We start from the raw sequence: 115,343 nt of genomic DNA on the forward strand, positions 1-115,343 counted from the left end.
TCTGTCCATGTTAAGTTTTTTAATACGTGTCCTCTACCGATCCGCACGAATGTATTCCCGGCCACCGCTCTCGGCCCCCCCCGGACGGGGGGCGGCCCTTCAGTCAACGGCTAAGCCTCAGCGGCAGCGATCAGCTCTGGCCGCCGGCCAGCTTCTCGCGGAGCGCGGCAAGCGCCTCGTCCGAGGCCAGCGCGCCGGAGTTGTCCGGGCCCTCGGAGGAGTACGAACCGCCACCGGACGCGGCCGGAGCCGCAGCCTCGCCGCCCTCCGCCGCGGCAGCGGCGTCGGCCTCGCGGGACTTGATGACCTGCTGCTGGTGCTGCTCGAAGCGGGTCTGCGCCTCGGCGTACTGGCGCTCCCACTCCTCGCGCTGCTTCTCGTACCCCTCGAGCCAGTCGTTGGTCTCGGGGTCGAAGCCCTCGGGGTAGATGTAGTTGCCCTGGTCGTCGTACGACGCGGCCATGCCGTACAGCGTCGGGTCGAACTCGACCGAGGCCGGGTCCGAACCGAAGGACTCGTTGGCCTGCTTCAGCGAGAGGCTGATGCGACGACGCTCGAGGTCGATGTCGATGACCTTGACGAAGATCTCGTCGTTGACCTGGACGACCTGCTCCGGGATCTCCACGTGGCGCTCGGCCAGCTCGGAGATGTGCACCAGACCCTCGATGCCCTCGTCCACGCGGACGAACGCACCGAACGGAACCAGCTTGGTGACCTTGCCCGGGACGACCTGACCGATCTGGTGGGTCCGGGCGAACTGCTGCCACGGGTCTTCCTGGGTCGCCTTCAGCGACAGGGAGACACGCTCGCGGTCCATGTCGACGTCGAGGACCTCGACGGTGACTTCCTGACCGACCTCGACGACCTCGGACGGGTGGTCGATGTGCTTCCAGGACAGCTCGGAGACGTGGACCAGACCGTCGACGCCACCCAGGTCCACGAAGGCACCGAAGTTGACGATCGAGGAGACCACACCGGAGCGGACCTGACCCTTCTGGAGGGTCGTGAGGAACGTCTGGCGGACCTCGGACTGGGTCTGCTCCAGCCAGGCACGGCGGGACAGGACCACGTTGTTGCGGTTCTTGTCCAGCTCGATGATCTTCGCCTCGAGCTCCTTGCCCACGTAGGGCTGGAGGTCGCGGACACGGCGCATCTCGACAAGGGAGGCCGGAAGGAAGCCACGGAGGCCGATGTCGAGGATGAGACCACCCTTGACGACCTCGATGACGGTACCGGTGACGATCCCGTCCTCTTCCTTGATCTTCTCGATGGTGCCCCAGGCACGCTCGTACTGGGCGCGCTTCTTCGAGAGGATCAGGCGGCCTTCCTTGTCCTCCTTCTGGAGAACAAGGGCTTCGATCTCGTCACCGACGGCGACGACCTCGTTCGGGTCGACGTCGTGCTTGATCGAGAGCTCGCGGCTCGGGATAACGCCTTCGGTCTTGTAACCGATGTCGAGCAGGACCTCGTCCCGGTCGACCTTCACGATGACGCCGTCGACGATGTCGCCGTCGTTGAAGTACTTGATCGTCTCGTCGATCGCGGCGAGGAAGGCTTCCTCGTTACCGATGTCGTTGACCGCTACCTGCGGGGTGGTGGCGGTGGTCTCGGTGCTGCTCGTCATGTGGGAAAGGGCTCCGGTACGGACATTGAAGTCGTAGGTACTGCTTTACGCCGGGAGCCCGTTTCGCTCTGCAGAAGCCGGACAGCCAAGGAAGCGCCACACAAAGCCAGTGGTGGCGCCTCGACAACCGAGGGGACATACAACAGATGCGAGCGCAGCCTGCTACGTCTGAGGTGCGCAGGCCCGCAGCGCAACTTGTAGCATACGGGGGCAGCCGGACAGGGTCAATGCGCGAAGCCGCCCACGCGGGGCGGATCGCCGCATAACCGGCACAAGTCCTGTCTCCCGAGGCCATACAGAGGCCCACGGTGCCTCTTTCGTGGCACCACCGGAACAGGCTGGACGGAAGATTACGACGAGGGAGCCGATCATCCAAGAGCCCGAAGCGTCCGAACCCGAGGCCACCCGGCGCGGCGCCGGTGTCGCGGAGAGCTCCCGGGCGAACCGGGGCTGGTGGGACCGCAACGCGGACGAGTACCAGGTCGAGCACGGCACGTTCCTCGGCGACGACCGTTTCGTGTGGGGCCCCGAGGGCCTGGACGAGGTCGAGGCCGAGCTGCTCGGCCCGCCGGAGGACCTCAAGGGCAAGGACGTCCTGGAGATCGGCGCCGGCGCGGCCCAGTGCTCGCGCTGGCTGGCCGCGCAGGGGGCCCGCCCGGTCGCCCTGGACATCTCCCACCGCCAGCTCCAGCACGCCCTGCGCATCGGCGGCACGTTCCCGCTCGTCTGCGCCGACGCGGGCGCCCTGCCCTTCGCCGACGCCTCCTTCGACCTGGCGTGCTCGGCGTACGGGGCGCTGCCGTTCGTCGCCGATCCGGTGCTGGTGCTGCGCGAGGTGCGGCGGGTGCTGCGCCCCGGGGGCCGTTTCGTCTTCTCGGTGACCCATCCGATCCGCTGGGCGTTCCCGGACGAGCCCGGCCCGGAGGGCCTGTCCGTCTCGGCCTCGTACTTCGACCGCACGCCGTACGTCGAGCAGTACATCGAGAACGGGGTGGGCCGCGCGGTCTACGTCGAGCACCACCGCACGCTCGGCGACCGCGTCCGCGACGTCGTGGCGGCGGGCTTCCGGCTGGTGGACCTGGTGGAGCCGGAGTGGCCGGCCTGGAACAGCTCGGAGTGGGGCGGCTGGTCGCCGTTGCGCGGGAACCTGATCCCGGGGACGGCGATCTTCGTGTGCGTACGAGACTGAGAGCGTGATCCGTTACGACGCCCTGGACGCGCTGCCCGTACGCGCCGCCCTGCCCGGTCTGAGCGACGCCCTGGCCGGCCACGGCACCGCCGTGCTCGTGGCGCCGCCCGGCACCGGCAAGACGACGCTGGTGCCTCTGGCGCTGGCCGGGCTGCTCGGGGACGCTCCCGAGCGCAGGGTCGTCGTCGCCGAGCCGCGGCGGATCGCGGCCCGGGCCGCGGCGCGGCGGATGGCGTGGCTGCTGGGCGAGAAGGTCGGCGAGAGCGTCGGGTACACCGTGCGCGGGGAGCGGGTCGTCGGGCGCCACGCGCGCGTGGAGGTCGTCACGACCGGTGTGCTGCTCCAGCGGTTGCAGCGCGATCAGGAGCTGACGGGCGTGGACGTGGTGGTGCTCGACGAGTGCCACGAGCGGCATCTGGACGCGGACACGGTGGCGGCGTTCCTGTGGGACGTACGTCAGACGCTGCGGCCGGAGCTGCGGCTGGTGGCGGCGTCGGCGACGACGGACGCGCAGGGGTGGGCGCGGCTGCTGGGCGATGCGCCGGTGGTCGCGGCGGAGGGGGCCGCGCACCCGGTGGAGGTGGTGTGGGCGCCGCCGGTCCGTCCGGTACGGCCGCCGCACGGCATGCGTGTGGATCCCGCTCTGCTGACGCACGTGGCGTCGGTGGTACGGCGGGCGCTGGCCGAGCGGGCCGGGGACGTGCTGTGTTTCCTGCCCGGCGTGGGCGAGATCGCGCGGGTGGCCGGGCAACTGGGCGACCTCGGTGACGTCGAGGTGCTCCAGGTGCACGGGCGGGCGCCGGCCACCGTGCAGGACGCGGTACTGGCGGGCGGGGAGCGGCGCCGGGTGGTGCTGGCGACCTCCGTGGCGGAGTCGTCCCTGACGGTGCCCGGGGTGCGGGTCGTCGTCGACTCGGGGCTGGCGCGGGAGCCTCGCGTGGACCACGCGCGCGGGCTGAGCGCGCTGACGACGGTGCGGGCCTCGCAGGCGGCCGGACGGCAGCGGGCGGGACGGGCCGGAAGGGAGGCGCCGGGTGCGGTGTACCGGTGTTGGGCGGAGGCGGAGGACGCGCGTCTGCCGCGTTTCCCGGCGCCGGAGATCAAGGTGGCCGACCTGACGGCGTTCGCGTTGCAGACGGCCTGTTGGGGGGATCCGGAGGCCACCGGGCTGGCGTTGCTGGATCCGCCGCCGGCCGGGGCGATGGCGGCGGCGCGGGCCGCTCTGGCGGGAGTGGGCGCGGTGGACTCCGGCGGCAGGGCCACGCAGCGGGGTGCGCGACTGGCCCGGCTGGGGTTGCATCCCCGGTTGGGGCGGGCGCTGCTGGACGCGGGTGCCTCCGACACGGTCGCGGAGGTCGTGGCGCTCCTCAGTGAGGAGGCACCGCGGCAGTACGGGGACGATCTCGGCGGCGCGTTGCGCGCGGCCCGGAGCGGGGGTGACGCCTACGCGGCGCGGTGGCGTGCGGAGGTGCGGCGGTTGCGGGCCATGGCCAGGGAGTTCGGCGAGGCGCCCGCCCCGCCCTCTCCCGCCGCGGACGCCGGGGAGCACCGGCTCGTCGGGCTCGTCGCCGCCCTCGCCTTCCCCGAGCGGGTCGCCAAGGCTGACGGCGGCTCCTACCTCATGGCGTCCGGCACGCGCGCCGAGCTCCCCGACGGTTCCGCCCTGCGCGGTGCCCCCTGGATCGCCGTCGCCGTCGCGGATCGGCCCGTCGGCAAGGGGCACGCGCGCGTGCAGCTCGCCGCCGTGGTGGACGAGGAGCTGGCCCTGTCCGCCGCACCGTCGCTGTACTCCGAGAGCCAGGAGGTCCACTGGGCCGACGGGGACGTGGTCGCACGGCATGTGGAACGGCTGGGGGCGATCGAGCTCGCGGCGCGGCCGTTGCCGGACGCCGACGCCGTCCTCGTACGGAACGCGCTGCTCGAAGGGCTGCGGCAGGAGGGGCTCGGTCTGTTGCGCTGGTCCCCGGACGCCCGCCTGCTGCGGCAGCGGCTCGCCTTCCTGCGTCTGCGTCTCGGTGCGCCCTGGCCCGACGTCTGCGACGACGCTCTCCACGCGCGCGTGGACGAGTGGCTGGAGCCCGAGCTGGGCCGGGCCCGGCGGCGGGCCGACCTCGGGCGGATCGATGCCGGGCAGGCGCTGGCCCGGCTGCTGCCGTGGGCCTCCGGGGAGGCCGGACGGCTCGACGAGCTCGCCCCGGAGCGGATCGCCGTACCGAGTGGGTCCAGGATCCGCATCGACTACAGCGACCCCGAACAGCCGGTGCTCGCCGTGAAGTTGCAGGAGATGTTCGGGCTGCACGAGTCGCCCGCCGTCGCCGGTGTGCCGCTCCTGGTCCATCTGCTCTCCCCCGCCGGGCGCCCCGCCGCCGTCACCGCCGACCTCGCCTCCTTCTGGAGGGACGGGTACAAGGGCGTACGGGCGGAGCTGCGCGGTCGTTATCCCAAGCATCCGTGGCCCGAGGATCCCGCGACCGCCGAGCCGACCCGGCACACCAACGCCCGGCTCAGGCGGTGACCGGTTCGGGTTCGGTGTGCCGGGCGGGGTCCGGGTCGCCGGGGCGGCGGCCGCGTGCCTCCAGGTAGAGGGACAGCGTCAGGAGCAGCACCCCGAGGGTCACCAGGCCCCACGGCAGATACGACGTCATGAGCAGGACCAGCGTGCGGTTGGACTTGACGAGGGCCACCGTGTGGTCGATGTAGTCCTCGCGCATCTTCACGTGGCCCGCGAACGCCGTCACCTTGTCGCGGTCGCCCAGCAGGGTGCCGCCGCGCAGTTCCTCCTTGTGGATCTCCTCGCCGTAGACGGGCGCGCCGGTGAGGGGCTCGACCCAGAACTTGCGGACGGTGGTGTACCAGCGGGTCGTGCCGGTCTCGGCCACCGACTCCGGTGTGATGCCCTCGACCGGCATCGTCTTGGGGAACCTCACCTTGGTCCACGGGATGGTCTGCTCGAAGTAGTGGACCTCGACGCCGCGGAAGTCCTGGGTGCCCTTGTAGTGGATGGGGGCGCTGGTGCGGGTCTGGGCGTCGAAGTACTCGTAGTCCCGTTTCTCCGTCAGGAAGGGCCACTTGAACTCGATGCCCTCGCGCCTGACGGGGTCGCCGTCGACCATCTCGCCGGTGGCGTGGACGGGTTCCTGGGTGTGGGCGTCGAAGATGTAGCGCTCGGGGATCTTGGAGACCATCTTGCCGTCGGGCCCGACGACGTACGACAGGCCGTCCCAGACCACCACGTCCTTCCCCGCCGACCTCTCGATCCGTTCCGAGGCTTCGACGTCGCCCTTCAGCGTCTGCACGATGGTGACCTTGGAGACCTTGCGGGCCTTCATCGTGCCGTAGTCGAGGAGGGTCGCGTCCTTCGCCTCCAGGACCATCTCCTGGTACTGGTGGGCCGGGATCTTGGCCAGGCGCGGGAAGGCGTACCAGCGCAGCAGCGGGGACAGGGCCGCGCAGAACACGGCGAGGGCGAGCAGGATCAGACTGGCCTTGCGGCGCATCTCGGCCTCCCTCCCGGACGGGACGGTTACGGGTGTGCGGGCACCGTCGTCAGCAGCGGCTTCGGGGAGGTCTCGCCCGCCGGCGTGCCGACGGCGGTGAGTACGAGGACCAGGGCGAGCGCGGCGGCGAGACCGGTCGCGGCGGCGATCAGGGCGCGCATACGGCCTCCCGGAGTCCCGGAGCTACCTCATCTGATACGTCGTCAGGTCGGCACCGTAGCAACGGGGGCGTGAGATGAGAACACGTTGCACGGACAGTCGCACAGACAGAGGAGGGGCGCCTTGCCCGCCGTGGCGGAAGGCGCCCCTCGTCGGACCGCGCGTGTCTACGTGGACGGGCTCGGCGATGCCGACGTCGATCCGGACGCCGAATCCGACGGGGTCGGGGTGGGCGAGGTCTCGGCGGCCGCCACCTTCAGCTCGACGGTCAGCGTCGCGCCGCCCGCGGTGGTGATGCGGAGCAGGAACGTGCCGGTGGTGTCGTCGGCGTACAGCTTCGGCAGCTTGAGCAGGCCCTTGTCGTCCGTGGTGAGGCCGGTGAGGGTGCGTACGGTCTTGCCGTCGGCGTCCTTGAAGTAGGGGCCCTTGTCGTTCTCGGTCGGGTCGTCGGCGGACTTGATGAGCGTGGCGGTGGCCGCGACCTTGTCCGCGACGGCGCCCTTGTACGTCGCCTTCACCTCGACCTGGTCGGCGAACTCGCCGCCCGGGATGCAGGTCAGCGCGGTCTCGCTGGTGCGGGTCAGGGTGTCGGCGGCGCGCTCGGTGACCGTGGCCCGGTAGTCGAGGCCGGCGATCGCACGTCCGACGACGGTGGCCCGTACCGTGAACTCGCCCGTGTCCTCGCCCGCCTCGAGTGCCGGTGCCACGGCCTCGCCCGCACTGTCGGTGAGGGCGGTGGCGTACCTCTCGCCGGTGCTGAAGGCGGCGTCGGTGGCGCCGGCGATCGTGAAGCGGACCCGGACCTTGGCGACGCCCTTTCCGGCCTCGGTCTCGGCGCGGATGCCGATCTTCTCCGCGAAGGTGTCGCCCGCCATGGCGGTGAGCTTCGCGGTGCCCGTGTCCTCCAGGTGGTCCACCGTGTCGGTGGGGGTGGGAGGCGTGGTGTCCGGCGGGGTCGTCGGCGGCGGCTTCGGGCCGGGGTTGGAGGAACCGCCGCCGTTGTCGCCGGGGTTGGGGCTGCTCGGCGTCGACGGTGTCGACGGCTTGTCGGGCCTGGTCGGTTCGGTGGGCCTGGTGGGCGTCGTCGGCGTCGGGTTCGCGCCGGCCGTGTCGTCGCTGCGGTCGGAGGGCAGGGTGCCCGTGCCGTCGGGGATCTCGTGGGTGCCCTTGCGGTAGTACTCCAGCCACGTCAGGACGAGGTTGAGGTAGTCCCGCGAGTTGTTGTAGCTGAGGATCGCCCGGTCGAGGTCGCCCTGGGTGGACAGGTCCCAGCCGAACCGGCACAGGTAGTGGCCGGCGGCGAGCGCGGCGTCGTAGATGTTGTTGGGGTTCTTCTCGCCGTCGCCGTTGCCGTCGCGGCCGGCCCACGCCCAGGTGGACGGGATGAACTGCATGGGACCGACGGCACGGTCGTACCTGCTGTCCCCGTCGTAGGCGCCGTCGTCGGTGTCGCTGATGTTCGCGAAGCCGTTGCCGTTGAGCTGCGGGCCGAGGATCGGGGAGATGGTGGTGCCGTCGGCGTTGACGCGGCCGCCGCGGGCCTGGCCGGACTCGACCTTGCCGATGGCGGCGAGGAGCTGCCATTCCAGGTTGCAGCCGGGCTTGGCCGCCCGGAGCGCGGTCGCGGCCTTCTTGTAGGCGTCGAGGACGGTCGCGGGGATGCCCGCCTCGGTGGCGCCCGGGTCGACGGGAGTGCCGGCCGAGGGCGAGGGGTTGGGGCTGTTGAGCGGCGGCAGGTCCGTGTAGTACGGCGAGTTGCCGGTCGCGCTGTCCTCGGCGGCCGCGTCCGGTGCGGGCTGGGTCCCGGTGGAGATCCTTCTGCCGGCGTCGTCGGTCGTCACTCCCGGAGCCTGGGAGGCGGCCAGTGCCGCGACCACGACCGCGGCCACCGTGGTGTTCACCGCCCCTTTGCGCAGCCTGCCGAATTGCGCCGCCATAGAGTGAACCCCTCCCGTGGACGCCCGAGCGCCCGTCTCTGTCTGTCGGGCCCGCCGTGTGGCGCCCGCGCCTGTTGTGACGATCGGCTCGCCGCGACAGTTGCCCTCGCGGCGCGTTTTCATGCGTGCTCACGTGTTCGACCGCGCGTCCCGGCACGGTGACCCAGGCGACCCTACGACAACTTCCTTTGCCGAGGCACCCGTTGGTGCCCGATTTTTACCGATTGGGCACACGCGGATCATCAGCCGGACGTCCCGCATACTGGCTGCGCCGACATCCGGGGCCGACCCGCCCCGGCAACATCGCACGCGAGGAGCCCCGTTGCCGTTCACGCTGAGCCACGCGGCGGCCGTACTGCCCGCCGTACGCACCGACGGAACCGGCCGGGGCACGCTCGTACCGGCCATGCTGGTGGCGGGCTCCTTTGCTCCCGACATGACCTATTACGTGGCGAGTGTCCTGCCCGGGGCGATGGAGTTCGGTGATGTCACGCACTCGTTCGCGGGCGTGTTCACCGTCGACGTACTGGTCGCCTGGGCGTTGGTCGGCCTGTGGCTCCTGGTGCGCGAACCCTTGGTGGCGCTGCTGCCGGTGCGGCGACAGGCGCGGGTGGCCACGCTGTCGCGCTGCGGAACGCCACGCGCGCGTGTCCGGCCGTCGCTCGTGGCGCGGTGGTACGTCTCCGCCGTGCTCGGCGCGCTGACGCATGTCGTGTGGGACGCGTTCACGCATCTCGACCGCTGGGGGATGCGGCTGTTCCCCGTCCTGGGCGAGGAGATCGCGGGGTCGCCGCTGTACTGGTACCTGCAGTACGGCGGTTCGGCGGTCGCCGCGGCCGTCATCGTGGCGTTCGTGGTCGTGGCGCTGCGGCGGACGCCCGCCATCGCACCGGTCGGGGTTCCGGTCCTTTCGGCACGGGACCGCTGGTGGGCCGGTGCGGTGATCGGCGGGCTCGCCGTGGTGGCGGCGGTGCAGCGGGCGACGCGCTGGTGGGACTACTGGGGGTCGACCGCGAAGTACTGGGAGCTGATCCCGTCGCTGTGCTTCGGGGCGGGCTCCGGGCTCGCCCTGGGGCTGCTGCTGTACGCCGTGGGGGTCAGGGTGTGGCGTCCGGTCCGGGGCCCTGGCAGTGCGGGTACTGGTGAGGCCGGTAGGGAGCCGAGCCGTCCGGCGGCTCGCTGACGGGATTGGCGGTCGCGACGAACACGGTGACCGTACGGACCGGGCGGGACCGTGGGAGCAGGGTGCGGGCGAGGGCCAGATAGCCGCGGGTGAGCTCTGCCCACCCCTGGGTCCGGTTCCCGAGGCGGCGGCGCAGGGTGGTCGCCGTGCGCCGCAGGGTGCTCATCAGATCGGCGGGGATGCGGGCGGTGCTTGCGCCGGTGGCGAAGGGTGGGGCCGAGGGCCGCGCTGTGGAGGGGACGCCTTCGGTGTTCACGTTCGCCGGTGCCGGGGCCGTCCGGCGGTGGAGCGTGCGTATACCCATGCCCGCATCCTTACGGGCGGCGGGGGGTGGGGGCGTCTTTGCGGGGGCCACGCGAGTGACGGGGCCCTCCGGGGGTGGGGCCGGGGTCGTGGGGGGGTGCCGGGTCGCGGTGGTTTTGCGGGGTGCGGGTTGTGGGCGCTGGGCGCGCAGTTCCCCGCGCCCCCTTGGGGGCGTTGCAGTGCGGGGACTCCGAGGTGTGATGGGATGCCGGGCCGGTCGGCGACCTGGCCCGGCGTCGAGAGGTGGCTCTGCCGCCGGAGGTCAGTGCGCCGCGGACTCCCAGTCGGGGCCCGCGCCCACCGAGACGCCCAGGGGGACCTTGAGGTCGACCGCGTCGGACATCTCGCGGCGGACCAGTTCCTCCACCGCCTCACGCTCCCCGGGGGCGATCTCCAGGACGATTTCGTCGTGGACCTGCAGGAGCATGCGGGAGGTGAGGTTCGCCTCGCGCAGGGCCTTGTCCACCTTGAGCATGGCGATCTTGACGATGTCCGCCGCCGTGCCCTGGATGGGGGCGTTGAGAGCCATACGCTCGGCCGCCTCGCGGCGCTGGCGGTTGTCGCTGTTGAGGTCGGGGAGGTAGCGGCGGCGGCCGAAGAGGGTCGCCGTGTAGCCCGTCGCCCTTGCCTCGTCGACCGCGCGACGCAGATAGTCACGGACCCCGCCGAAGCGCTCGAAGTAGGCGTCCCTCAGGGCGCCGGCCTCACCCGCGTCGATGTTCAGCTGCTGGGAGAGGCCGAACGCCGACAGGCCGTAGGCGAGGCCGTACGACATCGCCTTGATCTTGCGGCGCATCTCCGCGTCCACCGCGGCGGGCTCCACGGCGAACACCTGGGAGGCGGCCGTGGTGTGCAGGTCCTCGCCCGAGGTGAACGCCTCGATCAGGCCCTCGTCCTCGGACAGGTGGGCCATGACGCGCAGCTCGATCTGGCTGTAGTCCGCCGTCATCAGGGACTCGAAGCCCTCACCGACCACGAAGCCCCGGCGGATCGCCCTGCCCTCGTCCGTGCGGACGGGGATGTTCTGGAGGTTCGGGTCGGTCGAGGAGAGGCGGCCGGTCGCCGCGACCGTCTGGTTGAACGTCGTGTGGATACGGCCGTCCGCCGCGATGGTCTTGATCAGGCCCTCGACGGTGACGCGCAGCTTCGCCTGCTCGCGGTGGCGGAGCATGATGACCGGCAGTTCGTTGTCGGTCTGGGTGGCGAGCCATTCCAGGGCGTCGGCGTCTGTCGTGTAACCCGTCTTCGTCTTCTTCGTCTTCGGCAGGGCAAGTTCGCCGAAGAGGATCTCCTGGAGCTGCTTGGGCGAGCCCAGGTTGAACTCGTGCCCGGCCGCCGCGTGCGCCTCCTTCACGGCCTGCTGCACGGCGCCCGCGAACATCTGCTCCATGTCCTCCAGGTGGGTCCGGTCGGCCGCGATGCCGTGCCGCTCCATGCGGGCCAGCAGGGCGGAGGTCGGCAGCTCCATGTCACGGAGGAGGTCCGCGGCGCCGACCTCCTGAAGGCGGCTCTCGAAGGCCTCCCCCAGGTCGAGGACCGCACGGGCCTGGATCATCAGCGCCTCGGCCTCGGCACCCTCGTCCGTGCCGAAGGCCAGCTGGCCGTCGGCCGCGGCGGCCGGGGCCAGCTCTCGGTGGAGGTACTCCAGGGACAGCGCGTCTAGGTCGAAGGAGCGGCGGCCCGGCTTGACCAGGTAGGCGGCGAGCGCGGTGTCCATGCGCACGCCCTCGATGCTCCAGCCGTGCTCGGCGAAGACCCGCATCGCGCCCTTGGCGTTGTGGAAGACCTTCGGCTTGTCGGCGTCGGCCAACCAGGCCGCGAACGCCTTCTCGTCGGCCTCGTCGAGCTGCGACGGGTCGAACCAGCCGGCCGCGCCGTCGGCCGCGGCGAGCGCGACCTCGGCGACCGAGCCGGCGCCCAGCGCCCAGGCGTCGACGGTGGCCACGCCGAGGGTCTCGCCACCGTGCTCCGCCAGCCAGGGGGCCAGCTCGCCCGTGCCGAGCACCGAGCCGTCCAGCTCCACGCCGTCGGTCGAGATCGGGGTGGTCTCGGCCTCCTCGGCTCCGGGGTCGACGCCGAAAAGCCGCTCGCGCAGGGAGGGGTTACGGATCTCCAGGGTGTCCAGGATCATCGCGACGGCCTTGCGGTCGTACGGCACGCGCGCGAGGTCGGCGACGGTCCTGGGCAGCTCGACGCCCCGCTCCAGCTCGGTCAGCCGGCGGTTGAGCTTGACCGACTCCAGGTGGTCGCGGAGGTTCTGCCCGGCCTTGCCCTTGACCTCTTCCACGCGCTCGACGAGCTGTGCGAACGACCCGAACTGGTTGATCCACTTCGCGGCCGTCTTCTCGCCGACGCCCGGGATGCCCGGCAGATTGTCGGACGGGTCGCCGCGCAGGGCCGCGAAGTCGGCGTACTGGGCGGGCGTCAACCCGTACTTCTCGAAGACCTTCTCCGGGGTGAACCGGGTCAGCTCGGAGACGCCCTTCGTCGGATACAGGACCGTCGTGTGCTCGCTGACCAGCTGGAAGGAGTCCCGGTCGCCGGTGACGATCAGCACCTCGAAGCCGTCGGCCTCGGCCTGGGTGGCGAGCGTGGCGATGACGTCGTCCGCCTCGAAGCCGTCGACCGCGAAACGCTGCGCGTTCATCGCGTCGAGCAGCTCGCCGATCAGCTCGACCTGGCCCTTGAACTCGTCCGGGGTCTTGGAGCGGTTCGCCTTGTACTCCGTGAACTCCGCGGAGCGCCAGGTCTTGCGGGACACGTCGAAGGCCACGGCGAAGTGTGTGGGCGCCTCGTCACGCAATGTGTTGGCCAGCATCGACGCGAAGCCGTAGATCGCGTTCGTCGGCTGGCCCGTCGCGGTCGTGAAGTTCTCCGCGGGCAGCGCGAAGAACGCACGGTAGGCCAGCGAATGCCCGTCCATGAGCATCAGGCGGGGCCGGCTGCCGCCGGGGCTGGTATCGGTCTGCTTCGATGCTGTCTCTGCCACGCCCCCGATCCTGCCACGCCCCACTGACAGCCGGTCCCCCTCGGGGTCACGGCCGGTGAGACCGGGCGGGGCTCAGCAAACCCGGGCGGGGCTCAGCAAGAGGAGTGGGGCGGGCGAGCGTCGCAGGGCGGCGGTGTGTTCGCCGCCCGCGGGTGCACACCGTCCGAGCGGCAGGATTCCGTGCGTGCCGCCCAGGTCCGCTCCCCCGGCATGCTCTCCGCCGGCCCTCTCTCCCCGCGCTCCCTCTTCCCCCTCCCGCGTGCCCTCCCCGGCCCCGCCCCCCGGCCTCCCCGCGGCCGCCCCCCGGCCCGCCCGCCTCGTTGTCCGTCCCACGTGCGAGGATCGGAGACGTACCTCACACGTGTACACGAAGGGGAGTGCGCGATGGCCAGCAAACCGCCCAAGGGTGATCCGGTTCAGGACGCGCCGCAGGTCGCCGAGCCGAAGCACGCGGCCGCGGGGTTGCCGGCCATCGGGCACTCCCTGCGGATGGCGCATCAGCAGATGGGGGTGAAGCGCACCGCGCTGACGCTGCTGCGGGTCAATCAGAAGGACGGCTTCGACTGCCCCGGCTGCGCCTGGCCGGAGCCGGAGCACCGGCACAAGGCGGAGTTCTGTGAGAACGGCGCGAAGGCGGTGGCCGAGGAGGCGACCCTGCGCCGGGTCACCCCGGAGTTCTTCGCCGCGCACTCCGTCGCCGATCTCGCCACCAGGAGCGGTTACTGGCTGGGGCAGCAGGGGCGGCTCACCCACCCCATGTATCTGCCGGAAGGCGGCACGCACTACGAGCCCGTGACCTGGGAGCGCGCCTTCGACATCGTCGCCGGGGAGATCACCGCCCTCGGCTCCCCCGACGAGGCCGTCTTCTACACCTCGGGCCGCACCAGCAACGAGGCCGCGTTCCTCTACCAGCTCCTCGCGCGCGAGCTGGGCACCAACAACCTGCCGGACTGCTCGAACATGTGCCACGAGTCGTCCGGGTCGGCCCTGTCCGAGACCATCGGCATCGGCAAGGGCAGCGTCCTGCTGGAGGACCTCTACAAGGCGGACCTGATCATCGTCGCCGGGCAGAACCCGGGGACGAACCATCCGCGCATGCTCTCCGCCCTGGAGAAGGCCAAGGCGGGCGGGGCGAAGATCATCACCGTCAACCCGCTGCCCGAGGCGGGCATGGAGCGGTTCAAGAACCCGCAGACCCCGAAGGGCCTCACCACCGGCTCCGCGCTCACCGACCTGTTCCTGCAGATCCGCATCGGCGGCGACCAGGCCCTCTTCCGCCTCCTCAACAAGCTGATCCTCGAGACGGAGGGCGCCGTCGACGAGGAGTTCGTCCGCGAACACACCCACGGCTACGAGGAGTTCGCCGCGACCGCCCGGGCCGCCGACTGGGACGAGACGCTGACCGCGACCGGTCTCACGCGCGCGGACATCGAGAAGGCCATGGCCATGATTCTCGCCTCGCGGCGCACCATCGTGTGCTGGGCGATGGGCCTCACCCAGCACAAGCACTCCGTGCCGACCATCCGCGAGGTCGTCAACTTCCTGCTGCTGCGCGGCGACATCGGCCGCCCGGGCGCGGGCGTGTGCCCGGTGCGCGGCCACTCGAACGTGCAGGGCGACCGCACGATGGGCATCTTCGAGCGGCCCGCCCCGGCCTTCCTGGACGCCTTGGAGAAGGAGTTCGGGTTCGCCCCGCCGCGCGAGCACGGATACGACGTCGTACGGGCCATCCGCGCGCTGCGCGACGGCGAGGCGAAGGTGTTCTTCGCGATGGGCGGCAACTTCGTGGCGGCGACTCCGGACACGGACGTCACCGAGGCGGCCATGCGGCGCGCGCGGCTCACCGTGCACGTGTCGACGAAGCTCAACCGCAGCCATGCCGTCACGGGCGCCCGCGCGCTGATCCTGCCGACGCTGGGCCGCACCGAGCGCGATCTCCAGGGCAGCGGCGAGCAGTTCGTGACCGTCGAGGACTCCATGGGCATGGTGCACGCCTCCCGGGGCCGCCTGGAGCCCGCGAGCCCGCACCTGCTGTCGGAGCCGGCCATCGTCTGCCGTCTGGCACGCCGCGTCCTGGGCGAGGGCAGCCGCACGCCCTGGGAGGAGTTCGAGAAGGACTACGCGACGATCCGGGACCGTATCGCGCGCGTGATCCCCGGCTTCGAGGACTTCAACGCGCGCGTGGCCCGCCCGGGTGGCTTCACGCTCCCGCACGCCCCGCGCGACGAGCGCCGCTTCCCGACGGCCACGGGCAAGGCCAACTTCACGGCGGCTCCGGTCGAGTACCCGAAGCTGCCGGAGGGACGGCTGCTGTTGCAGACGCTGCGGTCGCACGACCAGTACAACACCACGATCTACGGCCTGGACGACCGTTACCGGGGCATCACGAACGGCCGCCGCGTGGTCATGGTCAACCCCGAGGACGCACAGCGGCTGAACATCGCCGACGGCTCCTACGTGGACCTGGTCGGCGAGTGGAAGGACGGCATCGAGCGGCGGGCGCCCGGGTTCCGGGTGGTGCTCTACCCGACCGCCCGGGGCTGCGCGGCCGCCTACTACCCGGAGACCAACGTCCTCGTGCCGCTGGACGCCACCGCGGACACCAGCAACACCCCGGCCAGCAAGTCCGTCGTCATCCGTCTGGAACAATCGGCGGCCGACTGAGCGTTTGCTCAGCCGACGTCACCACCGATGGCGTCCCCGACTGATCACGACGAACGGAGCCGGGCCCCATGGGCGAGCAGCAGCACGTGAAGTTCCCGCAAGAGGTCATCGACGAGTACGCCGCGCTCGGCGTCGACCTGCCGGCCCTGTTCTCCGCCGGGCACCTCGGCACCCGCATGGGCGTCCAGATCGTGGAGGCGTCCGCCGAGCGGGTCGTCGGGACCATGCCGGTGGAGGGGAACACCCAGCCGTACGGGCTGCTGCACGGCGGCGCGTCCGCGGTGCTCGCCGAGACGCTCGGGTCGGTGGGGTCCATGCTGCACGCCGGCAGCTCCAAGATCGCGGTCGGCGTGGACCTCAACTGCACCCACCACCGCGGCGCCCGCTCCGGCCTCGTCACCGGCGTGGCCACGCCCCTGCACCGGGGGCGCTCCACGGCGACGTACGAGATCGTCATCAGCGACGACCAGGGCCGGCGGGTGTGCAGCGCCCGGCTGACCTGCATGCTGCGCGACGTGAACCCGAGCGACGAGGAGCGCATCCGCGCGGCGAACTGACGCCGACACCCTGACGACATCTCCCCAGGACCAACGCCCTGCCGCTCCCCGGCGTTGGACCCGAGCGCCGGGGCGGCACAACGTCGGGGCATGATGACGGGAGGAGACCGTCGGACGGGGCGGCGCCCGGGCCGGGCGCGACGGGGATCCGGGCGAGCGCCGAAGCCCCGTGGGGCGCTGAGTGCCGTAATCCGCAATTCCTCTTTCGTGCCCCCTACACGAAAAGCGGAAGGGGATCCCGAACTCCTTTCCCGGCTGTAACTCTGCGTAATACAGACGCAATACAACCCCACAGTTCTTCTTCGGCGAGCACCCTTCCCGCAAGGCGGCCAGAGCCCTCGGGTAGCCTTCAGCAACGACCTGCCGTCATCACCAAAACCCGTGAACACTCGTGAAGAAGCTACGCGCGAACGCTGCGAGTTCTCACTATGCGGACAGGGCGAATCGGCTGGAAATCCACTCTTCCCCCCACGCAGTACCGCTCTGTGTTACCCCGTGTCATAACAAGAGCGTCACAGCCTTGGTCAGAGCCTCCTCCATGTTCCCTTCACGCGCTTAGAGTCACCGCCAGTCACCGAGCCACCGGATTCGAAGCCACTTCGGCCAAGCGCTCGACTCGGCGCGTTCCACGGGGAGCCGCCGTGCCAGGGAAAGGACCTGATTCGTGCGTCAACGTTCGATCATCGCCATAACCGCCGCGCTCGCGGCGGGATCGCTGACACTCACGGCTTGTGGGTCGCGTGACGAGGGCGGCAACAGCAGCAACGGCGACAAGACCACTGTGGTGATCGGCGTCGACGCCCCGCTGACCGGCGACCTGTCGGCCCTCGGCCTCGGTATCCGCAACTCCGCCGACCTGGCAGTCAAGACGGCCAACAAGGACGAGTACGTCAAGGGCGTCGAGTTCAAGCTCGAACCGCTCGACGACCAGGCCCAGCCCTCCGTCGGCCAGCAGAACGCCCAGAAGTTCATCAGCAACAAGGACGTCCTCGGCGTCGTCGGCCCGCTGAACTCCAGCGTCTCGCAGCAGATGCAGAAGCCGTTCAACGACGCCGGCCTGACCCAGGTCTCCCCCGCCAACACCGGCACCGAGCTCACCCAGGGCGACGGCTGGAAGACCGGCAAGTCGGTCCGCCAGTTCAAGACCTTCTTCCGCACGGCCACCACCGACGAGGTCCAGGGCGCCTTCGCCGCCGACTACCTCTACAACAAGGCCAAGATCAAGAAGGTCTACCTGATCGACGACCAGAAGACCTACGGCGCCGGCCTCGCCGCCTCCTTCAAGACGAACTTCACCAAGTTCGGTGGCCAGATCGTCGGCACCGACCACATCAACCCCGACGACCGTGACTTCAACGCCGTGGTCGCCAAGATCAAGAAGACCGGCGCCGAGGCCCTCTACTACGGCGGCGAATACCCGGCGGCCGCCCCGCTGAGCCAGCAGCTCAAGGACAGCGGCCAGAACATCCCCCTCATGGGCGGCGACGGCATCTACTCCGCCGAGTACCCGAAGCTGAACAAGAAGGCCGAGGGCGACCTCGCCACCTCCGTCGGCAAGCCGGTCGAGCAGCTCGAATCCGCCAAGACGTTCATCAAGAACTACGAGGCCGGGAACTACGAGGACGACTACGAGGCCTACGGCGGCCTCACCTACGACGCCACCTGGGCCATCATCGAGGCCGTCAAGCTGGCGGTCGAGGGCAACGACGGCAAGCTCCCCTCCGACGGCCGCAAGGCGGTCCTCGACGCCATGGCCAAGGTCAAGTTCGACGGCGTCACCGGCACCATCTCCTTCGACGAGTTCGGTGACACCACGAACACGATGATGACCGCCTACAAGATCAAGAACAAGGCGTGGGCGCCCGAGTACAGCGCCTCCCCGAAGCTGGACTGAGCAGAGGACGAGTAGAGAGCACTCCCCCATCACACATTGATCCAGGCCGCGCGGGAGCGCCCACCAGCGCTCCCGCGCGGCGCCATATCCGAACCACTCCACGGAGGCCCTGCGGTGAACGAACTGCCGCAACAGCTGGCCAATGGACTCATCCTCGGCGCGATGTACGGACTCATCGCGATCGGCTACACGATGGTCTACGGCATCGTCCAGCTCATCAACTTCGCCCACGGCGAGATATTCATGGTCGGGGGCTTCGGCGCCCTCACCGTCTGGTTGGTACTCCCCGAAGGCTTCGCCCTCGGCGCCGCGATCCCCCTCATGATCCTCGCCGGCGTCATCGTCTCGGTCGCCGTCGCCACCGCGGCGGAACGCTTCGCCTACCGGCCACTGCGCACAGCGCCACGCCTGGCACCCCTCATCACCGCCATCGGCCTGTCCATCGTCCTCCAGCAGGCCGTGTGGATGTGGTACCCGGACGCGAAGAAGGACCAGACCTTCCCGCAGTTCGAAGGCGGCCCCATCGACATCCTGGGCGCCAACGTCCAGCGCGGCGACCTCTTCGTCCTGATCGCCGCCCCGCTGTGCATGCTCGCCCTCGGCCTCTTCGTCACCAAGACGCGCTCCGGCCGCGGCATGCAGGCCACCGCCCAGGACCCCGACACCGCCAAGCTGATGGGCATCAACACCGACCGCATCATCGTCATGGCGTTCGCCATCGGTGCCGCGTTCGCCGCCATCGCCGCGGTCGCCTACGGCCTGAAGAACGGCCAAGTCGGCTTCCAAATGGGCTTCCTGATGGGCCTCAAGGCCTTCACCGCCGCCGTCCTCGGCGGCATCGGCAACATCTACGGCGCCATGCTCGGCGGCATCGTCCTCGGCGTGGCCGAGTCCCTCGCCACCGGCTACATCGGCGACATCCCCGGGATGGACCTCTTCGGCGGCGGCGCCTGGAAGGACGTGTGGGCGTTCGCCCTCCTCATCCTCGTCCTCCTGTTCAGGCCACAGGGCCTGCTCGGCGAACGCGTCGCGGATCGGGCGTGATACCCATGACCACCGAGACCCCCATGGACAAGACCACCGACACCACCAAGGTGTCCACCGCTACGGCCGTCCCGATGATCCCGCTGCCGCACCCCGCGGCACGCGCGCTGACCGTCGCCGGCTCCGCCCTCGCCCTCATAGGCACCTTCCTCGCCTGGACCTGGACCGAGGAGTTCCCGGGCAACCTGACCGTCACCGGCTACCCGGGCGGCCTCCAGGTCCTCACCCTCGTCGGCTCCGTGCTGACCCTGTTGTTCGCCCTCTCCGGCTACGGCATCCGCGGCCTCGGCTGGCTCACCCCCGGCGGCAAGAACAGCCCCGTCCTGCTCGCCGCCCTCGGCGTGCTCGGCATCACGGGCTACGCCATGGGCGCCATCAGCTACGAACTCGGCGGCCTCGTCAACCTGGAACCCGGCGCCTGGGTCTCCGGCGTCGGCGCCCTCATCGCCGTGATCGGCGCCCTCGGCCTCCCGGTCGACCAGCCCTACGGCGCCGAGGACCCCCACCCCAACCTCTGGGGCCGGATCCGCCACTCCCTCACCGCCCCCGAACCCAGCCGCGCCAAGGAACTGCCCTCCTGGGCGGAAATCCTGATCATCGCCGCGGGCTTCGGCGTCGGCCTGTACGTGTTCGCGTACGGCATCGGCACCGAGTACTCCGAGCTGTTCATCGGCTTCCTCATCATCGCGGCCTTCGGCTTCACCGCCGTCACCCGCGCCGGACTCCTCAAGCGCCTGTCGGCCCTCACCGCCAAGCACCGCAACGTCGCCATGGCGGCAGCATTCGTCGCGGCGATCTGCTTCCCCTTCACCCAGACCAACGACCAGTTCGCCCTCATCGGCGCCAACATCCTGATCTTCGCCACGGTCGCCCTGGGCCTCAACGTCGTCGTCGGCCTCGCCGGCCTCCTCGACCTCGGATACGTCGCGTTCCTCGGCGTCGGCGCCTACGCCGCCGCCCTGGTCTCCGGCTCCCCCCAGTCGAGCATCGGCGTCCACTTCCCCTTCTGGGCAGCCGTCCTCACCGGCGCCGCCGCCTCACTGATCTTCGGCGTGGTGATCGGCGCTCCGACCCTGCGACTGCGCGGCGACTACCTCGCCATCGTGACGCTCGGCTTCGGTGAGATCTTCCGCATCACCATGAACAACCTGAACGGCAACAGCGGACCGGACGTCACCAACGGCGCCAACGGCATCCCGAACATCCCCGACCTGGAGATCTTCGGATTCAACCTCGGGCTGCCCCACAACGTCCTCGGCCACGAGCTCACCCGCTCCGGCAACTACTACCTGCTGATGCTGCTGTTCACCGCCATCGTCGTCATGGTCTTCCGCCGCTCGGCGGAATCCCGCATCGGCCGCGCCTGGGTCGCCATCCGCGAAGACGAGACCGCCGCCACCGCGATGGGCATCAACGGCTTCCGCCTCAAGCTCCTCGCCTTCGCCCTCGGCGCCTCCCTCGCCGGCCTCGCGGGCACCGTCCAGGCACACGTCTCGTACAGCGTCACCCCCGAGCAGTACGAGTTCGCCGGCCCCGTACCGCCGAACTCGGCCTTCCTGCTCGCCGCCGTCATCCTCGGCGGCATGGGCACCATCAGCGGCCCCCTCATCGGCGCCGCACTGCTCTACCTCATCCCGGCCAAGCTCCAGTTCATGGCGGAGTACCAGCTGCTCCTCTTCGGCGTCGCACTGATGCTGCTGATGCGCTTCCGCCCCGAGGGCCTGGTCGCCGACCGCAGGAAGCAGCTCGAATTCCACGAGACCGGACAGCTCGACGTACCGGAGGACAAGTCGCTGCCCGAAGGCGCGACCGGCGTCGCCAAGGCAGGGGCGTGACCGCCATGACCACCACCACGACCACACCCACCAGCACCACGGTGCTCGACGCAAGCGGCGTCACCATGCGCTTCGGCGGCCTCACCGCCGTACGCGACGTCGACCTCACCGTGAACACCGGCGAGATCGTCGGCCTCATCGGCCCCAACGGCGCCGGAAAGACGACCTTCTTCAACTGCCTCACCGGCCTCTATGTGCCGACCGAAGGCAAGGTCGCCTACAAAGGCACCATCCTGCCGCCCAAGCCACACCTGGTCACCCAGGCCGGCATCGCCCGCACCTTCCAGAACATCCGGCTGTTCGCCAACATGACCGTTCTGGAAAACGTGCTGGTCGGACGGCACACCCGCACCAAGGAAGGCCTGTGGTCCGCGCTGCTTCGGCTGCCGGGCTTCAAGAGGGCCGAAGAGGAATCCCGCGCCCGCGCCATGGAACTCCTGGAGTTCACCGGCCTCGCCGCCAAAGCCGACCACCTCGCCCGTAACCTCCCCTACGGCGAACAGCGCAAGCTGGAAATCGCCCGGGCCCTCGCGAGCGAGCCAGGTCTGCTCCTGCTCGACGAACCCACCGCCGGTATGAACCCGCAAGAGACCCGGGCCGCCGAAGAACTCATCTTCGCCATCCGGGACAAGGGCATCGCCGTCCTCGTCATCGAACACGACATCCGGTTCATCATGAACCTCTGCGACCGGGTCGCCGTGCTCGTCCAGGGCGAGAAGATCGTCGAAGGCCCCGCCGAAGTCGTCCAAGCCGACGAACGCGTCATCGCCGCCTACCTCGGTGAGCCCTTCGAGGGCGCACCCGGCAAGGAGGAAGCCGCCGAAGTCGAGGCCGCGGAGGCCGAGGCCGAGGCCGAGACGCAGAGCACCACGGAAGGGGACGACAAGTGACCGCACTGCTCGAGGTCGAAGACCTCAGGGTCGCTTACGGCAAGATCGAAGCCGTCAAAGGCATCTCGTTCAAGGTGAACGCGGGCGAGGTCGTCACCCTCATCGGCACCAACGGCGCCGGCAAGACCACCACCCTGCGCACCCTCTCCGGACTGCTCACACCGGTCTCCGGCGACATCCGCTTCGACGGCAAGTCACTGAAGAAGATCCCCGCCCACAAGGTCGTCTCCCTGGGACTCGCCCACTCCCCCGAGGGGCGGCACATCTTCCCCCGCATGACGATCGAGGACAACCTCCGCCTCGGCGCCTTCCTCCGCAACGACAAGGAAGGCATCGAGAAGGACATCAAACGCGCCTACGACCTCTTCCCCATCCTCGGAGAGCGCCGCAAGCAAGCCGCAGGCACCCTCTCCGGCGGCGAGCAGCAGATGCTCGCCATGGGACGGGCGCTGATGTCCCGACCGAAACTGCTCATGCTCGACGAGCCCAGCATGGGCCTCTCCCCGATCATGATGCAGAAGATCATGTCCACCATCCAGGAGCTCAAGGCCCAGGGCACCACCATCCTGCTCATCGAGCAGAACGCCCAGGCCGCACTCTCCCTGGCCGACCACGGCCACGTCATGGAAGTCGGCAAGATCGTCCTCTCCGGCAGCGGAGAGGACCTGCTCCACGACGAATCGGTGCGCAAGGCCTACCTCGGCGAGGACTGATCACCCGCTCACACGGATGAGGCCCGCGTCCCCAGCCGGGGCGCGGGCCTCACTCATGCACACGGGGCACCGGGCATCACATCAGCCCTTGGCCGCCTTCTTCTCCTCAGCGTCCTGGATGACGGCCTCGGCGACCTGCTGCATCGACATCCGCCGGTCCATCGACGTCTTCTGGATCCACCGGAACGCCGCCGGCTCCGTCAACCCGTACTGCGTCTGAAGAATCGACTTCGCCCGGTCCACCAGCTTCCGCGTCTCCAAGCGCTGGGTGAGGTCCGCGACCTCCTTCTCCAACTCCTTCAGCTCCGTGAACCGCGACACCGCCATCTCGATCGCCGGCACCACGTCACTCTTGCTGAACGGCTTCACCAGATACGCCATCGCCCCGGCATCCCGGGCCCGCTCGACCAGATCCCGCTGCGAGAACGCCGTCAGCATCAGCACCGGCGCGATGCTCTCCTCGGCGATCTTCTCCGCCGCCGAAATACCGTCCAGCTTCGGCATCTTCACATCGAGGATGACAAGATCCGGCTTGTGCTCACGGGCCAGCTCGACGGCCTGCTCACCGTCACCGGCCTCACCGACGACGGTGTACCCCTCTTCTTCGAGCATCTCTTTGAGGTCGAGCCGGATCAGCGCCTCGTCCTCGGCGATGACGACACGGGTCGTCAGCGGAGGCACGTGCGACTTGTCGTCGTCGGGCGCGTCTACGGGCTGGGGCGACTCGGGGGCGGTCACGGGGGCTCCTCGTTCAGGGGCAGGGGTACTGCTGACATGAGGGTACCTAGCTGCGGTAAGGTGGAGGCACGGCGGGTAACCGCTGACCTTCATTTCGAAGGGGCCCCGGTAGCCCAGCGGCAGAGGCCATGGATTCAAAACCCATTCAGCGTCGGTTCGAATCCGACCCGGGGCACCTTTCCTTGGATTCCAAGGTTGCCATAAAAAGGCGGATGTTCACCTTCTCGTGAACATCCGCTTTTTGCTGCGTGTCGTCGCGATCAGTTACCAGCGACACTGGCCACCCCCCACGTAGGCCCCAAGCGCTGACCACCCCAAAGGGCCCCTCCTCAAGAGGGGCCCTCCGCCCGCTACTTCGGGCTGTCGTCCTCCCCGATGCGGTGCACCCGCACCATGTTCGTCGAGCCCGACACCCCGGGCGGTGAGCCTGCCGTGATGACGACCGTGTCGCCCTTCTTGCAGCGGCCGTACTTCAGCAGCAGTTCGTCCACCTGGTCGACCATCGCGTCCGTCGACTCCACGTGCGGGCCCAGGAACGTCTCCACACCCCACGTCAGATTGAGCTGCGAGCGCGTCGCCGGTTCCGGGGTGAAGGCCAGCAGGGGGATCGGGGAGCGGTAGCGGGACAGGCGGCGGGCCGTGTCGCCGGACTGGGTGAAGGCGACGAGGAAGCGGGCGCCGAGGAAGTCGCCGATCTCGGCGGCCGCGCGGGCCACCGCGCCGGCCTGGGTGCGGGGTTTGTTGCGTTCGGTCAGGGGCGACAGGCCCTTGGCGAGGATGTCCTCCTCGGCCGCCTCGACGATCTTCGCCATGGTCCGGACCGTGTCGATGGGGTACTTGCCGACGCTCGTCTCGCCGGACAGCATCACCGCGTCCGTGCCGTCGATGACGGCGTTGGCGACGTCGCTGGCCTCGGCTCGGGTCGGGCGGGAGTTGTCGATCATGGAGTCGAGCATCTGCGTCGCCACGATCACCGGCTTGGCGTTGCGCTTGGCCAGTTTGATGGCGCGCTTCTGGACGATCGGGACCTGCTCCAGGGGCATTTCGACGCCCAGGTCGCCGCGCGCGACCATGATGCCGTCGAAGGCGGCGACGATGTCGTCGATCGCCTCGACGGCCTGTGGTTTCTCCACCTTGGCGATGACGGGGAGGCGGCGGCCCTCCTCGTCCATGATGCGGTGGACGTCCTCGATGTCGCGGCCGGAGCGGACGAAGGACAGCGCGATGACGTCGAAGCCGGTGCGCAGGGCCCAGCGCAGGTCGGCCTCGTCCTTCTCGGAGAGGGCGGGGACGGAGACGGCGACGCCGGGGAGGTTCAGGCCCTTGTGGTCGGAGACCATGCCGCCTTCGACCACCGTGGTGTGGACGCGTGGTCCGTCGACGGAGGTGACTTCCAGGCATACTTTGCCGTCGTCGACGAGGATGCGTTCGCCGGGGGTGACGTCGTCGGCGAGGCCGGAGTAGGTGGTGCCGCACTGTTGGCGGTCGCCCTCCGCGCCGTCCTCGACGGTGATGGTGAAGGTGTCCCCGCGTTCGAGGAGTACGGGTCCTTCGGTGAAGCGGCCGAGGCGGATCTTCGGGCCCTGAAGGTCGGCGAGGATGCCGACGCTGCGGCCGGTCTCGTCGGAGGCCTTGCGTACGTGCTGGTAGCGCTCCTCGTGGTCGGCGTGGCTGCCGTGGCTGAGGTTGAACCGGGCGACGTCCATGCCGGCGTCGACCAGTGCCTTTATCTGGTCGTACGAGTCGGTGGCGGGGCCCAGGGTGCAGACGATTTTCGCTCGGCGCATGGGTCGACTCTATGACTTACCGGCGGGTAGCGAATTTGTCGCGTGTGACCACCCAACAACCTTTACATGAAGGGTTGTTGGCCGGTGTTGCATTGTGCGGCGGGGTGCTCCGATGAGCAATTCGGAGTACCCCGCGGGAGTTATTCACTCCGGGGTCGGCGTTTTCGTCACAGGCGGGGCGGCGCCATCGTGAACCGGGCGTTGACCTGGGCGTGGACCCGCTGTCGCTGGGGTTCGAGGTCGAGGGGGGCGGCCTCGGAGTCTTCGGCGGCGCCGTAGGCCATGGAGCGCATGCGGCCGCCGGGGGCCTGCGGGTAGGGCGGCGGGGCGTTCTCGGCGCCGATGTCGGCGAGTTCCACGAGTGCGGCGAGGGAGGTTCCCAGTGCTTCGGCGTATTCGCGTGCGCGCTGGACGGCTTCTCGTACGGCCTGCTGGCGTGCTTCGCGGTGGGCGGGTGAGTCGGGGCGCAGGGCCCACCAGGGGCCGTCCACATGGGTGAGTTCCAAGTCGGCGAGGCGTGTGGTGAGTTCGCCGAGGGCGGTGAAGTCGGTCAGTACGGCGGTGATGTGGACGCGGCCGTGGTAGGCGTGGACGCGTTCGCCGCGGCCTTTGTCCTTGAGTTCGGGGCTGGTGGAGAAGGAGCCGGTCTCCAGTCGCTCGACCGCGTCGCCGTAGGTCTTGATGAGGTCGAGGACGCGGGTGTTGCGTCGGGTGAGGTCGTCGAGGGCGGTGCGGCGGTCCTTGCCGCGGGAGGTCACGAGGACGCCGATGCGGGCGATCTCCGGGTCGACTTCGAGGCGGGCCTCGCCGCGTACGGCGATGCGGGGGGCGTCGGGGGTGCCGTAGGGGACGGCGGGCGGGAGTTCCTGTGAGGGTGCGGTCATACGTCCCACTCTGTCATCGGTTGCTCGGCTTCGGACCCGGTAGGTCATCAGATCGAAACCTGCGGGGTCTGTTGCAGCTCGCCATGCCCAGGTCAGAATCTACGCGCGTTGTTGACCGTTCCCGCTGGGAGAAGCACTGATGCCGTTGAACCGCCGGAAGTTCCTGAAGAAGTCAGCCGTGACCGGAGCGGGGGTGGCGGTGACCGGTGCGGTGGGCGCCCCGGCGGCACAGGCCGCGCCGGCGGCGAAGGGCTCCCGGCCGAAGAAGCGGTACGCGCTGACGGTGATGGGCACGACCGATCTGCACGGCAACGTCTTCAACTGGGACTACTTCAAGGACGCGGAGTACTCCGACGCCAAGGGCAACGCGAAGGGCCTGGCGCGTGTCTCGACGCTGGTGGACCAGGTCCGTGCGGAGAAGGGCCGCCGCAACACGCTGCTCATCGACGCGGGCGACACGATTCAGGGCACTCCGCTGACGTACTACTACGCGAAGGTCGACCCGATCACCGCGAAGGGTGGCCCGGTCCACCCGATGGCGGCGGCGATGAACGCGATCGGGTACGACGCGGTGGCGCTCGGCAACCACGAGTTCAACTACGGCATCGAGACGCTGCGCAAGTTCGAGGACCAGTGCGACTTCCCGCTGCTGGGTGCGAACGCGCTGGACGCGAAGACGCTGAAGCCCGCCTTCCCGCCGTACTTCATCAAGAAGTTCCGCGTGCCGGGCGCCCCGCCGGTGAAGGTCGCGGTGCTCGGTCTGACCAACCCGGGTATCGCGATCTGGGACAAGGCGTACGTCGAGGGCAAGATGGTGTTCCCGGGTCTGGAGGAGCAGGCCGCGAAGTGGGTGCCGAAGTTGCGCTCGATGGGTGCGGACGTGGTGGTCGTGTCGGCGCACTCCGGATCGTCGGGGACGTCGTCGTACGGTGACCAGTTGCCGTACATCGAGAACTCGGCGGCGCTGGTGGCGCAGCAGGTGCCGGGGATCGACGCGATCCTCGTGGGGCACGCGCACACGGAGATCGCGGAGCTGCTGGTCACGAACGAGAAGACGGGGCGGACGGTCGTGCTGTCGGAGCCGCTGTGCTTCGCGCAGCGGCTGTCGCTGTTCGACTTCGAGCTGGTCCTGGAGAAGGGCTGTTGGAAGGTGGAGTCGGTGTCGGCGTCGGTGCGCGACTCGAAGACGGTCGCCGACGACCCGAAGATCACCAAGCTGCTGAAGGACGATCACGACATCGTCGTGGAGTACGTCAACCAGGTCGTGGGCACGGCGACGGAGGCGTTGACGACGGTCGAGGCGCGCTACAAGGACGTCCCGATCATCGACCTGATCACGAAGGTCCAGGAGGACGTGGTCAAGGCGGCGCTGGCGGGTACGGAGTACGCCGGGCTGCCGGTGATCTCGCAGGCGTCCCCGTTCTCCCGGACCTCGCAGATCCCGGCGGGTGACGTGACCATCCGGGATCTGTCGAGCCTGTATGTGTACGACAACACGCTGGTCGCCAAGCTGATGACGGGTGCGCAGCTCAAGGCGTACCTGGAGTACTCGGCCGAGTATTTCGTGCGGACGGCGCCGGACGCGGCCGTCGAGGTCGACAAGCTGACGAACGCCGGCGGCCGCCCGGACTACAACTACGACTACGTCTCCGGGCTGTCGTACGAGATCGACATCGCGCAGGCGGCGGGTTCGCGGATCAAGAACCTCGCCTACGGCGGTGCCGCGCTGGAGGACGCCCAGAAGTTCGTGTTCGCGGTGAACAACTACCGGGCCAACGGCGGTGGCGCGTTCCCGCATGTGGCGTCGGCCCAGGAGCTGTGGTCGGAGTCGACGGAGATCCGCACCCGGATCGCGGAGTGGGTGACCGCGAAGGGTGTGCTGGACCCGAAGGACTTCGCGTCGGTGGACTGGAAGCTGACGCGGGACGGCACGCCGGTGTTCTAGCCGGGCCGTAAGCCTTCGCAGGGGAGCCTCAGATCCCGTCCATGAGCGGTGTCAGCACCATCGGCTGACGCGCGGCCGGGATCCGGGGCTCTCGCTGTTGCAGGCCGAAGGTGGTGAAGGCCGTGCGGGTGGGGAGGCGGTAGGTCTCCTTGCCGGTGACGGAGTTGAGGATGCCGGCGCTGCGCCAGGCGGCGAGGCCGAGGTCGGGGGTGCCGACGCCGTGGGTGTGGCGTTCGGCGTTCTGGACGTAGGCGTGGCAGCCGGAGCCGGTGACGGACGGGTCCATGACGAGGCGGTGCTGGTCGTCGATGCGGGGGCGTTCCTGGCTGTCGCGGCGCAGGTAGGGGTCGAGGCCGGCGAGGAGGCGGTCGAGGGAGCGTTCGCGGTAGCCGGTGGCGAGGACGACGGCGTCGGTGGTCAGGCGCGAGCGGGTGTTCTGGTGGATGTGCTCCAGGTGGAGTTCGACCTTGGTCGTGGCGATGCGGCCGCCGGTGCGGACGTGGACTCCGGGGGTGAGGACGGTGTCGGGCCAGCCGCCGTCGAGCGTGCGGCGGTAGAGCTCGTCGTGGATGGCGGCGAGGGTGCCGGCGTCGATGCCCTTGTGGAGCTGCCACTGGGAGGTGACGAGTTTGTCGCGGACCGGTTCGGCGAGGGCGTGGAAGTAGCGGGTGTAGTCGGGGGTGAAGTGTTCCAGGCCGAGCTTGGAGTACTCCATGGGCGCGAACGCCTCGGTGCGGCCCAGCCAGTGGAGCCGCTCGCGTCCGGCGGGGCGGTGGCGCAGCAGGTCCAGGAACACCTCGGCGCCGGACTGGCCCGAGCCGATGACGGTGATGTGCTCGGCGGCGAGGAGGGTCTCGCGGTGGTCGAGGTAGTCGGCGGCGTGGATGACGGGGACGGTGGGTGCCTCGACGAGGGGTTTGAGCGGGTCGGGGACGTAGGGCTCGGTGCCGATGCCGAGGACGATGTTCTTGGTGTAGGTGCGGCCGAGGGCCTCGGCCTGCCCTTCCTGGCCGATCTGGGTGAAGTCGACTTCGAAGACGTCGTGTTCGGGGTTGAAGCGGACGGCGTCGACCTGGTGGCCGAAGCGCAGTGCGGGGAGGTTCTCGCAGACCCAGCGGCAGTAGGCGTCGTACTCGGCGCGCTGGATGTGGAAGCGCTCGGCGAAGTAGAAGGGGAAGATCCGGTCCCGGTTCTTGAGGTAGTTGAGGAAGGACCAGGGGCTGGCGGGGTCGGCGAGCGTGACGAGGTCGGCGAGGAAGGGGACCTGGATGCGTGCGCCGTCGATCATCAGGCCGGGGTGCCAGGCGAAGGAGGGGCGCTGTTCGTAGAAGACGGCGTCGAGTTCGGCGAGGGGGTGGGCGAGGGCGGCGAGGGAGAGGTTGAAGGGGCCGATGCCGATGCCGACGAGGTCGCGGGGGGTGTCGGGGTCGTGGTGTGGCTCGGTGTGGGGGTTGTTCTGGGGGCTCATCGGGGGGTGTTTCCTTCCACCAGTTTCAGGAGGGCGGCCAGGTCGTCCGGGCGCGTGCGGGGGTTGAGGAGCGTGGCTTTGAGCCACAGGCGCCCGTCCATGCGGGCTCGCCCGAGGACGGCGCGGCCGTCGGTGAGCAGCCTTCGGCGTACGGCGGCGATGTCGTCGTCGGTGGCGTGCGCGGGCCGGAACAGGACCGTGCTGAGGGCGGGCGGGTCGTAGAGGTCGAACCCGGGGTGGTCGTGGACGAGGGCGGCGAATGCGCGCGCTGTGTCGCAGACCTGGTCGACGAGTCGGCCGAGGCCGCTGCGGCCCAGGGTTTTGAGGGTGACGGCGATCTTGAGGGCGTCGGGGCGGCGGCTGGTGCGCAGGGAGCGGCCGAGCAGGTCGGGCAGGCCCGCTTCGGCGTCGTCGTCGGCGTTGAGGTAGTCGGCGCGGTGGTGGAGCACGGCGAGGTCGCGCGGGTCCCGGACGGCGAGGAGTCCCGCGGCGACGGGTTGCCAGCCGAACTTGTGCAGGTCGAGGGCGACGGTGTCGGCGGCGGCGAGGCCGGTGAGCAGGTCGCGGTACCGGTCGCTGAGGAGGAGGCCCCCGCCGTAGGCGGCGTCGATGTGCAGCCGGGTGCGGTGGGCGGCGCACAGGGCGGCGATGTCCGGGAGGGGGTCGATGAGCCCGGCGTCGGTGGTGCCGGCGGTGGCGGCGACCAGGAGCGAGCCGGGTGGCCCGGACAGCCGTGTGAGGGCTTCGTCGAGGGCGACGGGGTCGAGTGTGCCGGCGGGGGCGGGTACGACGACGGGTTCGGGCAGGCCGAGCAGCCAGGCGGCTCGGGGCAGCGAGTGGTGGGCGTTCGCCCCGTGGACGAGCCGGACACCGGCGCCGTGGGCCTCCCGGGCGAGGAGGAGGGCGAGTTGGTTGGACTCGGTGCCGCCGGTGGTGACGAGGGCGGAGGGGTGGCGCCGGGGTGGGCCGGCTTGGGGGTCCCGGGTGGTGACGGCGGTTTCGTGGGGGGTGGGAGGGGTTTCGTGGGGGGCGGGAGGGGTTTCGTGAGGGGCGGGGGCGGCGAAGACCTCCCGCGCGAGCGCCTCCGTCACCAGCGCTTCCAGCTCCGCCGCGCCGGGCGCCTGGTCCCAGGAGTCCAGGGAGGGGTTGAGGGCGGAGGCGGCGAGGTCGGCGGCGGTGGCGAGGGCGAGGGGCGGGCAGTGGAGGTGGGCGGTGCACAGGGGGTCCGCGGGGTCGGCGGCGCCCTCGGCGAGGGCTCGGACGAGGTGGTGGAGGGCGTTCGGGTCGCCCTGGTCCGGCAGGACGTCCCCGACCGCGTCGCGCACGCGCGCGGCGACCGCGTCCGGTCCGCCCGAGGGCAGCGGTCCCCCGCGTGCCCGGGCGCCCTCGTCCAGCGCGGCGAGCACGGTGTCGAGCAACGGCCGCAGGGCGTGGGGGCCTTCAGGGCCTGAAGCGAGCGACGGCGGCGTGCTCATCGTGTCCTCCCGGGCGCGGGACAAGAAGGACTTCCAGCTTGTACGCGGATAGGGCGTGGCGCCCGAAAAGCCCAACGATCGGAACCCGAAAGGGGGAACTCGCGTGCGGGGAAAGCGTGTCGGGGCGGCGTGTCGAGGACTGCGGAGTAAGGGGCTTTGTCAGGCCCGGAAGTCGGCCGCGTGGTCCTGTACCCACTGGGCGAAGGTGCGGGCGGGGTCGCCGGTGATCCTTTCCACTGTGCCGGTGATCTCCGGGGTGGCGCCGACGGTGGCCTCGAAGGCTTTGAGCAGGGCTTGGAGCATGTGCGGCGGCACGAACGGGATCAGTTCGGGGCTTACCTGGTCCGGTGGCACTTCGATGAATTCGAGGTCGCGGCCGACGGCCCGGCCGATCGCCTCGACCTGACCGGCGTTGGTGATCGCTTCAGGGCCGGTCAGCCGGTGGACGGCACCCTCGTGGCCGTCGTCGAGGAGGGCGCGTTCGGCTACGGCGGCGATGTCGTCCTCGTGTATCGGCGCGGTCAGCCCGTCGGCGAAGACGCCGCGGACGGTGCGGCCGGCGCGGATCTGCGGGGCCCACTGGAGGGCGTTCACGGCGAAGGCGTTGGGTCGCAGGAAGGTCCATGCCAGGCCGCTGTCGCGGATCTGCTGCTCGACGGTGGCGTGCATGACGTGGATGGGGTGGGTTTCGTCGGCGCCCTCCTGGATGATCCCGGAGGACAGCAGGACGACGTGTCGGACCCCGGCCTCGCGGGCCGCCGCCAGGAAGGCCGGGGTGTGCTCGCCGACGGCCTGGATGTACAGGAACAGCTTGGTCACCCCGGCGAGCTGGGCGTCGGGCCGGCCGGGTTCGAACCTGACGACCTCGGCGCGCGCGGGCAGGCCGGCCCGCCCCGGATCGCGGGTCAGCGCCCGCACGGGTCGGCCCGCGGCGGCGAGCCGTTCGACGAGGGCACGGCCGACGTTGCCGGTGGCACCGGTCACTGCGATCACGGGGTTCCTCCGTGGCTGAGGGCTGATCGTTCTGGGCCTGTCGACCCTAGGAAGGAAGATCGGCCCGTCGCATCGGCCGGAGGAACCAGTCAAGCCCTACGTCGCGAGGACTAGCTTTCCCTCACCCGCAACGCTCGTGCCAGGTCGTCGAGTTGGTCGACCAGCTTGCGTCGCAGCGCCGGGATCGGGGCGCTGTCGCGCAGGCACTCCTCGCCCAGTCGCAGGGTGTCGGCGTCGACGGCGTACGCGGGGAAGGCGTAGCGGCCGGCGGCGTCGGCGATGGCGGGGCCTCGGCGGGCGGCGACGGCGACCGCGTCCGGGTAGTAGCGGGGCACGTACTGGCGTACGAGGTCGGCCTGTTCGGGCTGCCAGAAGCCCTGGGCGGTGGCGGTGAAGAGGTAGTTGGAAAGGTCGGTGCTGTCGTCGGTGGCGAACATGGCGGCCCAGGCCTTCGCCTTGGCCTCCTCGTCGGGCAGGGCGGCCCGGCAGCGGGCGGCGCCCTCCTGGCCGGTGGCGCTCGGGTCGCGCTCCAGCTCGGCGGCGATCGCGGCCTCGTCGACGGCGCCGAGGACGGCGAGGCGGCCGAGGACACGCCAGCGCAGTTCGGGGTCGAGTTCGGGTCCGCCGGGCACGGTGCCGTCGGCGAGCCAGGCGGCGATCGTGTCGGGGTGGGCGGCGACGTCGATGAAGTGCCGTACGGCGATCAGGCGCAGGCCGGGGTTGTCGCCGTCCTCGGTGCGGCGGATGAGGTCGCGGCAGAGGGAGGAGAGGGTGGCCAGGGCGGCGGGGCGCCTGTCGGAGGGGAGGTAGCGGTCGGCGATCTGGGTGGTGGCGAAGGCGAGGACGCCCTGGACGATGGCGAGGTCGGTCTCGTGCGGGAGGTGGGTGCGGGCGGTCTCCAGGTAGGCGGTGGCGGCGAGTTCGCCGTCGCGGACGGCGTCGCGCAGGGCGTTCCAGACGACCGCCCGGGTGAGCGGTTCGGGCAGTCCGGCGAGGTTCGCCTGGACGGTGGCGAGGGAGTCGGTGTCGAAGCGGACCTTGGCGTAGGTGAGGTCGCCGTCGTTGAGGACGACGAGTGCGGGGCGCGGCCCGGCCGAGCTGATGCCGATGTCGCCGGTGCTGGGGATGTCCGCCTCCAGGAGGTTGCGCCGGGTCAGGCTGCGCGGATCGTGGAGGTCGTGGTCGTACAGGCCGATGCCGATGCGGTGCGGGCGGCTGCCGCCGGCCGACTCGAGGGTGGCCAGGTGGGTGAGGCCGGAGCGGTTCTTCGTGGGATCGGGCTGGGACCACACGCCACGGCTGCCCAGGTGCCGCAGGTCGAGGTGCCAGTGTCCGTCGGCGGAGCGGAGTTCGCAGGTGAGGGTGTCGACGCCGGTGGTGCGCAGCCAGGTGTCGGCCCAGGCGTGGACGTCGCGTTCGGTGGCGGAGGCGAGGGAGTCGATGAAGTCGGCGAGGGTGGCGTTGGCGAACTTGTGGCGGGCGAAGTGGGTGTTGATGCCGGCGAGGAAGTCCTTCTCGCCGAGCCAGGCCACGAGCTGGCGCAGCGCGGAGGCGCCCTTGGCGTAGGAGATGCCGTCGAAGTTGAGCAGGGCCGCGGCGGTGTCGTCGACGGCCTCGGGGGCGACGGGGTGGGTGGAGGGGCGCTGGTCGGCGTCGTAGCCCCAGGCCTTGCGGGCGACACCGAAGTCGGTCCAGGTGTCGGTGAAGCGGGTGGCTTCGGCGCAGGTCTGGTAGCCCATGTACTCGGCGAAGGACTCGTTCAGCCAGATGTCGTCCCACCAGCGCAGGGTGACGAGGTCGCCGAACCACATGTGGGCCATCTCGTGGGCGATGACCATGGCGCGGGTCTGGCGTTCGGTGTCGGTGACGGCGGAGCGGTAGACGAACTCGTCGCGGAAGGTGACCAGTCCGGGGTTCTCCATGGCGCCGGCGTTGAACTCGGGGACGAACGCCTGGTCGTAGGAGTCGAAGGGGTAGGGCTCGTCGAACTTCTCGTGGTAGCGGTCGAAGCACGCGCGCGTGACCTCGAAGAGTTCGTCGGTGTCCGTGTCGAGGTAGGGGGCGAGCGAGCGGCGGCAGTGCAGGCCGAAGGGCAGGCCGCGGTGTTCGGTGCGCACGGAGTGCCAGGGTCCGGCGGCGACGGCGACGAGGTAGGTGGAGATCGGCGGGGTGGGCGCGGCCTGCCAGCGGCCGTCGCCGAGGTGTTCGGTGATGCCGTTGGCGAGGACGGTCCAGCCCTCGGGGGCCTTGACGGACAGGTCGAAGACGGCCTTGAGGTCGGGCTGGTCGAAGGCGGCGAAGACGCGCTGGACGTCCTCCATGAACAGCTGGGTGTAGACGTAGGTCTCGCCGTCGCTGGGGTCGGTGAAGCGGTGCATGCCCTCGCCGGTGCGGGAGTAGCGCATGGCCGCGTCGAGGCGCAGTTCGTGCTCACCGGCGGTGAGGTTCTTCAGGGGCAGCCGGTTCTCGTCCAGGCTCTCCGGGTCGAGGGGTTGTCCGTCCAGCGTGACGGAGCGCAGCTCGGCCGGCTTGATCTCGACGAAGGTGTCCGTGTCCGCTTGGTCCGCGCGCGTGGTGAACTGGATGACGGTGCGGGAGTCGAAGGTCTCGTCCCCGGTGGTCAGGTCGAGTTCGACGGTGTAGCGGTGGACGTCGAGGAGCTGGGCACGGATCTGCGCTTCGTCGCGCGTGAGTACGGACATGCAGGACATGCTGCCTGATGGCACTGACGAGGCACAGGGGTGGATCAGTACGTGCGTTATGTCCGGTCCGTGACCGAGGTCTCGGCCGGGCTGTCGCGCTGCGGCGGGACACGGGCGTCGGGGTGGGGAAGGGCGCCGCCCGGGCCTGGTGTGCGGACCCCGGGGTCGTCCTTGACCAGGGCGCGCAACTCGCGGATCTCCTGCTCCAGTGCGCGGTGGCGCTGGTAGGAGTCGTACAGGTAGCGGACCTTGGTGCGCAGCGACCAGGGGTCGACGGGCTTGACGACCAGGTCGGCGACGCCGAGCCGGAAGGCGGTGGAGTTCAGTGCGTGGTCCGCGCCGAAGCCGGTGAGCAGGATGACGGGTATGTGCTGGGTCTGTTCCAGGCGTCGCATGTAGCGCACCACGTCCAGGCCGCTGACGGCGGGCATGCGCACGTCCAGGAGCAGGAGGCCGACCTGTCCCCGGAGTACCTGCTTGAGCGCCTCGTCACCGCTGGTGGCACGGGCGAGCCGGTAGGCCAGCGGCGCCAGGACGCTCTCCAGCGCGTACAGCGTGTCCTCGTGGTCGTCGACGATGAGGATCTTGGCATCCGACGGCATGGCCCGACGTCCCTCCCGCGTGGACATCCAGAGTATGTCCGGGGGCGCTGACGGGGAGTGCGTGTCAGCTGACATGGAGTGCACAGCGCAGCATGCCCGGCACGGGCCGCCGTGTCACTCCCCCGGGAGGGCCTGTCCGGTTCAGTTCGCCGTGGGCGCAGCGCCGTTGATCGTGTTCTCGGCGATGCTCTCGTGGTGCCGGATGACCTCGCCGATGATGAAGTTGAGGAACTTCTCGGCGAACGCCGGGTCGAGCTTGGCGTTCTCGGCGAGGGTGCGCAGGCGCGCGATCTGCCGGGCCTCGCGGGCCGGGTCGGCGGGCGGGAGCTGGTGCTTGGCCTTGAGATGGCCGACCTGCTGGGTGCACTTGAAGCGTTCGGCGAGCATGTGGACGACGGCCGCGTCGATGTTGTCGATGCTGTCGCGCAGCCGGGCGAGCTCCTCGCGGACCGCGGGGTCGACGTCGCCGGCGGACATGTTGCTGGTGGTCATGGCGGTTCAGCCTACGGGAGGTCCCGCCAGCTGATCGGTCGCTCGGTCACGGGTGGATCGTCGGGATCGGGGATCCGGCCGCTCCAGCCGCCGGGGCATGGTGCGGTCCTGCTGGGCGGGGAAGCGGACGGAGGCCATGCCGGCGCGGCGGGTGAGCAGGCGGGAGAAGCAGGCGGGGCGGTGAGCAGCTCGTGAGGGATCGCGGGGACGCGGCGGCGGCCCTGCGGGAGGCCCTGGAGTGCGGGACGTCGGTCAACCTGTACGACGACGCCCCGATCGGCGCGTACGGCCGCCCCACGGCGAAGTTCTCGGCCCTCCGCGAGGTCCTCGCCGAGTACGGCCGACGGCCCCCTGCCCGAAGTCCCGGCCGCGCCCGCGCGGTTGGGCGCCGGCCGAGGTGGTCCGGACCGACTGGGCGCCCCCCCCGGGTGACGTACCGGAGACGCTGGGCGGGCCCGTAGGCGTCCGGCCCGGTTGCGCTCGCCTTTCGAGGAACTGGGTGTCGAGCGGGGCCTGGTACGCACCGAGGACGACGCGTGCCTCAAGGAGCCCGTGGCGGGCGGGTTCGTGAGCGCTCGCTGTACGGCCGGGGCCCGTGCTGCGGGAGGGCGTCGACGAGGCGTTGGGGCTGGAACTGACGAGACGGCCCGGTGCGGGGCCGGCGAAGCCGGTGCCCCCGTCCTCCGGGCCGTCTGACGCACCCCTGGTGCGGCGGTCGCCTACAGGGCGCTCGCCGCGCGGGCTATGTCCTTCGCGAAGTGGCTGACCTCCGTGTAGACGCCGGGCACGCCGGTGCGGGCGCAGCCGTCGCCCCAGCTGACTATGCCGACCTGGATCCACTTGTTCGCGTCGTCCTTGCGGAACATGGGGCCGCCGGAGTCGCCCTGGCAGGTGTCGATGCCGCCGCGCTGCCAGCCGGCGCACAGTTCCTCCTTCGACACCAGCCGGTTCCCGTAGTGGCGCTTGCACGTGCGGTCGGCGACGAAGGGAACGGAGGCCTTGCGGAGCTTGGTCGTGCCCGTGCCGGCTCCCTCCTGGGTGTCGCCCCACCCGGCGATCGTGAACATGCCGCGGTTGTAGCGGTCCGTGGTGGCGATCTTCAGCGTGGGCTTGTCGATGGGCCGGGCGAGCTTGATCAGCGCCCAGTCCTTGCCCTCGCCGGCGTAGCCCGGGGCCAGCTTGACCTTGGTCGACTTGACCTTGATCGCGGCGGAGGAGTTGAGGTCATTGACACCCGCGGTGACGGTGATGCGGGTGTTGTTGCCGGAACCGCCGTCTATGCAGTGGGCGGCGGTCAGGACGACGTCCTTCTTGTAGAGCGCCCCGCCGCAGCCCATGGAGAGATGGACCATGAACGGGAACTCGCTCTGCGCGGCGGGCGTTCCACCGACGACGCGGGTGGACGCGGCGTTCGCGCTGCTGAGGGGCTGGAGGGAGGCGACCGCGAGCGCGACGGCACCGACGGCAGCCGCTCTCTTGGCCAGGGTCGTGCCGCTTCTCTTCGGCAGGCTGTGGGTCAACATACGTCCTTTCATGGCGTGTTGAGCGGCCCGCAGTATGAAGATCAGCCGGCATGTCTGGCAAGGACGGATCTCACGTCCCCGGTGTGGAACCTCGCCGGGGAAATTCCCCTCACCTCCCCGTAGAGTGGAATCGGGTTCAAGGCGTCTTGGGGGTACGGCCGTGGCGAACGGCGGACCGGTCCAGCACGGCTTCCCACACCTTCAGACGGTGCGGGCCTCGATCACCGCGCTCTACCGGCGGCTGTCGTACGACACCATCCGGACGTTCGCGACCAGCGTGGCGCCGGCCGATGTGGCGTTCTGCGACACGGACGACCTGTACCTGGGCGCGCAGCGGGTGGCCCACGAGCTGGTGCGGCACTACCGCCTCCCGGACGCCCGGCTGATCGTCAGCTTCCGGGAGATGACCCATGCGGCGAACGTCGAACTCGCCGCCGGGCCCGAGTACTTCATCGAGCTGAACGACCGTTTCCGCACCCATCGCCGCGACATCGGCGCCGCCCTCGCCCACGAGGTGATGCATGTGTATCTGCACCGCCTCGGCCTGTCCTTCCCCGGCATCCGGGACAACGAGATCCTCACGGACACCGCGACGACGTATCTGGGCGCGGGCTGGCTGCTCCTCGACGCCTACCGGGAGGACGCGGCGTCCTCGCAGAAGCTGGGGTATCTGACGCCGGAGGAGTTCGGGTACGTCCTCGCCAAGCGGGCGCTGGTCTTCGCCGAGGACCCGTCGGTGTGGTTCACCAGTCCGCAGGCGTACACGGCGTATGTGAAGGGCAGGGCCGAGGCCCGCCGCGACGAGGAACAGCCCCCGCTGACGGCGGCCGGCTGGGCCGGGCGACGCCGCTACGCCCGCGACCGCCGGCACGCCCAGGACCACCACGGTGCCGGCGACCGTCCGGGGGTGCCGTATGCCTTCACACCGGACGGGCGGGGTCCGCTGCGGGTGTCGTTCCCCTGCCCGACCTGTCAGCAGCGGATCCGGGTGCCGGTGCGGGGGCGGGTCCGGGCGCGGTGCGGGCTGTGCCGGACGGTGCTGGAGTGCGACACGTAGTCATGCGACACGCAAACATATTCGTGCGACACGCAAACGTATTCGTGCGACACGTAAACGTATGGGTGGTGCGCCACGTCAGTGGTGGTCGCCGCCGGTGAGTTCGCGGTACTCCTCCACCGTCGGCTTGGCGATGTGCGTGGTCGGCCCGAACATGGCCCGCGCCAGTCTGGCCCGCACCCGCTGGGACGGTTTGATCCGGCGCCGGACGCCGCCCGCGTCGACTTGCGGGCCGGTCTCGTACGGCGGCGGCTGCTCGTGCTGGGTGAGGGTGAACAGCTGGGCCTGGGAGAGCTGCTCGTGGACCTCGATGTACTCGCCCTGCGGGAGCCGTTTGATGGTGCCCGTCTCCCTGCCGTGCAGCACCTTGTCCCGGTCGCGGCGCTGCAGCCCGAGACAGATGCGCTTGGTCACCATGAAGGTGACGACCGGCACGACGAAGACCCCGATCCGCACGAACCACGTGATCACGTTGATGGACAGATGCAGATGCGTGGCCACGATGTCGTTGCCGCCGCCGATCAGCAGCACCACGTACAGGCTCAGCCAGGCCGCGCCGAGGCCGGTGCGCACGGGCATGTTGCGCGGCCGGTCGAGGATGTGGTGCTCGCGTCTGTCCCCCGTGATCCAGGCCTCGAAGAAGGGATACACGCCGATCGCGAGCAGGATCAGCGGGAAGAGGGAGAAGGGGATGAAGACGCCCGGTTCCAGGGTGTGGCCCCAGGCGTTGATCTCCCATCCCGGCATCACCCGGATCAGCCCCTCGGAGAAGCCGAGGTACCAGTCGGGCTGGGCGCCCGTGGTCACCAGGTCCGGGCGGTAGGGCCCGAACGCCCACACCGGGTTGACGGTGGCGATGCCCCCCATGATCGCGAGCACTCCGAAGACGAGGAAGAAGAAGCCGCCCGCCTTGGCCATGTACACCGGCAGGAACGGCATGCCGACGACCGTCTTCTCGTCGCGGCCGGGGCCCGGATACTGCGTGTGCTTGTGGTAGAAGACCAGGATCAGATGGGCGGCCACCAGAGCGAGCATGATCCCGGGCAGCAGCAGGATGTGGATCGGGTACAGCCGCGCGATGAAGTCCTCACCGGGGAACTCCCCGCCGAAGAGGAAGAACGCCACGTACGTCCCCACGACCGGGATGGACAGGATCGCGCCGTGCGCGAAGCGCAGGCCGGTGCCGGAGAGCAGGTCGTCGGGGAGGGAGTAGCCGGTCAGGCCGGTGATGATGCCGAGCATCAGCAGGGTCCAGCCGAACACCCAGTTGAGCTCGCGCGGCTTGCGGAAGGCGCCGGTGAAGAAGATCCGCATCATGTGCACGAGCATGCCGGCGACGAAGACCAGGGCGGCCCAGTGGTGGATCTGCCGGATGAGCAGCCCGCCGCGCACCTCGAAGCTGATGTCGAGCGTGGACTCGTACGCCCGGGTCATCAGGACGCCGTTGAGGGGCTCGTAGGAGCCGTTGTAGACGACCTCGCTGGTGCTCGGGTCGAAGAACAGGGTGAGGTAGACGCCGGTCAGGATGAGGACCAGGAAGCTGTAGAGGCAGACCTCTCCCAGCATGAACGACCAGTGGTCGGGAAAGACCTTGCGCATGTTGGCCTTGGCCAGCGCGTACAGGCCGAGCCGCCCGTCCGCCCAGTCGGCGACCCGCTCGCCCTTTCCGGGCGCGGCGGTCCGCCGCGCCGGCGTTGCCGCGTTCTCCGATCGTGCGCCGTGCATACGTCGTCGCCTCCCCGTCGGATCAACCACAGGGTGACACGGCCGTACCGGCTGAGCCAACGGGGCGAGCAGCCGGGTGAGCGACCGCCCCGGGCTCCGCGGGGGGCACTATCCCCGTACGATCCCCTGCGCCCGCGCGGCCACCAGCCACTTCGGGAACTCGCCGAGCAGGCGGTCGTACAACTGGGCGTCGGACATCTTCCGAGGCTCGGGACCGGCGTGGAAGAACCCGGCGTTGTCGACGACCCGCTTGTCCGGCACGGACAGCTCGTCGAGCTTGCGCAGGTACTCGAACTGCCTGCTGTTCGGATCCCCGAAGCCGATGAACTGCCAGAACAGCGGCAGCCGCGCCGCCTTGCACAGATACCGTTCCGCGGCGAGCTTGTTGATGGGCCCGCCGTCGGTCTGGAACACGACCAGGGCGGGCTCAGGGGAGCCGCTGTCGAGGTAGTGGTCGATGACGGCGTCCATGGCCAGGTGGTAGCTGGTCCTGCCCATGTGCCCGAGCCCGGCCACGATCCGCTCGATCCGCCCCTGGTGGCCGGCCAGCGCGATCTCGGTCTCGGCGTCGACGTCGGTCGAGAAGAACACCACGGGCACGGTGCCGTCGTCGTCGAAGTGCGCCGACAGCCCGAGCACCCGGTCGGCGAGCGCCTGCACGCTGCCGTCCTTGTAGTACGGCTTCATCGACCCGGAGTAGTCGACCACCAGGTAGACCGCCGCCCGCACCCCGTCCAGCCCGTTCTTCCGCAGCGACACCCCGGCGCTCTTGTACAGGCTGACGAGCGCGGGCGCGGTCTCCTCGACCTTGCTGAGACTGATCGCGGCCATACGGTCTCCCCCCACACGCCTCTCACTGGCTGCCGAGGTTACGTCACCCGCGGCCCCGCCCCTCCCCGCGTCCACAGGGTTCGCCGTTTTTGATCGACGCCGTCCCCACCGGCTCACCGTTCGTCCAGTCCCCTGGGTGCCGGCTGTGGACGACCGCGCGCCCTCCTTCACGCCGACGGGCGGAGGCGTCGCCCAGTGAGACGCATGGGGGTCCTGCCCTTCACCGTCGCCCCCGTCGCCATCGCCGCGGTCGGGTACGCCCCTCGGCGTCCAGCGCATCCACCGGGCGAGAGGCCGTCCGTCCGGAGGCCGAGAGGCGGAGGCCGAGGCGGCGGCCTCGGCGCACTGGGCCGGCACAAGGCGACGGCGCCCGCCCATTCGTCCGGTCGGGGACAAGGGGCAGGCGCCGTCAGTGTTCCGTACGCCGTTGTACGGGACGTCTCTTGAGGTGTCAGACCATCAGCGCGCGGTCCGTCGGGCGGATCGGCGCCGGCAGGTCGCTCGCGCCGGTCAGGAAGCGGTCGACGCCGCGGGCGGCCGAGCGGCCCTCCGCGATCGCCCACACGATGAGGGACTGGCCGCGGCCCGCGTCACCGGCGACGAAAACACCCGGCACGTTGGTCTGGAAGTCGGCGTCGCGGGCGATGTTGCCGCGCTCGTCGAGGTCCAGGGCGAACTGGTCGACCAGGCCGTTCTCCCGGTCGGTGCCGGTGAAGCCCATCGCCAGCGTGACCAGCTGGGCGGGGATCTTGCGCTCCGTGCCCGGCTTCGGGGTCAGCTTGCCGTCGATGAACTCGACCTCGGTGAGGTGCAGCCACTGGACGTTGCCGTCCTCGTCGCCCTCGAAGTGGGTCGTCGACACCGAGTAGACGCGCTCGCCGCCCTCCTCGTGGGCGGAGGTGACCTTGTACAGCATGGGGAAGGTCGGCCAGGGCTGGTTGACCGGGTTCCGCTCGTCGTTCGGGCGGGGCATGATCTCCAGCTGCGTCACCGAGGCCGCGCCCTGGCGGTGGGCGGTGCCCACGCAGTCGGCGCCGGTGTCGCCGCCGCCGATGACGACGACGTGCTTGCCCTCGGCCGAGATCGGCGCAGTGACGTAGTCGCCCTCCTGGACCTTGTTGGCCAGCGGCAGGTACTCCATGGCCTGGTAGATGCCCTTGAGCTCGCGGCCGGGGACCGGGAGGTCGCGGGCGGTCGTGGCGCCGGCGGCGATGACGATCGCGTCGTACCGCTTCTTCAGGTCGGTCGCCTTGAGGTCGCGGCCGATCTCGATACCGGTACGGAAGCGGGTGCCCTCCGCGCGCATCTGCTCGATACGGCGGTTGATGTGCCGCTTCTCCATCTTGAACTCGGGGATGCCGTAGCGCAGGAGGCCGCCGATGCGGTCCGCGCGCTCGTACACGGCCACGGTGTGGCCGGCCCGGGTCAGCTGCTGGGCGGCGGCCAGGCCCGCCGGGCCCGAGCCGATGACCGCGACCGTCTTGCCGGACAGGCGCTCCGGGATCTGCGGGGCGACGTCCCCGGTCTCCCACGCCTTGTCGATGATCGAGACCTCGACGTTCTTGATGGTGACGGCCGGCTGGTTGATGCCGAGCACACACGCCGACTCGCAGGGAGCGGGGCACAGGCGGCCCGTGAACTCCGGGAAGTTGTTGGTGGCGTGCAGGCGCTCGCTCGCCGCCGCCCAGTCCTCGCGGTAGGCGTAGTCGTTCCACTCGGGGATGAGGTTCCCCAGCGGGCAGCCGTTGTGGCAGAACGGGATGCCGCAGTCCATGCACCGGCTGGCCTGCTTGCTGATGATCGGCAGCAGGGAGCCGGGGACGTAGACCTCGTTCCAGTCCTTGAGGCGCTCACCGACGGGGCGGGACTTGGCGACCTCGCGGCCGTGGTTCAAAAAGCCCTTGGGATCAGCCATTGGTCGCCGCCTCCATCATCTTCTCGGTGATCTCGGTCTCGGAGAGACCGGCTCGCTCGGCGGCGTCCTTGGCGGCGAGCACTGCCTTGTACGTGCTGGGGATGATCTTGCTGAAGCGGGCCACGGCGGTGTCCCACTCGGCGAGGAGCTTCTCGGCGACCGTGGAGCCGGTCTCCTCCTGGTGGCGGCGCACCACGTCGTGCAGCCACTGCTTGTCGGCCTCGTCCAGCGCCTCGATGGCGGTCACGTTGCCGACGTTGACGTTGTCCCGGTCGAGGTCGATGACGTAGGCGACACCGCCGGACATACCGGCCGCGAAGTTACGGCCCGTCTCGCCGAGGACCACCGCGTGACCGCCGGTCATGTACTCGCAGCCGTGGTCGCCCACGCCCTCCGAGACGACCAGCGCACCGGAGTTGCGGACACAGAACCGCTCGCCCGTGCGACCGCGCAGGAACAGTTCGCCGCCGGTCGCGCCGTACGCGATGGTGTTGCCCGCGATCGTCGAGTACTCGGCGAGGTGGTCGGCGCCCCGGTCCGGGCGGACGATGACGCGGCCACCGGAGAGGCCCTTGCCGACGTAGTCGTTGGCGTCGCCCTCCAGGCGCAGCGTGACACCGCGCGGGAGGAAGGCGCCGAAGGACTGGCCGGCGGAGCCCGTGAAGGTGATGTCGATGGTGTCGTCGGGCAGGCCCGCGCCGCCGAACTTCTTCGTCACCTCGTGGCCGAGCATGGTGCCGACCGTGCGGTTGATGTTGCGGACCTTGACCTGGGCGCGCACCGGCTGGGCGTCGGTGGCGGAGTCCGCGGCGAGCGCGTCGGCGGCGAGCTTGATGAGCTCGTTGTCGAGCGCCTTCTCCAGGCCGTGGTCCTGCTCGATCAGCTGGTGGCGCACCGCGCCCTCGGGCAGGTCGGGCACGTGGAACAGCGGCTCCAGGTTCAGACCCTGCGCCTTCCAGTGGTTCACCGCGCGGGTCACGTCGAGGGCCTCGGCGTGGCCGACGGCCTCCTCGATGGAGCGGAAGCCCAGCTCGGCGAGGAGCTCGCGGACCTCTTCGGCGATGAACTGGAAGAAGTTCACGACGTACTCGGCCTTGCCGGAGAACCGGTCCCTGAGGGTCGGGTTCTGGGTGGCGATGCCGACCGGGCAGGTGTCCAGGTGGCAGACGCGCATCATGACGCAGCCGGAGACGACGAGCGGCGCGGTCGCGAAACCGAACTCCTCGGCGCCGAGCAGCGCGGCGATGACCACGTCGCGGCCGGTCTTGAGCTGGCCGTCGGTCTGCACGACGATGCGGTCACGCAGGCCGTTGAGCAGCAGGGTCTGCTGGGTCTCGGCGAGGCCCAACTCCCAAGGCCCACCGGCGTGCTTGAGCGACGTCAGCGGCGAGGCGCCCGTGCCGCCGTCGTGGCCGGAGATGAGCACGACGTCCGCGTGCGCCTTGGACACACCGGCGGCGACCGTGCCGACGCCGACCTCGGAGACCAGCTTGACGTGGATCCGCGCCTGCGGGTTCGCGTTCTTGAGGTCGTGGATCAGCTGGGCCAGGTCCTCGATGGAGTAGATGTCGTGGTGCGGCGGCGGGGAGATGAGGCCCACGCCCGGCGTCGAGTGACGCGTCTTGGCGACCCACGGGTACACCTTGTGGCCGGGCAGCTGGCCGCCCTCGCCGGGCTTGGCGCCCTGGGCCATCTTGATCTGGATGTCGTCGGCGTTGACCAGGTACTCGGAGGTGACACCGAAGCGGCCGGAGGCGACCTGCTTGATGGACGACCGGCGGGCCGGGTCGTACAGGCGCTCGGGGTCCTCGCCGCCCTCACCGGTGTTGGACTTGCCGCCCAGCTGGTTCATGGCGATGGCGAGGGTCTCGTGCGCCTCCTTGGAGATGGAGCCGTACGACATGGCGCCCGTGGAGAAGCGCTTGACGATCTCGCTGGCCGGCTCGACCTCGTCGAGGGGGATCGGCTGCCGGTCCGACTTGAAGCCGAACAGGCCGCGCAGCGTCATCAGGCGCTCGGACTGCTCGTTCACGCGCTCGGTGTACTTCTTGAAGATGTCGTAGCGGCCGGTGCGCGTGGAGTGCTGGAGGCGGAAGACCGTCTCCGGGTCGAACAGGTGCGGCTCGCCCTCGCGGCGCCACTGGTACTCGCCGCCTATCTCCAGGGCACGGTGGGCGGGCGCGATGCCGCTGGCCGGGTACGCCTTGGCGTGGCGGGCGGCGACCTCCTTGGCGATGACGTCGATGCCGACGCCGCCGATCTTGGTGGCGGTGCCGTTGAAGTACTTCTCGACGAAGGCCTCGTCGAGACCGACGGCCTCGAAGACCTGGGCGCCGCGGTAGGAGGCGACGGTCGAGATGCCCATCTTGGACATGACCTTCAGCACGCCCTTGCCGAGGGCGTAGATCAGGTTGCGGATGGCCTGCTCGGGCTCGATGCCCGGCAGGAAGGTGCCGGCGCGGACCAGGTCCTCGACGGACTCCATCGCCAGGTAGGGGTTGACGGCGGCGGCGCCGTAGCCGATGAGCAGGGCGACGTGGTGGACCTCGCGGACGTCGCCGGCCTCGACCAGCAGGCCCACCTGGGTGCGCTGCTTGGTGCGGATGAGGTGGTGGTGGACGGCCGCGGTGAGCAGCAGCGACGGGATCGGCGCGTGCTCGGCGTCGGAGTGGCGGTCCGACAGGACGATCAGGCGGGCGCCGTTGTCGATGGCGGCGTCGGCCTCGGCGCAGATCTCCTCGATGCGCGCGGCGAGGGCGTCACCGCCGCCGGAGACCCGGTACAGGCCGGAGAGGGTCGCGGCCTTCATGCCGGGCATGTCGCCGTCGGCGTTGATGTGGATGAGCTTGGCCAGCTCGTCGTTGTCGATGACCGGGAAGGGCAGGGTCACCGAGCGGCAGGACGCGGCCGTGGGCTCCAGCAGGTTGCCCTCGGGGCCCAGCGACGAGCGCAGGGAGGTGACGAGCTCCTCGCGGATGGCGTCCAGCGGCGGGTTGGTGACCTGCGCGAACAGCTGGGTGAAGTAGTCGAAGAGGAGACGCGGGCGCTCGCTGAGGGCGGCGATCGGCGAGTCGGTGCCCATGGAACCGATCGGCTCGGCGCCGGCCTTGGCCATCGGCGCGAGGATGACGCGCAGCTCCTCCTCGGTGTAGCCGAAGGTCTGCTGGCGGCGGGTGACCGAGGCGTGGGTGTGCACGATGTGCTCGCGCTCGGGCAGGTCGGACAGCTCGATCTCGCCGGCTTCCAGCCACTCGGCGTACGGCTGCTCGGCTGCGAGCGTCCGCTTGATCTCGTCGTCCTCGATGATGCGGTGCTCGGCGGTGTCGACGAGGAACATCCGGCCGGGCTGGAGGCGGCCCTTGCGGACGACCTTGGCGGGGTCGATGTCGAGGACGCCGACCTCGGAGCCGAGGACGACGAGGCCGTCGTCGGTGACCCAGTAGCGGCCGGGGCGCAGGCCGTTGCGGTCGAGCACGGCGCCGACCTGGGTGCCGTCGGTGAAGGTGACGCAGGCGGGGCCGTCCCAGGGCTCCATCATCGTGGAGTGGAACTGGTAGAAGGCGCGCCGGGCCGGGTCCATGGAGTCGTGGTTCTCCCACGCCTCCGGGATCATCATCAGCACGGAGTGCGGCAGGGAACGGCCGCCGAGGTGCAGGAGTTCGAGGACCTCGTCGAAGGAGGCGGAGTCGGAGGCGTCCGGCGTACAGACCGGGAAGATCCGCTCCAGCTTCTCCTGCGGGCCGAACAGGTCGGAGACCAGCTGCGACTCACGGGCGACCATCCAGTTGCGGTTGCCCTTGACGGTGTTGATCTCGCCGTTGTGCGCGACGAAGCGGTACGGGTGGGCGAGCGGCCAGCTCGGGAAGGTGTTCGTCGAGAACCGGGAGTGCACGAGCGCGATCGCGGAGGCGAAGCGGCGGTCGGACAGGTCCGGGAAGAAGGGCTCCAGCTGGCCGGTGGTCAGCATGCCCTTGTAGACGATGGTGCGGGCCGACAGCGACGGGAAGTAGACGCCGACCTCGCGCTCGGCGCGCTTGCGCAGCACGAAGGCCCTGCGGTCGAGGGCGAGGTCCGTGCTGGCACCGTCCGTCACGAAGATCTGGCGGAAGACGGGCATCGTGGACCGGGCGGTGGCGCCGAGCAGTTCCGGCGCGACCGGGACCTCGCGCCAGCCGAGGACCGTCAGGTCCTCCTCACCGGCGATCGTCTCGATCCGGGAGACGGCGTCGGCCGTCCCCTCTTCCGGGAGGAAGGCGATACCGACGGCGTACGCACCGGCCGCGGGAAGCTCGAACTCGGTCACCTCGCGGAAGAAGGCGTCCGGCACCTGGGAGAGGATGCCCGCGCCGTCGCCCGAGTCGGGCTCGGAGCCGGTGGCACCGCGGTGTTCGAGGTTGCGCAGAACGGTGAGCGCCTGCTCGACCAGCGTGTGGCTCGCCTCGCCGGTGAGGGTGGCCACGAAGCCGACGCCGCAGGCGTCGTGCTCGTTGCGGGGGTCGTACATACCCTGCGCAGCAGGGCGAGCATCCATGAACGACCAGTTCTGGCCATTCGCGGAATGCTGGGACGGCTGGCGCGGCGTACGCATCGGCTCTCCCGTCGTCGTCATCTGGCATATGCATGGTGCCGAGGGACGACGTTGGCCCTCTGCGTGATCGCAAAATTTCGTGCAGGTTACATGATGGAACGGTTCTCGGGAACCGGGATACTCCGTTCCACCATGCGGACGCCACGGGCGTGCGGTGGGGGTTCCGCGCACATGGCTTGAAGTATGTGGGGACCGAGCGGGACAGGTCTATGTCCGTCGACCCGAGGGGGCGGAGGAGGCGTCGTCGCCCACCCCGCGAGCGCGCCGCGGGCGTCTTTGCCCACAGCGCTTACGGCTCATGCCCGGTGGTCATCCACTCGAAACCAGCGAGTAACGGCTACTTATGCGGCCCCTCGCATAAGTTCCAGTCGCACTATCCTACGGCCGTTCCGAACAAGCTGCCCAGGGCGTACGTCACACCGGCCGCGGCGGCACCGAGCGCCAACTGCCGTAGCCCGCTGTACCACCAGGTCCGCGCGGTCACCTTCGCCACGACGGCACCGCACAGGAACAGCCCCAGGAGCGCGAGCAGGACGGCCGGCCACAGCGCGGTGGCGCCGAGCAGATACGGCAGCACGGGCAGCAGGGCCCCCAGCGCGAACGAGCCGAACGACGAGACTGCCGCGACCAGCGGCGACGGCAGATCCCCGGGGTCGATGCCGAGCTCCTCGCGGGCGTGTATCTCCAGGGCCACTTCAGGATCACGGGAGAGTTGCTCGGCCACGGCCCGCGCGAGCTTCGGTTCGACGCCCCGGGCCTCGTACAGGGCCGCGAGTTCGGCCTCCTCGTCCTTCGGGTGCTTTCTCAGCTCCCGCCGCTCCACGTCCAGCTCGGCCTCGACGAGCTCGCGCTGCGAGGCGACGGAGGTGTACTCGCCGGCGGCCATGGAGAAGGCGCCGGCGGCGAGTCCCGCGAGCCCGCTCAGCACGACGGTCTGATGGCTGACCGCCCCGCCCGCGACACCGGTCATCAGGGCGAGGTTGGAGACCAGCCCGTCCATCGCTCCGAAGACCGCCGGGCGCAGCCAGCCACCGTTCACATCGCGGTGCGTGTGGTTGTCTCGGTGCGCCTCGTGCAGCGCCGCTTCGGTCTCGATGATGGCCATGAGGGTCTCCCGTTGGAAATCAGGTAAGGCTGTCTTTAGACACGTTCTACTCTTGGACAACACCAAATCTATCCTCGGAGATTCCCCCTCGCCAGCAAGGAAAGGCTGGGCTAACCTGCGGTTTTGCCTTAGAACGCTCATTCGTGCCGAGGTCCGCACAGATGTCGACCGGGTGACTCTGGGGCGTCCGAGGCTCGGGTCAACCGCCGACGGTGGGACATATCCGCAAAGGGCTCCGCGCCCTGGGCGGAGCCCCCGGAGGAAGGTCGCGTATGGCATCGATCGCCCGCACCCCCTCGGTCCCGGCGCCCGGGGACGCCGCCGAGCTGCGCGAACGTGCCCGCGGCGCGCTGCTGGGCCTCGCGGTCGGCGACGCGCTGGGCGCCCCGGCGGAGAACATGAAGCCCTCCGAGATCCGCGCCCGCTGGGGCCGCATCACGGGATTCGTCACCGAGAGCCCGGCCGGCACCGACGACACCGAGTACGCGATCTTCTCGGGCCTCCTCCTCGCCCGCCACGGCTCGGCCCTGACCCCGGCCCATGTGGAGGCCGCCTGGCACGAGTGGATCGCGGACCGCGCGGAGGGTCCCTTCCGGGGCGCGGGCTTCAGTGAACGCGGCACGCTGGAGAACCTCCGCCGTGGCCTCGCGGCCCCCATCTCCGCCCAGCACCGCCACGCCTGGAGCGACGGCCTCGCCATGCGGGCGGCCCCCTTCGGCGTCTTCGCGGCGGGCCGCCCGGCGGAGGCGGCCCGGCTGGTGGCGATCGACGGTTCGGTGAGCCACGACGGCGAGGGGATCTACGGCGGCCAGGCGGTGGCGGCGGGCGTCGCGGCGGCGATGGCGGGCGCCCCGACGATCGCCGTGGTGGCTTCGGCGCTGGCCGTGGTCCCGGACGACTCCTGGACGGCCCGGTCCCTGCGCCGCGCGGTGGCGGTGGCCCACCGCGGCGAACGCGCGGTCCGCTCCGCGGTGGTCATCGGCGGCTATCCCTGGACCGACCTGGCCCCCGAGGCGGTCGCACTGGCCTTCGGCGCGTACGCGGCGGCGGACGGCGACTTCGTACAGGCGGTGCTGACGGCCGTGAACATGGGCCGGGACGCGGACACGACGGCGGCGGTGGCGGGGGCGCTGGCGGGTGCGACGCAGGGCGAGTCGGCGATCCCGGCCGAGTGGGCGGCGGCGATCGGCCCGGCCCGGGGCAGCTGCCTGCCGTCGATGAGCGGACATCACGTGCTGGACGTGGCGGAGTTGTTGGTGCCGGGGGAGGACGGCAAGTGGCGGGTCGGGGGATTCGTACGGGGTGAGGCTCCGGCGCCGGCGGAAGGGGGCCGGCGATGACGCCGCCCACTCCCTTGGACGAGGGAACCCGGACAGCCCTCGCACAGCCGAACGAGCCCGCGGCCGCCGACGGCGACGAGCCCCCACCAGGGCCACCCGCACCCGACGACGAAAGCCGCACGGGTGCGAGTGGGAAACAACCGGCCGAAGGCGAAGCCGAGGCCGGACAACGCGTCCTCGGCCTCCTGCTGGGCCTGGCCGCGGGCGACGCCGCCGGCTGGCCCGCCGCCCGCCACCGGGCCGCCCGCATGCCCGACTGGACCCGCCGCCTCACCCGCGAACTGGACACCTTCGCCGAGCACAACGCGACGACCACCCTCCCCGTCCCCATCGCCCTGAACCAGCCCCCCGAGCCCCTCCGCCTCGGCCCCTCCGACGACGCGGAGTGGGCGGCGTTCACGGCAGAGGCACTGCTGCGCGCCGGAGACGACACCGCCCTCGGCGACCTGAGCCGAGAACGCCGCACCCGAGCCGCGATCGACCTCACCTGGAGCGCCCTCGCCGACGAGGTCGCCGCCGCGGCCGACCGCGCCCCCGAGATCGAGTCGGCGATCCTCCCCCTGCGCGCCCGCATCTCGGTCCGCGCCGGCCTCGGCAACCTCGCCACCGGCCTGCGCCCACCCGCGACCGGCCACGACAACCCGCACTACTTCGACGACGCGGCCTGCGTACGCGCCTGCGTCCTCGCCGTCGCCCACCCCGGCGACCCCCGCGGCGCCGCCGACCTCGCCGAGTTCGACGCCCGCTACACCCAGGACGGCGACGGCGTGCGCGGCGCGCGGGCGATGGCGGCGGCCCTCTCGCTGGCCCTGGTCGGCGCCGACACCGGGGCCTGCGTGAGCGCGGCACTGGCCGAGCTCCCCGAGGAGACGGAGATCGGCCGCAACGCCCGCCACGCGCTGCGGCTCGCGCGGGACGCCGACAGCGCCTTCGCCCTGATCCCGCTCCTCGAACACCACATCGTCGACCACGTCTACAGCTACGGCATCGCCGCGGCGGAAACGGTCCCGGTCGCCCTGGCCCTCGCGGTCGCGGCGGACGGCCGTATCGCCGAGACGGTCCCCGCCGCCGCCTGCCTGTCCCGGGTCGCCGACTCGGCACCCGCCCTGGCCGGCGCGCTGACGGGCACGCTGAGCGGCGGCGCGGCGATCCCGGCGGCCTGGCGCGACACCTGCCGCACCCTCCCGGGCTGCGTGCTCCCCCGGCTCACCGGCACCGACCTGGTGGAACTCGCCGGACTCCTCGAAGCCACACAACCGACCCCACCAGGGGGATGATTCGGGCATGACACCCAAAGGAGATGAAATCAGTGGGCCGCGTCTGGACGAGCGGATCACCGGCGCCCTGGTCGGCGCGGCGGTCGGCGACGCCCTCGGCGGCCCGGTGGAGGGCTACTCCCCCGACCAGATCCTTCAGCGCCACGGCGGCCGCGTCCACGGCGTCGTCGGCCCCTGGAACGGCGACGCCTGGCGCACGGCCCGCCCCATCGCGCCGTACCACAAGGGCGACGGCCACGTCACCGACGACACGTTGATGACGCACGCGCTGGTCCGCGTCTACACGACGGTCCGCGACCACCTCGACGCCTACGCGATCGCCGACCACCTGGTCCCCGACCTGATGACGAACCCGCGCTGGATCCCGGAGCTGGAGTCGCAGGCACTCCCGCTGCACCGCGTCTTCCTGGCGGAGAAATGGCTGGTGGCCCGCCTCCACTACGGCCACGTGGACCCACGGGAAGCCGGCGTCGGCAACATCGTCAACTGCGGTGCGGCGATGTACATGGCCCCGGTCGGCCTGGTCAACGCGGCCGACCCGCGGGCCGCGTACACCGAGGCGCTGGACGTCGCGGGCGCCCACCAGTCGTCGTACGGCCGTGAGGCGGCGGGCGTCTTCGCGGCGGCGGTGGCGGCGGCGTGCGCACCGGGGGCGACACCGGACTCGGTCGTCTCGGCCTGCCTGTCTCTGGCGAAGGACGGCACGCGGACGGCGATCGAGAAGGTCTGCGAAGTGGCCGGCCGCCACCGGGACTTCGAGTCGGCGCTGGCACCGCTGCGGGAGGCGGTCGCCCCGTACGACACGGTGGGTCCCGACTACCGGCAGCCCTCCCTGGGCGCCCGCCGCCCGTCCAGGCTGCACGCGATCGAGGAACTCCCCGTCGCGCTGGGGATGCTGGTGGTGGGTGACGGCGACTACCGCGCATCGGTTCTGGGCGCGGTGAACTACGGCCGCGACTGCGACTCGATCGCGACGATGGCGGGCGCGATCGCCGGCGCCCTGGGCTCACCGGTGCCGGAGGACTGGTCGAAGGCGGTCGCGGAAGCCAGCCGACTGGACCTCTGGGAACCGCCCCGCGCGCTGACCGAGGTGACGAGAGAGATCCACGCCCGGGACGTACGCCGACGCCGTGCCCACGAGGCGGCGTTCACCGCGCTGGAGGGCCGCGCATGCTCCGACTGACCTGGGTCCAGCCGGAGGACCTCCTCGGCCACGAACTCCGCCAGGCGGCCCTGGACGGCCGGGAACCGTCGAGGATCGCGGAGAGATGGAGGGCGGCGGGCGGCAGCGAGGCTCCCCCGCGAGCGGGGGCGTCGGCGGAGCCGGCCTCCAGATACCTGCGCACGCTGGCGGAGGACCTGCTGGACGAACTCGCGGACCTGCCGAGCAGGTGGGAGGACAGCGAACCGACGGACCTGGCCCGGATCAAGGCCCTGTGCCCGGACTGGCCGGACCACCCTGACCACCCGGACTGCTCGGACCACCCGGACCACCCGGCCGCCGGTGCCCCGCGCGGCCGCACCCCGGCCCGCTACGAAGCCGCCTGGCTGGGCCGGGCCGTCGGCTGCCTCCTGGGCAAGCCGGTCGAGAAGCTCCCCCTCGAAGCCATCCGCAAACTGGCCGAGGCAGCCGGCAACTGGCCCCTCACCACGTACTTCACGGCCAAGGGCGTCCCCCCGGAGCTCCTCGCCGCCCACCCCTGGAACCGCCGCTCGGCCACCACCTCCCTCGCCGAGAACATCGACGGCATGCCCGAGGACGACGACCTCAACTACCCCCTCCTCGGCCTCCTGCTGCTCCGCCGCCACGACAAGACCTTCACCACCACCGACGTGGCCCGCCTCTGGCTCGACGAACTCCCCGCCGGCCGTACCTTCACCGCCGAGCGCATCGCCTACCGCAACCTCCTCACCGGCATCGACCCCCCGCACACGGCCCGCCACCGCAACCCGTTCCGCGAATGGATCGGCGCCCTCATCCGCGCGGACGTCCACGGCTGGACCAACCCCGGCGACCCGGCCGCCGCGGCCGAGCAGGCCCACCGCGACGCCACCCTGAGCCACACCGCCAACGGCGTGTACGCGGCGATGTTCGCGGCGGCGGTCATCGCACGGGCCGTGACGGCGACCGGCCCCCACGACATCCACGCCTGCCTGCGCACCGGCCTCACGGTGATCCCCCCGGCCTCCCGGCTGGCCCGGGCGATCCACCACGCCGTCGAACTGGCGCAGGCCCACGAGGACTTCGACACGGTCGTGGACGAACTCCACGCCACCTACTCCCCCACCCACCACTGGGTCCACGCCATCCCCAACACGGCCCTGATCACCGCCGCCCTCACCCACGCGAACGGCGACTTCACGGGCTCCGTCTGCCGTGCCGTGTCCGGCGGCTGGGACACCGACTCCAACGGCGCGACCGCGGGCGGCGTCGCCGCCCTCCTCTCCGGCGCCCCCACCGCGCTCCCCGACCACTGGACGGCCCCCCTCAAGAACCGACTGGCCACCTCCGTCGCCGACTTCGACGGCACCGGCTTCGACACGCTGGCCCAGCTCACGCACCGGCTCACCCAGCAGCTCACCCACGGAAGCACCCACCGACGCACCCACCGACGCACCCACGTGGAGGCCACTCGCCCATGACCGACATCGTCGTGCTCGGCAGCACCGACATGGACCCCGTCACCGGCGACGAGAGCGGCATCGCCTCCGCCGACCCCCGGTACGCGCCATGAGCGCGCCCGACCCCCTGACCGGTCTCCGCGTCCTCGACCTGGCCACCCTCTTCGCCGGCCCCCTCGCCGCCACGATGCTCGGCGACTTCGGAGCGGAGGTCATCAAGGTCGAGCACCCCGCCAAACCCGATCCCTCCCGCGGTCACGGCCCCTCGAAGGACGGCGTGGGCCTGTGGTGGAAGGTCCTGGGCCGCAACAAGCGCACGATCACCCTGAACCTCTCCAAGCCCGGCGGCCGCGCCACCCTGCTCAAGCTGGCCGCGACCGCCGACGTCGTCATCGAGAACTTCCGCCCGGGCACCCTGGAGAAATGGGACCTCGGCTGGCCGGAGCTCTCCGCCGCCAACCCCCGGCTGGTCCTCACCCGCGTCACCGGCTTCGGCCAGTTCGGTCCCTACGCCCACCGCCCCGGCTTCGGCACCCTCGCCGAGGCGATGAGCGGCTTCGCGGCGCTCACCGGCGAACCGGACGCGCCGCCCACGCTCCCACCCTTCGGCCTGGCCGACTCGATCGCGGGCCTCGCGACCGCGTACGCGGTGATGACGGCACTCGCCGCCCGCGAGCGCACCGGCGAGGGACAGGTCGTCGACATGGCGCTGATCGAGCCGATGCTGCTGGCCATCGGCCCCCAGCCGACCTGGTACGACCAGCTTGGCTACGTCCAGGAACGCACCGGCAACCGCTCCGCCAACAACGCCCCGCGCAACACCTACCGCACCGCGGACGGCACGTGGGTCGCCGTCTCCACCTCCGCCCAGTCCATCGCCGAGCGCGTGATGCACCTGGTGGGGCGCCCCGACCTGATCGACGAGCCGTGGTTCGCGACGGGCGCCGACCGGGCCCGCCACGCCGACGTCCTCGACCGTGCGGTCGGCGACTGGATCGCCCGCCACACCCGCGCCGACGTCCTCGCCGCCTTCGAGAAGGCGGAGGCCGCGGTGGCCCCGATCCAGGACGTACGGGACGTGATGACGGACCCCCAGTACGCGGCCCTCGACACGATCACCACCGTCGACGACCCCGAACTCGGCCCCCTGCGCATGCAGAACGTCCTCTTCCGTCTCTCCGCGACCCCCGGCACGATCCGCTGGGCGGGCCGACCGCACGGCGCGGACACGGACGACATCCTCACCGACCTGGGCCTGACCCCCGCCGAACTGGCAGCCCTGCGCGAGGAGGGCGCCCTGTGACGCCGTACCCCCTGACGTGGCTGTACGCCCCCGGCGACCGGCCGAAGGTGGTCGCGAAGGCCCTCACGGCCGGGGCGGACATCGTCGTCGTCGACCTGGAGGACGCGGTGGCCCCCGACCGCAAGGACTACGCCCGGGCGGCCACGGCCGAGCTCCTGTGCACCCCGCACCCCGTCCCGGTCCACGTCCGGGTGAACGCCCTGGACACGCCCCTGGCGGCCGCCGACCTCACCGCCCTCGCCGGCCTGCCGGGCCTGTCCGGCCTGCGCCTGCCGAAGGTGACGGCGCCGGGGCAGATCACGCGCATCGCGCGGACGACACCGTCCGCCGGCCAAGGCGCACCCCCGCTGTACGCCCTGCTGGAGTCGGCCCTCGCCATCGAGCGGGCCTACACGATCGCCTCCGCCCACCCCGCCCTGCGCGGCGTCTCGCTGGGCGAGGCGGACCTGCGCGCCGACCTCGGTGTACGGGCCGACGCGGGCCTCGACTGGTCCCGCTCCCGCGTCGTCGTCGCCGCGCGGGCGGCCGGACTGCCTCCGCCCGCCCAGTCGATCCACCCGGACATCCGCGACCTGGAGGGCCTCGCCGCCTCCTGCGCCCACGGCCGCACCCTGGGCTTCCTCGGCCGAGCGGCCGTCCATCCCCGCCAGCTCCCGGTGATCGAACGGGCCTACCTGCCCACGGAGGCAGAACTGGAGCAGGCGGAGACGATCGTCAAGGCGGCCATGACCGAGCAAGGCGCCCAGGCCCTGCAGGACGGGACCTTCGTCGACGCGGCGGTGGTGGCGGCGGCGCAGCGGACCCTGTCCCTGGCCCACCGGTCGTGATCGCCTCCGCTCGCCCCGCCCGCACACGACGAGGGCGCCCGGACAGTTCCGGGCGCCCTCGTCGTCGTACGGTGGGGCCTCAGGTCTTCTTCGTCGACTCGGCCTCGTCCTTGATGCCGGTCGTGACGTCGTCCTTCACGTCGGCCTCGGCCTCATCCTGGGAGACCTTGTCGTCGGAAGCCTTGTCGTCGCCGGCGGCCTCGTCCTCGCCGGCGGCCTCGCCGTCGGAGGCACCCGGCTCGACCACGGGCTCGCGGCCGGGCCGCTTCCTCGCGGACAGCACGAAGTACGTCACCGCCAGCAGGAACACGATCAGCGCGGTCCAGACGTTCAGCCGCACGCCCAGGATGTGGTGGGCGTCGTCGACGCGCATGTACTCGATCCAGGCCCGGCCCGCGCAGTACGCGGCGACATAGAGCGCGAACGCCCGCCCGTGCCCGAGCTTGAAGCGGCGGTCGGCCCAGATCACCAGCAGCGCGACGCCGATGCACCACAGCGACTCGTACAGGAACGTCGGGTGGTACGTGCCCGGCACCCGCCCGTCCGTCGAGGACGTGATCTCCAGCGCCCACGGAACCTCCGTCGGCCGCCCGTACAGCTCCTGGTTGAACCAGTTGCCCCACCGCCCGATCGCCTGTGCGAGGGCGATGCCGGGGGCGATGGCGTCGGCGTACGCGGGCAGCGGGATGCCCCGGCGGCGGCAGCCGATCCACGCGCCCAGCGCGCCGAGCGCGATCGCGCCCCAGATGCCGAGACCGCCCTCCCAGATCTTGAAGGCGTCCACCCAGTCACGGCCCTCGCTGAAGTACAGCTGGTAGTCCGTGATCACGTGGTAGAGCCGACCGCCGACCAGGCCGAACGGCACGGCCCACACCGCGATGTCGGCCACCGTGCCGACCCGACCGCCCCGGGCGACCCAGCGTTTGTTGCCGAGCCAGACGGCTACGAAGACACCGATGATGATGCAGAAGGCGTAGCCGCGCAGCGGAATGGGACCGAGGTGGATCACCCCGCGCGACGGGCTGGGAATGTAGGCAAGTTCCATGGCAAGGTCGACGCTACCCTGCCGGGCGGGACCGATGGCAGGCGGCCCGGCTACGGGTCCATAACAGGCGGCGCCCCGAGCAGTGGGCCCCGCCCGCCGGGTCTCAGCCCTTGGCGGCCTCCTCCACCATCTGCTTCAGCTTCGCCGGCGTCATCGTCTGGTCCTGGTAGATGTTCTTGCCGTTCAGCAGCACCGTCGGTGTACCGCTGAAACCGCCCTTCTTGAACGCCTCGTTGGACTTGTCGACCCAGCTGTTGTGGGTGCCGTCCTCGACGCACTTGCGGAAGGCGGGCGTGTCCAGGCCGTCGACCTTGGCCGCGAGCTCCAGGAGCTTGCTGTTCTTGGCGAAGGCGTCCTCGATCTCGGGCGGCTGGTTCCGGTACAGCACGTCGTGGTACGGCACGAACTTCCCGACGTCCTGGGCACAGGCAGCGGCGTTGGCGGCGTTGCGGGAGCCGGTGCCGCCCATGTTGCCGTCGATGATCGTCGCCAGGTGGTACTGGACCTTGAGCTTCCCGGAGTCCGTCAGCTCATGGATCGTCGATCGGTAGGCGTCCTCGAAGCTCTTGCAGGCCGGGCAGCGGAAGTCCTCCCAGATCGTGAGCGTCGACTTCGCGCTCTCCTCGCCGACCGGGATCGCGAGGCCGTCCTTGCCCTGCGCCCCCGAGGGTCCGACCACCGGGCCCGCTGCGTCTGTGCCGTCGTCCTTGCCGGCGTTCGCCGCGACGACTCCGACCACCGCCGCGAGCCCCAGGACACAGACGACGCTCGCGCCCACGATCAGCGCACGGCGCCGCTTGTCGGCGGCCTTCTGCTTCTCACGCTCGACCGCCAGCCGCTCCCGGGCGGTCCGCTTTCCCTCACGATTCTTTTCGCTCACACCCGCAGAAACGAACCGGGGAGGCGCAGCGCGCCTCCCCGGCCTCAGGTCCACCCGTTCGAGCGAGTCGTACGGAAGGCCCTTCTTCTGACTACTTCCGACGTCCGGCTTCTGACGGTGTCCACGCCTGCCGGCGCACGCCCTTCGCCAGCTCACCGGCGAGCGCCCGCACGGCCTCGACGCCGGCCGCGTCGTCCGGCGCGTCCAGCATCCGCTTGACGAAGGCGGAGCCGACGATCACGCCGTCGGCGAAGCCGGCGACCTCAGCGGCCTGCGCGGCGTCGGAGACGCCGAGCCCGACGCAGACGGGCAGCTCGGTGCCGGTGGCGCGGGTGCGCTCGACCAGGTCCTGCGCCTGCGCGCCCACGGACTCGCGGGTGCCGGTGACGCCCATCAGCGAGGCGGCGTAGACGAAGCCGCTGCCCGCCGCGGTGATCCGCGCGAGCCGCTCGTCCTTGCTGCTGGGCGCCACGACGAAGACCGTCGCGAGCCCGTGCTTCTCGGCGTGCTCCCTCCACAGGGCCGACTCCTGGACGGGCAGGTCGGGCAGGATGCAGCCCGCGCCGCCCGCCTCCGCCAGCTCGGCGGTGAAGCGCTCGACGCCGTAGCGGTCGATGGGGTTCCAGTACGTCATGACGAGGATCGGCTTGCCGGTGGCCTCGTACGCCTCGCGGACCGTACGCATGACGTCCGCGATCCTGACCCCGCCGCGCAGGGCGATGTCGTCGGCGGTCTGGATGACGGGTCCGTCGAGGACGGGGTCGCTGTGCGGCAGACCCACCTCCATGACGTCCGCGCCACCGTCGAGCACGGCCTTGATGGCCTCGATGCCGCCGTCGACGGTCGGGAACCCGGCCGGGAGGTAGGCGATGAGGGCGGAGCGTCCCTCGGCCTTGGCCGCGTGCAGGGTGTCCGTCAACAGCTGGATGTTTCCGCTCACTTGGCGTCCCCTTCGATCTCGGCGGCGTCGGCGTCCGCGTCGGCGGCGACCTCGGCGTCGGTGTCGTACAGGCCGAAGTAACGCGCGGCGGTGTCCATGTCCTTGTCACCGCGTCCGGACAGGTTGACGACGATCAGCCCGTCCTTGCCCAGCTCCCGGCCGACCTCCAGGGCGCCGGCGAGGGCGTGGGCGCTCTCGATGGCCGGGATGATGCCCTCGGTCCGCGACAGCAGGCGCAGGGCCCGCATGGCGGCGTCGTCGGTGACCGCGCGGTACTCGCCGCGGCCGCTGTCCTTGAGGTAGGAGTGCTCGGGACCGATGCCGGGGTAGTCCAGACCGGCCGAGATCGAGTACGGCTCGGTGATCTGGCCCTCCTCGTCCTGGAGGACGTAAGAGCGGGAGCCGTGCAGGATGCCGGGCTCGCCCGCGGTCAGGGTGGCCGCGTGCTCGCCGGTCTCGACGCCGTGCCCGGCGGGCTCGCAGCCGATGAGGCGTACGTCGGCGTCCGGGATGAAGGCGTGGAAGAGGCCGATGGCGTTGGAGCCGCCGCCGACGCAGGCGATGGCGGCGTCGGGGAGGCGTCCGGCGCGCTCCAGGAGCTGGCGGCGGGCCTCGACGCCGATCACCCGGTGGAAGTCGCGGACCATGGCGGGGAAGGGGTGCGGGCCGGCGACCGTACCGAAGAGGTAGTGGGTGTGGTCGACGTTGGCGACCCAGTCGCGGAACGCCTCGTTGATGGCGTCCTTGAGCGTGCGGCTGCCGGACTTCACGGCGATGACCTCGGCGCCGAGCATGCGCATCCGGGCCACGTTGAGGGCCTGGCGCTGGGTGTCGATCTCGCCCATGTAGATCGTGCAGTCGAGGCCGAACAGCGCGCAGGCCGTGGCGGTCGCGACGCCGTGCTGACCGGCGCCGGTCTCGGCGATGACCCGGGTCTTGCCCATGCGCCTGGTGAGCAGGGCCTGGCCGAGCACGTTGTTGATCTTGTGGGAGCCGGTGTGGTTGAGGTCCTCGCGCTTGAGGAACACGCGCGCGCCGCCGGCGTGTTCGGCGAACCTCGGCACCTCGGTCAGCGCGCTGGGCCGGCCGGTGTAGTTGACGAGCAGGTCGTCGAGTTCGCGCGCGAACTCGGGGTCGGCCTTCGCCTTGTCGTACTCGACGGCCACCTCGTCCACGGCGGCGACGAGGGCCTCCGGGATGAACTTGCCGCCGAACGCGCCGAAGTAGCCTTCCGCGCTGGGTACTTGACCCTCCGGGTCGGGGATGAAGAAGTCGCTGGGCATGCGGATACCTCACGGTGAGTGCGTGAAAAGAGACACTGATCGCCGTGGGGGCAGGGATTGGTCAGTTGACTGCGGGCCCGTGGTGGCTGATCGCGCAGTTCCCCGCGCCCCTAGGGGGCGCGCTGCCATCGACGGCCGTTGACCTGCCCGGGTTCGTCGCCGATCACGTACCGCACCCGTCGACCGTGCACCCTGCGCGCGGGCGCGCGACAGCCGCGGGGCCGGCAGCCGCGCGCGAGGCGGGCGTACGGGTCCCTGGTCGTCAGGGTGATCGGGAGGGTCATCGCCGCTCAGCCTACCGGGTGATCAGCCTCTGCCGTGCCGCAATGCGGGGTGCTCGCCCGCTGCCACCAGGTCGGAGACGGCGGACTTCGGGTCCTTGCCGGTGACCAGGGACTCGCCGACCAGGACCGCGTCGGCGCCGGCGTTGGCGTACGCGATGAGGTCGTGCGGGCCACGGACGCCGGACTCGGCGATCTTGACGATGCCGTCGGGGATCTCCGGTGCCACCCGCTCGAAGGTGCCGCGGTCGACCTCGAGGGTCTTGAGGTTGCGGGCGTTGACGCCGATGACCTTCGCGCCCGCGTCCACGGCGCGCTCGACCTCGTCCTCGTCGTGCACCTCGACCAGCGGCGTGAGGCCGATGGAGACCGCGCGCTCGATCAGCGACTCCAGCGCCGCCTGGTCGAGGGCCGCGACGATCAGCAGCGCGAGGTCGGCGCCGTACGCCCGGGCCTCCCACAGCTGGTACGACGTGACGATGAAGTCCTTGCGCAGCACCGGGATGTCCACGCGCGCGCGGACCGCCTCCAGGTCGGCCAGCGAGCCGCCGAAGCGCCGCTGCTCCGTCAGCACGGAGATGACGGCCGCGCCGCCCGCCTCGTAGTCCGCGGCGAGCCCGGCCGGGTCGGCGATCGCGGCCAGCGCGCCCTTGGAGGGGCTGGAGCGCTTGACCTCGCAGATGACCTTGACGCCGTCGCCCTTCAGCGCGGCGACCCCGTCCTTGGCCGCGGGAGCCTTCGCCGCGCGCTCCTTGAGCTCGTCGAGGCTGACGCGCGCCTGCCGCTCCGCGAGGTCGGCACGGACTCCGTCGATGATCTCGTCGAGCACACTCACGCGAGCGGCCCCCTTCCAGACGGTTGACTATGACTGCGGTGACTATGAAAGCGGTACGAATCCTATGGTCACTGCGATGGTATCCGGAGGTGGGCGTAGGCCTCGCATCCGGTTGACGCCGGTCCCACTACCTGGACATTCCCCCGTTGATCAAGGATGCAGCCAGCCACCGAACGGCAGGTTCCGGACAACGGTGAAGACCAGCGCCAACGCGCCCGCGGCCCACAGTTGCACCGGTCCGAGTTCGAGCCTGAACGGCCGTCCGCGCGCCGCGCGGACCACCCAGACGGTCCACAGCACGGCGAAGACCGCGTAACCGGCCACGGCCAGGGCGTTGTCCTGGAGCGCCGCCAGGACGTCCCCGTGGACGACGGCGTGCGCGCTGCGCAGTCCGCCGCAGCCCGGGCAGTAGACGCCGGTGTACTGCAGGAGCGGACAGGCGGGGTAGTGGCCGGGCTCGTTCGGGTCCACGGTCCCCACGTACGCGAAGGCGCCGGCGACGGCCGCGAGGACCCCCGCCGGAGCGGCCAGGCGTACCCACGCGGCGCCGGCGCCGGGTCGCGCCGCCCTCTGACTGTCGGCGTTCACGTCATGCATTGTGCCCCGCACGCGCGCGAGGGGCGCCCCCAGGCACCCCATCGGCGCCGGGTCGCCCCTCAGCGAAGTCGGTTTCTCAGCGCTCGGCGGACGCCGTCTCGCGCTCGTGCGTCATGAGCAGCGCCTCGTGAGCGCCCTTGGGCTGGCCCATGCCCATCGCGCGCATGACCCAGCCGATGACACCGCCGATGACGACGACGCCCATGCCGGCCCAGAAGCCCGCGGGCTGGTCCATCACCATGAAGGCTCCCGCGACGCAGAAACCGATGAAGGCGATCGAGACACCGGTCCAGGCGGCCGGGGTGTGACCGTGGCTGCTGCCCGCCATTTGCTTGCTCCTCGTTGCTGTGTACGTGTCGTACGTGGGTGAGCCGGTCGCTCGCTGTCATTGTCCCGCACGCGTGCGGGTGCGGTGATCGGGGGTCATGGGGCGCCCCCGGGTCAGGCTCCGGTGGGGTCCTCGCCCCGGTCGAGGGCCTTCCAGAGCTCCTCGGGCCGGTCGGGGTCGGCGGTCCGGGCCCTGCGGCGCGGGCGGGGTGCGCCACCGCGCTCGTAGCGGCCGGACATCCCGGGCCACAGGCGGCCGTAGCGCAGGGCCAGCAGACCGGCGAGCAGGATCAGGACGCCGCCGACGGCCGCGACGTAGGGCCAGACGGTGTGGGTGAGGGCGTGGACCGTGGCCGAGGTGTCGCCGGAGGCCCGCGCGGCCTGCTCGTCGAGCGCGGCGCTGTCGGAGGCGCCGAGCAGGGCCGCGGCGACGGTGCCGGCGCCGGAGAGCGCGAGCAGGCCGGCGACCATGAAGCGGCCGGCCCGGCGGACGGCGAAGACGGCGACGAGCGCGGCGAGCCCCACTATGGCCAGGGCCGCGGGGACGCCCGTGACGTCACTGCCCTTGGCGGCCAGCGGGAACGGGCCGCCGGCCACCGTCACGGTGCCCTCCGACCAGCGCTGCCGGGTGGCGAGCAGCGCGACGGCCGCGCCGAGCGCACCGCACAGCAGGGCGAGGGCGAGACTCATACGGCCGGCCCGGGCGGAACCGGGGGCTTCGGAACGGGGGTGCGGAACAGCAGTCACGTACTCCACTATCACCCGAACCCCGAACGATCAGTCACCCGGGGTTCGGATGGGACGGCCACCCGGGTTCACGCGAGCCGGTTGGCCGTGTGCACCGCCCGCAGGACCGCCGCCGCCTTGTTCCGGCACTCGGTGTCCTCGGCGACCGGGTCCGAGTCGGCGACGATGCCCGCGCCCGCCTGGACGTACGCGGTGCCGTCCCGCAGCAGGGCCGTGCGAATCGCGATGGCGGTGTCGGAGTCGCCCGCGAAGTCGAGGTAGCCGACGCAGCCGCCGTACAACCCGCGCCTGGACGGCTCGAGTTCGTCGATGATCTGCATCGCTCGTGGCTTGGGAGCGCCGGAGAGGGTGCCGGCCGGGAAGCAGGCCGTCAGGACGTCGAAGGCCGTACGGCCCGGTGCGACCCGCCCTGTGACCGTCGAGACGATGTGCATCACGTGCGAGTACCGCTCGATGGACATGAAGTCGACGACCTCGACCGAACCCGGCTCGCACACCCGCCCCAGGTCGTTGCGGCCCAGGTCGACCAGCATGAGGTGCTCGGCGCGCTCCTTGGGGTCGGCGAGCAGTTCGTCGGCGAGGGCCTGGTCCTCCTGCGGAGTGGCGCCCCGCCACCGCGTCCCGGCGATGGGGTGGACCATGGCCTGCCCGTCCTCGACCTTCACCAGCGCCTCCGGCGAGGAGCCGACGACGTCGAAGCCGTCGAAGCGGAACAGGTACATGTACGGCGACGGGTTGGTCGCCCTGAGGACCCGGTAGACGTCCAACGCGCTTGCCGCGCACGGCGTTTCGAAGCGCTGGGAGGGCACCACCTGGAAGGCCTCGCCGGCCCGGATGCGCTCCTTGATGTCCTCGACGGCCTCCTGGAAGTCCTCGCCGCCCCACAGGGCGGTGTACTCCGGGAGTTCGGAGGGCGGCAGCACCGCCGGTGGCTGGGCGACCGGGCGCGTGAGGTCGGCCTGCATGGCGTCGAGGCGGGCGACCGCGTCGGCGTAGGCCTCGTCGACGCCGGTGTCGAGGTCGTTGTGGTTGATCGCGTTGGCGATCAGCAGGACGGAGCCCTCCCAGTGGTCCATGACGGCGAGGTCGCTGGTGAGCAGCATGGTGAGCTCGGGCAGCTTGAGGTCGTCCCGCTCGCCGGGGCCGATCTTCTCCAGGCGGCGCACGATGTCGTAGCCGAGGTAGCCGACCATGCCGCCGGTGAAGGGCGGCAGGTTCAGGTCGTGGGCGAGGTCGCGCGGGGTGTGCAGGGCCTCGATGGTGGCGCGCAGAGCGGCGAGCGGGTCGCCCTCGGCGGGGACGCCCACGGGCGGGGCGCCGAGCCAGTGGGCCTGGCCGTCGCGCTCGGTGAGGGTCGCCGCGGAGCGGACGCCCACGAACGAGTAACGGGACCAGGAGCGGCCGTTCTCCGCGGACTCCAGCAGGAACGTGCCGGGGCGCTCGGCGGCGAGCTTGCGGTAGAGCGCGACCGGGGTGTCACCGTCGGCGAGGAGCTTGCGGGTGACGGGAATGACGCGGCGGTCGGTGGCCAGCTTGCGGAACGTCTCGAGGTCCATGGCGGCTGACCTTACTGATCCCGGCCCGGTACGGCGCCGTCGCCGTCCTTGAGCAGCACGTCGGCGTCGAAGCAGGTGCGCGCTCCGGTGTGGCAGGCGGCGCCGACCTGGTCGACCTTGACGAGCACGGTGTCGGCGTCGCAGTCGAGGGCGACGGACTTCACCCACTGGAAGTGACCGGAGGTGTCGCCCTTGACCCAGTACTCCTGGCGGCTGCGCGACCAGTAGGTGCAGCGGCCGGTGGTGAGCGTGCGATGCAGTGCCTCGTCGTCCATCCAGCCGAGCATCAGCACCTCTCCGGTGTCGTACTGCTGCGCGATGGCGGGGAGGAGTCCGTCCGCGCTGCGCCTGAGGCGCGCGGCGATCTCGGGGTCCAGCCGGCTGGGCTGACGGGGCGTGCTGGTGGTCATGCATGCCATTGTGCCGCGCGCCACTGACAGTGACCGGGAGGTGTCCACTGGGCGGACCTCGTACGTGGTCGTAGGCTGACAGCATGTCGACCTTCGCCAAGCGTGAACGACTTCTCCTGGCCGACCTCTTGGAGGCCGAGGGCCCGGATGCCCCCACCCTCTGCGAGGGCTGGACGACCCGTGACCTGGCCGCGCACGTGGTGGTGCGCGAGCGCCGTCCCGACGCTGCCGCCGGCATGCTGATCAAGCAGCTCGGGGGGCGCCTGGACAAGGCGATGGAGGAGTTCGCGGCGAAGCCGTACGAGGAACTGATCCAGCTCATCCGCACCGGCCCGCCGCGCTTCTCGCCCTTCCAGCTCAAGCAGATCGACGAGGCGTCGAACACGATCGAGTTCTACGTCCACACGGAGGACGTCCGCCGTGCCCGGCCGGACTGGGCGCCGCGCGAGCTCGACCCGGTCTTCCAGGACGCGCTGTGGTCGCGTCTGGAGCGCACGGCCCGGCTGATGGGCCGCGGCGCGCCCACGGGCCTGGTGCTGCGCCGCCCGAACGGCCAGACGGCCGTGGCCCACCGGGGCACGCCGGTCGTCACGGTGACCGGCGAGCCGTCGGAGCTGCTGCTGTTCTCCTACGGCCGCCAGAGCGCCGCCGACGTCGAACTGGACGGCGACAAGGACGCGATCGCCAAGCTGCACGAGACGAAGCAGTTGGGGATCTGAGGCTCACTTCGGCAGTTCCGCGCCCCGCAGGCCGCGCACGCACAGGGCGATCACGCCGCCGAGACCGCACACCGCCGCGCTGACCACGAAGACCGGCCCGGTGCCCCACGCTCCGATGGCGGCGGCGGACACCGGCATGCTCAGCGGCGCGAAGCCCAGGCTGACCAGCGAGGACACGGCGGTGACCCGGCCCAGGTACGCGGGGTCGGCCTGGGTCTGCAGCAGGGCGCCGCACATGGCCCCGCTGAGTCCGGCGAGCAGTCCGATGAGCAGGGCCACGCCGACGGCCGCGAGGACGCTCGGGACGAAGGCCAGGGCGCCGATCGCGACCGACCCGGCGAGGATCGCGCAGGCCGCCACGCGCCCGGCGTGCGGCAGGTGCCCGCGCACGGTCAGCAGCAGGGAGGCGGCGCCCGCGCCGACGCCGAACCCGCCGAGCACCCAGCCCATCCCGGAGGCGCCCCAGCCACGCTCGTCGGCGAGCAGGGTGAGGCCGACGTTGAGCGGGCCGACGAAGCCGAGGTCTCCGAGCGCGATGACCACCATCAGCGGGGCCAGCACACGGTGCCGGCGGATGTGGCCGAGCCCGGCCGTCAGGTCGCGCCAGGCGGTGCCGCCACGAGCGGTGGGCCTGTCTTCGGCGGGCAGCTCCCGCACGCGTACGAAGACCAGCAGCGGCACCGACACGGCGATCAACAGCCCCGAGAGGACGAACGCGGCCGACGCGCCCCCGACCGCCACGGCGAGTCCGCCGAGCGGGCCGCCGACGACGCTCGCGAAGCGGATGCCGAGCCCGCGCATGCCCTGCACGCGCGCGAGCTGCCCGCGACTCGTCACGCGCGCGGGGAGAGCCCCCACGGCCGGCAAGAACACGGCGTCGACGGTGCCGAAGACGAGGGCGAGCAGGGCGAGCGGCCACAGTCCGGGGGTGGTGAGGAACAGGAGCGCCGCCACCGCGAGTACGGCCGCGCAGCGCACCGCGTCACTGCCTATGACGACCCTGCGCGGCCCCAGCCGGTCGGCTATCACTCCCCCGCCCAGCATGAGCAGGGCCCGGGGCAGCGCGCTCACCGCCATGACCACTCCGGCCTGCGAGGGCGAACCCGCCTGGACGGCCGCCCAGGAAAGGGCGATGTAGTAGACGCTGTCGCCCATCATCGAGGCGGTGTAGGCGGCGAGCCAGCGCAGTACGTTGCCGTCGCGGTGGGCGGGTCGTTCGACGATGTCGGCCGGGGCTGTGAGCGTGGCGGTCACGGTGGCGTGTCCTCTCGGGCGTCTCAGGCGCGGAACGGGAAGGCGTACGTGTGCACCGCGACGCTCTCGCGGCCCTCGGTGTCGCCGGCGTCGGCGGCGGCCCGGCCGTGCTCGTCGTATCTGCGCAGGAGGGCGAGCAACTCCTGGTTCAGCTCGGCCAGTTCGTCCGCCGTGAGACGCATGTTGGACTCGGTGGACGAGGCGACCCGGTTCCAGTCGGGCGCCCAGTGGGACCGCTCGTCGAGCCAGCGCCGGTACATGTCCGCGCGCTGGTCGGCGAACAGCCTGCTCGCCGCCGTGTGCGCGGCGGCCTTCTCGGGGGCGTCGCGAAAGTCCTCGTCCCGGATGCTCACGCCGTCCGAAGCGGGCTGCCACCACCGCTCGCGGCCGTCGGCGCTCTGCGCTTCGGCCTCCTCGATGAGGCCGTGCTCGGCGAGCTTGCGCAGGTGGTAGCTGACCAGTGAGACCGCCTCGTCGACCTGCTCGGCGAGCTGGGAGGCGGTGGCCACCCGTCTGATCGTCAGCGCTCTGAGCAGGTTCATGCGAAGCGGGTGGGCGAGCGCCTTGAGCGTGCCCAGGTCCTTGATCCGGCGGTCTCTCTCCTTGCCTGTCATGCCCTCGACCCTAGATGCGAAGCAAATCTTGCGCAATGTATTTTGCGCAATTTCTCTTTCGCATCTGCGGACGAAAAAGCCCCGGCCACCAGAACTGAAGCTCGTGGCCGGGGCTCGGTCCCGTCTCACCTCACCGGGTGCCCAGCGACCCGCAGCGCGTCCTTCACCTGCCCGATCCGCAGATCGCCGAAGTGGAACACCGACGCCGCCAACACCGCGTCCGCCCCCGCCTCGATGGCCGGCGGGAAGTCGGTGAGCTTGCCGGCGCCGCCGGACGCGATCACCGGGACCGTCACGTGCTTGCGTACCGCCTGGATCATCTCCAGGTCGTAACCGTCCTTCGTGCCGTCCGCGTCCATCGAGTTGAGCAGGATCTCGCCCGCGCCCAGCTCGGCGGCCCGGTGCGCCCACTCGACGGCGTCGATTCCGGTGCCGCGACGGCCACCGTGCGTGGTGACCTCGAAGGTGCCCTCAGCTGTGCGCCGCGCGTCGACCGACAGGACCAGGACCTGCCGCCCGAACCGCTCGGCGATCTCGCGGATCAGGTCGGGACGGGCGATCGCGGCGGTGTTCACACCGACCTTGTCCGCGCCCGCGCGCAGCAGCTTGTCCACGTCCTCGGCCGTGCGCACACCGCCGCCCACCGTCAGCGGGATGAACACCTGCTCGGCCGTGCGCCGCACCACGTCGTAGGTCGTCTCCCGGTTGCCGGAGGAGGCGGTGATGTCCAGGAACGTCAGTTCGTCGGCGCCTTCGGCGTCGTACACCTTGGCCATCTCGACGGGGTCGCCCGCGTCGCGCAGGTTCTGGAAGTTGACGCCCTTGACGACCCGGCCGTTGTCCACGTCCAGGCAGGGGATGACTCGGACCGCCAGGGTCATGAAACCGGCTCCTTACTCACGTCCTGTGAATGCTTCTATTTCCACTTCGACCAGGATGCGCGAGTCCACGAAGCCCTCCACGACGAGCAACGTCGAGACCGGGCGCACCGTGTCGAAGAACTCCTTGTGGGCCCGGGCCACGGCGTCCACGTCCCGCGCGTGGGTCAGGTACATCCGGGTCCGGATCACGGACTCGATGCCGAGCCCGAACTCGCCGATCGCCTCGACCGCGCTGGTGAAGGCCACCCTGGCCTGCTCGTACGGGTCGCCCTCGCCGTACAGCACGTCGCCCTTGAACGATGTCGTGCCCGCCACCAGCACACGATCGCCCGCCGCGACGGCACGTGCGAAACCGAAGGACTCTTCCCAGGGACTTCCGCTCTGCACGCGCCGCACGGCATCGGACGTCATGACACTGTGTCCGTTTTCACGATGTAGCCTCCAAGGCCTCTTCCAGGGTGAACGCCTTCGCGTACAGCGCCTTCCCGACGATGGAGCCCTCGACACCGAGCGGGACCAGCTCGGCGATGGCCCGCAGGTCGTCCAGGGACGAGACGCCGCCGGAGGCCACCACCGGGCGGTCCGTCGCCGCGCAGACGTTCCTCAGCAGCTCCAGGTTGGGGCCCTGGAGGGTGCCGTCCTTGGCGATGTCGGTGACGACGTAGCGGGCGCAGCCCTCCTTGTTGAGGCGTTCCAGCGTCTCGTAGAGGTCGCCGCCGTCGCGGGTCCAGCCGCGGCCGCGCAGGGTCGTGCCGCGTACGTCGAGGCCGACGGCGATCTTGTCGCCGTGCTCGGCGATGACCTTGGCGACCCACTCGGGGGTCTCCAGGGCGGCCGTGCCGAGGTTCACGCGCGTGCAGCCCGTGGCGAGCGCGGCGGCCAGCGAGGCGTCGTCGCGGATGCCGCCGGACAGCTCGACCTTGATGTCCATCGCCCCCGCGACCTCGGCGATCAGCTCACGGTTGTCACCGGTGCCGAAGGCGGCGTCCAGGTCGACCAGGTGGAGCCACTCGGCGCCCGCCCGCTGCCAGGCGAGGGCGGCCTCCAGCGGGGAGCCGTAGGAGGTCTCGGTGCCGGACTCGCCGTGCACGAGGCGGACGGCCTGGCCGTCGCGGACGTCGACGGCGGGGAGGAGTTCGAGCTTGGCCATGTCTCTACAGGGTTCCGATCCAGTTGGTGAGCAGCTGCGCTCCGGCGTCGCCGGACTTCTCGGGGTGGAACTGCGTGGCCCACAGGGCGCCGTTCTCCACGGCGGCCACGAAGGGCTTGCCGTGCGTGGACCAGGTGACCTTGGGGGCGGTCATGGTCGGGTTGTGCGTCTCCAGGGCCCAGTCGTGGACCGCGTAGGAGTGCACGAAGTAGAAGCGGGCGTCCGCGTCCAGGCCGGCGAACAGCTCGGAGCCGGCCGCCACGTCCACGGTGTTCCAGCCCATGTGGGGCACGATGTCGGCCTGCAACGGCTCGACCGAGCCCGGCCACTCGCCGAGGCCCTCGGTCTCGACGCCGTGCTCGATGCCGCACGCGAACAGGATCTGCATGCCGACGCAGATGCCCATCACGGGACGCCCGCCGGCCAGCCGCCGTTCGACGATCCAGTCGCCGCGCGCCTCCTTGAGGCCCTGCATACAGGCGGCGAAGGCGCCGACGCCCGGTACCAGCAGGCCGTCGGCGTCCATGGCGCGGTCGAAGTCACGGGTGATCTCGACGTCGGCTCCCGCGCGCGCGAGGGCCCGTTCGGCCGACCTCACATTGCCGAAGCCGTAGTCGAAGACGACGACGTTCTTGGTGCTCAATTCCACACCTCCAGCCGCATGACGCCGGCGACGAGGCACATCGCGGCACCGATGGAGAGCAGCACGATGAGGCTCCTGGGCATCTGCTGCTTGACGAAGGAGATGATCCCGCCGACCAGGAAGAGGCCGACGACGATCAGGACGGTCGACGTGCCGTTCACAGCGCGCCCTTCGTGGAGGGCAGGATGCCGGCCGCGCGCGGGTCCCGCTCGGACGCGTACCGCAGGGCCCGCGCCAGTGCCTTGAACTGGCACTCCACGATGTGGTGCGCGTTGCGCCCGTACGGGACGTGCACGTGCAGCGCTATCTGGGCCTGGGCGACGAAGGACTCCAGGATGTGCCGGGTCATCGTCGTGTCGTACTCGCCGATCATCGGCGCCATGTTCTCGGGCTCGGTGTGCACGAGGTACGGGCGGCCGGACAGGTCGACGGTGACCTGGGCGAGGGACTCGTCCAGCGGGACCGTGCAGTTGCCGAACCGGTAGATCCCCACCTTGTCGCCGAGGGCCTGCTTGAAGGCGGCGCCCAGCGCGAGGGCGGTGTCCTCGATGGTGTGGTGCGAGTCGATGTGCAGGTCGCCCTCGGTCTTGACGGTCAGGTCGAACAGACCGTGCCGGCCGAGCTGGTCGAGCATGTGGTCGTAGAAGCCGACGCCGGTCGACACGTCGACCTTGCCGCTGCCGTCGAGATCGATCTCGACGAGCACCGACGTCTCCTTCGTGACCCGCTCCACGCGTCCTACGCGGTTCATGCGCTCTGCTCCTTCTTCAGTTCACGTACCGCGTCGAGGAACGCGTCGTTCTCTTCGGGGGTTCCGGCGGTGACCCGCAGCCAGCCCGGCACGCCGTTGTCCCGGACCAGGACGCCCCGGTCGAGGATCTGCTGCCAGACGGTGTGAGCGTTTTCGAAGCGCCCGAACTGCACGAAGTTGGCGTCCGACGCGGTGACCTCGTAGCCGATCGCCAGCAGCTCGGTGACCAGCCGGTCCCGCTCCGCCTTCAGCTGCTCGACGTACTTCAGCAGCGTGTCGGTGTGTTCCAGGGCGGCCAGGGCGGTCGCCTGGGTGACGGCCGACAGGTGGTACGGCAGCCGTACGAGCTGGACGGCGTCCACCACGGCCGGGTGCGCGGCGAGGTAGCCCAGGCGCAGGCCGGCCGCGCCGAAGGCCTTCGACATCGTCCGGGAGACGACGAGATTCGGCCGGCCTTCGAGCAGCGGCAGCAGCGAGTCGCCGTGGCTGAACTCGATGTACGCCTCGTCGACCACGACCATGGACGGCTTCGCCGCCTGCGCGGCCTCGTACAGCGCGAGGACCGTCTCGGGCGGGACCGCGGTGCCCGTGGGGTTGTTGGGGGTGGTGATGAAGACGACGTCCGGCCGGTGCTCGGCGATCGCCTTCTCGGCGGCGGCGAGGTCGATGGTGAAGTCCTCGTTCCGAGGGCCGGAGATCCATCCGGTGCCGGTGCCGCGCGAGATGAGGCCGTGCATCGAGTACGACGGCTCGAAGCCGATGGCCGTGCGGCCGGGCCCGCCGAAGGTCTGCAGCAGCTGCTGGATGACCTCGTTGGAGCCGTTGGCGGCCCAGACGTTCGCGGGACCGACCTCGTAGCCGGAGGTGTCCGTCAGGTACTTCGCGAGCTGGGTGCGCAGCTCGACGGCGTCCCGGTCGGGGTAGCGGTTGAGGTTGCGGGCGGCTTCACGGACCCGCTCGGCGATCCGCTCGACCAGCGGCTCGGGCAGCGGGTAGGGGTTCTCGTTGGTGTTCAGCCGTACAGGGACGTCGAGCTGGGGCGCGCCGTAGGGGGACTTGCCGCGCAGCTCGTCACGGACGGGGAGCTCGTCCCAGGGGGACACAGAGGGGTTGCCAGTCACTTGCCTTCAGGAACCTTCCAACCGAACCGTGCCTTGATCGCCGCGCCGTGCGCCGGCAGGTCCTCCGCCTCCGCCAGCGTGACCACGTGATGCGCGACCTCGGCCAGCGCGTCCTTCGTGTAGTCGACGATGTGGATGCCCCGGAGGAAGGACTGCACGGACAGCCCGGAGGAGTGGCAGGCGCAGCCGCCCGTCGGGAGCACGTGGTTCGACCCGGCGGCGTAGTCGCCGAGCGAGACCGGCGCCCACGGCCCGATGAAGATCGCGCCGGCGTTGCGCACCCGGTCGGCCACGGCGGCCGCGTCGGCCGTCTGGATCTCCAGGTGCTCGGCGCCGTAGGCGTCGACCACCCGCAGGCCCTCGTCGATGCCGTCGACCAGGACGATGGCGGACTGCCGGCCCGCGAGGGCGGGACGGATCCGGTCCTCGATGTGCTTGCTGGCCGCGACCTGCGGTTCCAGCTCCTTCTCGACCGCGTCCGCGAGCTCCACGGAGTCGGTGACGAGGACGGCGGCGGCCAGCGGGTCGTGCTCGGCCTGGCTGATCAGGTCGGAGGCGACGTGCACCGGGTCGGCCGTGCCGTCCGCGAGGATCGCGATCTCGGTCGGTCCGGCCTCGGCGTCGATGCCGATCCTGCCGGTGAAGTAACGCTTGGCGGCGGCGACCCAGATGTTGCCGGGGCCGGTGACCATGGGGGCGGGCGGGCAGGACTCGGTGCCGTACGCGAACATCGCGACGGCGGTCGCGCCACCGGCGGCGTACACCTCGTCCACGCCGAGCAGCGCGCACGCGGCGAGGATCGTCGGGTGCGGGAGGCCGCCGAACTCGGCCTGCGCCGGGGAGGCGAGGGCGAGGGACTCGACGCCCGCCTCCTGGGCCGGGACGACGTTCATGATCACGGAGGACGGGTAGACGGCCCGCCCGCCGGGCGCGTACAGCCCGACCCGGTCGACCGGCACCCACTTCTCGGTGACCGAGCCGCCGGGCACGACCTGGGTGGTGTGGGTGCTGCGGCGCTGCTCGCGGTGGACGAGACGGGCGCGGCGGATGGACTCCTCCAAGGCCGCCCGCACGGCCGGGTCGAGCTCGTCCAGGGCCTTTTCGAGAGCCTCGACGGGCACCCGCACCTGGTCGAGCCTGACGCCGTCGAACTTCTCGGCGAAGTCGATCAACGCCGCGTCGCCCCGATGATGCACGGCCTCGCAGATCGGTCGCACCTTCTCCAGGGCGGCCTGAACGTCGAAGTCGGCTCGGGGCAGCAGGTCGCGCAGGGCGGGGCCCTCGGGGAGGGCGTCGCCGCGCAGATCGATTCGGGAGATCACGGGCTCAATTCTCGCAGACCTCGCTCGGGAACCGTTCGCACATTCCAATGGCTGATACGCGCCCCCTGCGGAACCCGGAAGATCCCCTTCACGTCTGGTGTTCGGGGCGTTACTCAGCGGGCAGAACAGGTGTACGGGGCAAACGACTCACGAGTAGCCGGGGAGGAAGGGAAAGCTGTGACCGAGGGGGCCGGCACCCCGTGCGGGGACCTGCCGGACGGCCTGACCGCTGCCGAGGCCGGCATGTGGCAGGCCTTCCGCAACGGCACTGTGTACGACCTGAGCAGCGGGGACACGGTCGTCGACGATCCGCACGGCGGACACCCCTGGGGAGACGAGCGGACCGTACGCGCGCGCATCGTCTGCTGGCTGCTGCTGGACGGACCGCCCGCCCTCGCGGGCCGGGTGTCGTCGTTGAAGCTGGTCGGCGTGCGGATCAGCGACACGATGGACCTCGCGGGCGGCACGGTGGTGCCGTACGTCGAGATGCGCGGCTGCCGTTTCGACCGGGAGGTCCGGCTGCCGGAGGCCCGCTTCACGACCGTGCGGCTGGTGGACTGCGCGGTGCCGCGCCTGGAGGCCGCCCGGGTGCACACCGAGGGCGACCTGCATCTGCCGCGTTGCCGCTTCCACAACGGGGTACGGCTCACCGACGCCCACATCGGCACGGATCTGCTGCTCAACCAGGCGATCGTCTACCGCGACCGCAGCGGCCGCTCGATCGCCGGGGACGGCATGACCGTCGGGCAGGACCTGCAGGCCGAGATGCTGGAGTCGCACGGCGAGCTGAGTCTGCGCGGCGCGAGCATCGGCGTGTCGCTGAGCCTGCGGGGCGCGCGGCTGGTCAACCCGTACACGCGGCTCGCGCTGAACGCCCCCCAGCTGACCGTCGGGCGCACGCTGTATCTGACCCCGGCCGGCGTCGGCAGTCCGCTGCTGAGCGGCCGTACCCCGGCGCGCGGGACGCGCATCCAGCGGTTCGCGTGCCAGGGCGGGGTACGGCTGGACGACGGGCGGTTCGGGGACGCGGTCGACCTGGAGCGGGCCCGGTTCGCCTTCACCGACGAGCAGGAACTGTCACTGCGCCGCATCCAGACGCCCGAGCTGCGCTTCCTCGGGGAGCAGCCGGAGCGCGGCGGGGTGGTGCTGTCGGGGGCGCGGATCGTCAACCTGATGGACCGGGCGGACGCCTGGCCGGGCCCCGGTCGGCTGCACATGAGCGGCTTCACCTACGAGAACCTCGTGCCGCGCGGCCCGTTCCCGCTGGAGCGGCGGCTGGAGTGGGTGGCCGCCGCGACCGCCGAGTACACCCCAGAGCCGTACGAGCGGCTGGCCGCCGTGCTGCGGGCCGGCGGTGAGGACGAGGACGCGCGCGAGGTGCTGCTCGCCAAACAGCGCCGGCGCCGCGAGACCCTGCCGCTCGCGGCGAAGCTCTGGGGGTACGCGCAGGACTGGACCGTCGCCTACGGCTACCGGCCGGGCCGGGCGGCCGTGTGGATGGCGGTGCTGTGGGCGGCGAGTTCGGTGGCCTTCACCCATGCCGAGCATCCGCCGCTCAAGGGCGGCGAGCATCCGACCTGGGACCCGGCCCTCTTCGCCCTCGACCTGCTGCTGCCGGTCATCGACCTGGGCCAGGTCGGGTTCTGGCAGCTCAGCGGCGGCTGGCAGTGGCTGGCCGCGGCGATGATCCTGCTGGGCTGGATCCTGGCGACGACCGTGGCGGCGGGGGCCACGCGGTTGCTGCGACGGAGCTGACACCGCTGAGGCAGCGGAGGTTGCGGAGGTGGCGGAGGCAGCCGAGGTAGGCGAGCTCGGTGAGGCTTCTGAGCTGAACTTATGAAGGTACGACAGTGGTTGAACACTTGACCTTTACCGGTTCTTGACCCATCCGCGTACAACTTTCCATGGGTTGTCCGTTCCCTATGGCGCGGGCCCGACCAGCCGTCTTTCAATGGTCGGCACCATGGCTCTGCTGCTCCCGTTCGGCCGTACCTCCCGGACGCCAAGGACCGTAGATCACCCGGCCGTCGGGCTCCCCGCCGACTCCGAGGTGCTCCTCGACGCGCCCGACGACCACCTCGGACCCGCGCTGGTCGCGGCCGGGCGGGGCGCGTACGACGCCGCCGCCGAACTGCTCGCCGGCACCCGGCTGCGGGCGCGGTGGGAGCACCGGGACGGATACGTGCTGCGCCTGGCGGCCTTCGCGCGCTCGCGGCCGGAGTGGCTGCAGACCTGGTGCGCGGCCGCCCCGCACGACCCGGACGCGCTGCTGGTCATGGCCCAGCTCGCGGTGGACCGCGCCTGGCAGTCCCCGGCCCGGGCCGAGCTGCTGCGCGGGGTGAGCCCGCTGATCACCGCCGCCGCCCGCGCCGACGACCGGGACCCGGTGCCGTGGCGGATCGCGCTGGACCACGCCCGCGGCTCCCGTGCCGGGCACACCTACTTCGGGGAACTGTGGGAGGCGGCGCTGCGCCGCGCCCCGCTGCACTACGGCTGCCATGTGGCGGCGCTGCGCTATCTGGCCTCGTCCTGGCACGGCTCCCACCGGGAGTGCTTCGACTTCGCCGACCGGGCCGCGCAGGACGCCCCGGCCGACTCCCTCGTGCAGGCGCTGCCGACCCGGGCCGCCTTCGCCTACCTGACCGACGGCTGCGGTCCGGGCGTGCCGCCCGAGCGGCTGGACGCGGCGGTCGACCGCGCGATCGCGCTCTCCTCCCGCCTCCCGGCGGCCGACCCCTGGCCGGCCGGGGTCCGCAACAAGCTGACGTACGTCCTGGTACGGCTCGGCCGCTGGGAGGACGCCCTGGAGCAGCTGCGCCTGATCGGGCCGTACGCCACCTCCTTCCCGTGGAGCCGGTCCGCGGACGACCCGCTGGGCCGGTTCCTGGAGGTACGGGAGGAAGTGCGGCAGCGGACGGCCGCCGCCTCCGCCCGGAGTGCCCGCGCCGGTCATCCACGGAGTGGGCACCCCGGACGGGTTCACGCCGATGACCACTAGGCTTTGACGCCGTGACCGTCCGTCTTCCGCTCTTCCCCCTGAACTCGGTGCTGTTCCCGGGGCTGGTGCTGCCACTGAACGTCTTCGAGGAGCGCTATCGCGCCATGATGCGCGAACTGCTGAAGACACCCGAGGAGGAGCCGCGCCGTTTCGCCGTCATGGCCATCCGCGACGGCCACGAGGTGGCCCCGAGCGCGCCCGGTATGCCGGACCCCACGGCGCTGCCCGAACGCGGCCCCGCGGCGGGCTTCGGCCCGGACCCGGTCAAGGCGCTCCACGGGGTGGGCTGTGTGGCGGACGCGGCGACGATCCGGGAGCAGGCCGACGGCACCTTCGAGGTGCTGGCGACGGGAACGACCCGCGTACGCCTCCTCTCCGTGGACACGTCGGGCCCGTTCCTCACGGCGGAGCTGGAGGAGCTGCCGGAGGAGCCGGGCGACGAGGCGGGGGCCCTGGCGGAGGGGGTGCTGCGCGCGTTCCGCCAGTACCAAAGGCGCCTGGCGGGCGCCCGCGAACGCTCCCTGTCCACGACGGCCGACCTTCCGGACCAGCCCGGGGTCGTCTCCTACCTGGTCGCGGCCGCGATGATGCTGGACACCCCGACGAAACAGCGTCTGCTCCAGGCGCCGGACACCGCCTCCCGTCTGCGCGACGAACTGAAACTCCTTCGCACCGAGAGCGCGATCATCCGTACTCTGCCCTCGCTGCCGGCGTCGGACCTGACACGCGGGCCGACGAGCCTGAACTGAGCGGAGCGTGGCGGAACCGGCGACTCAGCGAGGCCGGCGGCGGGACCGAGCGGGACAGGGACACGAGGGCGAAGTCGGCGGACATGGCGAAGAAGTCGAAGAAACAACAGCAGCAGTCGGGCGGCACGCCCGCGACGGTGGCCCTCACGGCCGCGGGCGTCGCGTACACGACCCACTCCTACGACCACGACCCCGCCCACCCTTCCTACGGCGAGGAGGCGGCGGAGGCGATGGGCGTGTCACCGGACCGGGTGTTCAAGACCCTGGTGGCGGACGTGGACGGAAAGCTGACCGTGGCGGTGGTCCCGGTGGCGGGCCAACTGGACCTCAAGGCCCTCGCGGCGGCCGTCGGCGGCAAGCGCGCGGTCATGGCCGACCCCGCGTCGGCCGAGCGCACCACGGGCTACGTCCGGGGCGGCATCTCCCCCTTGGGGCAGCGCAGGACACTCCCGACGGTCCTGGACGCGTCGGCCTCCGCCCACCCCACGATCTGCGTCTCGGCGGGCCGCCGCGGCCTGGAGGTCGAACTCTCCCCCGACGACCTGGCCAAGCTCACGAACGCGACCCTGGCTCCCATCGGGCGTGCGTGACCCCTGACATGGGCGCCACCGCGCCCTACACCGGCGGCGCCCCGTACGGCCCCTGCTGCGGCTGCCCCTCGCCGTGCGGCGGATACGGATCCACCTCCCGCGGCCCGAACAACGCCGTCAGCCCCAGATGCACCACCAACGCGGCCAGCGGCCACGCCAGCCACGCCCCCTTGGCCCCCAACTTGAGCGGCGCCGAGAAGGCAACACCCTTGCCCACGTCCTTCGCATGGGCGACCACGTCCTGAGCGGGCCCGAGCCACACCCCGACCCGCCAGGCCAGCAACGACCCGAGCAACCCCCCGACGGCCAGGGCCACCACCAACGGCACGCCCCCGCGCCGCCGCCAGAGAAACACGGCAACCGCACTCACCAGCCCGAACGCGAGCGCGAGCAGCGTGAACGTCCCGTCCACCCCGATCGCCTGCTCACCCTCGGTGTCCTTAAGGTAGACGACCCAGCTCTTGCCGACGACGTCCCCGACCAGCGGCACGCTCGGCGCCAGCCACCACCACAGCACCCCGAGCAGCGCCCCGGCCAGCGCCACCACCACCGCCACGACTGCGGCCTCGCGCACCTCGGTCTTCATTCCAGGACCGTCCTGTCCGTACGAGCCATATATGCCGTACGCGCCGTACGAGCCCGGCGAGCCCTGCGGGCCGGGCGGCACGCCGTACGGGCCCTGTGATCCGGACGCGGGGCCGTACCCGGCGCCCTGCGATGCGGAAGCCGTGTGCCCGGCACCGGGCGGCTGCCACGCCCGGTTCGAGGACTGGTCACGCGGCGGCGGAGGAGGAGTCAGCGGAGCGGTCACCCTGCCATCGTGCCAAACCGCCCCGTGCGGCGCGTCACCGGACGGCCGCCCGGCGGTACGCCCAGGTGGCGACGGCCAGCGAGACGACACCGACCACCCCGCACACGGCCAGGTCACCGAGGACGAACGCCCAGTCGGGCCGCTCCCCGAAGGTCCGCGCGAAGGCCTCCACTCCGTACGTCGACGGCAGCAGATCCCGCGTGAACCGCACGGCCTCCGGCATCCGCTCGGCCGGCAGCACACCCAGCAGCAGCGCCGCCGACATGCCCAACTGCCCGAGCAGCGTGGCCAGTTCCGGCCGGGGCGCGAGCAGCCCGAGCGCCGCCCCCAGCCCGGCGAGCGCGGCCCCGGCCAGCGGGATCACCGCGACGAGCACCCACAGATGCGCCATCGGCAACCCGAACAGCACGCACCCGAAGACCGCCGTCACCACGGTTCCCGGCACGGTGAACGAGGCGTACGCCCCCGCCGCCCCCAGCACCACCGCCGCGGGCGGCACCGGCAGCGTGGCGTAGTGATCGAGCCCGCCGCTGGCCCGCAGCTGCCCGAAGTACTGGGCGAGCAGGTTCAGCGCGACGAAGGCGACGACGAGCACCGACGACCCGGCCACCACGGCCTGCGCCTCGGCTCCGCCGTCCACGACCCCCCGCATGAGGACCATGATCCCGACCGACTGGAAGGTCGCCACGAACAGCAGCGGAATGCGCGCGACCCGCGCCCGGGACAGCTGAGCCCGGTACACGGCGCACAGCGACGGCCACAGCCGCGCACGCGGGCCGAGCTCGGCCGCGGCCGGGCCGGCCGACTCGTCCACGGCCAGGACACTGCCCGGCAGAACCTCGGCGGGTACGACACTCACGTGGCGCTGCTCCCTTTCACACGGGGGATCACTGGGGAGGTGGCCCTGTTCCGTCCGGTGGCCCTGTTCCGTACGGCTACGGATACGTATACGGATACGACAGTCTGCGTGCTCAAGCCTTCACCAGCCCCTGCTGCGCGGCCCCGCCCAGCGCCAGATACACGTCCTCCAGGCTCGGCGTGGCGAGCGTGAAGTCGTCCAGCGCGGCGAAGGCGGCCCCGCCGGTGACGGTGGCGACGACCGCGCGGGCCTCCTCGGGGGCGAGCCGCAGCGTCCAGCGCCGCCCGGACTCCACGGCCCGGTCCCGCAGCGCGGCGACCTCGGGCACGTCCAGCGGCGCCCGGTCCCGCCACAGCAGCTCGACCCGCACCTCGCCGGCGACCCGCTCCTTGAGCCCGGACGGCGTGTCACAGGCGATCACACGGCCCCGGTCGAGCACGGCGACCCGGTCGAGCACCATCTCGGCCTCGATGACGTTGTGGGTGACGAGCAGCACGGTCGTACCGTGCTCGGCCCGCCGCCGGTCCACGGCCGACCAGACGGCCCGCCGTGCCACCGGGTCCATCGCGGTGGTCGGCTCGTCCAGCACGAGCAGCGGCCGCTCCCCGACCAGCGCGGCGGCGAAGCAGGCCAGCCGTCGCTGCCCGCCGGACAGCTTCCGCAGCGGCCGAGCCGCGAGCGGTGTGAGCCCCAGCTCGTCGAGAACGGCGTCCCGCTCGGCCCGCGCCTGCCGCACGTCCAGGCCGCGCAGCCGCCCGGTCGTCTCGGCGGCGAGTGACACGGTCAGCTCGTCGAGGGCGGTCGACTCCTGCCCGAGGTAGGCGAGGATGCGCGCGGCCCGCTCCGGGTGCCGCACGATGTCGTGCCCGAGGATCTCCACGCTGCCGCGATCGGGCCGCATCAGCCCGGTGAGCTGCCGTACGAGGGTGGTCTTCCCGGCGCCGTTCGGCCCGAGCAGCCCGAAGATCTCACCGCGCCGGATGTCCAGCCGTACGTCGTCGGTGGCGCGCACCTCGGGCGTTCCGGGCGCCCCGCGCCGCCCTCGTACGGGCGGATAGGTCTTGGTCAGCCCGCGCACGGCGCACACCACATCACCACTGTGCCGAAGTGCCTGTGCCGCGCGCGTACTCACAAGGGACGAGCCTAAGGGGTCCGCAGCCCGCGTCCGCCCTCGGGGCGGCCACTCGGCACAAACCGGCAGCTCGCCGACGTACATCCGCCGGTCCGCACAAATCCGCCGCAACGGCGCTCAGCCGCGACGGCGCTTCCCGGCGGTGCGGAGCCCACCGCGAGCCACTTGATTCACTCACCCGCGGGCGCGTGCTCGGCAGCCGTCCGCACATCGATCTCCCGCCAGAACCCGGCCCGGATCGCGTACCGGTCATGTTCGTCGATCTGGTCGTCCTTGTGCGCGAGCAACCCGAACCGGGCCGCGTACCGGAGCAGCTCCCCGTCGATCCGGTGCGGGATCCGCGGATACATGCCGGACAGCCGCTGGAGGTGGCTCTGGTCCCCCAGCCGCTCCATCCACCGCCGTGCGAACACCTGCCCGACCTCGTACGGGTCACCGCCGACCGTCGTGATGTCCTCCTCCCGGTCGGCCCACCGCTGCTCAGCCGTGGTCAGCTGGGCGAGCGTCGGCATCGAGGCCGCCTCGGGCGACTCGGCCGCGGCCCCGGGCCGGTCGACCCACCCCTTGTCGGAGGACCAGCGCAGCGTCGCGCTCGCGGGATGCTGGGCCGGCTGGACGCCGGGCGCGCGCAGGGCGGCGAGGTCCTTCGGCGTGGGCACGCCCTTGGGCGCCGGCACCCGCTCCTGCGTGCCGTTCTCCGACGGGGTGACCGCCTGGGCGCGCTCGCTCTCGTCGGCGGTCCGCTCGGGCGCGGAGGCGAGCGCGGATTCGGGCAGCGGCGCGGAGAGGATCGCGGCGATCTCGGGGCGGGGCGCGGGCGGCGGCGCGCACACCCCGGTGAGCTCCTTGGCGCGTACGGCCTTGGTGATCCACGTACGGTCGAGCACGCGTCGCTCGTCCGCCTCGGCGACCAGGTCCTCGGACTGGTTGTAGTCACCGTCCGCGGCCTGTACGGCCCACAGGTGTACGGCGACGCCGTGCTCCTTGGCGGCCATCATGCCCGGCAGCAGATCGCCGTCTCCGGTCACCAGCACCACGTCCGAGCAGGCGCGGTTGCGGGCCAGCTCGGTGAGCTCGGCGTGCATCGCGGCATCGACGCCCTTCTGGGCCCAGCGTCCGTCGCTGCGGGTCAGGGCACCCAGCCGGACGGTGACCCGGGGCATCACGCGCAGCCTGCGGTGCTCGGGCTGGGGGACGCGGTCGGGGGCGCCGTCGAACCAGTAGATGCGCAGCAGGGGCTGCTGGGTGTCGGACTCGGCGCGTTCGCGCAGGCCCTGGATGAGGGCGGTGTGGTCGACAGTGATCCGGGACCGGGAGGGCTCCCCGGCGAGGAGGCTCGCGGCGGCCCCCAGCAGATACCCGGCGTCCACCAGGACGATGCAGCGGTCCACGCGACTCACCCTCTTCCTGGGAGGTTTGCTTCGGGCTTCCTTCGAGTCTGCCCGACCGCGCGGGGGTTAACGGGCCGAACTCGATCTTCGGCGTGGCGTTTCGGGGCATCGCCGCCGTGACGCGCCATGCCCGGCGCCCCGACAACCGCCGTTACACACGGTAATTATCCGACATGCGCTCTTTGTCAGCCTATGTGAATCTGGTCCCGGCCCTGGCCCCTAGATCCCCCACAGGAGGCATCACCATGGCCAAGAACAAGAAGCAGGACCGCAAGCAGCCGCAGTCCGAGCGTGGTCAGCAGCAGGCCCAGCAGACCGTGATGGAGACGCCGCCCGAGCCGCGCACCACGCAGGTCACGCCCGGCGACATGGCCCGCAAGGGCCGGCAGAAGCGCTTCGGCCACAACTGACATCCGCGTAACGGGTTGTTGAGACCCAGGCACACGAAGAGGGGCGCACCCGATCCGGGTGCGCCCCTTACGCATGGGTGACGCGCTTGCCCATGGGTGACGTGCTTACCTATGGGGGACGTGCTTCCCCATAGGGGACGCGCCGTCCCTCAGCCCGCCAGGCAGGACGGCCCGAGCAGCACCTTCAGATCGCCGAACAGCGCCGGGTCGGGCTTCACGCGATGCCGGTCGAGGCGCAGCACCGTGGTCCTGGTCGGGCCCTGGAGCCTGATGCGGACCTCGCTCTCGCCCTTGTGGTGGCTGAGGATCTCGCCGAGGCGGCTCACCATCGGCGGGGTGACCCTGGTGGCCGGGATGGTGAGGATCACGGGCGCGTTGGTGCCCGCGTTCGACAGGTCGGGGACCTGGAGCTCCATCGCGACCAGCCGGGGCACGTCCTCGCGCTTGTCGAGGCGACCCTTGACGAACACCACGGCGTCCTCGACGAGTTGGGTCGAGACGAGCTGGTACGTCGCCGGGAAGAACATGCACTCGATGGACCCGGCGAGGTCCTCGACCGTGGCGATCGCCCAGGCGTTGCCCTGCTTGGTCATCTTGCGCTGGAGGCCGGAGATGATGCCGCCGATGGTGACCACGGCACCGTCCGCGTGCTCACCGCCCGTCAGCTGGGAGATGCCCGCGTCGGCCTTGTCGGACAGCACGTGCTCCAGGCCGAACAGCGGGTGGTCGGAGACGTACAGACCGAGCATCTCCCGCTCCTGGGCGAGCAGGTAGGTCTTGTCCCACTCCTCGTCCGTGAAGGTGACGTCGAGTCCGAAGCCGGGCTCGTTGCTCTCCTCCTCGCCCATGCCGCCGAAGAGGTCGAACTGGCCCTCGGCCTCCTTGCGCTTGACCGCGACCACGTTGTCGATCATCGGCTCGTACTGCGCGGTGAGGCCCTTGCGGGTGTGGCCCAGCGTGTCGAAGGCGCCCGCCTTGATCAGCGACTCGGTGGTGCGCTTGTTGCAGGCGGCCGCGTCGATCTTGTCGAGGTAGTCGGGGAAGGAGGCGTACTTGCCCTTGGCCTTGCGGGCCTTGATGATCGACTCGACCACGTTCGTGCCGACGTTGCGCACGGCTTCGAGGCCGAAGAGGATCACGTCGTCACCCTGGGCGGCGAAGTTGTGCACCGACTCGTTGACGTTCGGCGGCAGCACCCGGATGCCCATGCGGCGGCACTCGTTGAGGTAGATCGCCGACTTGTCCTTGTCGTCCTTGACGGACGTCAGCAGCGCGGCCATGTACTCGGCGGGGTGGTTCGCCTTCAGGTAGGCGGTCCAGTACGAGACCAGGCCGTACGCGGCGGAGTGCGCCTTGTTGAAGGCGTATCCGGCGAACGGGACCAGCACGTCCCACAGGGCCTGGATCGCCTCGTCGCTGTAGCCGTTCTTGCGGGCGCCGCCCTGGAAGATGACGAAGTTCTTCTCCAGCTCCTCGGGCTTCTTCTTGCCCATCACGCGGCGGAGGATGTCGGCCTCGCCGAGCGAGTAGCCCGCGATGATCTGGGCGGCCTTCTGCACCTGCTCCTGGTAGACGATCAGGCCGTAGGTGACGTCCAGGACCTCCCTGAGGGGCTCCTCGAGCTCCTTGTGGATGGGCGTGATCTCCTGTTGGCCGTTCTTGCGCAGGGCGTAGTTCGTGTGGGAGTTCATGCCCATCGGGCCCGGGCGGTACAGGGCCGACACGGCGGAGATGTCTTCGAAGTTGTCCGGCTTCATCAGGCGCAGCAGCGAGCGCATGGGGCCGCCGTCGAACTGGAAGACGCCCAGGGTGTCGCCGCGCTGGAGCAGTTCGAAGGTCGTGGGGTCGTCCAGCGGGAGGCCGAGGAGATCGATGTCGATCCCCTTGTTGGACTTCACCATCTTGACGGCGTCGTCCATGATCGTCAGGTTGCGCAGGCCGAGGAAGTCCATCTTCAGCAGGCCGAGCGACTCACAGCTCGGGTAGTCCCACTGCGTGATGGTGACGCCGTCGGTGTGCCTGACCCAGACGGGCACGTGCTCGGTGATGGTCTCGCTGGACATGATCACGCCGGCGGCGTGCACGCCCATCTGCCGGACCAGGCCCTCGACGCCCTTGGCGGTGTCGATGACCTTCTTCACGTCCGGTTCGTTCTCGTACATCGACCGGACCTCGCCGGCCTCCGAGTAGCGCGGGTGGCTGGGGTCGGTGATGCCGGACAGCGGGATGCCCTTGCCGAGGACGTCGGCGGGCATGGCCTTGGTGATGCGGTCGCCCATCGCGTACGGGTAGCCCAGCACGCGCGCGGAGTCCTTGATCGCGTTCTTGGCCTTGATGGTGCCGTACGTGCCGATCATGGCGACCTTGTCGGCGCCGTACTTCTCGGTCACGTACCGGATCACCTCGACGCGCCTGCGCTCGTCGAAGTCGATGTCGACATCGGGCATCGAGATGCGCTCGGGGTTGAGGAACCGCTCGAAGATCAGGCCGTGCGGGATCGGGTCGAGGTCGGTGATGCCCATGGCGTAGGCGACGATCGAGCCGGCCGCGGAGCCTCGGCCGGGACCGACCGCGATGCCGTTGTTCTTGGCCCACATGATGAAGTCGGCGACGACGAGGAAGTAGCCGGGGAAGCCCATCGAGATGATGACGTCCATCTCGTAGTCGGCCTGCTTCTGGCGGTCCTCGGGGATACCGCCGGGGAAGCGGCGCTCCATGCCACGGCGGACCTCCTCCTTGAACCAGGTGACCTCGGTGTAGCCCTCGGGGATGTCGAACTTGGGCATGAGGTCGCGCTTCTCGAACATGCCGGTGGTGTCGACCATCTCGGCGACCAGGAGCGTGTTGGCGCAGCCCTGCTGCCAGGCGTCCGAGGAGTCGATGGCGTACATCTCGTCCGTGGACTTCAGGTAGTAGCCGGTGCCGTCGAACTTGAAGCGGTCCGGGTCGGAGAGGTTCTTGCCGGTCTGGATGCACAGCAGCGCGTCATGCGCGCCCGCCTCATGGGCGTACGTGTAGTGCGAGTCGTTGGTGACCAGCGGGGGGATGCCGAGCTTCCTGCCGATCTCCAGCAGGCCGTCGCGGACCCGGTGCTCGATGTCGATGCCGTGGTCCATCAGCTCCAGGAAGTACTTGTCCTTGCCGAAGATGTCCTGGTAGTCGGCGGCCGCCTTGAGGGCCTCGTCGAACTGGCCGAGGCGCAGCCGCGTCTGCACCTCACCGGAGGGACAGCCGGTGGAGGCGACGATCCCCTCGGACCACTGGGAGATGGTCTCCTTGTCCATCCGGGGCCACTTCTGGAGCCAGCCCTCGGCGTACGCGTCCGAGGACAGCCGGAAGATGTTGTGCAGGCCCGTCTTGTTCACGGCCCACATCGTCTTGTGGGTGTAACCACCGGAACCGGAGACGTCGTCCCGCTTCTGGTGCGGCTGGCCCCACTGGATCTTGCGCTTGTTGCGCCGGGACTCGGGGGCGACATACGCCTCGATCCCGATGATCGGGGTGACTCCGGCCTTCTTCGCGGAGTGGAAGAAGTCGTACGCCCCGTGGAGGTTGCCGTGGTCGGACATGGCGATGTGCGTCATGCCCATCTCATTGCAGGCGTTGAACATGTCCTTCAGCCGCGCGGCACCGTCCAGCAGCGAGTACTGGGTGTGGACGTGCAGGTGCGTGAACGGCGGCTTTGACACGGTTTCGGCCTCCAAGGCAAACATACGTCGACAAGATCCGGGCGGGATCCCGACGGGCTGCGGACAGTCTGGGGGACAGCGTCGAAGTCTATGCCTCGGCACTGACACTCGGGCCGCTTCCCCGCGTACCTTCATGCGGAGGACTCGGGCACTCCCTCGCAGGCTCGTACGTTGCCGGGAGGGGACGATCCGCCCCACACGTCATGCACCACCTGCACCAGGAGGCACCCAGCGATGTCGGTCCCCCAGCTCAACGACGAGCAGCGCGGCGACGAGATCCTCGCCGTCTTCGACACCGCCTTCGGCGAGCTCCTGGCCGCCGACCCGGCCGCGTTCCGCGTGAAGTTCCGGAAGATGGCGGCCTCGGCCTTCGCTTTCTACCGCGGCACGGCGTGTCTCTTCTACCACGACCTCGACCCGGAGAAGCGGGGCGGACCGTACCTCGACGAGCGCACCTCGCGCGTGTGGATCCACGGCGACCTGCATGCGGAGAACTTCGGCACGTACATGGACGCCAACGGCCGGCTGATCTTCAACGTCAACGACTTCGACGAGGCGTACGTCGGCCCCTTCACCTGGGACCTCAAGCGCTTCGCCGCCTCCGTCGCCCTGATCGGGTACGCCAAGGCGCTCGGCGACGAGCAGATCAGCGAGCTGGTGCGGATCTACGCGGCCGCCTACCGCCAGCGCGTGCACGCCCTGGCGACCGGCGCCAAGAGCGACGAGGTGCCTCCCTTCACCCTGGACACCGCCCAGGGCCCGCTCCTGGACGCGCTGCGGGACGCCCGCGCGCTGACCCGCTTCGGGCTGCTGGAGTCGATGACCGAGATCCGCGACTTCGAGCGCCGCTTCGCCGCGGGCGGTGGCTCCATCGAGCTGGACGCGGCCACCCGCTACAAGGTGCTCGCCGCGTTCGACGGATACCTGGAGACGCTGCCGGACGCCTCGCTGGACCGCCCGGACTCGTACCGGGTGAAGGACGTGGTCGGCCGCCGCGGCATCGGCATCGGGTCGGCCGGGCTGCCGTCGTACAACATCCTCCTGGAGGGCCACACCGACGCCCTCGAGAACGACGTCGTGATCTACATCAAGCAGGCCCAGACCCCGGCCGTCTCCCGGCACGTCACGGACCAGGCGCTGCGCGACTACTTCCAGCACGAGGGTCACCGCACGGTGATCTCCCAGCGCGCTCTCCAGGCGCACGCCGACCCGTGGCTGGGCTGGACCGAGCTGGACGGCGCGGGCCAGCTGGTCGCCGAGGTCTCGCCGTACGCCGTGGACCTCGACTGGGGCGACATCGACGACCCGGAGGAGATCGCGGCGGTCGTCGCCGACCTCGGCCGGGCGACGGCCACGATGCACGCGGCGGCGGACGACACCTCCGGCGAGTCCCTGGTGCCGTTCTCCACCGAGCGGGCCATCGACGCCGCGATCGCCGCTGACGAGGACGGGTTCGCGGAGCTCCTGGTCGACTTCGCGCACGGCTACGGCGCACGCGCGCGTGCCGACCACCAGATCTTCGTGGACCTGTTCCGCAACGGCCGGATTCCGGGTCTGTGACGGAAAGGCCGCATACCGTCGTCCCCCGGCCGCTGACAGGCACCCTTTAGGGGTCTCTTACAGGCCCACGTGACAGACTCTCCACGCTATGGACATATCCGGGACCCACCTACGAGCCGTACGCGCGGCGCTGTTCACGTCACTCGTGGTGACGCTCAGCACCGCGTCGCACGTGCTGCTGTCCCGGGCACCCCTGCCGTTGAACACGGTGGCCCTGCTCGCGGCCGCCGTGTTCGTCCTGGCGTACGCGCTGGCCGGCCGGGAGCGGAGCTTCGGGCGGATCGCCGCCCTGCTGATCCCGCTGGAGCTGGCCGCCGACACGATCCTCACCACGGGCCAGCACGTCTGTTACGGCAAGGCGGGCGGGCCGGTCGCCGGCCCGCTGGCCTCGGTGGGCTGGGACGTGCTGTGCGGCGACGGCACCCAGGTCGGCACCCCGCTGGCCGAGGTCACCGGTACCGACCCCGACAAGCTCGGCGGTCTCCTCGCCCACGCCGACCCGGCCACCGCCTGGTTCCTGCTCGGGGCCCACGTCGGCGTCGGTCTCGTCGCCGCCGCGTGGCTGCGGCGCGGCGAGCGGGCCCTGGCCCAGCTGCTGGGGGCGGTGACCGCGACGACGTTCCGCCCGCTGCTGCTGGCGGTCTCGGCCGGGACCGTACGGCTGACCCGGCCGGCCGGGCGCCTACCGCGCCCCGTCCGCCGTACGACCACCTCCCGCAGCCTTCTCCTCGCGCACTCCCTGGGCCGGCGTGGACCTCCGTGCTCGCCCGCCGTCACCTTCGCGTGACCGGCGATCGAGCACCCAGACCACCCCTTACGTAATCCGCACACACAGGTGTGCGCGTCCCCATGGAGATCACCCACATGAGCAAGCGGAACAGCCAGGCGGCGAAGACGGCGGCCCGAGAGCGGCTGCGCGCCGAGCGCGAGCGCGAGGCGAAGCGGGCGAAGGTCAAGCGGCAGATCGTCGTCGCCTGCTCCGTCGTCGGCGTTCTGGCCCTGGCCGGCGGCATCGGTTACGCCATCGTCCAGGCCAACAAGCCCAGCCACTGGGAGGCGATGACGGACGCCAAGGTCGTCGCGCCCGCCAACACCTCCGGCCCGAACGGCACGACCGTCGTCATCGGCAAGGACAGCGCCAAGAAGACCCTCAAGATGTACGAGGACCCGCGCTGCCCCGTCTGCGCCTCCTTCGAGCAGGCCGCCGGTTCGACCGTCGACAAGGACATCGAGGCCGGAAAGTACAAGCTCCAGTTCATCGGGGGCACGTTCCTCGACGGCGACGAGATGAAGGACGGCGAGATCGGCGCCAACGGCGAGGGCTCCAAGAACGCGATGAGCGCCATGGGCGCCGCGCTGAACGTGAGCCCGGAGGCGTTCCTCAAGTACAAGACCGCCCTGTACTCGGCGAAGTTCCACCCGCTGGAGTCGGAGGACAAGTTCGCGGACGACGACTACCTGATCGAGATCGCGGACACCGTCCCCGCCCTGAAGAACAACGCCAAGTTCGAGAACGCGGTGAAGAAGGGCACCTACGACGCCTGGGCGCTGGCCATGTCGAAGACCTTCGACACCAACAAGGACGGCGTGCAGGGCACCCCGAGCTTCGTCATCGACGGCAAGCAGCTCAAGACCTCCAACCCCAACCAGCCGTGGACGGCGGCTGAGTTCACCAAGGCGGTGGACGCGGCCCTCAAGGGCTGAACCGGCCTTCGGCAAAAGAGCGGGCGAACTTTCGCCGGTTCGCCCGCTCTTGTTCATACCGCTCAGTAACCTGATCGGCTGTGACCAGTCGACACAGATCACCTGAGCAGCTCAATTCCCTTTCCCCTCGCCGCCGTACGGTCGTCAAGGCCGCGGCGGCGACGGCTGTCCTGGCCGGCCCGCTCGCCGCGGCGCTGCCCGCGCGCGCCGCCGACGCGGTCCCCGCCTTCCTGCACGGCGTCGCCTCCGGCGACCCGCTGCCCGACGGCATCCTGCTGTGGACCCGGGTGACGCCGACACCCGAGGCGACCCCCGGTTCCGGGCTCGGCCCGGACACCGAGGTCAGCTGGATCGTCGCCCGCGACAAGGCGCTGACGAACATCGTCGCCAAGGGCTCGACCACCGCGACCGCCGCCTCCGACCACACCGTCAAGGCCGACATACGCGGTCTGGAGCCGGCCACCGACTACTGGTTCCGCTTCTCGACCGGCGGCGCCGACTCCCCGGTGGCGCGCACCCGTACCGCGCCGGCGGCGAACGCCTCCGTCGCGGGCCTCCGCTTCGGCGTGGTCTCCTGCGCCAACTGGGAGGGCGGCCACTTCTCCGCGTACCGCCATCTCGCGGCCCGTGGCGACCTGGACGCCTGGCTGCATCTCGGCGACTACATCTACGAGTACGGCACCGGGGAGTACGGCACGCGCGGCAAGGTCGTACGGCGGCACGCGCCCACCCACGAGATCCGCACCCTCGCCGACTACCGCGTCCGGCACGGCATGTACAAGACGGATCCGGACCTGCAGGCCCTGCACACCACGGCCCCCGTCATCGCCATCTGGGACGACCACGAGATCGCCAACGACGCCTGGTCGGGCGGCGCCGAGAACCACACCGAGGGCGCCGAGGGCACCTGGGCCGCACGCCAGGCCGCCGCCAAGCAGGCCTACTTCGAGTGGATGCCGGTGCGCCCGGCGATCGCCGGCACCACCTACCGCCGGCTGCGCTTCGGCAAGCTGGCCGACCTCTCCCTGCTGGACCTGCGGTCCTTCCGCTCGCAGCAGGTCAAGGTGGGCAACGGGGAGGTCGACGACCCGGAGCGCACGCTCACCGGCCGCGCCCAACTGGACTGGCTGAAGGCGGGGTTGAAGTCGTCCGACACCACCTGGCGGCTGGTCGGCAACTCGGTGATGATCGCGCCGTTCGCCATCGGGTCGCTCTCCGCGGACCTGCTCAAGCCGCTCGCCAAGCTGCTGGGCCTGCCGCAGGAGGGCCTCGCCCTCAACACCGACCAGTGGGACGGCTACACGGACGACCGCCGCGAGCTCCTCGCCCACCTGCGCGCGAACGCGATCCGCAACACCGTGTTCCTGACCGGCGACATCCACATGGCGTGGGCCAACGACGTGCCGGTGGACGCCGGCACGTACCCGCTGTCCGCCTCCGCCGCCACGGAGTTCGTCGTCACGTCGGTCACCTCCGACAACCTCGACGACATCGTGAAGGTCCCCGAGGGCACGGTCTCCGCGGTCGCCGCGCCGGTCATCAGGGCCGCCAACCGGCACGTCCACTGGGTCGACACCGACCGCCACGGCTACGGCGTCCTGGACCTCACGGCGGACCGGGCGCAGATGGACTACTACGTGCTGTCCGACCGCACGAAGGCGGACGCGACCTCGAAGTGGACCCGTTCGTATCGCACGCGCAGCGGCACGCAGAAGGTCGAGCGGACGTACGACCCCGTGTAAGGGCCGCACCCAAGGGTCGGTTTTCGGCCAGTACTGGCCCGATCGATAACCGTTGACCGGACATCACATCGCTACGGCGGGTGGCGCGAGCCGCGTTCCGAATGCGGACACACCACCCGCCCTGGCGGCGGAAGCCGTCACGCCGCGATCCCGCACTCCGGACGGTTGATCATTCACTTATCCCAATCACCCTCATTTGCCGGGTAATTGATTGGGCCTGATCGATTCTCTTCGGACATGGGCATGTCCACGTAATCTCCGGGCGGCGGCCAGGAAGACCCCTGTCCCCTCTCCCCAACGCATCAGCTAGGAGTCAGCATGCGTGCGCTTGCCCGGATATCACCCCAGACGCGCAGACGTGTTCTCGCCACGGCCGCACTGGCCGGAACTCTCATGCTCACTCCCCTGTCGGCGCCTCCCACACTCGCGGCGGCCAAGGCTCCGGCCGCCGACTGCGCCGAGGAGGCCGGCCACTCCGCGGCCCGCGAGGCCCACCCCGGACACGGTGGCGAGGCCGTCGCCGAACCCAACGAGATCAGCGCCGCCAAGGCCCAGGCGATGGACGCCGATCTGCGGGCGAAGCTCGACAAGCTCCCGGCCTCGGGCAGCCGCAGCCTCGCGGCGGCCGCCTCGACCACGATCCCGGTCTACTTCCACGTCATCCACGACGGCGCGACCGGTCAGCTGAGCTCCGCCGACATCAACGCCCAGATGAGCGTCCTGAACTCCGCCTTCGGCGGTCAGGGCACCGGCAACACCGACTCCGGCCACCAGTTCACCCTGGCCGGCACCGACTACACCGACAACGCGGCCTGGTACAACGTCGGTTACGGCTCGCCCGAGGAGAAGGCGATGAAGTCCGCCCTGCGCAAGGGCGGCGCCGACGCGCTCAACATCTACACCGCCAACCTCGGCGACGACCTGCTCGGCTGGGCCACTTTCCCCAGCTCCTACAAGTCGAGCCCGTCCATGGACGGCGTGATGCTCCTCGACGCCTCGCTGCCAGGCGGCTCCGCCGCCCACTACAACGAGGGCGACACCGCGACCCACGAGGTCGGCCACTGGATGGGGCTGTACCACACCTTCCAGGGCGGCTGTAACGGCAACGGCGACTACGTCGAGGACACCCCGGCCGAGAGGAGCGCCGCCTACCAGTGCCCCGAGGGACGGGACACCTGCACCCGCAAGGCGGGCGCCGACCCGATCCACAACTTCATGGACTACACGTACGACTCCTGCATGTACCAGTTCACCGCGGGCCAGGTGACGCGTATGCAGCAGAACTGGGCGGCCTACCGAGCGGCCGGCTGAGCCGTGTGGTGAGCGGCTAGAGCGAGTCGAGGAAGCCGAGCGCCACCCGCCAGGTGGCCTCGGCGGCCTCCTCGTCGTGGTCCGGAAGTCCGGGGTCGGTATAGAGGTGGCCGGCCCCGGCGTACCGGTACACCTCGACGTCGGCGCCTGCTCTGCCCATCTGGAGATACCAGGCGCTCAGCCAGTCGTCCGTCTCGAACGGATCCGGCTCGGCGACATGCAGCTGCACCGGCAGCTCGTCCACCGAGGCGTTCGGCGCGAGGTCCGACGTGCCGTGCAGGAGCAGCAGACCGCGCGCCTTCTCGTCGCCGAGCGCGAGAGTCTGGGCGACGGAGGCGCCGAGCGAGAACCCGGCGTACACGAGCCCTCGCTCCGAGTAGGGCGCGGCAGCGAGCACCGCCCGCTTCAGCAGCTCGTCCTTGCCGATCCGCTCGTAGAACTCCATGCCCTCCTCGACCGTCTCGAACGTGCGCCCCTCGAAGAGGTCCGGCGTCCACACCTCGTGTCCGGCGGCGCGCAGCCGGTCCGCGGCATGGCGCACCGCGGGCCTGAGGCCATAGGCCGAGTGAAAGAGCATGATGTTCATGAGGCCATGGTGCCAGCCGGGTCCGACAGCGCAGTGACCACCGCCTCACGGACGCACATGTTCACGACCCCCCTCGGCTGGTTACGTTCGAGGGCATGGAGAACATACTCCGCCCGCTGATCGTGATCGGCGGCTCGGTCCTGCTCACCCTGATCATCGGATGGGCCACCGACCGCCTGTTGCGCAAGGCCGACGACCGGCACGGTGAGACACCGCTGTGGGGTCTGCTGCGCCGCGCCCGCGTCCCCTACCAGCTCGTTCTGTGCGCGGCCCTGCTCAGAGCGTCGTACCACGAGGCCGATCTGCTCCCCGAGCACCGGGTCGCCGTCGGCCGGGTGCTGACGCTGGTGCTGATCGGGACGACGGCCTGGCTGGCGATCCGGATCGCGGCGGCGATCGTGGAGACCTCGTACAGCCGCTATGCCCGCGTCCACCGCGACGCGGCGCGGGTCCGGCGGGTGCGCACCCAGGTGACGCTGATCATGCGCGTGGTGTCGGCGGTCGTCGGCGTGGTGGCCGTGGCGGCGATGCTGCTCACGTTCCCGGCGTTCCGCGCGGCCGGCGCCTCGCTGCTGGCGTCGGCCGGCATCCTCGGCATCGTCGCCGGTGTCGCGGCCCAGTCCACGCTGAGCAACATGTTCGCCGGGTTCCAGATCGCGTTCGGCGACATGGTGCGCCTCGGAGACACGGTCGTGGTGGACGGCGAGTGGGGCACGGTCGAGGAGATCACCCTGACGTTCCTCACGGTGCGTACCTGGGACGAGCGCCGGATCACCATGCCGGTGTCGTACTTCACCGCCAAGGCGTTCGAGAACTGGTCCCGCGGCGGCGCCCAGATGACCGGCACCGTCTTCCTCCACGTCGACCACTCGGCACCGATGGAGAAGATGCGCGAGAGGCTCCGTGACATCCTGCGCGCGTGCCCCGCGTGGGACGGCCGGGACTACGGCCTGGTCGTCACCGACTCGACCCCGAGCACCATGGAGGTACGGGCACTGGTGACGGCGAAGGACGCGGACGACCTGTGGACGGTCCGGGTCACGGTGCGCGAGGAGCTGATCCGCTGGCTGGCCGACCAGCACCCGTACGCACTGCCGCGCGTCAACGCGGCGGACGCCGCCCTGCCGCCGGGCTACCCCGCCCCCGGCCGCATCCCGGCCCGCCGCGCCCACCAGCACGACCACCAGCCGGCGGTGCGCCCGGAGCGGCCCTGACCGGCACCGGCCGGCGTCGGAACGCCGTCGCCGACCGCTCTCAGTGGCCGCGCTCGGCTCCGCCGTTGACCTGGATGATCTGTGAGGTGATGTGCCCGGCGCCGTGGGACGCCAGCCAGTGCAGGGTCGCGGCGACGTCCCCCGGCGTACCGGCCCGCCCGGTCGAGGTCTCCGCGACGAGACGCCGATGCCTCTCCTCGTCCATCGTGTCCCCGAAGAAGTCGGTGTCCTCGACATAGCCCGGCGCGACCACGTTCACCGTGATCCCGCGCGGCCCCAACTGCCGGGCCAGATCGTGGGCGTACGGATGCAGCGCCGCCTTGGACGCCGCGTACGCCCCGCCGCCGGACCCCCGGAAGGCGGCGATCGAGCTGAGGAACAGCACCCGTCCGCCGGGGTCGGCGAGCCGGTCCTTGAGCGCCTCGGTGAGCAGGGCCGCGGTCAGGGTGTTGAGGCCGAAGTTGAGGGTCCAGTGGTGCAGGACGACGTCGAGGGGCTCGTCGCTGTCCACCTTGGGTTCCAGATAGCCGGCCCCTCCGGCGCTGTGGATCAGCACGTCCACGGTGCCGAGCCGCGACGCCACGAACCGCTCCACGCCCCGCACACCGCGCGGCTTGCTCAGGTCCGCCGCGTAGGTGAGGGCGCCGGGCACGCCGGCCCGCTCCAGCACCTCGGGGCGCCGCCCCAGCAGCAGCACCTGATCCCCGTCCGCCGCGAACAGCCGCGCCGCCGCGAGCCCGATTCCCGTACCTCCGCCACTGATCACCACATTGCGAGCCATGATCCGAGCGTACGAAGAGACCGTCCCCGGAGGCGACCTCATCGCAGACTGCGCACGTCCAAATGCCGCAGCACCCGGTCCACCACCTCCGGATCGGCCCCCGGCTCACTGCGCGCCGCCACGACCTCGTGCCGTGCCGCGCTCAGCATCTCGCCCTGGATCCGCCGCACCCGCTTCAGCCGCCGCACCCGCTGCTCATAGGCCTCCCTGCGCTCCTCCTCGCCCATCTCCGGGCTGATCCGCACCCCGATCTCGAACGCCCGCCGCAGCATCTGCTCGGACAGCTCCTCCGGCAGTTCCTCGACGGCCTCGATCTCCCGCAGCCGGCGTTTCGCCGCCTTGGCCGCGCGCACCGCCAGCTGCTTCTCGAACTCCTTCTCCCGCTCGCTGTCGGCGCGCACCCCGAGCCGTTTCACCAGCCACGGCAGGGTCAGCCCCTGCGCCACCAGCGTCGCCATGATCACACCGAACGCGATGAACACGATCTCGTTCCGGTCGGGGAAGGCGGCCCCCGAGTCCGTCTCGAGCGGAATGGCCAGCGCCAGGGCCACCGAGGCGACGCCGCGCATCCCCGCCCACCACATCACGACGGTCTCGCGCCAGCTCATCGGGATCTCCTCGTAGTCCCGCTTGGCGTGCATCCGCTTGGCGAGCCAGGTGGCCGGCAGCAGCCACAGCAGCCGCACCAGTACGACGACCCCGGCCACCGCGGCCGCCCAGGTGAGCATCTCGCCCCACCGCCCGGACGCCGTCCGCACCGCGTTGTGCAGTTCGAGCCCGATCAGACCGAACGCGACGCCGGTGACCAGCGTGTCGACGATGTCCCAGAAGGTGTGCCCGGCGAGCCGGGTCATCACGTCGTCGGGATCGGTGGCGTACTCGGCGAGGAACAGGGCCGTGACGAGCACGGCGAGCACTCCGGAGCCGTGGAGTTCCTCGGCCATCACGTACGAGGCGTACGGCACGAGCAGCGTCAGCCCGATCTGGAGCGTGGCGTCCCCCAGCACGTCCATCAGCTTGTTGGCGCCCCACCCGAGAGCCAGCCCGACGGCCAGCGCCACCACGGCGGACAGCACCAGGTCGAGTCCGGCCTGCCACGGCGAGAAGGTGCCGCTCACGGCGGCCGCGATCGCCACGTGGTACAGCACGATGGCCGTCACGTCGTTGAAGAGTCCCTCGCCCTCCAGGATGGACACCAGCCGCCGCGGCAGCCCGAGTTGCCCGGCGACAGCGGTCGCCGCGACCGGATCGGGCGGCGCGACGAGCGCGCCCAGGGCGAACGCGGCGGCCAGGGGGAGCCCCGGCACGATCGCGTGGGCGACGGCGGCCACGCACACCATCGTGACGAACACCAGCGCCACGGCCAGCAGGAGGATGGGCCGCACGTTCGCCGCGAACTGCCGCCAAGAGGTCCGCCGTACGGCGGCGTACAGCAGCGGCGGCAACAGCAGCGGGAGAATCAGATCCGGCGGGATGTCGACGTTCGGCACGAACTCCAGCAACGCGAGCACGATCCCGAGCAGCGTCATCAGCACCGGCGCCGGCAATCCGAACCGGTCCCCGACCGGGACACTCACCACGGCCCCGAGCAACAGCACGAACAGCAGGGCCAACTGATCCACGGTCAGCACTCCGGGAAGGTCGACGTTCAGCGACAGGTTTCCAGCCTGCCACGCCGGCTTCCGGCACCGGCGCGCACGGGCCTGGCTACAGAGCGCGCCGCATCGCCCGGTGCGGTATCCCCGCGTCCGGGAACTCCGGGCCGTACGCCACGTACCCCAGCCGCTCGTAGAAGCCCAGCGCGTGCGACTGCGCGTGCAGATCCACGGCCGCGAGCCCTCGCGCGCGTGCCGCCTCCTCGATGGCCCGCACCAGGGCCGCTCCGACGCCGAGCCCGCGCGCCGCCCGGGTCACGGCGAGCCGCCCCAGCGAGCCCACCGTCGGGTCGCCGTCGACCTTGGCCGCGGCCGCCTCGCCGTGCAGCAGGCGCCCGGTCCCGAGCGGCGTCCCGTCCTCCCGGACCGCCAGCACATGCACGGCACCGGCGTCGTAGGCGTCGTACTCGATCTCCTGCGGGACGCCCTGCTCGACGACGAAGACCTCCTTGCGCACCGCGAAGCACGCCTCGCGGTCGGCGGGGTCCTCGGCGACGCGCACGACATACGCCGGGGCGCTCATGCCCAGGTCTCCTCGCGGACCTGGTCCAGGGCCTTCTGCAGGTCGGCCGGGTAGTCGCTCTCGAACTCCACCCACTGCCCGTCCCCGGGGTGCTCGAAGCCGAGCCGTACGGCGTGCAGCCACTGGCGGGTCAGGTGCAGCCGCTTGGCGAGCGTCGGGTCGGCGCCGTACGTCAGGTCGCCGACGCAGGGGTGCCGGTGAGCCGCCATGTGGACGCGGATCTGGTGGGTGCGGCCGGTCTCCAGCTTCACGTCGAGCAGCGAGGCGGCGCGGAACGCCTCGATCAGGTCGTAGTGCGTGATCGACGGCTTGCCCTCGGCCGTGACCGCCCACTTGTAGTCGTGGTGGGGGTGGCGGCCGATGGGCGCGTCGATGGTGCCGCTGGTCGGGTCCGGGTGGCCCTGTACCAGCGTGTGGTACCGCTTGTCGACCGTGCGCTCCTTGAACTGGCGCTTGAGCGACGTGTACGCGTACTCGGACTTGGCCACGGCCATCAGCCCCGAGGTGCCCACGTCGAGCCGGTGCACGATGCCCTGACGCTCGGCGGCGCCGGACGTCGAGATCCGATAGCCGGCCGCGGCCAGACCGCCGATGACCGTCGGTCCGCTCCAGCCCGGCGACGGATGCGCGGCGACGCCGACGGGCTTGACGATCACGACCACGTCATCGTCGTCGTGCACGATCTCCATGCCCTCGACCGGCTCGGCGACGACCTGCACCGGCGCCGGTGCCTGCGGCATCTCCACCTCCAGCCAGGCGCCGCCGTGCACCCGCTCCGACTTGCCGACCACCGACCCGTCGACCGTGACCTTCCCCGCGGCGGCGAGCTCGGCCGCCTTGGTCCGGGAGAAGCCGAACATGCGGGAGATGGCGGCGTCGACGCGCTCGCCCTCCAGGCCGTCGGGCACGGGCAGGGTACGGATCTCGGGAATCGTGCTCACCCGTCGAGTATGCCGGACGGGTGAGACAGTCCCGTACGGAGCCTGTGGACAACCTCGCGCAGGCCCCTCGCGGTCTCAGTCCTTGTGCACGGTCCCGTCGGGGTCCAGCCCCTTGAACGACAGCAGCACGATCAGGATGCCGCCGCACACGATCGCCGAGTCGGCGAGGTTGAACACCGCGAAGTGCTTGGGCGCGATGAAGTCCACCACCGCGCCCTGGAAGACGCCGGGCGAGCGGAAGATCCGGTCGGTGAGGTTGCCGAGCGCACCGCCGAGCAGCAGGCCGAGCGCGATCGCCCAGGGCAGGCTGTACAGCTTGCGGGCGAGCCGGGCGATCACCACGATCACGGCCGCCGCGATCACCGTGAAGATCACGGTGAACGCCTCACCGAAGCCGAAGGCCGCGCCCGCGTTGCGGATCGCCTCGAACCTCAGCCAGTCCCCGATGATCTCGATCGGCGGGTGGTGCTCCAGCTTCTCGACCACGATGATCTTGCTGATCAGGTCGAGGGCGTACGCGAAGGCGGCGACCCCGAACAGCACGGCGACACGGCGCCTGCCCCGGGGCCGCTCCGCCGCGGCGGCAGCCGGGTCGTCCGCACCGGACGACTCGCCCGACGCCGTGCTCGCGACGCCCCCGGCGTCCTTCGCGGCCTGGTCGGACCGCTCCGGCCCGGCTCCCGCCGCCTCTGGGGTGTCCGGCGTACCGATGATGCGCTCCGCCTCTGCCACGTGAGTCCCTCAACCTAGGTACCTGACTGAGGACGAGAGTACGACACGTCCGACGGCACCCGGATACCGGTCAGTACCGCCGTTCCTGCTTCTGCTTGCACTCGACGCACAGGGTCGCCCGCGGGAATGCCTGCATCCGCGCCTTGCCGATCGGGTTGCCGCAGTTCTCGCACAGGCCGTAGGTGCCCGCGTCGAGCCGCTCCAGGGCCCGCTCGGTCTGGCTGAGCATCTCCCGCGCGTTGGCGGCGAGCGCCAGTTCGTGCTCGCGCGTGATGTTCTTGGCGCCGGTGTCCGCCTGGTCGTCGCCCGCGCCGTCCCCTGAGTCCCGCATCAGACCGGCGAGAGACTGCTCGGACGAGGTGATCTCGTCGCGCAGCCGCTTCTCCTCGGCCTGCAGCTCGGCCCGCGCCTCTTCGACCTCCTGCGGGGTCCAGGGGTCCTCACCGGGGCGCACCGCGAGGTCGCCGGGCTCCGCCGCGGCGATGCGTGCCTTGGGAACGGCGGTCTTCGCCGCCGTGGCCGTGCCAGGAGTCTTCTTCGCAACCACCGTCGTGGCTCCCGTCTGCTCCGCGGCCTGCGCCGCGCCCGCCTTCTTGGCCCTGCTCTCGACGGCCGCGCTCTCCCCGGCCGCCCGCTCCACGCCCACGCCCTGCTCGGCCGCCTCCCCCGCGACCGCCCTCTTCTTCCTCGCGCGCCCCTGGGCGACGCCCTTCTCGCGGGCCGTCTTCACCCCGACCGCCTTCTCCGCGACCACTTCCTGCCCAGCCGGAGCCCTTTCCACCGCTTCCTCACCGGCTACTTCCTGCCCGGCCGCCGCCTCTCCGGCCGCTTGCTCACCGGCTGCTTCCTCACCGACGGCCACCTTTGCGGCCACCTTCTTTGCGGCGCCTTCCTCGGCCGCGGCCTTCTTTGCTGCACCTTCCTCGGCTGCGGCCTTCTTACCGGCACCTCGCCCAGCCACAGCCTTCTTGGCCGCGACCTTCTTGGCCACAGCCTTCTTGGCCGCGACCTTCTTGGCCACAGCCTTCTTGGCCGCGACCTTCTTGGCCGCACTCTTCTTTTTCGGAGCCGCCCTCGTCCCCGCCGCCGCCTTCTTGCCCACGGTGCCCGCGGCTGCCGCCTCCTCACCGACCGCCGACGCTGCCGTCGCCTCTCCAGCCACCGGTTCCTTGGCCGCCCTGCCTCGGGATACGACATTCTTGGCCCCCGCCTTCTTGGCGGCAGCTTCCTTGGCAGCAGCCTTCTTCGAAGATGCCCCCTTGGAAGCGGCCGCCCTCCCGCCACCCGCTTTGGGAGCAGCCCTGGCAGCCGCGCCCCTGGCAGCGCCCTTCTTCACGGCCGCCTTCTTCACGGCCGTCTTCTTCACTGCCGCCTCAGAGGCCGTCTTCTTCACTGCCTTCTTCGCCTCCGGCTCAGCGCCCCCCTTCGCCCCGGTCCCCTTGGACCCAGCGCCCTTCACAGCCGACGCCGACTCCCCCGGCCCGCCCGCGGCAGCCCCCCGCACCGTCTTCACCGGCTTCCCGCCCCGCGCCCCCGCCGAACCCCCCGTCGCGATCTTCTTCCCGCCCACATCCTTGGCCGCACCGCCGGAGGCACCCGCACCGCCGGAGGCACCCGCATGTGTGGATCTGCCCGACGCCGACTGCTGTACGGCGGTCTTCTTCGCCACCATGCCGCGGCCCCTTCACATATTGTGATCTTGCTCGCGAATCGTGCTGGGACGATAAATCGACTTGAGTCCCGCGGCAACGGGGCACACCGCCCGATTCGCCCGCCTCGCGCATGTCACGCGTGAGACCTGCATGCGTTGTGCCCAGCTCCCCGCCGGGTATGCCGCCGAGCCGAACGTCCCAGAATCCGAACACACGTACCGCGCCATTCGGGTCATCCGGGCGCGAACGGCGCCCCCTCCCCCAGGTGCCGGAAATCCGGTCGGCCGCTGTCGCCCCGGCGCCGTACACTGGGCGGAGCGAAAAGCATGGATGGGGACGAGTAGCGGCGTACGCAGCCCACAGCGACCCGGGGACGGTGGAAGCCCGGGGGCGAGCGCGACGTGAAGATCACCCCGGAGCCGCCGGAAGAAAGCCTCCTGAGGGCGAGTAGAACCGGCATCGCGACCCCAATGAGGGGGTTCACCGACGCACACCCCGCGTCGGCGGGCCAAGGAGGGTGGTACCGCGGGAGCGCGCCGAAACCGGCGTAAGGAAAGAAACGGCTCTCGTCCCTCCGGACGGAAGGCAGCAAGTCCGCCGGAGGAAGCTCGCTGATGACAACGCCGACGTACCGCCAGGTGCCCGCCCAGGTCGACCTGCCCGCGCTCGAGCACGCCGTGCTCGACTTCTGGCGCGAGCAGAAGATCTTCGCCAAGAGCCTGCAGCAGTCCGAGGGGCGCCCCGAGTGGGTGTTCTACGAGGGCCCGCCCACCGCCAACGGCATGCCCGGCGCCCACCACATCGAGGCCCGCGTCTTCAAGGACGTCTTCCCCCGCTTCCGCACGATGCGCGGCTACCACGTGGCCCGCAAGGCCGGCTGGGACTGCCACGGCCTGCCGGTCGAGCTGGCGGTGGAGAAGGAACTCGGCTTCAGCGGCAAGCAGGACATCGAGGCGTACGGCATCGCGGAGTTCAACGCCAAGTGCCGCGAATCCGTGACCCGGCACACCGACGCGTTCGCCGCGCTCACCGACCGCATGGGCTACTGGACGGACCTCGACGATCCGTACCGCACGATGGACCCCGAGTACATCGAGTCGGTCTGGTGGTCGCTGAAGGAGATCTTCAGCAAGGGCCTGCTGGTCCAGGACTACCGCGTCGCGCCCTGGTGCCCGCGCTGCGGCACCGGCCTGTCGGACCACGAGCTGGCGCAGGGCTACGAGACGGTCGTGGACCCGTCCGTGTACGTCCGTTTCCCGCTCACCTCCGGTCCGCTCGCCGGCGAGGCCGCGCTCCTGGTGTGGACGACCACCCCCTGGACCCTGGTGTCCAACACGGCGGTCGCCGCGCACCCCGAGGTCACCTACGTGGTCGCGACCAACGGTGAGGAGAAGCTCGTCGTCGCCGAGCCGCTCGTCGCCAAGGCGCTCGGCGAGGGCTGGGAGACCACGGGCCGGACCTTCACCGGCGCCGAGATGGAGCGCTGGACGTATCAACGTCCGTTCGAGCTGGTCGAGTTCCCGGCGGACGCGCACTTCGTCGTGAACGCCGACTACGTCACGACCGAGGACGGTACGGGCCTGGTCCACCAGTCCCCCGCCTTCGGTGAGGACGACCTCAAGGTCTGCCGCGCCTACGGCCTGCCGGTCGTGAACCCGGTCCGCCCCGACGGCGCGTTCGCTGCGGACGTCCCCCTGGTCGGCGGCGTCTTCTTCAAGAAGGCCGACGAAAAACTCACCGAGGACCTCCAGCAGCGCGGTCTGCTCTTCAAGCACATCCCGTACGAGCACAGCTACCCGCACTGCTGGCGCTGCCACACCGCGCTGCTCTACTACGCGCAGCCGTCCTGGTACATCCGCACCACCGCCGTCAAGGACCGCCTCCTCCAGGAGAACGAGAAGACCAACTGGTTCCCGGACACGGTCAAGCACGGCCGGTACGGCGACTGGCTGAACAACAACATCGACTGGGCGCTGTCCCGCAACCGCTACTGGGGCACCCCGCTGCCGATCTGGCGCTGCGAGGACGACCACCTCACCTGCGTCGGCTCCCGCGCGGAGCTCACCGAGCTGACCGGCACCGACCAGTCGGGGCTGGACCCGCACCGCCCGTACATCGACGACGTCACCTTCGCCTGCCGCCACGACGACTGCGGCAAGACGGCCACGCGCGTGCCGGAGGTCATCGACGCCTGGTACGACTCGGGTTCGATGCCGTTCGCACAGTGGGGTTACCCGCACAAGAACAAGGACCTGTTCGAGTCCCGCTACCCGGCGCAGTTCATCAGCGAGGCCATCGACCAGACCCGCGGCTGGTTCTACACGCTGATGGCGGTCGGCACGCTGGTCTTCGACGAGTCCTCGTACGAGAACGTCGTCTGCCTCGGTCACATCCTCGCCGAGGACGGCCGCAAGATGTCCAAGCACCTGGGCAACACCCTGGACCCGATCCCGCTCATGGACCGGCACGGCGCGGACGCGGTCCGCTGGTTCATGGCGGCCGGCGGCTCCCCCTGGGCGGCCCGACGGGTCGGCCACGGCACCATCCAGGAGGTCGTCCGCAAGACGCTCCTCACGTACTGGAACACGGTCGCCTTCCAGGCCCTGTACGCCCGTACGTCGAACTGGGCTCCCTCCGAGGCCGACCCGGCCCCGGCGGACCGCCCGATCCTGGACCGCTGGCTGCTGTCCGAGCTGCACGCACTCACCGACCAGGTCACCCAGGCCCTGGAGTCGTACGACACCCAGCGCGCCGGCAAACTGCTCTCGGCGTTCGTCGACGACCTGTCCAACTGGTACGTCCGCCGCTCGCGCCGCCGCTTCTGGCAGGGCGACAAGGCCGCGCTGCGCACGCTGCACGAGGTCGTGGAGACGGTCACCAAGCTGATGGCCCCGCTGACCCCGTTCATCACCGAGCGGGTCTGGCAGGACCTGGTGGTGCCGGTCACCCCGGGCGCCCCGGAGTCCGTCCACCTGGCCTCCTGGCCGCAGGCGGACCTCACGGTGATCGACCCGGAGCTGTCGCGGCAGATGATCCTGGTCCGCCGCCTGGTGGAGCTGGGCCGTGCCACGCGCGCGGAGTCGGGTGTCAAGACGCGTCAGCCGCTGAAGCGGGCACTGGTGGCGGCGACGGGCTTCGACGCCCTCAACCCCGAGCTGCACGCGCAGATCACCGAGGAGCTGAACGTGGAGGGGCTGGCGTCGCTGAGCGAGGTCGGCGGCAGCCTGGTCGACACCACCGCCAAGGCCAACTTCCGCGCCCTGGGCAAGCGGTTCGGCAAGCGCGTCCAGGATGTGGCGAAGGCCATCGCGAACGCGGACGCGGCGGCGCTGTCGCTGGCCCTGCGCGAGGGCACGGCGTCGGTGGAGGTCGACGGCGAGACGGTCACCCTCGCTCCGGACGAGGTGATCATCACGGAGACCCCGCGCGAGGGCTGGTCGGTGGCGTCCGACTCCGGCGCGACGGTCGCCCTGGACCTGGAGATCACGGAGGAACTCCGCCGCGCGGGCCTGGCCCGTGACGCGATCCGCCTGATCCAGGAGGCCCGCAAGAACAGCGGCCTGGACGTGGCCGACCGGATCGCCCTGCGGTGGACGGCGACGGACGAGGCGACGATCGCGGCGCTGACCGAGCACTCCGGGCTCATCGCCGACGAGGTCCTCGCCACGGACTTCGCCCAGGGCGAGGCGGACGACACCTACGGCTCCCCGTTCACGGACGAGGGCCTGACCCTGACGTTCCGCCTGCGCAAGGTGTAGCGAGGCTCGGCCGAACAGCCGAAGGCCCGGGACCGCCAAAAAATCTTGGTGGTCCCGGGCCTTCGGCGTTGTGTACGTCGGACACCGCACCCAACCCCCGAACAAACGCCGCAAACCCCGTGAACACGCGTAGCAAAAGGGCGGGGCCCCGGATCGAGATCCGGGGCCCCGCCCTGAACGCTGCCGACGCCTACGGCGTACTACCCACCGTCAGTTGTCGTCCTCGTCGATGAGGAACCCGCGCATCGGCGACGGAGCCTGGCCCATCGGGGACGGACCCTGCGGCCGGACCGGTGCCATCGGCTGGGTCATCGCCGGCGACATCTGCTGCTGACCGCCGTAGGAGGGGCCGGCCGGAGACGGGGCGCCGCCCATCGTCTGGTTGCCGCCGTACGACGGGGCACTCGCGCCGGCCGGTGCCATGGAGGGCGCCGGGGACGGCGGGAGGGACGCCGTGGCCGGGGTGCGCGGCGGGGCGAGCGAGTCGTCCGCCTGGGTCTCCAGCTGGCGCAGCTGGGACTCCAGGTAGGACTTCAGCCGCGTGCGGTACTCGCGCTCGAAGCCGCGCAGGTCCTCGACCTTGCGCTCCAGCGTGGCGCGGGCGGACTCCAGGGAGCCCATCGCGACGCGGTGCTTCTCCTGCGCGTCCCGCTCCAGGGCGTCCGCCTTGGCACGGGCGTCACGCTCGAGACCCTCGGCACGCGAACGCGCCTCGCCGACGATCTTGTTGGCCTCGGAACGGGCCTCGGCGATCGCCTGGTCGGCGGTCTGCTGCGCCAGCGACAGCACGCGCGCGGCGCTGTCGCCACCGGGGCCGCCCTGACCGGGACCGCCCATCGGGCCACCCATCGGACCGCCCATGGGGCCGCCCATCTGCTGCATGGGGGGCTGGCCCATCGGCCCTGGACCCTGGCCCATCGGACCGGGGCCCTGAGGGCCACCCTGACCGCCGGGACCGGCGGGCAGCTGCGGGGCACCGCTCGGCAGCTGGGGCGGGCCACCCATGGGGCCACCCATCTGCTGCTGCGGCGGGCCCGATATCCCGGCGGGGACAGGAGCCCCGGGACCACGCATGCCCTGCTGAGGCATGCCGCCCTGCTGCTGGTCCTGCGGTCCGCCGGGACCCTCCGGCGGCTTGCGCATGTTCTGCTGGTTCTGGGCAGCAGCGCGCGTGGCCGCGGCCAGCTTGGCGCGCAGGTCCTCGTTCTCGCGGAGCAGGCGGGTCAGTTCGGCTTCGACCTCATCGAGGAAGGCATCGACCTCGTCCTCGTCATAGCCTTCTCGGAGGCGGACGGTCGTGAACTGCTTGTTCCGCACGTCCTCGGGGGTCAACGGCATCTCTTCACCTCAACGTAGTCGTCGGCAGTCGGCAAGACCGTATCTGTCACATCGCTCACATCGCGCTCCGCACGAGCGTGATCAGGATGTAGACGATGATCATCAGTACGAAGAAGGACAGGTCGAGCGCCACGCCCCCGAGACGCAGCGGCGGGATAACCCGCCGCAGAAGCTTCAGCGGTGGATCAGTGACAGTGTAGGTGGCCTCCAGAACGACCACCATCGCCTTGCCGGGTTGCCATGAGCGGGCGAACTGGAAGACGTAGTCCATGACCAACCGGAAGATCAGCACGATGAGGAAGACCATCAGCGCGATGTAGAGAACCTGCAAGACCACGCTCATGACTGGTGCTTCCCTCTCCCCTGTTCCCTGTTCCGTGCGGTTCTTTCCGGTGGTGCGTCTCAGCTCTGGTTGAAGAACCCGCCCTCTGCGATGCGGGCCTTGTCCTCCGCCGTGACATCGACGTTAGCAGGCGACAACAGGAACACCTTCTGCGTCACCCGCTCGATGCTGCCGTGAAGACCAAACACCAAACCGGCCGCAAAGTCGACAAGTCGCTTGGCGTCTGTGTCATCCATCTCAGTCAGATTCATGATCACCGGGGTGCCCTCACGGAAGTGTTCCCCGATGGTACGGGCCTCGTTGTAGGTCCGCGGGTGAAGCGTGGTGATCCGGTAAGGCTCTCGTTCCGATACGACCTTGGGCATGATCACCGGTGCGTTCTTCTCCAGGCTTGCGCGTTCTTGTGTGATGGACGCCACGGGCGCGATGCGCGCCGGACGGCCGGATTCCGCGGGGAGCGAAGTCGATCGAGCCACCGGTTCGCGCGGCGCGGGCGGCTGAACGATTCGCACCTCTTCGTCCCTTTGGGACTGATGTGCACTGTGCGACTGGTGCGACGGCTCGTGCCGTCGGTGGTCCCGCTCGGGCTCCGGGTCCAGTTCGGGCTCGAAGTCGTCATCGGGGTCGAACCCCCGGCCGTCGTACCCATCGTCCTCCACGAGGCCGAGGTAGACCGCCATCTTGCGCATCGCGCCGGCCATGCTCTGAGTCCTCCGCTCTGTGGTGGATCGACTGCCAAGTGCCCGCGATCCACGCGGTCGTTACGCCCAACTTTCGGCGACATTGACCATATTTTCTGCTGTGGTCCGACTTCTTGGCGACGTTACCCGAGCCTGGGGCGGACTCCGAGTACCGCAGTGCCGACGCGCACATGTGTCGCACCGGCCGCCACGGCCTCTTCGAGATCCGCACTCATCCCTGCGGACACCATGTTCGCAGCCGGATGAGCTCGGCGCAGGTCGGTCGACAAATCCATCAACCGCTCGAACGCCGCCTGTTGGCGGCCCGCGTACTCCCCGGTGAGCGGTGCGACGGTCATGAGCCCGTCGAGCCGGAGCCCCGGCGCCTTCGCCACGAAGTCGGCCAACTCCTCGATCCCGCTCGGCGCCACACCACCCCTCTCACCCCTCGCGCTCTCGCCCGCGTCCAGCGCCACCTGGATGAGGCAGCCCACCTCCCGCTCCTGCCGTACGGCCTCCTTCGAGAGCGCCGTCACCAGCTTGGAACGGTCGACGGACTGCACGAGATCCGCGTAACCGACCACGGATCGCACCTTGTTGGTCTGCAACTGGCCGACAAAGTGCCACACAAGGGGTAGATCCGAGCATGCGGCGGCCTTCGGCGCCGCGTCCTGGTCACGGTTCTCGGCGACGTGGCGCACACCGAGTTCCGACAGGATCCGCACATCGCTGGCGGGGTAGGTCTTGGTGACCACGATCAGAGTCACCTCCGCGCGGTCACGCCCGGCCGCCGCACAGGCCGCGGCGATGCGGTGCTCCACTTTCGCCAGATTCGCGGCGAGTTCGTCCTTACGGTCCGTCATGTCCATTCAGTCCAGCCAGACATAGCCCGCGAGCCGACCGGTGGTGCGGTCGCGGCGGTACGAGAAGTGGTCGCTCGACTCCCGCGTGCACACCGGTGACTGCTCCCGGTCGCCCACGCCGAGCTTCGCAAGCTGGGCGTGCACTCCGGCGGCCACATCCACCGCCGGCGTGCCCCAACTCGTCTCGGCGTACGCCGCCGGCTCCACGGCGGCCACCTCGGCGCGCATCGCCTCCGGCACCTCGTAGCACCGGCCGCAGACGGCGGGGCCGGTGCGGGCGACGATCCGGTCGGGGTCGGCGCCCAGTTCCGTCATCGCGCGTAGCGTCGCCGGGACGACCCCGGCGATCATGCCGGGCCGGCCGGCGTGGGCCGCGGCGACGATCCCGGCGACCGGGTCGGCCAGCAGGACCGGTACGCAGTCGGCGGTGAGGACGGCGAGGGCGAGACCCCGCCGCGCCGTGACCACCGCGTCGACGTCGGGCACCGGACGATCACGCCATGGCCCGTCGACCACCGCGACGTCCGTCCCGTGCACCTGGTTCATCCAGACGACCTGGCCCGGACCGAGCCCGAGCGACTTGGCGGCGAGCTCGCGATTGGTCAGTACGGCGTCGGTGTCGTCACCGACCGCCCCACCGAGGTTGAGCTCCTCATACGGAGCGGCGCTCACCCCGCCCCACCGGTCGGTGAAGGCGAAGTGCGCGCCGCTCACGGTGTCGCGCTGTCCTATCACGTCAGAAGAATCACTTAAGGAAGTCCGGGACGTCCAGTTCCTCCGCCGCGCTGTCGGCGTAGGTACGCGACGGCGGGACCGGCGGGGCGACCGGGATGTCGGCCACCGGGTCCACCGGCGGGGCGGGCTCGGTGTCCTCCTTCGGCGTGACGCTGCCGAGCGAACCGAAGGACGGGCGGCTTTCCGGCTGCTGCCGTACCGGAGTGGGCTCCTCACGGCGGGCCGAGGAGGAGGAAGAGGAGGAGGTCGAGCCGAGGACGTTGTCCCGGCGGGCCGGCGGCTGACCGCCGTCGAAGCCGGCCGCGATCACGGTGACCCGGACCTCGTCGCCGAGGGCGTCGTCGATGACGGCGCCGAAGATGATGTTGGCCTCGGGGTGGGCGGCCTCGCTGACCAGCTGGGCGGCCTCGTTGATCTCGAACAGGCCGAGGTCCGAGCCACCGGAGATGGAGAGCAGCACACCGCGGGCGCCGTCGATGGACGCCTCCAGCAGTGGCGAGGAGATCGCCATCTCGGCGGCGGCCACCGCGCGGTCGTCGCCGCGGGCCGAGCCGATGCCCATGAGGGCCGAACCGGCCTCGGACATGACCGACTTGACGTCGGCGAAGTCGAGGTTGATCAGACCCGGCGTGGTGATGAGGTCGGTGATGCCCTGGACACCGGAGAGCAGGACCTGGTCCGCCGACTTGAAGGCGTCGAGGACCGAGACCTGGCGGTCCGAGATGGACAGCAGCCGGTCGTTCGGGATGACGATGAGGGTGTCGACCTCTTCGCGGAGCTCGGCGATGCCGTCCTCGGCCTGGTTGGCGCGGCGCCGTCCCTCGAAGGTGAACGGGCGCGTGACCACGCCGATGGTGAGGGCGCCCAGCGAGCGTGCGATGTTGGCCACGACGGGGGCCCCGCCGGTGCCGGTGCCGCCGCCTTCACCGGCTGTCACGAAGACCATGTCGGCCCCCTTGAGGACCTCCTCGATCTCCTCGCGGTGGTCCTCGGCGGCCTTGCGGCCGACAGCCGGGTTGGCTCCGGCGCCGAGTCCGCGGGTGAGTTCACGGCCGACGTCCAGCTTGACGTCGGCGTCGCTCATCAACAGAGCTTGCGCGTCGGTGTTGATAGCGATGAACTCGACGCCCTTGAGACCGACCTCGATCATCCGGTTGATGGCATTGACACCACCGCCGCCGACACCGATGACTTTGATGACTGCGAGGTAGTTCTGCGGTGCTGCCACGTCGAAGGCCTCTCGCCTCGAGTTACGGGTCGTCGGATCACGGGAAGCGCTGGGCCTTCGCGAACCGGCGACTGATGCCGAATGGGACGGTCCGTAGCGCCGACCCGAACCCTAACCCTGAAGTTTAGGGTTACCAGTGTGTCTGTTCCATGAAGTCTTCTGAACAGGACACTAAGTCGACAAGTGGCGCACGTTCAACGAACACGCCGAACCTCCCGTTTTTCTTTTCACCCTATGTGATCAGCCATGTCGCTGCCCAACCAGGGTGCTGGCCTGCTCGGATGTGCGTCAACTCTCCGCTGACGCAGGGGCGGTGGGAACGCTGACGTCGAAGTACCGCGCATCCGGCGAGGCTTTCATGAGAGCGGTGAGCGTGCGAGCCTTCGCGGCACCCCTCTCGCCACTCCCCCACGCGACGATTCGACCGTCGCTCAACTCCAGTGAGATGTCGTCGTAGGAACGGACCTTGACCACCAGGGTGTAACGGGCGACGGCGGCCGGAATGGCGCCGGCGACCCGCACCGCCTCGCGCACCAGGCGGTCCTCGCCGAAGCGGCGCAGGCTCGCGGCGGCGGAGCCCGACCGGGACAGCGTCAATTCCAGTACGGGGACGCCTTTCGGGGGTGCGGAAACTGTGGCGAATCGGACACCTTCATCGTCCACTTCGACGAAGTTTCCGCCCTTTTGGACAATCAGAACCGGAGTACGCTCCACCACTTTCAGGCCGATTCCGTGCGGCCAGGAGCGGACCACGTCAACCGCGTCAATTCGGGGCAATTTCCGTCGCAGCCGTGCCTCAATCACCCCGGTGTCGACGGAAATCAGCGGTGCCCCGACCGGGACGTCGGCGGCCTCGCCCACCTGAGTGGGAGTCAGAACCTTTGTGCCGGAGATGGATACGCGCTCGACGCGCAGCCACTGGGAGCCGAACAACACCCAGACGGACCCCGCGCCGAGGAGCGCGAGGACGACGACAAAGATGATCATCGTACGAAGGCGTGGCAGCCTCAACCGCCGCCGGGGAAGGGGCGGGTCGGACGACTCCTGCTGGCGTTCACCGCGCTCGGCGGTAGTCGGTCCGGCCACGCTCCCTGCCCTCCGTCAACGGTCCTAACGTCGATGCGAGGCGATCGCCTCGTACACCATGCCGACGAGCAGGTCGTCGGCGTCCCGGCGGCCGAACTCGCTTGCCGCGCGGGACATCTCGTACAGCCGGTGCGGGTCGGCGAGCACGGGCAGGACGTTCTGCTGCACCCACTCGGGGGTGAGTTCCGCGTCGTCGACCAGCAGACCGCCACCGGCCTTGACCACCGGCTGGGCGTTGAGCCGCTGTTCGCCGTTGCCGATGGGCAGCGGGACGTAGGCGGCCGGGAGTCCGACGGCGGAGAGTTCGGCGACGGTCATCGCGCCCGCGCGGCAGAGCATCATGTCGGCCGCGGCGTACGCGAGGTCCATCCGGTCCAAGTAACTTACCGGGATGTAGGGGGGCATCCCCGGCATCTGGTGCACTTGCGGCAGTTCGTTCTTCGGGCCGACGGCGTGCAGGATCTGGATGCCGGCCTGCTGGAGCCACGGCGCGACCTGCTGGACGACCTCGTTGAGGCGCCGGGCGCCCTGTGAGCCGCCGGAGACCAGCAGCGTGGGCAGGTTCGGGTCGAGCCCGAACATCGCGCGGGCCTCGGGGCGAGCGGCGGCCCGGTCGAGGGTGGCGATGGAGTGGCGCAGCGGGATGCCGATGTAGCGCGAGTTGCGCAGCTTGCTGTCCGGAGTGGCGACGGCGACCTGGGCGGCGTACCGGGAACCGATCTTGTTGGCGAGGCCCGGGCGGGCGTTGGCCTCGTGGATGACGATCGGCACACCGAGGCGCTTGGCGGCGAGATAGCCGGGCAGGGCGACGTAGCCGCCGAAGCCGACGACGCAGTCCGCCTTCGTGCGCTCCAGGATCTGCTCGGTCGCCTTGATCGTGCCGCGCAGCCGGCCCGGCACGGTGATCAGCTCGGGCGTCGGCTTGCGCGGCAGGGGTACGGCGGGGATCAGCGCGAGCTCGTAGCCCCGCTCGGGAACGAGCCGGGTCTCAAGGCCGCGCTCCGTGCCCAGGGCCGTGATCCCCACGGTGGGGTCCTGCCTGCGCAGGGCGTCCGCGAGGGCGAGCGCGGGCTCGATGTGGCCGGCGGTCCCCCCACCGGCGAGTACGACATGCACCGAAATTCACCGCTCTCCGGACGAACGCGCCACCGAGGCACGCCGTCGCATCGTGTTCCATCTCCGAGGCTCCCGGCCGGAGCCGGCGCCTCCCGCACGCTTTCTACCAAAGCGGGGTTGCCGCATGGAAAGCGCCGCCCGCGCAGCGGGCTCGTCGCGTGCGAACGCGATCAGCAGCCCGATGGCGAACATGGTCGGCAGCAGGGCGGAGCCCCCGTAGGAGAACAGCGGGAGGGGGACGCCGGCGATCGGCAGCAGGCCGAGCACCGCACCGATGTTGACCACGGCTTGCGCGGTGATCCAGGTGGTCACGCCTCCCGCGGCGTACCTCACGAAGGGGTCCTCCGTGCGTCCGGCCACGCGGATACCCGCATAGCCTAGAGCCGCGAAGAGGGCGAGGACCGACAGCGTCCCCGCCAGGCCCAGTTCCTCACCGGTGACGGCGAAGATGAAGTCGGTGTGGGCTTCGGGGAGTTGGCCCCATTTCTCCACACTCGCACCGAGCCCGGAGCCGAAAATTCCGCCGGAGGCGAGCGCGTAGATGCCGTGCACGGCCTGCCAGCAGGAGTCACCCGGACCCGGGTCGGTGGCGCCGAGGCACTGCAGGCGGGCCATGCGGTTCTCGCTGCTCTTGATGAGGAACAGGCCGATCGCCCCGGCGACCGACAGCACCCCCACGAACAGCCGGGTCGGCGCCCCCGCCAGCCACAGCAGGCCGAACAGGATCGCCGACAGGATGATCGCCGTACCCATGTCGCCGCCGAGCATGATCAGCCCGAGCAGCATGAAGGCGACCGGCACGAGCGGCACCAGCATGTGCTTCCACTGCGTCAGCAGCCTCTTGTCCTGCTTGCGGGCGATCAGGTCCGCGCCCCACAGCACGAGGGCGAGCTTGCCGAACTCGCTGGGCTGGATCTGGAAGGAGCCGCCGAGGGCGATCCAGTTCTGGTTGCCGTTGACCGCGACTCCTATCCCGGGCACCTGCACCAGCGCCATCAGGAAGACGGCACCGGCGAGGATCGGGTATGCGAGCGCCCGGTGCAGCTTCACGGGCATCCGGGAGGCGGCGAGCAGCAGCCCGGCGCCGATCGCCGCGGCCAGGAGTTGCTTGCGGAAGAAGTACGTCCCGGGCAGCGACTTCTGCAGCGCGGTGATCTGGGAGGCCGAGTAGACCATCACCAGACCGAGCACGGTGATCAGCAGGCTGCCGCCGAGGATCAGGTAGTACGCGGTCAGCGGCCGGTCCCACGCCCGGTGCACGCGCGTGTAGAGCCGTCGTACGGCGTTGTCGCCCGGTGGCCCGGGAGCCACGGGCCGCCGAACGGCCCGCTGCGCGGGAGGCCGTCCCGTACGGCTACCGGGCATCGGCGCTCACCGCCTCACCGTGGGAGTACGTACCGTCCAGCCACTTCCGAGTCACGCGTCCCTCCAAGGGTCCCGTAGCACCCGCAGTGGCCGAGACCCGGCGTCAGGCGCCCGCGCCGAGTTCGCGAACCGCCTCCGCGAACGCGTCACCGCGCTGGTTGTAGTTGGCGAACATGTCCATCGAGGCACAGGCGGGGGCAAGGAGCACCGTGTCGCCGGGCTGTGCGAGCCGCTTCGCCTCCTGGACTGCCGCGAGCATCGCCCCAGTGTCGGTCCGGTCGAGGTCGACGACGGGTACTTCCGGCGCGTGTCGCGCGAGGGCTTTCCGGATCAGGCCACGATCCGCGCCCATGAGCACGGCTCCGCGAAGCCGCTTCGCCGACTTGGCGACCAGTTCCTCGAAGACGGCGCCCTTGGCGAGACCGCCCGCGATCCAGACGATGGACTCGTACGCCGCCAACGAGGCTTCCGCCGCGTGCGTGTTGGTGGCCTTGGAGTCGTCGATGTACGCCACCCCGTCCACGTCCGCCACGTGCGCGATGCGGTGGGCGTCCGGGGTGAAGGCCCGAAGGCCGTCCCGTACGGCCTTGGGGGGCACCCCGTAGGCCCGGGCGAGGGCCGCCGCCGCAAGGGCGTTGGCGATGTTGTGCGGGGCCGGCGGGTTGACGTCGGAGACCTCGGCGAGCTCCTGGGCGTTCTTCTGCCGGTTCTCGACGAAGGCGCGGTCGACCAGGATGCCCTCGACGACGCCGAGTTGGGACGGACCGGGGGTGCCGAGGGTGAAGCCGATGGCCCGGCAGCCCTCCTCGACGTCCGCCGCGCGGACCAGGTCCTCGGTGGCCTTGTCGGCGACGTTGTAGACGCAGGCGACGCGATTGCCCTCGTAGATACGGCCCTTGTCGCGGGCGTACGCCTCCATGGAGCCGTGCCAGTCGAGGTGGTCGGGGGCGAGGTTGAGGACGGCGGCGGAGTGCGCGCGCAGGGAAGGCGCCCAGTGGAGCTGGTAGCTGGACAGCTCCACGGCCAGGACGTCGTACTGCTCCTCGCCGAGCACCGCGTCCAGGAGCGAGACGCCGATGTTGCCGACGGCGGCGGTGCGCAGGCCCGCCGCCTTCAGGATCGAGGCCAGCATCTGGACGGTGGTGGTCTTGCCGTTGGTGCCGGTGACGGCCAGCCAGGGCGCGGCGTCGGGGCCGCGCAGCCGCCACGCCAGCTCGACGTCGCCCCAGACCGGGACGCCCGCTGCGTGAGCCGCCGCGAACAGCGGCTTGTCCGGCTTCCAGCCGGGCGCCGTGACGATCAGCTCGGTGCCTTCGGGCAGGGTGGCCCCGTCGCCGAGGCGCACGGTGACACCCAGGGCCTCCAGCTCGGCGGCCTGGGCACGCGCGCGTGCGTCGTCGCCGTCGTTGACGACGGTGACGTTCGCGCCGAGGCCGTGCAGCACCTTGGCCGCCGGGATCCCGGAGACGCCGAGCCCGGCGACGGTGACGTTCTTTCCCTGCCAGTCGGTCACTTGTCCGCTGCCCATCCCGCGTAGAAGAGGCCCAGTCCGACGATCACACAGATGCCCTGAATGATCCAGAAACGGACCACGACGAGCACTTCGGACCAGCCCTTGAGTTCGAAGTGGTGCTGGAGTGGTGCCATGCGGAAGACGCGCTTGCCGGTGAGGCGGAACGAGCCGACCTGGATGACCACCGACATCGTGATGAGGACGAACAGGCCGCCGAGGATGGCGAGCAGCAGCTCGGTGCGCGAGCAGATGGCGAGACCCGCGAGCGCGCCGCCGAGCGCCAGCGAACCGGTGTCGCCCATGAAGATCTTGGCGGGCGAGGTGTTCCACCACAGGAAGCCGAGGCAGGCCCCCATCAGCGCGGAGGAGACGACGGCGAGGTCGAGGGGATCGCGCACTTCGTAGCAGGCGTTGGGGTTGGGCAGGATCTGCGCGTTGGCGCAGGACTCCTGGAACTGCCAGACGCCGATGAACGTGTAGGCGCCGAAGACCAGCACGGAGGCGCCGGTGGCGAGGCCGTCCAGACCGTCGGTCAGGTTCACGCCGTTCGACATGGCGAGGATCATGAACAGCGCCCAGACGACGAACAGCACCGGGCCGATGGACCAGCCGAAGTCCTGCACGAAGGAGAGCTTGGTGGAGGCCGGGGTGTTGCCGCGGTTGTCCGCGAACTGGAGCGACAGCACCGCGAAGGCGATACCGCCGAGCAGCTGGCCGGCCATCTTGGCCTTGGCCCGCAGACCCAGCGAGCGACGCTTGACGATCTTGATGTAGTCGTCCAGGAAGCCGACCAGACCCATGCCGGCCATCAGACCGATCACCAGGATGCCGGAGAACGTCGGCGGCTTGCCCGTGATCAGCTTGGACAGGAAGTACGCGGCGATCGTCGCCAGGATGAAGGCGATACCGCCCATGGTCGGCGTACCGCGCTTGCTGTGGTGCTCGCGCGGGCCGTCGTCACGGATGTACTGGCCGTAGCCCTTGCGGGCCAGCAGCTTGATGAGCAGCGGGGTGCCGACCAGGGTCAGGAAGAGGCCGATGACTCCCGAGAACAGGATCTGATTCATCATCGGGCGGCTACCTCACCCTCGGCACCGCCCGCGAGCAGCGCCTCGGCGACGCTCTCCAGACCGACCGAACGGGACGCCTTCACGAGTACGACGTCCCCTGGGCGCAACTCGCTGCGCAACAGGTCGACCGCCGCCTGTGCGTCGGACACGTGCACCGACTCCTCACCCCACGAACCCTCGTTATA

Annotated in this window: 97 protein-coding genes, 1 tRNA gene and 1 pseudogene (1 of these 99 running past the window's edge); 32 read left to right on the forward strand and 67 right to left on the reverse strand. The window is 70.7% G+C overall.

Translation table 11 applies throughout. The features are described from left to right. Positions 1-130 precede the first annotated feature (130 nt). On the reverse strand, positions 131-1,624 hold the full coding sequence (rpsA, locus tag ABZ078_RS19490) for a 30S ribosomal protein S1 (RefSeq protein WP_356576835.1): 1,494 nt from the start codon (positions 1,622-1,624) through the stop codon (positions 131-133). Between the two features lie 349 nt (positions 1,625-1,973). Here rpsA and ABZ078_RS19495 point away from each other — a divergent pair, with 349 nt between their 5' ends. Continuing rightward, a complete protein-coding gene (locus ABZ078_RS19495; RefSeq protein WP_356576997.1) occupies positions 1,974-2,813 on the forward strand; it encodes a class I SAM-dependent methyltransferase in 840 nt (279 codons plus the stop codon). Positions 2,814-2,817: 4 nt separating this feature from the next. Then, a complete protein-coding gene (gene hrpB / locus ABZ078_RS19500) occupies positions 2,818-5,328 on the forward strand; it encodes an ATP-dependent helicase HrpB (protein WP_356576837.1) in 2,511 nt (836 codons plus the stop codon). Here hrpB and ABZ078_RS19505 read toward each other — a convergent pair. The 3 genes from ABZ078_RS19505 to ABZ078_RS19515 form a co-directional block, all read right to left on the reverse strand. After that, entirely contained in the window at positions 5,318-6,310 is a 993-nt protein-coding gene (locus tag ABZ078_RS19505) for a DUF3068 domain-containing protein (protein ID WP_356576839.1), read from the reverse strand. The genes hrpB and ABZ078_RS19505 overlap by 11 nt on opposite strands. A 26-nt stretch (positions 6,311-6,336) precedes the next feature. Next, positions 6,337-6,471 carry an SPW_0924 family protein gene (locus tag ABZ078_RS19510; RefSeq protein WP_356576841.1) on the reverse strand — a complete coding sequence of 45 codons (135 nt, stop codon included), beginning with the start codon at positions 6,469-6,471 and terminating at the stop codon, positions 6,337-6,339. 165 nt (positions 6,472-6,636) lie between these two features. Further along, the gene (locus ABZ078_RS19515; RefSeq protein ID WP_356576842.1) at positions 6,637-8,406 is read right to left on the reverse strand and encodes a lytic transglycosylase domain-containing protein; all 1,770 of its coding nucleotides are present in this window, start codon (positions 8,404-8,406) and stop codon (positions 6,637-6,639) included. 322 nt (positions 8,407-8,728) lie between these two features. Here ABZ078_RS19515 and ABZ078_RS19520 point away from each other — a divergent pair, with 322 nt between their 5' ends. Then, entirely contained in the window at positions 8,729-9,589 is an 861-nt protein-coding gene (locus tag ABZ078_RS19520; protein WP_356576844.1) for a DUF4184 family protein, read from the forward strand. Here ABZ078_RS19520 and ABZ078_RS19525 read toward each other — a convergent pair. Further along, entirely contained in the window at positions 9,504-9,893 is a 390-nt protein-coding gene (locus ABZ078_RS19525) for a hypothetical protein (RefSeq protein ID WP_356576846.1), read from the reverse strand. The two genes, ABZ078_RS19520 and ABZ078_RS19525, sit on opposite strands and share 86 nt — an antisense overlap. 261 nt (positions 9,894-10,154) lie before the next feature. Then, positions 10,155-12,881, reverse strand: coding sequence for a DNA polymerase I (gene polA, locus ABZ078_RS19530; RefSeq protein WP_356576847.1), 2,727 nt, complete (start codon positions 12,879-12,881; stop codon positions 10,155-10,157). A gap of 384 nt (positions 12,882-13,265) precedes the next feature. Here polA and ABZ078_RS19535 point away from each other — a divergent pair, with 384 nt between their 5' ends. The 7 genes from ABZ078_RS19535 to ABZ078_RS19565 all read left to right on the forward strand — a co-directional run bounded on the left by ABZ078_RS19535 (position 13,266) and on the right by ABZ078_RS19565 (position 22,478). Continuing rightward, the gene (locus ABZ078_RS19535) at positions 13,266-15,545 is read left to right on the forward strand and encodes an FdhF/YdeP family oxidoreductase (RefSeq protein WP_356576848.1); all 2,280 of its coding nucleotides are present in this window, start codon (positions 13,266-13,268) and stop codon (positions 15,543-15,545) included. Between the two features lie 68 nt (positions 15,546-15,613). Continuing rightward, positions 15,614-16,102: a hotdog fold thioesterase gene (locus ABZ078_RS19540; protein ID WP_356576850.1), complete on the forward strand. Its 489-nt coding sequence runs from the start codon at positions 15,614-15,616 to the stop codon at positions 16,100-16,102. Between the two features lie 679 nt (positions 16,103-16,781). Next, positions 16,782-17,996 (forward strand): branched-chain amino acid ABC transporter substrate-binding protein, encoded by a 1,215-nt coding sequence (locus ABZ078_RS19545; protein ID WP_356576999.1) that lies wholly within the window; start codon positions 16,782-16,784, stop codon positions 17,994-17,996. Positions 17,997-18,110: 114 nt separating this feature from the next. Beyond that, positions 18,111-19,040, forward strand: coding sequence for a branched-chain amino acid ABC transporter permease (locus ABZ078_RS19550; RefSeq protein WP_048585761.1), 930 nt, complete (start codon positions 18,111-18,113; stop codon positions 19,038-19,040). Between the two features lie 23 nt (positions 19,041-19,063). Further along, a complete protein-coding gene (locus ABZ078_RS19555) occupies positions 19,064-20,875 on the forward strand; it encodes a branched-chain amino acid ABC transporter permease (protein ID WP_356577001.1) in 1,812 nt (603 codons plus the stop codon). A gap of 5 nt (positions 20,876-20,880) precedes the next feature. Beyond that, on the forward strand, positions 20,881-21,765 hold the full coding sequence (locus ABZ078_RS19560) for an ABC transporter ATP-binding protein (protein ID WP_356576853.1): 885 nt from the start codon (positions 20,881-20,883) through the stop codon (positions 21,763-21,765). Further along, complete coding sequence (locus ABZ078_RS19565; protein WP_356576855.1) at positions 21,762-22,478, forward strand: ABC transporter ATP-binding protein; 717 nt, start codon at positions 21,762-21,764, stop codon at positions 22,476-22,478. The genes ABZ078_RS19560 and ABZ078_RS19565 overlap by 4 nt, the downstream gene beginning before the upstream one ends. 81 nt (positions 22,479-22,559) lie before the next feature. On the opposite strand, the gene ABZ078_RS19570 is transcribed toward ABZ078_RS19565, so the two are convergent. Further along, positions 22,560-23,216, reverse strand: a complete 657-nt coding sequence (locus tag ABZ078_RS19570; protein ID WP_356576857.1) for a response regulator — start codon at positions 23,214-23,216, stop codon at positions 22,560-22,562. Between the two features lie 102 nt (positions 23,217-23,318). Between ABZ078_RS19570 and ABZ078_RS19575 the strand changes: the two genes are divergently transcribed. After that, positions 23,319-23,391: transfer RNA gene (locus tag ABZ078_RS19575), tRNA-Leu, on the forward strand. A 175-nt stretch (positions 23,392-23,566) separates the two neighbouring features. Here ABZ078_RS19575 and pyk read toward each other — a convergent pair. Together pyk and ABZ078_RS19585 are read right to left on the reverse strand one after the other, a co-directional pair. Beyond that, the gene (pyk, locus tag ABZ078_RS19580; RefSeq protein ID WP_356576859.1) at positions 23,567-25,003 is read right to left on the reverse strand and encodes a pyruvate kinase; all 1,437 of its coding nucleotides are present in this window, start codon (positions 25,001-25,003) and stop codon (positions 23,567-23,569) included. 167 nt (positions 25,004-25,170) lie between these two features. Beyond that, a complete protein-coding gene (locus tag ABZ078_RS19585; RefSeq protein WP_356576861.1) occupies positions 25,171-25,887 on the reverse strand; it encodes an SIMPL domain-containing protein in 717 nt (238 codons plus the stop codon). A gap of 139 nt (positions 25,888-26,026) precedes the next feature. Between ABZ078_RS19585 and ABZ078_RS19590 the strand changes: the two genes are divergently transcribed. Next, positions 26,027-27,832 (forward strand): 5'-nucleotidase C-terminal domain-containing protein, encoded by a 1,806-nt coding sequence (locus ABZ078_RS19590; protein WP_356576863.1) that lies wholly within the window; start codon positions 26,027-26,029, stop codon positions 27,830-27,832. A 28-nt stretch (positions 27,833-27,860) separates the two neighbouring features. On the opposite strand, the gene ABZ078_RS19595 is transcribed toward ABZ078_RS19590, so the two are convergent. The 8 genes and pseudogenes from ABZ078_RS19595 to ABZ078_RS19630 form a co-directional block, all read right to left on the reverse strand. Beyond that, positions 27,861-29,300 (reverse strand): SidA/IucD/PvdA family monooxygenase, encoded by a 1,440-nt coding sequence (locus ABZ078_RS19595; protein WP_356576865.1) that lies wholly within the window; start codon positions 29,298-29,300, stop codon positions 27,861-27,863. After that, complete coding sequence (locus ABZ078_RS19600) at positions 29,297-30,775, reverse strand: pyridoxal-dependent decarboxylase (RefSeq protein WP_356576867.1); 1,479 nt, start codon at positions 30,773-30,775, stop codon at positions 29,297-29,299. The genes ABZ078_RS19595 and ABZ078_RS19600 overlap by 4 nt, the downstream gene beginning before the upstream one ends. A gap of 159 nt (positions 30,776-30,934) precedes the next feature. Further along, complete coding sequence (locus ABZ078_RS19605; RefSeq protein ID WP_356576869.1) at positions 30,935-31,768, reverse strand: NAD(P)H-binding protein; 834 nt, start codon at positions 31,766-31,768, stop codon at positions 30,935-30,937. Between the two features lie 110 nt (positions 31,769-31,878). Further along, positions 31,879-34,479 (reverse strand): aminopeptidase N, encoded by a 2,601-nt coding sequence (pepN, locus tag ABZ078_RS19610; RefSeq protein ID WP_356576871.1) that lies wholly within the window; start codon positions 34,477-34,479, stop codon positions 31,879-31,881. Between the two features lie 47 nt (positions 34,480-34,526). Next, complete coding sequence (locus ABZ078_RS19615; RefSeq protein WP_356576873.1) at positions 34,527-35,072, reverse strand: response regulator; 546 nt, start codon at positions 35,070-35,072, stop codon at positions 34,527-34,529. Between the two features lie 141 nt (positions 35,073-35,213). Next, positions 35,214-35,564 (reverse strand): chorismate mutase, encoded by a 351-nt coding sequence (locus ABZ078_RS19620; protein WP_356576875.1) that lies wholly within the window; start codon positions 35,562-35,564, stop codon positions 35,214-35,216. Positions 35,565-35,575: 11 nt separating this feature from the next. Beyond that, a pseudogene (locus tag ABZ078_RS19625) lies at positions 35,576-35,741 on the reverse strand (AraC family transcriptional regulator); the annotation flags it as partial. 542 nt (positions 35,742-36,283) lie between these two features. After that, the gene (locus ABZ078_RS19630) at positions 36,284-37,087 is read right to left on the reverse strand and encodes a serine protease (protein ID WP_356576877.1); all 804 of its coding nucleotides are present in this window, start codon (positions 37,085-37,087) and stop codon (positions 36,284-36,286) included. 160 nt (positions 37,088-37,247) lie between these two features. Between ABZ078_RS19630 and ABZ078_RS19635 the strand changes: the two genes are divergently transcribed. Continuing rightward, on the forward strand, positions 37,248-38,144 hold the full coding sequence (locus ABZ078_RS19635) for a hypothetical protein (RefSeq protein ID WP_356576879.1): 897 nt from the start codon (positions 37,248-37,250) through the stop codon (positions 38,142-38,144). A gap of 78 nt (positions 38,145-38,222) precedes the next feature. On the opposite strand, the gene ABZ078_RS19640 is transcribed toward ABZ078_RS19635, so the two are convergent. The 5 genes from ABZ078_RS19640 to ABZ078_RS19660 all read right to left on the reverse strand — a co-directional run bounded on the left by ABZ078_RS19640 (position 38,223) and on the right by ABZ078_RS19660 (position 48,308). Further along, on the reverse strand, positions 38,223-39,869 hold the full coding sequence (locus ABZ078_RS19640) for a cytochrome bc complex cytochrome b subunit (protein WP_356576880.1): 1,647 nt from the start codon (positions 39,867-39,869) through the stop codon (positions 38,223-38,225). 108 nt (positions 39,870-39,977) lie between these two features. Then, positions 39,978-40,700, reverse strand: a complete 723-nt coding sequence (locus ABZ078_RS19645) for a VWA domain-containing protein (RefSeq protein WP_356576882.1) — start codon at positions 40,698-40,700, stop codon at positions 39,978-39,980. 451 nt (positions 40,701-41,151) lie between these two features. Then, positions 41,152-42,615, reverse strand: coding sequence for a glutamate synthase subunit beta (locus tag ABZ078_RS19650; protein WP_356576884.1), 1,464 nt, complete (start codon positions 42,613-42,615; stop codon positions 41,152-41,154). Continuing rightward, entirely contained in the window at positions 42,608-47,203 is a 4,596-nt protein-coding gene (gene gltB / locus ABZ078_RS19655) for a glutamate synthase large subunit (protein WP_356576886.1), read from the reverse strand. Before gltB ends, ABZ078_RS19650 begins: the two co-directional genes overlap by 8 nt. Before the next feature lie 373 nt (positions 47,204-47,576). Then, positions 47,577-48,308 (reverse strand): VIT1/CCC1 transporter family protein, encoded by a 732-nt coding sequence (locus tag ABZ078_RS19660; protein ID WP_356576887.1) that lies wholly within the window; start codon positions 48,306-48,308, stop codon positions 47,577-47,579. Positions 48,309-48,580: 272 nt separating this feature from the next. On the opposite strand from ABZ078_RS19660, the gene ABZ078_RS19665 reads away from it, so the two are divergent. The 6 genes from ABZ078_RS19665 to ABZ078_RS19690 all read left to right on the forward strand — a co-directional run bounded on the left by ABZ078_RS19665 (position 48,581) and on the right by ABZ078_RS19690 (position 55,677). Then, on the forward strand, positions 48,581-49,648 hold the full coding sequence (locus tag ABZ078_RS19665) for an ADP-ribosylglycohydrolase family protein (RefSeq protein WP_356576889.1): 1,068 nt from the start codon (positions 48,581-48,583) through the stop codon (positions 49,646-49,648). Next, positions 49,645-50,925: an ADP-ribosylglycohydrolase family protein gene (locus tag ABZ078_RS19670; protein WP_356576891.1), complete on the forward strand. Its 1,281-nt coding sequence runs from the start codon at positions 49,645-49,647 to the stop codon at positions 50,923-50,925. The genes ABZ078_RS19665 and ABZ078_RS19670 overlap by 4 nt, the downstream gene beginning before the upstream one ends. Positions 50,926-50,932: 7 nt before the next feature. Beyond that, entirely contained in the window at positions 50,933-52,108 is a 1,176-nt protein-coding gene (locus tag ABZ078_RS19675; protein WP_356576893.1) for an ADP-ribosylglycohydrolase family protein, read from the forward strand. Next, positions 52,096-53,568 (forward strand): ADP-ribosylglycohydrolase family protein, encoded by a 1,473-nt coding sequence (locus tag ABZ078_RS19680; protein ID WP_356576895.1) that lies wholly within the window; start codon positions 52,096-52,098, stop codon positions 53,566-53,568. The genes ABZ078_RS19675 and ABZ078_RS19680 overlap by 13 nt, the downstream gene beginning before the upstream one ends. Positions 53,569-53,656: 88 nt before the next feature. Further along, positions 53,657-54,850, forward strand: a complete 1,194-nt coding sequence (locus ABZ078_RS19685) for a CoA transferase (protein WP_356576897.1) — start codon at positions 53,657-53,659, stop codon at positions 54,848-54,850. Then, entirely contained in the window at positions 54,847-55,677 is an 831-nt protein-coding gene (locus ABZ078_RS19690) for a CoA ester lyase (protein WP_356576899.1), read from the forward strand. The genes ABZ078_RS19685 and ABZ078_RS19690 overlap by 4 nt, the downstream gene beginning before the upstream one ends. Before the next feature lie 79 nt (positions 55,678-55,756). On the opposite strand, the gene lgt is transcribed toward ABZ078_RS19690, so the two are convergent. The 11 genes from lgt to hisI form a co-directional block, all read right to left on the reverse strand. After that, positions 55,757-56,722 (reverse strand): prolipoprotein diacylglyceryl transferase, encoded by a 966-nt coding sequence (gene lgt, locus ABZ078_RS19695; RefSeq protein WP_356576901.1) that lies wholly within the window; start codon positions 56,720-56,722, stop codon positions 55,757-55,759. 103 nt (positions 56,723-56,825) lie between these two features. Beyond that, a complete protein-coding gene (locus tag ABZ078_RS19700) occupies positions 56,826-57,602 on the reverse strand; it encodes a thioredoxin domain-containing protein (protein WP_356576903.1) in 777 nt (258 codons plus the stop codon). Between the two features lie 91 nt (positions 57,603-57,693). Further along, positions 57,694-58,542: a tryptophan synthase subunit alpha gene (trpA, locus tag ABZ078_RS19705; protein ID WP_356576905.1), complete on the reverse strand. Its 849-nt coding sequence runs from the start codon at positions 58,540-58,542 to the stop codon at positions 57,694-57,696. Beyond that, positions 58,539-59,825 (reverse strand): tryptophan synthase subunit beta, encoded by a 1,287-nt coding sequence (trpB, locus tag ABZ078_RS19710; RefSeq protein WP_356576907.1) that lies wholly within the window; start codon positions 59,823-59,825, stop codon positions 58,539-58,541. The genes trpA and trpB overlap by 4 nt, the downstream gene beginning before the upstream one ends. A 110-nt stretch (positions 59,826-59,935) precedes the next feature. Then, the gene (locus ABZ078_RS19715) at positions 59,936-60,109 is read right to left on the reverse strand and encodes a hypothetical protein (protein ID WP_107120106.1); all 174 of its coding nucleotides are present in this window, start codon (positions 60,107-60,109) and stop codon (positions 59,936-59,938) included. 22 nt (positions 60,110-60,131) lie between these two features. Further along, a complete protein-coding gene (gene trpC / locus ABZ078_RS19720) occupies positions 60,132-60,941 on the reverse strand; it encodes an indole-3-glycerol phosphate synthase TrpC (protein ID WP_356576909.1) in 810 nt (269 codons plus the stop codon). A gap of 150 nt (positions 60,942-61,091) precedes the next feature. Next, positions 61,092-61,538, reverse strand: a complete 447-nt coding sequence (locus tag ABZ078_RS19725; protein WP_356576911.1) for a DUF2752 domain-containing protein — start codon at positions 61,536-61,538, stop codon at positions 61,092-61,094. A gap of 76 nt (positions 61,539-61,614) precedes the next feature. Beyond that, a complete protein-coding gene (locus ABZ078_RS19730; RefSeq protein WP_356576913.1) occupies positions 61,615-61,866 on the reverse strand; it encodes an HGxxPAAW family protein in 252 nt (83 codons plus the stop codon). 113 nt (positions 61,867-61,979) lie between these two features. After that, a complete protein-coding gene (locus tag ABZ078_RS19735) occupies positions 61,980-62,621 on the reverse strand; it encodes a TIGR02234 family membrane protein (RefSeq protein ID WP_356576915.1) in 642 nt (213 codons plus the stop codon). Positions 62,622-62,680: 59 nt separating this feature from the next. Beyond that, complete coding sequence (locus ABZ078_RS19740; RefSeq protein ID WP_356576917.1) at positions 62,681-64,168, reverse strand: anthranilate synthase component I; 1,488 nt, start codon at positions 64,166-64,168, stop codon at positions 62,681-62,683. A gap of 11 nt (positions 64,169-64,179) precedes the next feature. Next, positions 64,180-64,587: a phosphoribosyl-AMP cyclohydrolase gene (hisI, locus tag ABZ078_RS19745; RefSeq protein WP_356576919.1), complete on the reverse strand. Its 408-nt coding sequence runs from the start codon at positions 64,585-64,587 to the stop codon at positions 64,180-64,182. 74 nt (positions 64,588-64,661) lie between these two features. On the opposite strand from hisI, the gene ABZ078_RS19750 reads away from it, so the two are divergent. Continuing rightward, positions 64,662-65,297: a TIGR03085 family metal-binding protein gene (locus tag ABZ078_RS19750; RefSeq protein WP_356576921.1), complete on the forward strand. Its 636-nt coding sequence runs from the start codon at positions 64,662-64,664 to the stop codon at positions 65,295-65,297. A 3-nt stretch (positions 65,298-65,300) separates the two neighbouring features. Here the strand turns inward: ABZ078_RS19750 and ABZ078_RS19755 are convergent, their stop codons facing one another. The 10 genes from ABZ078_RS19755 to hisD all read right to left on the reverse strand — a co-directional run bounded on the left by ABZ078_RS19755 (position 65,301) and on the right by hisD (position 73,033). Then, positions 65,301-66,551, reverse strand: a complete 1,251-nt coding sequence (locus ABZ078_RS19755) for an MFS transporter (protein ID WP_356576923.1) — start codon at positions 66,549-66,551, stop codon at positions 65,301-65,303. A gap of 23 nt (positions 66,552-66,574) precedes the next feature. Then, positions 66,575-67,165 (reverse strand): helix-turn-helix domain-containing protein, encoded by a 591-nt coding sequence (locus ABZ078_RS19760; protein ID WP_356576925.1) that lies wholly within the window; start codon positions 67,163-67,165, stop codon positions 66,575-66,577. A gap of 125 nt (positions 67,166-67,290) precedes the next feature. Then, positions 67,291-68,046, reverse strand: a complete 756-nt coding sequence (gene hisF / locus ABZ078_RS19765; RefSeq protein ID WP_356576927.1) for an imidazole glycerol phosphate synthase subunit HisF — start codon at positions 68,044-68,046, stop codon at positions 67,291-67,293. 12 nt (positions 68,047-68,058) lie between these two features. After that, entirely contained in the window at positions 68,059-68,457 is a 399-nt protein-coding gene (locus ABZ078_RS19770) for a RidA family protein (RefSeq protein ID WP_356576929.1), read from the reverse strand. A 16-nt stretch (positions 68,458-68,473) separates the two neighbouring features. Further along, complete coding sequence (gene priA / locus ABZ078_RS19775; protein ID WP_356576931.1) at positions 68,474-69,196, reverse strand: bifunctional 1-(5-phosphoribosyl)-5-((5-phosphoribosylamino)methylideneamino)imidazole-4-carboxamide isomerase/phosphoribosylanthranilate isomerase PriA; 723 nt, start codon at positions 69,194-69,196, stop codon at positions 68,474-68,476. A 4-nt stretch (positions 69,197-69,200) separates the two neighbouring features. After that, positions 69,201-69,845, reverse strand: a complete 645-nt coding sequence (gene hisH / locus ABZ078_RS19780; protein ID WP_356576933.1) for an imidazole glycerol phosphate synthase subunit HisH — start codon at positions 69,843-69,845, stop codon at positions 69,201-69,203. Further along, entirely contained in the window at positions 69,836-70,000 is a 165-nt protein-coding gene (locus tag ABZ078_RS19785; RefSeq protein ID WP_356576934.1) for a hypothetical protein, read from the reverse strand. Before ABZ078_RS19785 ends, hisH begins: the two co-directional genes overlap by 10 nt. Beyond that, positions 69,997-70,590 (reverse strand): imidazoleglycerol-phosphate dehydratase HisB, encoded by a 594-nt coding sequence (hisB, locus tag ABZ078_RS19790; RefSeq protein ID WP_015661105.1) that lies wholly within the window; start codon positions 70,588-70,590, stop codon positions 69,997-69,999. The genes ABZ078_RS19785 and hisB overlap by 4 nt, the downstream gene beginning before the upstream one ends. Further along, on the reverse strand, positions 70,587-71,693 hold the full coding sequence (locus tag ABZ078_RS19795) for a histidinol-phosphate transaminase (protein WP_356577003.1): 1,107 nt from the start codon (positions 71,691-71,693) through the stop codon (positions 70,587-70,589). The genes hisB and ABZ078_RS19795 overlap by 4 nt, the downstream gene beginning before the upstream one ends. A 14-nt stretch (positions 71,694-71,707) precedes the next feature. Continuing rightward, a complete protein-coding gene (gene hisD / locus ABZ078_RS19800; RefSeq protein ID WP_356576936.1) occupies positions 71,708-73,033 on the reverse strand; it encodes a histidinol dehydrogenase in 1,326 nt (441 codons plus the stop codon). Between the two features lie 177 nt (positions 73,034-73,210). On the opposite strand from hisD, the gene ABZ078_RS19805 reads away from it, so the two are divergent. The 4 genes from ABZ078_RS19805 (at position 73,211) to ybaK (ending at position 77,370) form a co-directional block, all read left to right on the forward strand. Further along, entirely contained in the window at positions 73,211-74,788 is a 1,578-nt protein-coding gene (locus ABZ078_RS19805; protein ID WP_356576938.1) for an oxidoreductase, read from the forward strand. A 196-nt stretch (positions 74,789-74,984) separates the two neighbouring features. Continuing rightward, positions 74,985-76,031 carry a hypothetical protein gene (locus ABZ078_RS19810; protein WP_356576940.1) on the forward strand — a complete coding sequence of 349 codons (1,047 nt, stop codon included), beginning with the start codon at positions 74,985-74,987 and terminating at the stop codon, positions 76,029-76,031. Between the two features lie 11 nt (positions 76,032-76,042). After that, on the forward strand, positions 76,043-76,780 hold the full coding sequence (locus ABZ078_RS19815; RefSeq protein ID WP_356576941.1) for an LON peptidase substrate-binding domain-containing protein: 738 nt from the start codon (positions 76,043-76,045) through the stop codon (positions 76,778-76,780). Positions 76,781-76,863: 83 nt separating this feature from the next. Beyond that, positions 76,864-77,370 (forward strand): Cys-tRNA(Pro) deacylase, encoded by a 507-nt coding sequence (gene ybaK, locus ABZ078_RS19820; RefSeq protein WP_356576943.1) that lies wholly within the window; start codon positions 76,864-76,866, stop codon positions 77,368-77,370. Between the two features lie 25 nt (positions 77,371-77,395). Here ybaK and ABZ078_RS19825 read toward each other — a convergent pair whose 3' ends face one another. The 4 genes from ABZ078_RS19825 to ABZ078_RS19840 all read right to left on the reverse strand — a co-directional run bounded on the left by ABZ078_RS19825 (position 77,396) and on the right by ABZ078_RS19840 (position 81,563). After that, complete coding sequence (locus ABZ078_RS19825; protein ID WP_356576945.1) at positions 77,396-78,181, reverse strand: AAA family ATPase; 786 nt, start codon at positions 78,179-78,181, stop codon at positions 77,396-77,398. 34 nt (positions 78,182-78,215) lie between these two features. Beyond that, positions 78,216-79,040 (reverse strand): ABC transporter permease, encoded by an 825-nt coding sequence (locus ABZ078_RS19830; RefSeq protein WP_356576947.1) that lies wholly within the window; start codon positions 79,038-79,040, stop codon positions 78,216-78,218. A gap of 112 nt (positions 79,041-79,152) precedes the next feature. Continuing rightward, positions 79,153-80,127: an ABC transporter ATP-binding protein gene (locus tag ABZ078_RS19835; protein WP_356577005.1), complete on the reverse strand. Its 975-nt coding sequence runs from the start codon at positions 80,125-80,127 to the stop codon at positions 79,153-79,155. Between the two features lie 215 nt (positions 80,128-80,342). Further along, positions 80,343-81,563, reverse strand: coding sequence for an NYN domain-containing protein (locus ABZ078_RS19840; RefSeq protein WP_356576949.1), 1,221 nt, complete (start codon positions 81,561-81,563; stop codon positions 80,343-80,345). Between the two features lie 245 nt (positions 81,564-81,808). Here ABZ078_RS19840 and ABZ078_RS19845 point away from each other — a divergent pair, with 245 nt between their 5' ends. Beyond that, the gene (locus ABZ078_RS19845) at positions 81,809-81,973 is read left to right on the forward strand and encodes a hypothetical protein (RefSeq protein ID WP_356576951.1); all 165 of its coding nucleotides are present in this window, start codon (positions 81,809-81,811) and stop codon (positions 81,971-81,973) included. 149 nt (positions 81,974-82,122) lie between these two features. Here the strand turns inward: ABZ078_RS19845 and dnaE are convergent, their stop codons facing one another. Continuing rightward, positions 82,123-85,662 carry a DNA polymerase III subunit alpha gene (gene dnaE / locus ABZ078_RS19850; RefSeq protein WP_356576953.1) on the reverse strand — a complete coding sequence of 1,180 codons (3,540 nt, stop codon included), beginning with the start codon at positions 85,660-85,662 and terminating at the stop codon, positions 82,123-82,125. Positions 85,663-85,896: 234 nt separating this feature from the next. Between dnaE and ABZ078_RS19855 the strand changes: the two genes are divergently transcribed. The 5 genes from ABZ078_RS19855 to ABZ078_RS19875 all read left to right on the forward strand — a co-directional run bounded on the left by ABZ078_RS19855 (position 85,897) and on the right by ABZ078_RS19875 (position 91,979). Further along, on the forward strand, positions 85,897-87,222 hold the full coding sequence (locus tag ABZ078_RS19855; protein ID WP_356576955.1) for a DUF2252 domain-containing protein: 1,326 nt from the start codon (positions 85,897-85,899) through the stop codon (positions 87,220-87,222). An 88-nt stretch (positions 87,223-87,310) separates the two neighbouring features. After that, on the forward strand, positions 87,311-88,009 hold the full coding sequence (locus tag ABZ078_RS19860) for a hypothetical protein (RefSeq protein ID WP_356576957.1): 699 nt from the start codon (positions 87,311-87,313) through the stop codon (positions 88,007-88,009). Between the two features lie 77 nt (positions 88,010-88,086). After that, on the forward strand, positions 88,087-88,926 hold the full coding sequence (locus ABZ078_RS19865; protein ID WP_356576959.1) for a thioredoxin domain-containing protein: 840 nt from the start codon (positions 88,087-88,089) through the stop codon (positions 88,924-88,926). 80 nt (positions 88,927-89,006) lie between these two features. Next, positions 89,007-90,668, forward strand: coding sequence for an alkaline phosphatase D family protein (locus ABZ078_RS19870; protein ID WP_356576961.1), 1,662 nt, complete (start codon positions 89,007-89,009; stop codon positions 90,666-90,668). A 318-nt stretch (positions 90,669-90,986) separates the two neighbouring features. Continuing rightward, a complete protein-coding gene (locus ABZ078_RS19875; RefSeq protein ID WP_356576963.1) occupies positions 90,987-91,979 on the forward strand; it encodes a zinc metalloprotease in 993 nt (330 codons plus the stop codon). Between the two features lie 16 nt (positions 91,980-91,995). Here ABZ078_RS19875 and ABZ078_RS19880 read toward each other — a convergent pair whose 3' ends face one another. Next, positions 91,996-92,565: a dienelactone hydrolase family protein gene (locus ABZ078_RS19880; protein WP_356576965.1), complete on the reverse strand. Its 570-nt coding sequence runs from the start codon at positions 92,563-92,565 to the stop codon at positions 91,996-91,998. A gap of 95 nt (positions 92,566-92,660) precedes the next feature. Between ABZ078_RS19880 and ABZ078_RS19885 the strand changes: the two genes are divergently transcribed. After that, positions 92,661-93,779: a mechanosensitive ion channel domain-containing protein gene (locus ABZ078_RS19885; protein WP_356576967.1), complete on the forward strand. Its 1,119-nt coding sequence runs from the start codon at positions 92,661-92,663 to the stop codon at positions 93,777-93,779. Positions 93,780-93,819: 40 nt separating this feature from the next. Here ABZ078_RS19885 and ABZ078_RS19890 read toward each other — a convergent pair whose 3' ends face one another. The 6 genes from ABZ078_RS19890 to ABZ078_RS19915 all read right to left on the reverse strand — a co-directional run bounded on the left by ABZ078_RS19890 (position 93,820) and on the right by ABZ078_RS19915 (position 100,083). Further along, complete coding sequence (locus ABZ078_RS19890) at positions 93,820-94,560, reverse strand: SDR family oxidoreductase (protein WP_356576969.1); 741 nt, start codon at positions 94,558-94,560, stop codon at positions 93,820-93,822. 38 nt (positions 94,561-94,598) lie between these two features. Then, positions 94,599-96,182, reverse strand: coding sequence for a Na+/H+ antiporter (locus tag ABZ078_RS19895; protein ID WP_356577007.1), 1,584 nt, complete (start codon positions 96,180-96,182; stop codon positions 94,599-94,601). Between the two features lie 85 nt (positions 96,183-96,267). Continuing rightward, positions 96,268-96,738 carry a GNAT family N-acetyltransferase gene (locus ABZ078_RS19900; protein ID WP_356576971.1) on the reverse strand — a complete coding sequence of 157 codons (471 nt, stop codon included), beginning with the start codon at positions 96,736-96,738 and terminating at the stop codon, positions 96,268-96,270. Continuing rightward, the gene (locus ABZ078_RS19905) at positions 96,735-97,679 is read right to left on the reverse strand and encodes an RluA family pseudouridine synthase (protein ID WP_356576973.1); all 945 of its coding nucleotides are present in this window, start codon (positions 97,677-97,679) and stop codon (positions 96,735-96,737) included. The genes ABZ078_RS19900 and ABZ078_RS19905 overlap by 4 nt, the downstream gene beginning before the upstream one ends. 75 nt (positions 97,680-97,754) lie before the next feature. Continuing rightward, positions 97,755-98,411, reverse strand: coding sequence for a signal peptidase II (lspA, locus tag ABZ078_RS19910; protein WP_356576975.1), 657 nt, complete (start codon positions 98,409-98,411; stop codon positions 97,755-97,757). 70 nt (positions 98,412-98,481) lie between these two features. After that, positions 98,482-100,083 (reverse strand): TraR/DksA family transcriptional regulator, encoded by a 1,602-nt coding sequence (locus ABZ078_RS19915; protein ID WP_356576976.1) that lies wholly within the window; start codon positions 100,081-100,083, stop codon positions 98,482-98,484. A 594-nt stretch (positions 100,084-100,677) separates the two neighbouring features. Here ABZ078_RS19915 and ileS point away from each other — a divergent pair. Next, positions 100,678-103,821 carry an isoleucine--tRNA ligase gene (gene ileS, locus ABZ078_RS19920; RefSeq protein WP_356576977.1) on the forward strand — a complete coding sequence of 1,048 codons (3,144 nt, stop codon included), beginning with the start codon at positions 100,678-100,680 and terminating at the stop codon, positions 103,819-103,821. A 210-nt stretch (positions 103,822-104,031) separates the two neighbouring features. Here the strand turns inward: ileS and ABZ078_RS19925 are convergent, their stop codons facing one another. From ABZ078_RS19925 to murF, 12 genes are all read right to left on the reverse strand, one after another. Further along, positions 104,032-105,159 (reverse strand): DivIVA domain-containing protein, encoded by a 1,128-nt coding sequence (locus ABZ078_RS19925; protein ID WP_356576979.1) that lies wholly within the window; start codon positions 105,157-105,159, stop codon positions 104,032-104,034. 55 nt (positions 105,160-105,214) lie between these two features. Then, entirely contained in the window at positions 105,215-105,502 is a 288-nt protein-coding gene (locus ABZ078_RS19930; protein WP_004001943.1) for a YggT family protein, read from the reverse strand. A 59-nt stretch (positions 105,503-105,561) separates the two neighbouring features. Next, entirely contained in the window at positions 105,562-106,203 is a 642-nt protein-coding gene (sepF, locus tag ABZ078_RS19935) for a cell division protein SepF (protein WP_030049252.1), read from the reverse strand. A 122-nt stretch (positions 106,204-106,325) separates the two neighbouring features. After that, positions 106,326-107,045 (reverse strand): YggS family pyridoxal phosphate-dependent enzyme, encoded by a 720-nt coding sequence (locus ABZ078_RS19940; RefSeq protein WP_356576981.1) that lies wholly within the window; start codon positions 107,043-107,045, stop codon positions 106,326-106,328. A gap of 6 nt (positions 107,046-107,051) precedes the next feature. Further along, positions 107,052-107,780, reverse strand: a complete 729-nt coding sequence (gene pgeF, locus ABZ078_RS19945; protein ID WP_356576983.1) for a peptidoglycan editing factor PgeF — start codon at positions 107,778-107,780, stop codon at positions 107,052-107,054. A 10-nt stretch (positions 107,781-107,790) separates the two neighbouring features. Then, positions 107,791-109,008 (reverse strand): cell division protein FtsZ, encoded by a 1,218-nt coding sequence (gene ftsZ, locus ABZ078_RS19950; protein ID WP_356576985.1) that lies wholly within the window; start codon positions 109,006-109,008, stop codon positions 107,791-107,793. Between the two features lie 288 nt (positions 109,009-109,296). Beyond that, on the reverse strand, positions 109,297-110,094 hold the full coding sequence (locus ABZ078_RS19955) for an FtsQ-type POTRA domain-containing protein (RefSeq protein ID WP_356576987.1): 798 nt from the start codon (positions 110,092-110,094) through the stop codon (positions 109,297-109,299). Positions 110,095-110,118: 24 nt separating this feature from the next. Continuing rightward, positions 110,119-111,210: an undecaprenyldiphospho-muramoylpentapeptide beta-N-acetylglucosaminyltransferase gene (gene murG, locus ABZ078_RS19960; protein ID WP_356576988.1), complete on the reverse strand. Its 1,092-nt coding sequence runs from the start codon at positions 111,208-111,210 to the stop codon at positions 110,119-110,121. A 6-nt stretch (positions 111,211-111,216) separates the two neighbouring features. Beyond that, on the reverse strand, positions 111,217-112,575 hold the full coding sequence (gene ftsW / locus ABZ078_RS19965; protein ID WP_356576989.1) for a putative lipid II flippase FtsW: 1,359 nt from the start codon (positions 112,573-112,575) through the stop codon (positions 111,217-111,219). 103 nt (positions 112,576-112,678) lie between these two features. Beyond that, positions 112,679-114,103 (reverse strand): UDP-N-acetylmuramoyl-L-alanine--D-glutamate ligase, encoded by a 1,425-nt coding sequence (gene murD / locus ABZ078_RS19970; RefSeq protein WP_356576991.1) that lies wholly within the window; start codon positions 114,101-114,103, stop codon positions 112,679-112,681. Beyond that, positions 114,085-115,158: a phospho-N-acetylmuramoyl-pentapeptide-transferase gene (gene mraY / locus ABZ078_RS19975; RefSeq protein WP_019755615.1), complete on the reverse strand. Its 1,074-nt coding sequence runs from the start codon at positions 115,156-115,158 to the stop codon at positions 114,085-114,087. The genes murD and mraY overlap by 19 nt, the downstream gene beginning before the upstream one ends. Then, positions 115,155-115,343, reverse strand: partial view of a UDP-N-acetylmuramoyl-tripeptide--D-alanyl-D-alanine ligase gene (gene murF, locus ABZ078_RS19980; protein WP_356576993.1) — the end only. The gene runs 1,233 nt beyond the window's last position; the window shows 189 of its 1,422 coding nt (coding positions 1,234-1,422); its start codon lies beyond the right edge, outside the window — the gene reads right to left on this strand; it ends in the stop codon at positions 115,155-115,157. The genes mraY and murF overlap by 4 nt, the downstream gene beginning before the upstream one ends.

Origin of the sequence: Streptomyces sp. NPDC006385, assembly GCF_040612485.1 — a bacterium.
Lineage (GTDB): Bacteria > Actinomycetota > Actinomycetes > Streptomycetales > Streptomycetaceae > Streptomyces.

Bases quoted from the DNA above. Each gene is read 5' to 3' on its own strand.
- rpsA (WP_356576835.1), bottom strand. From the start codon at position 1,624: ATGACGAGCAGCACCGAGACCACCGCCACCACCCCGCAGGTAGCGGTC.
- ABZ078_RS19505 (WP_356576839.1), bottom strand. From the start codon at position 6,310: ATGCGCCGCAAGGCCAGTCTGATCCTGCTCGCCCTCGCCGTGTTCTGC.
- ABZ078_RS19510 (WP_356576841.1), bottom strand. From the start codon at position 6,471: ATGCGCGCCCTGATCGCCGCCGCGACCGGTCTCGCCGCCGCGCTCGCC.
- ABZ078_RS19515 (WP_356576842.1), bottom strand. From the start codon at position 8,406: ATGGCGGCGCAATTCGGCAGGCTGCGCAAAGGGGCGGTGAACACCACG.
- ABZ078_RS19525 (WP_356576846.1), bottom strand. From the start codon at position 9,893: ATGGGTATACGCACGCTCCACCGCCGGACGGCCCCGGCACCGGCGAAC.
- ABZ078_RS19535 (WP_356576848.1), top strand. From the start codon at position 13,266: ATGGCCAGCAAACCGCCCAAGGGTGATCCGGTTCAGGACGCGCCGCAG.
- ABZ078_RS19540 (WP_356576850.1), top strand. From the start codon at position 15,614: ATGGGCGAGCAGCAGCACGTGAAGTTCCCGCAAGAGGTCATCGACGAG.
- ABZ078_RS19555 (WP_356577001.1), top strand. From the start codon at position 19,064: ATGGACAAGACCACCGACACCACCAAGGTGTCCACCGCTACGGCCGTC.
- ABZ078_RS19560 (WP_356576853.1), top strand. From the start codon at position 20,881: ATGACCACCACCACGACCACACCCACCAGCACCACGGTGCTCGACGCA.
- pyk (WP_356576859.1), bottom strand. From the start codon at position 25,003: ATGCGCCGAGCGAAAATCGTCTGCACCCTGGGCCCCGCCACCGACTCG.
- ABZ078_RS19585 (WP_356576861.1), bottom strand. From the start codon at position 25,887: ATGACCGCACCCTCACAGGAACTCCCGCCCGCCGTCCCCTACGGCACC.
- ABZ078_RS19590 (WP_356576863.1), top strand. From the start codon at position 26,027: ATGCCGTTGAACCGCCGGAAGTTCCTGAAGAAGTCAGCCGTGACCGGA.
- ABZ078_RS19595 (WP_356576865.1), bottom strand. From the start codon at position 29,300: ATGAGCCCCCAGAACAACCCCCACACCGAGCCACACCACGACCCCGAC.
- ABZ078_RS19600 (WP_356576867.1), bottom strand. From the start codon at position 30,775: ATGAGCACGCCGCCGTCGCTCGCTTCAGGCCCTGAAGGCCCCCACGCC.
- pepN (WP_356576871.1), bottom strand. From the start codon at position 34,479: ATGTCCTGCATGTCCGTACTCACGCGCGACGAAGCGCAGATCCGTGCC.
- ABZ078_RS19615 (WP_356576873.1), bottom strand. From the start codon at position 35,072: ATGCCGTCGGATGCCAAGATCCTCATCGTCGACGACCACGAGGACACG.
- ABZ078_RS19620 (WP_356576875.1), bottom strand. From the start codon at position 35,564: ATGACCACCAGCAACATGTCCGCCGGCGACGTCGACCCCGCGGTCCGC.
- ABZ078_RS19630 (WP_356576877.1), bottom strand. From the start codon at position 37,087: ATGTTGACCCACAGCCTGCCGAAGAGAAGCGGCACGACCCTGGCCAAG.
- ABZ078_RS19640 (WP_356576880.1), bottom strand. From the start codon at position 39,869: ATGCACGGCGCACGATCGGAGAACGCGGCAACGCCGGCGCGGCGGACC.
- ABZ078_RS19645 (WP_356576882.1), bottom strand. From the start codon at position 40,700: ATGGCCGCGATCAGTCTCAGCAAGGTCGAGGAGACCGCGCCCGCGCTC.
- ABZ078_RS19650 (WP_356576884.1), bottom strand. From the start codon at position 42,615: ATGGCTGATCCCAAGGGCTTTTTGAACCACGGCCGCGAGGTCGCCAAG.
- gltB (WP_356576886.1), bottom strand. From the start codon at position 47,203: ATGCGTACGCCGCGCCAGCCGTCCCAGCATTCCGCGAATGGCCAGAAC.
- ABZ078_RS19660 (WP_356576887.1), bottom strand. From the start codon at position 48,308: ATGGCCATCATCGAGACCGAAGCGGCGCTGCACGAGGCGCACCGAGAC.
- ABZ078_RS19665 (WP_356576889.1), top strand. From the start codon at position 48,581: ATGGCATCGATCGCCCGCACCCCCTCGGTCCCGGCGCCCGGGGACGCC.
- ABZ078_RS19670 (WP_356576891.1), top strand. From the start codon at position 49,645: ATGACGCCGCCCACTCCCTTGGACGAGGGAACCCGGACAGCCCTCGCA.
- ABZ078_RS19675 (WP_356576893.1), top strand. From the start codon at position 50,933: ATGACACCCAAAGGAGATGAAATCAGTGGGCCGCGTCTGGACGAGCGG.
- ABZ078_RS19680 (WP_356576895.1), top strand. From the start codon at position 52,096: ATGCTCCGACTGACCTGGGTCCAGCCGGAGGACCTCCTCGGCCACGAA.
- ABZ078_RS19685 (WP_356576897.1), top strand. From the start codon at position 53,657: ATGAGCGCGCCCGACCCCCTGACCGGTCTCCGCGTCCTCGACCTGGCC.
- lgt (WP_356576901.1), bottom strand. From the start codon at position 56,722: ATGGAACTTGCCTACATTCCCAGCCCGTCGCGCGGGGTGATCCACCTC.
- trpB (WP_356576907.1), bottom strand. From the start codon at position 59,825: ATGCCCAGCGACTTCTTCATCCCCGACCCGGAGGGTCAAGTACCCAGC.
- ABZ078_RS19715 (WP_107120106.1), bottom strand. From the start codon at position 60,109: ATGACCCTCCCGATCACCCTGACGACCAGGGACCCGTACGCCCGCCTC.
- ABZ078_RS19725 (WP_356576911.1), bottom strand. From the start codon at position 61,538: ATGCATGACGTGAACGCCGACAGTCAGAGGGCGGCGCGACCCGGCGCC.
- ABZ078_RS19730 (WP_356576913.1), bottom strand. From the start codon at position 61,866: ATGGCGGGCAGCAGCCACGGTCACACCCCGGCCGCCTGGACCGGTGTC.
- ABZ078_RS19740 (WP_356576917.1), bottom strand. From the start codon at position 64,168: ATGGACCTCGAGACGTTCCGCAAGCTGGCCACCGACCGCCGCGTCATT.
- hisI (WP_356576919.1), bottom strand. From the start codon at position 64,587: ATGGCATGCATGACCACCAGCACGCCCCGTCAGCCCAGCCGGCTGGAC.
- ABZ078_RS19750 (WP_356576921.1), top strand. From the start codon at position 64,662: ATGTCGACCTTCGCCAAGCGTGAACGACTTCTCCTGGCCGACCTCTTG.
- ABZ078_RS19760 (WP_356576925.1), bottom strand. From the start codon at position 67,165: ATGACAGGCAAGGAGAGAGACCGCCGGATCAAGGACCTGGGCACGCTC.
- hisF (WP_356576927.1), bottom strand. From the start codon at position 68,046: ATGACCCTGGCGGTCCGAGTCATCCCCTGCCTGGACGTGGACAACGGC.
- ABZ078_RS19770 (WP_356576929.1), bottom strand. From the start codon at position 68,457: ATGACGTCCGATGCCGTGCGGCGCGTGCAGAGCGGAAGTCCCTGGGAA.
- priA (WP_356576931.1), bottom strand. From the start codon at position 69,196: ATGGCCAAGCTCGAACTCCTCCCCGCCGTCGACGTCCGCGACGGCCAG.
- hisB (WP_015661105.1), bottom strand. From the start codon at position 70,590: ATGAACCGCGTAGGACGCGTGGAGCGGGTCACGAAGGAGACGTCGGTG.
- ABZ078_RS19810 (WP_356576940.1), top strand. From the start codon at position 74,985: ATGGTCGGCACCATGGCTCTGCTGCTCCCGTTCGGCCGTACCTCCCGG.
- ybaK (WP_356576943.1), top strand. From the start codon at position 76,864: ATGGCGAAGAAGTCGAAGAAACAACAGCAGCAGTCGGGCGGCACGCCC.
- ABZ078_RS19845 (WP_356576951.1), top strand. From the start codon at position 81,809: ATGGCCAAGAACAAGAAGCAGGACCGCAAGCAGCCGCAGTCCGAGCGT.
- ABZ078_RS19855 (WP_356576955.1), top strand. From the start codon at position 85,897: ATGTCGGTCCCCCAGCTCAACGACGAGCAGCGCGGCGACGAGATCCTC.
- ABZ078_RS19860 (WP_356576957.1), top strand. From the start codon at position 87,311: ATGGACATATCCGGGACCCACCTACGAGCCGTACGCGCGGCGCTGTTC.
- ABZ078_RS19865 (WP_356576959.1), top strand. From the start codon at position 88,087: ATGAGCAAGCGGAACAGCCAGGCGGCGAAGACGGCGGCCCGAGAGCGG.
- ABZ078_RS19875 (WP_356576963.1), top strand. From the start codon at position 90,987: ATGCGTGCGCTTGCCCGGATATCACCCCAGACGCGCAGACGTGTTCTC.
- ABZ078_RS19880 (WP_356576965.1), bottom strand. From the start codon at position 92,565: ATGAACATCATGCTCTTTCACTCGGCCTATGGCCTCAGGCCCGCGGTG.
- ABZ078_RS19885 (WP_356576967.1), top strand. From the start codon at position 92,661: ATGGAGAACATACTCCGCCCGCTGATCGTGATCGGCGGCTCGGTCCTG.
- ABZ078_RS19890 (WP_356576969.1), bottom strand. From the start codon at position 94,560: ATGGCTCGCAATGTGGTGATCAGTGGCGGAGGTACGGGAATCGGGCTC.
- ABZ078_RS19900 (WP_356576971.1), bottom strand. From the start codon at position 96,738: ATGAGCGCCCCGGCGTATGTCGTGCGCGTCGCCGAGGACCCCGCCGAC.
- ABZ078_RS19915 (WP_356576976.1), bottom strand. From the start codon at position 100,083: ATGGTGGCGAAGAAGACCGCCGTACAGCAGTCGGCGTCGGGCAGATCC.
- ileS (WP_356576977.1), top strand. From the start codon at position 100,678: ATGACAACGCCGACGTACCGCCAGGTGCCCGCCCAGGTCGACCTGCCC.
- ABZ078_RS19925 (WP_356576979.1), bottom strand. From the start codon at position 105,159: ATGCCGTTGACCCCCGAGGACGTGCGGAACAAGCAGTTCACGACCGTC.
- ABZ078_RS19930 (WP_004001943.1), bottom strand. From the start codon at position 105,502: ATGAGCGTGGTCTTGCAGGTTCTCTACATCGCGCTGATGGTCTTCCTC.
- sepF (WP_030049252.1), bottom strand. From the start codon at position 106,203: ATGGCCGGCGCGATGCGCAAGATGGCGGTCTACCTCGGCCTCGTGGAG.
- ABZ078_RS19940 (WP_356576981.1), bottom strand. From the start codon at position 107,045: ATGACGGACCGTAAGGACGAACTCGCCGCGAATCTGGCGAAAGTGGAG.
- ftsW (WP_356576989.1), bottom strand. From the start codon at position 112,575: ATGCCCGGTAGCCGTACGGGACGGCCTCCCGCGCAGCGGGCCGTTCGG.
- murD (WP_356576991.1), bottom strand. From the start codon at position 114,103: ATGGGCAGCGGACAAGTGACCGACTGGCAGGGAAAGAACGTCACCGTC.
- mraY (WP_019755615.1), bottom strand. From the start codon at position 115,158: ATGATGAATCAGATCCTGTTCTCGGGAGTCATCGGCCTCTTCCTGACC.